Consider the following 114,439-nt stretch of genomic DNA (forward strand, 5'->3'; position numbering starts at 1 on the left):
TAGCCGGCGAACAGGTCGCGGCCGCGTTCGCCGCCGACCTGCAGCTCGCCCGGCACCCCGGCCTGCGTGACGATCCCGCCGGCGGCGTCCACCAGCCGCACCCGGCGACCGGGCACCGGCGGGCCGATCAGGTCGTGCACGGGCGGGTCGTTGCGGTCCGCGGTGACGACGGCGACCGTCTCGGTCATCCCGTACAGCTGGCGGGGCAACGTGCCCGCCAGCGCGCCGAACCGGCGGTGGTGCTCGGCGCCGAGGCTCTGGGCGTACCAGACGTGCTGCAGCGCGAGCGGCTCCTCGTCCTCGGGGCAGCGGGCCAGGATCATCCGGACGGGCGCGGCGAACAGGCTGGCGTGGGTGACCTCCAGGTCCCGGGCGCCGGAGACCCAGCCCGAGGCGGAGAACGACGCGGTCATCGCCACGCTGGCGCCGACCTGCACGGCGGGCGCGAAGCAGTAGTACTGCGCGTTGGCGTGGAACATCGGCAGCGTGACGTACCAGCGGTGCTCGGGCCGCAGGTCGACCGCGGCGGCCATCGCCGCCGCCACCGTGGCGTAGCAGGCCTGCGTGAGCACGACGCCCTTCGGCTCCGAGGTCGTGCCGGAGGTGAACATCACCGCCAGCCGGTGCTCGGGGCTGGCGGGGTACGCCGCCACCACCGGCTCCGCCTCGCTCACCAGCGGCGCACCGGGGGCCAGGTCCGTGGCGTCCTCGGCGAGCGCCACGACGGGCGTGCCGTCCGCACCCTCGGTGTAGACCCCGAGGCGCGAGGCCGCCGCCACCCCGAGGACCGGCTGGACCCGACGCACCTGGCCGGCCACGTCGCGGGCCGCCGAGGCGGGGTCGACCGGCACCATCCAGGCACCGAGGCGCGCCACGGCCAGCCACAGCGCGACGAAGGCGGGACAGCTGCGCAGCACGAGGTGGACCGACGTGCCCGGCACGACGCCGCGGGCGCGCAGGGTGCCCGCCACCCGGGCCACCACGTCGTCGAACTCGGCGTAGGTCCACGACGTGGTCGTGCCGTCGTCGGCCCGGAAGACGAGGAAGGGCCGGTCGCCGTGCTCGGAGACCGCGCGGCACCAGGTCTCGCCGAAGGTGCTGACGGCGGGCGGGACGGCGGGCATGGGATCTCCTCGGGTGTGACGACGGGCACAGGCGGACACCGCCAGTCTGGGTACGCACCGATGCACAGGCAATGACCGAAGTTGCGCCGCCGATCTGCAAGAGTGCACACGTGAGCGCCCGCGTGAGCCCCGACGACCTGCTGGTGCTGCTCGAGGTCGGGCGCACCGGTCGCTTCACGCGGGCCGGGGAGGTGCTGGGTCTGAACCACACCACCGTCGCGCGGCGGATCGGCGCCGCCGAGAAGGCGCTCGGCGGGCGGGTCCTGACCCGGTCCATCAGCGGGTGGGAGCTCACCGCCCTCGGGCGGCAGGCCGTCGCGGCCGCGGAGCGGATCGCCCGCGCGGTCGACGCCCTCGACGGGGATCCCGGCGGCGCCGTGCTGGAGGACGTCGTGCGCGTCTCGACGCCGGACGCCTTCGCCTTCCACGTGGCGGCGCCGGCGGCCGCCGCGGTGCGCGAGCGCCACCCCGGGGTGGGGGTCGAGATCATCGCCGCGACCCGGCGGGCGGCCTCCCAGCGCTCGGGCCTCGACGTCGAGGTGGTCGTCGGCAAGCCGGACGTGCTGCGGGCGGAGGCCACGCGGCTGGGTCGCTACGTGCTCGGGCTCTACGCCTCGCCGGCGTACCTCCAGCGCCACGGCACCCCCGAGCGCCTCGAGGACCTGCGCGCGCACCGCCTCGTCTACTTCATCGGCTCGATGCTCCAGCTCGACTACCTCGACGTCGGTCGCCGCCTCCTCCCGGAGATGGCGGACGCCGTCACCTCGACCGACGTCGTCACGCACGTCGAGGCGACCCGCGCGGGCGCCGGCATCGGCCTCGTCCCGACCTTCCTCGCCTCGCGCCACCCGGACCTGCAGCGACTGCTGCCCGCGGCGGTGGACCGGGCGCTCGAGTACTGGATCGTCACCCGGGCCGAGGGGATGCGCCGCGCGGCGGTCGCCGCCGTGGTCGAGCAGCTGTTCGCCACCTTCGCCGAGCTCAGCGACGACGAGGGGCGACTGCTCTGAGCGCCGCGCAGCGCTCAGTCCTCGCCGAACGGCTCCGCCCACGACAGCGGCGAGACGATGATCCGACGGTCCGGGTCGCCGTCCCACTCGACCGGCAGCCCCGCGGCCGTCAGCACGTCCGCCACCCGGCGACCGATGGCGACGACCTCGGAGTCCGGGGACCCGTCCATCCCGCCGAACCCGACCGGGAGCACGTCGCTGAGCACCGCGCGGTCGACGTCCTCGAGGTGGCTGTAGGCGTACCCCTTCGACGGCCTGCCCGTCTCCTGGGCGAGCTCCTGGGCCGCCTCGAGCCCGGCCTCCGAGGCCTCGGATGCGTTGATGCCCTCTCCGAGGGAGAAGCCGATGCCCTCGGCCACCAGGGTCTCGATCGCCCGCAGGAAGGCCAGCAGGTCGGCCGTCGGCTCGGTGACCACCCGGTCGTGCTCGGCGACCACCTCGTCGAGCAGCGCCAGCGCCTCCGCCACCGTCGGCTCGTCCTCGTCCGGGAACACCTCGGGGAACTCGTCGTCCTCGATCAGCTCGGCGACCATCTCCTGGAGGTCCTCGAGGTCGTCGAGTCCTGCCGCGACCTTGAGCATCAGCACCCCCGAGAAGGTGTCGTCGGCCGGCGGGAACCTCGTGGCGAAGGCGGGGTGCGTGCTCATGGGGACACTCTCGCGCACCGACGGCGAACGGGGAACCGGGCGGGCGCCCGCGGGCCTACGATCGCGAGGTGCACCGCATCTTCACGACCCCCGTCTCGTCGGTCTACCCGCACTACGTGACCAAGGTCGAGCGCAAGGGACGCACGGCGGCCGAGGTCGACGAGGTGATCCGTTGGCTGACCGGCTTCGACGACGCCACGCTGCGCCACCACCTCGACGCCGGGACCACCTTCGCCGACTTCTTCGGCGCCGCCGACCTCCACCCCGCGTCCAGCCTCATCAGCGGGTCGGTGTGCGGCGTGAAGGTCCAGGAGGTCGAGGACCCGCTGATGCGACGGATCCGCTACCTCGACAAGCTGGTCGACGAGCTCGCCAAGGGCCGGCCGATGGCCAAGGTGCTGCGCGGCTGACGGGGGTGGTCCGCGCGACCGGGTGAGCACGTCCTACCTTTCACCACAGGTACGCGACCCGTCGGCCGATGGGACGGACCGAGCACCTGTGCCCGCGGAGCAGCCGCGGACGCGACGTCGGTTCGCCGAGGACGGAGGCCCACGCGCCGTGACGCGTCGCAGCACCGCCGCGAGCCCGCAGGCCCGCGGCACCCTCGACCCGGTGGCCTGGCTGCTGGTCGCCCTCGTCGTGCTCGGGGTCGCCGCCGGCCGCGCGGTCGTCGGAGCCGAGGTCTACGGGGTGAACCCGGTGTGGGCGTCCGTCGGCGCGGGCTGTGCCGCGATCGTCGTGAGCAGCGGGTGGTGGCGGGTCGCGCTCGCCGTGCTCGTGCCCGCCTACGTCACCCTCAGCGCCGTGCTCGTCGGCTCGCCCGTCTTCGAGGCCGTCATGGTCGGCCTGGCGGGCGGCGTGGCCGCCCTGGGCGGTGCGTACGTCCTCGTGCGCACCGGGACCGACACCATCGACTCCCCGCGGGCCTTCCAGTGGCTCGCCCTGACCGCCGCGGTCGCCGGCGGCGCGATCGCCTCCGTGGGCATGCTGGTCGCGCTCGCCAACGACATCGACCCGCGCTTCGCGGTCGTCGCCGGCGTGGCCAACGCCTCGGCCATCCTGGTCTGGTGCCCGGTCCTGCTGCGCCGCAGCACGCGGGCGTACGAGCCCCTGCCGCCGCTGGAGACCGGCCTGCAGCTGCTCGTCCTCTCCGCCTCCACCGCGGTCGCGGTCGCGGTGGGCGGCTTCGGCACCGCGATCGCCAGCGCCGTCGTGCTGCTCACCCTGAGCTGGGCCGGCCTGCGCTTCGGGCTGCGCGTCACCTCCCTGCAGCTGGTGGCCCTCTCCCTCGTGGGCACCGCGGTCTGGCTCGTCGGCTCGCCGCTGCACTCCCTCAACATCGGCATCAGCGACACCCTCCTCCTCGACGTCGAGCGGTCGTGGTCGATCGGCGTCTTCGTCGCCCTCGCGGCCGTCTGGACGCTCCCGCTGGCCCTGATCGGCGACCGCCGGCGCGACGTCGAGATGGCGATGGACCACCAGCGCCACGCCCTCGACGCCACCCGCTCGCGGTTCGTGACCACGACGAGCCACGAGCTGCGCACGCCGTTGACCAACATCCTGGGCCGCCTCGACCTGCTGCGCGAGGGCGAGGCGGGGCCGCTGAACCCCGCCCAGCAGCACCTCGTCGACACCGTCGCCGAGAACGCGGGGCGCCTGACCGACCTCGTCGAGAGCATCGTCATCCTCAACCGGCTCGACGACCCGAGCACGCAGGCCCGGGTGCACCTGCGGCTCGACGAGGTCGTGCGCGACGCCGTCGCCCGCGAGCGCGCCAGCCGGCCCGACTCCCCCGATTCCCCCGTCGCCGTCCGCCTCGACCTGGACGAGGCCGGCACGGTCGCCGACGAGCGCACCCTGCACACCGCCGTGCGCCACCTCGTGCGCAACGCGCTCACGTTCGCCCGGACCGAGGTCGTCGTCTCCGTCTCGGACGACGGGGACCTCACCGCGCTCACGGTCGAGAACGACGGGCGACCGATCTCGCCGGACGAGCGGGACCAGATCTTCGACCCCTTCTTCCGCGGCGAGCGGGCCGAGCAGCAGGCGACGCCCGGCTGCGGCATCGGCCTGACCATCGTGCAGGTGGTCACCGAGCGTCACGGCGGCGAGCTGAGCGTGAGCTCGACCGAGGGGCGTACGCGCTTCCGCCTCGAGCTGCCCGCGCTCCCGGGCCCCGGGGGTCAGGACGCGCGCCGGGGGAACCGGGGTCCCGCACCGACCCCGACCCCGGAGGCCCCATGGACTGGACGCTCACGTCCCACGTCGTCTACCTCGCCGTCGCGCTCCCGCTGACGGTCTGGGTGGCGCGCACCCTCTTCGACAACGGCACGACGTTCCTCACCGAGGTGCTCGACCAGCGCGCCACGCTCGCCGCGGCCGTCAACCGGCTCCTGGTGGCGGGCTTCTACCTCGTCACCATCGGGTTCGTGCTGCTGTTCCTGCGCGCCGGCGGCCGGGTGGACGGCGTCACCGACCTCGTCGAGACGCTCAGCGTGAAGCTGGGCGTGGTGATGCTCGTCCTGGGGCTCGTGCACTTCGCGAACGTGCTGGCCTTCAACTCGGTGCGGCGCCGCCGGGCACCGGCCGCGTCGCCCGCCCCGGCCGGACCGGTCGCCCCGACGGACGCCTGACGCCGGACCTCAGTCCTCGCCCCAGATCACGGGCCACGCCCCAGACGTGGTGTTGGCCAGCACCGTCACCGTGGTGCCGCTGCCGGGGTGGTGGCGGGTACGCGCGGAGACCCCGGCGTCGCACCCCTCCAGCACCAGCGCGTCGTCGTCGAGACCCAGCCAGAAGCCGCGCCCGTAGCGCATGCCCTCGTCCTCGACCAGGCTGACCGGCTCGACGAGGCGGGCCAGGACGTCGGCCGACACGATCCGGTGCTCCGTCAGCGCCGACCAGAACCGGGCGAGGTCGCCGACGGTCGTCACGGCGCCGCCGTCCCCGCTGCCGACCACGGGCAGGTGCAGCGCGTTGGTGCGCGGACCCTCGTCGAGGTAGCCGGTGGCCACGTCGCCGGCCGGCTCGTCCATCCGGGGGTAGCCGCTGCGCGTCATGCCCGCGGGCGCGAACACCCGCTGCGCGACGAGGTCGGCGAACGGCGTGCCGCTGACGCGCTGCGCGACCAGGGCGAGGACGACGAATCCCGAGTTGTTGTACGCGAAGCGCTCCCCCGGCGCCGAGACCTGCGGCTGCGGGGCCAGCATCGGCAGGTACTCCTCCGTGTCGGTCAGCGTGTGCGCCGGCCTGGTCAGCACGTAGTGCGCCGGGTCGTCGTCCTCCGACTCGTCCAGGTAGTCGCCGATCCCCGACGTGTGGCTGAGCAGGTGGGCGACGGTCACGGCGTCGTCGACGAGCGGCAGGTCGGCGTCGAGGACGGGGCGCACCGGCGCGTCCAGGTCGAGCACGCCGTCGTCGACGAGCGCGCCCACCGCCAGCGCGGTGAAGCCCTTCGCGATGCTGGCCACGCCGAAGCGGTGCTCGGGCGTCGCGGCCACCTCGTGCGCGCGGTCGGCCAGACCGTACGCCCGTTCCAGCAGCACCTCGCCGCCGACGTCGACGCGCACCACCCCGCTGAGGCCGGTAGCGGTGGCGCGCTCGTGCAGGACCTGCGGGTCGTCGCTCTGGGGCATGGGCCGACGCTATCGTCGCGATCGCGTCCGTCTCCACCGATATCCGTCTCGCGGCCATGACGCCGGCACCTGCGGTGGAGGCGACGGCACCACGGTCCGGGCGAACCTCCTGGCATGACGATCCTGCTGTCCGACCCCCGGGTGCACGCCGTGCCGGTCCGCGAGTGCGGCGAGCCGCTCGTGACGCTGGGCCCGGCGTACGGCCCCGCCCGCGCCCGCGTCCGCACCGGCCTCGCCCGACGCCTCGCCCGCGCGGCCGCCGCACTGCCGGCCGGCGTCGGCCTGCGGGTGGTGGAGGGCCACCGCAGCGTCGCCGACCAGCGCGCGATCGTCGCGCGCTACGCCGCCGAGGTGCGCGCGGCCCACCCGCACGCCGACGCCCGCGAGGTCGAGCGGCTGACGAGCCGGTTCGTCGCGCCCGTCGCGGTCGCCCCGCACGTGGCCGGCGCGGCCGTCGACCTGACGCTCGTCGACGCCGCGGGACGCCTGCTCGACCTCGGCACCCCCATCGACGCCACCCCCGAGCAGTCCGGCGGCCGCTGCTACTTCGACGCGCCCGGCATCAGCCCGCGGGCCCGCGCGCACCGCGCGCTGCTCGCCGCCGTGCTCACCCCGGAGGGGTTCGTCAACTACCCCACCGAGTGGTGGCACTGGAGCCACGGCGACCAGTACTGGGCGCTCGCGACCGGGGTGGGCGCCGCCATGTACGGACCGGTCGGCAGCGCGGCCGGGGCGGCGGCATGAGCACCGTGGCGATGCGCCGCTCGGTGGCCCGGCCGGCCACGCGTCGGGTGCCGGCGGCCGACGACGACCTGCATCGGCGCGTGCCGGTGCTGACCGTCGACCTGGGTGCGGTCGCGGCCAACGTCCGCCTGCTCGCGGCCCGCGCGGCGGCGAGCGGCGCGGCGACCGCTGCCGTCGTCAAGGCCGACGGGTTCGGGCTCGGCGCCGCCGACGTGGCGCGCACCGCGCTCGCCCACGGCGCCAGCCGCCTCGGCGTCACCAGCATCGACGAGGCGCTCGCCCTGCGGGCCGCCGGCCTCGACGCGCCCGTCCTCAGCTGGCTCAACGCCGTCGACGCCGACTTCGGGTCCGCCCTCGACGCCGACGTCGAGCTCGCCCTGCCCTCGACCGCCCACCTCGCCGCGGTGGTCCGCGCGTGGCGCGCCCGTGCCCGTCGCGCGCCGGCGCTCGTGCACCTGCACCTCGACACCGGCCTGGCCCGCGACGGCGCCGCGCCCGAGGAGTGGGCCGCGCTGTGCCTGGCCGCCCGGCGCGCCGAGCGCGACGGCACCGTCCGCGCGGTCGGGGTGATGGGGCACCTGCCCGACGCCGACGCGGGCCCGCTCGCCGCCCCCGGCGCCGACCCGAACGCCGCGGGCCGCGACCGGTTCGCCGCGGGCCTCGACGAGGCGCGGGCCGGCGGGCTGCGCCCGGCGCTGCGCCACCTCGCCGCGACCGCCGCCACCCTGCGCGACCCCGCCACCCACCACACGCTCGTGCGGGTCGGCGCCGGCGTCGTCGGCATCGACCCGTCGGAGACGACGCCGTTGGCCGGGCCGGTCACGCTGACGGCCCCGGTCGTCACGGTCCGCGAGGTCACGGCCGGCACGCCCGTCGGGTACGGCGGCACGTGGCGCGCGCCGGCGCCCACCCGGCTCGCCCTGCTCGCCGTGGGGTACGCCGACGGCCTCCCCCGCACCGCGTCCGGCCGCGCGGAGGTCCTGCTCGGCGGACGCCGGGTGCCCGTGGTCGGGCGGATCTCGATGGACCAGGTCGTCGTCGACCTGGGACCGGGTGACCCCGGCCTCCGGGTCGCGCCGGGCGACGTCGCGACCGTCATGGGTCCGCCCAGCAGCGCCGCGCCGACCGTCCAGGAGTGGGCCCGCTGGTCCGGCCTCCTGCCCCACGAGGTCCTCACCGGCCTCGGCACGCGCCCCCGCCGCACCGTCCTGCCCGCCCCGTCCGACCCGTCCGCAACCAGGAGCCACCCATGAGCAGCACCACCTCCCCCACCCGCGTCGTCGTCATCGGCGGCGGCGAGAGCTGCGAGCACGAGGTGTCGGTCGCGTCCGCGGCGTCGGTGGCCCACGCTCTCGGCGAGGTCCGCGACGCCCTCGGCCGGGCCCGCTACGAGGTCGTCCCCCTCACCATCGGGCGCGACGGCACGTGGCGCGACCGCGGCGACCGTCCGGTCGGGCTCACGGGGGCGCTGCACGTGCTGCGTTCCGCGGACGTCGTCGTGCCCGTCGTGCACGGCCCACGTGGCGAGGACGGCACGCTGGCGGCCCTCTGCGACCTCGCCCACGTGCCGTACGTGGGCTCCGGCGTCGCCGCCGGCGCGCTGGCGATGGACAAGTGGGCCACCAAGCTCGTGGCCGAGGCCGTCGGCATCAGGACCGCGCCGGGGGTCCTGCTGACGCCGGCGGCAGCGGGGGCGTACGCCTTCACCCACCCGGTCGTCGTCAAGCCCGTGGCCGCGGGCTCGAGCCACGGCGTGACGCTCGTGCGCACCGCCGCCGAGCTGCCCGCCGCCCTCGCGGCCGCGTTCGCGCTCGACACCCGGGTGCTCGTCGAGGACGTCGTGGACGGTCGCGAGATCGACGTCGCGGTCCTCGCCACGGGGCCCGCCGGCGCCGAGCGCGTGGTCTCGCCCGCGCTGGAGATCGAGGTCGACGGGTTCTTCGACTTCGACGCCAAGTACGCCGGCGGCGCCCGCTTCACGGTGCCCGCGGCCCTGTCCGACGCCGACCAGGAGGCGCTCGAGGCGGCCGCGCTGCGGGCGTACGACGCCCTCGGCTGCCGCGGCGTCGCCCGCGTCGACTTCTTCCTCACCGCCGACGGGCCGGTGCTGAACGAGGTCAACACCATGCCCGGCTTCACCGCGGCCTCGCAGGTGCCGCGGATGTTCGCGGCCGCCGGTCTCGCCTACCCCGACCTGCTCGACCTGCTGGTGCGCGACGCGCTCGGCCTGTCCGTTCCGGTCGCCGCGTGAGGGTCGCCGGCATCGACCTGCTGCGCGGACTCGCCGTCGCGCTGGTCGTCGGGCGCCACGCGCTGCCCGAGCAGCTGCCGGGTGCCGGGGTCGTGGGGGTCGTGATGTTCTTCGCGCTCAGCGGCTACCTCATCACCGGGGTGCTGCTGGGCGAGCTGGACCGTGACGGACGGGTGCGCCTCGGACGGTTCTACGCCCGGCGCGCGCGACGTCTCGTGCCGGCGCTCGTCGTGCTCGTCGTCGGCGTCGCGCTGGTGACCCTGACGCTCGACCCCCTCGGCGACGTCGACGAGCTGCCCCGCACGGTCGTCGTCGCCCTGACCTGGACCGCCAACCTGCCCTTCGACCAGGGCAGCGACGCGACCTTCCACCTGTGGACCCTGGCGACGGAGGAGCAGTTCTACCTGGTCTGGCCCGCTCTCCTCGTCCTCGCCGTCGCGCGGCGGCGGGTCGGCACGGTGCTCGTGGTCGCCGCGGCCGGGTGCCTGCTGGCCTGCGTCGCGACCCTGGTGTGGCTGCGCGACGCCCCGGACCTGGCGTACGCCCTGCCCACCAGCTGGGCGGTGTGCTTCGTGATCGGCGCCGCCGCGCGCGTGCTGGTCGAGCGTCGGCCCGCGACCGCGCTGCCGACCCTCGCCGTGCCGGCCGCCCTGCTGGGGCTGGCCGTCCTCAGCGTGGTTCCCTTGCGGGGTCACGCGCTCACCTACCTGGCAGGAGGCCCCGCCATCGCCGCCCTCACCGTCGTGCTGCTGCTGGCGTGGCGCTCGTGGACCGACGTGCCCCGCGCGCTGGCTCCCCTGGTGGCGCTGGGCGTGGTGTCCTACGGCGCGTACCTGTGGAACTACCCGCTGACACTCTGGCTGCGGGCGGGCACGGGCACGGTCGAGCTGGCCGGTGCGATCGCCGCCGTGCTGACCGTCGTGGCCGCCACGCTCAGCTGGCGCTGCGTCGAGCGGCCGCTCGCCGCGCGGGGCACGCCGACGGCCGCCGGGCAGGTGGCGTCGTGAGCGGCCCGGGTGTGGTGCGGGTGGCCGACCGTCCCTGGACCCAGGCGCCGCGACCGGTGCCGACGACCGCGTCGGGCTGGGTGCCCGACGTCGTGATCGGCCTGGCCGTCCTCGTGTTCGTGCTGGCCGAGGTGCTGCGGTTCTCGTGGGTCCCGGCCGGCGAGCTGGCGACCTACGCCCTACCGGGGGTCGTCACGGCGCTCGCCGTCGCCCTGGCCCGGCACCTGCCGGGCGCGGCGCTCTCGCTGGTCTGGGCCGCCTGCCTCCTGCAGGTCGGGCTGGGGCTGCCGGTGCTGGCCGCCCAGCTCGCCGTCGCCGTCGTCGCGTTCGGCACCGCGCGCTGGGGCAGCCGGGCGACCGTGCTGGTCTCGCTCGCCTCCATCCCGGTGGCGGGCTTCGTCTTCGTCGCCGCGGCCCAGATCGGCTCGATCGACCAGATCCTCTTCGGCAGCGGCGCGACCAGCACGTTCCTGCAGCTGTACTACCAGCTCGGCGAGACGTGGCCCGTGACCCTGCTCGTCCTGTTCACCAGCGTCCTGGCGCTGCCGTGGCTCCTCGGCGTCGCGCTCCGCTTCGCCGACCGTGCCCGGGCGTCGCGGGTCTCGCAGGAGGCGGCGGAGGCCGACGCCGCCGAGGCGCACCGCGAGTCCGACCAGGCCCACGAGATCGCGCGGCTGCGCGACGACCAGGCGCGGATGGCCCGCGACGTGCACGACGTGGTGGGCCACTCGCTGGCCGTGATCCTCGCCCAGGCGGAGTCGGCGCAGTTCCTCCGCGGGGAGGAGCGGCTCCAGGAGACGCTGGCGACGATCGCCTCGTCGGCGCGCTCGTCGCTGCAGGACGTTCGCCAGGTGCTCGCGAGCACCGACGACACCGGCCTGCAGCAGTCGGCGCCGACCGCCGACGTGGCCGCGCTCGTGTCCGGGGTCCGCAGCAGCGGGTACGCCGTCGAGCACCGCGAGCTGGGACCCGTGCGGCCGCTGCCGCCCGAGCTCGCGACGGTGGCCCACCGCGTCCTGCAGGAGATGCTGACCAACGCGATGAGGCACGGACGCCGCGCGGACCCGATCATGGTGGAGCGCCACTGGCCGGACGGTCGGTGGCAGGACGAGCTGCGGATCGAGGTGCGCAACATGGTGGACGGCGCGGACGGCGGCGCGGTGGGACCCGACGACCCGACCGCCCGGTGGGAGGTCGAGACCCTGCCCATCGCTCCGTCCGACGGTTCGGGCCGCGGCGTCGACGGCATGCGCCGACGCCTGGCGGCCGTCGGCGGACGCCTCGACGTCCGCCTGCGCGAGGAGGACGGGGCGACGTCCTACACCGCCACGGCCTGGGTCCCCGTGCGCGCCGGGGCGGGTCTCGGGTGAGCATCCGCGTCGTGCTGGTCGACGACCAGGAGCTGTTCCGCGCGGGCGTGGCCGTGATCCTCGACGCCGCCGACGACATCGAGGTCGTCGGTCAGGCGGCCGACGGCTTCGCGGCCGTGCGCGTCGTCGAGGAGACCGAGCCCGACGTCGTGCTCATGGACATCCGGATGCCCGAGATGGACGGCGTGGAGGCGACCCGCCAGATCTTCTCCCCCGAGCGGGCCGCGCGCCGGACCCGACCGGTGCGCGTGGTCGTGCTCACCACGTTCAACCTCGACGACCGCGCCGCCACCGCGATCCGGCACGGTGCGAGCGGGTTCCTGCTCAAGGACACGACGCCGCTGATGCTGCGCGACGCGGTCCGCACGGTGCACACGGGCAACGCGGTGCTCGCCCCGCAGGACCTGGCGACGCTCCTGGACGGGCAGTACCGCGCGCCGGCGGCGCCGCCCGGTGCGTACCTCTCGCTGACCGACAAGGAGCGCGAGGTCTTCGGGGCGGTCGCCCGCGGCCGCTCGAACGCCGAGATCGCGGGCACGGTCTTCGTCAGCGAGTCGACGGTGAAGACCCACGTCGGGGCCATCCTGCGCAAGCTGGGTCTGCGCGACCGCGTGCAGATCGTGGTGTTCGCCCACGAGCACGGACTGGTGCGCTGAGCCCGACGTCCGCCGGCTCGGAGGTCACGGCCGCGCGACGGCGTCGCGCCGGGCGGCCACCATCGCCGCGGCCCCGACCGCGGGGCCCACGGCGAGGACCAGCAGCGTGAGCGTCCAGGACGCCTCGCGGGTCAGCCACGGCACGAGCGCGATCGTCACCACGGTCGTGAGGTAGCCCATCGCCATCTGCAGCGACAGGGCCGCGCCGACCGCGTCGGGCGGGGCCGCCTCGGTGACCATGGCGGAGAACTGCGCCGAGTCGGCGACCACCCAGAAGCCCCAGAACAGGCACAGCGCGACCACGACCGTCAGGGGCGCGGTCCGGTGGGTCAGGGCCAGCACCACCGCGGCGCCGCCGGAGCACACGAGGCTGACGAGCGCCGCCTCCGCCCGTCCCCGGCGGTCGCTGATCACGCCGCCCGCCAGGCAGCCGAGCGCCCCGGCCCCGATGGCGGCGAACGCGAGGACCGCAGCGGTACGCCCCGGCTCCTCGCCCGCCGCGACCCCCGGCACAGCCAGGAGGAACGCGCCCACGCCCGCCCACATCGCGTACAGCTCCCACATGTGGCCGACGTAGCCGAGGTTGGCGAGGGCGACGCGCCGCTCCCCCAGCGCCCGCAGCCCGGCACCGAGCCGGAAGGGTCGCGGTGGCGGTGCGTGCGGGCCGGGACGGCGCAGCAGCTGGGCGAGCAGCGCGGCGGCGAGGCCCGCGACGCTGGTCGCGGCGACGACGACGCGCCAGTCCAGCGCCGTCGCGGCGCCGACGAGGTGCGGCAGCGCGGAGCCGAGGGTCAGCGCGCCGATCACCGTGCCCATCGCCAGGCCCCGTCCGCGGACGAACCACGTCGCCACCTCCCGCAGCGCGGGCGGGTAGACGAGGGCCAGGAAGACCCCGGTGAGCAGTCGCAGCGGGACCGCGACGGCGAGACCGTCCGCCGCGAGGAGACCCAGGTTGCACACGGCGGCGCCGGCCGCCCCGAGACCGACCAGGCGCCGAGCGGGCACGGCGTCCGGCAGACCCAGCACCGCGGAGGCCAGCGCGCCCAGGACGAAGCCCACCTGGACCGCGATCGTGAGCAGCGTCGCGCCGCCCTCGCCCAGTCCCCACTCCCGGGTCAGCGGGCGCGCCACGAACGTCGCGGAGAACCACACCGACATGGCGAGGAGCGTCGTCGTGGCGATCACGGCGAGGGCCGCGCCGGACCCCCGCGGGAAGAACCTCAACACGTTGTGGAGGTTTGACGGAGGGAGACCGGGCAACACTGCACGTCATGCGCGCCGACCCGACGTCCCCCACGCACCCCACCGCGAGACGTCCCTCCCACGGCTGAGCAGCACCCACCCTGAAGAGGCGCCACCTCTTCGGGTGATTCCTGGGAAATCATCAGTTTCCCTTCTTACGATCGGTCGCCGGAGGCGACCACGCGGATCCGGGCCGCACCACGGCGAGGAGGCCGCACATGGTTGATTCTGCCCGCGAGCTGGAGCGCACCCCGCAGTCCGGCGCACCGCGCAGCGTCCGCCGCACCGATCCCGACGGACTGGCGCAGACCCTCGAGGGCTGCCTGGGCCGCCTCGACTCCCTCAGCGCGGCCGGCACGGCAGAGCGACTCGTCGAGGTGGCCGCGCTGTGCGCCCTGTCCTCCGGCGTCCGCGGCTGGTGGGTCGGCAGGGTCGACGGCGACCAGGTGCGGGTCGTGGGCCAGGGCGATGTGCGTCCGGGTCCGGAGGGCCCCGCTCACCGGGTCGTCCCGCTCGCCACGCTGCCGCTGCGATCCCTTACCGTCGACCCCGACCTCGCGGCCGCGCTCGAAGGAGGCTCCTTCGCGGGACCGTTCCCCGACACGCCGTGGCGCGCGGCGTACGCGGCCCTCGGCATCCGGTGCGCCGCCGGCGCGGGCGGCTACGACGACGACGCGCACCAGTGGCTGGTCGCGCTCGTCGACGACGGCACCGTGGACGTCCGACCGCTGCGCCTGCTCGTCACGGCCGCGGTGCACGCCGCCCTCGGCGTGCCCCTGCCCCGTCGGGCGGCTCACCAGCCGACGTACGGCACGGAGGGGTAGCCCGTGTCGAAGTGCATGTAGTCCGGCACGTCGATGTTCTGCCAGATCCAGCCCTCGTCCGCGAAGATCTGCCAGACCGTCTCGCCCTGCAGGATCTTGCCGGGCCCCGGCGTCCGCTCGTTGTTCTCGGGACCCGGGGTCCAGCAGCGGCACCGCAGGTCGACCCACGGGTTCTGCACCGGGTTGATGTCGACCGCTCGGCCGTTCGCGTGCGGCGAGTCGCCGAAGGGCGCGTTGATCTGGTCGGCGCGTCGACAGTTGTACGCAGACGTGTTGTTGGCCTCCAGGCTGGCGGCGACGTCGCCGTCGAAGACCTCGACGCCCTCCATCCTCTCGATCGGGAAGCCGGCCTCGTAGATGCGGTCGAAGATGCGTTGCGTCGTCTCGGCCGTGTCGTCGCGCACGACCAGGTGCCCGCGCTGGTCCTGGCCCGAGAAGTCCACGTAGTTCAGCTCGACGCGTCGCAGCTGCGTCCGCTCGCTCACCGGGCACTCCGGGCGCACCATCCCGGCGGCCACCATGGCGTTCCACTGGTCCTGCGGCACCTCGACGATGCGCGACGGCTCGGGGCCGGGCGGCTGCGCAGGCTCGGCCGGTGTGGTCGTCGACGGGGCCGTCGGGGTCGAGGGGGTCGACGGTGCGACGCTCGTGCTGGTGGTCGGCGCGTCCGCTGCGTCCCCGTCGTCCGCACCGTCGCCGCCCGACGCGCAGCCGGCCAGGACGAGCAGCAGAGTCGCCGCGGCGGTGGCCCGCCGGGCGCCGGTCGTGGTGCTCACCTGCTGGTCCCTCCCACCGTGCGCTCGTAGATCCGCAGGTGCCGCCCGTCGAACGTGCGTCGGCGGGCCTGCAGCCGCCAGCCCCGCCGCTCGTACAACGCGCCCGCCCCGCCGTCCTCGGCCGTGGCCAGGCACATCCGCGCGGCGCCCCGTCGTTCCGCGACCTGCTCGAAGTGGTCGATCAGGCTGCTCCCGGCGCCGCCCCCGCGGGCGCCGGGCTCGACGGCGACGTGCGAGAGCACGGCGACCGGGCCCGGACGGACCCGGGCGACCGAGCTGCCGTCCACGGTGGGCGCGACCTCGACCACGGTGCCGCCCGCGGCGCGGGGCCGGAGCCGGCCGGCGAGGGCGCGCAGCCGCACGACGAGACGCCGGCGGAGCAGGCCGGCCGCGAGCACGGGGTGCTGCAGCAGGGCCGGCAGGGCGGCGGCCAGCAGCGCGCGGAGGTGGTGCTCGCGCACCCAGCGCCGGTGGTGGTCCGTGGCCAGCACCCCGACCAGGTATCCCACCGGAGCGCCCTCGTCGTCGGTCGCTACCGTCGCGACGGCCTCGGGGCTGGTGACGAACGAGCGGTAGTAGCGCTCCAGCAGCGCACCGCCGAACCGGCCCACGACGTTGTCGGGGAAGGCGCGGCGGTGCAGGCGCACGACGACGTCGAGGTCCTCCACCGCCATGGGTCTGAGACGGACCGCGGCCCGGTGCCGCGTGGCCCTCGGCACGGGCCCGGCAGCGGGCGGCGCGGCATCCATGGCCCCGACCGTAGCGGTCTGGACCAGCGGACCCGGCCCGCACGCGGGGGTTTCGAGACGCTACGCGTGGGTAGGCACACTGTTCTGGTCTGACGACGGAAGGGGCGCCACCCGTGGGCGACTTCATCTCAGAACGGCGAACCCAGATCGCCTTTCACATGCTCCAACACCTCAACCTGGTCGTGCAGTGCGTCCTCGTCGCCACGGTGGTGGCGGTCGCGCTCGCGGTCGTGATCAACCGCTACCGGGCCCTCGAGCCCGTGGCGAACGCCGTGTCGGCCATCGGGCTGACGCTGCCGTCCTTCGCCCTCATCGGCCTGCTGCTGCCCCTGTCCGGGCTCGGCACGCCCACGGCCTTCCTGTGCGTCGTCTTCTACGCCGTGCTGCCGGTGCTGCGCAACGCGGTGGTCGGCCTCGCCGGCGTCGACCAGCACCTCCTGGAGTCGGCCCGCGGCATGGGCATGAGCCCGCTGACCGTGCTCTTCCGGGTCCAGCTGCCGCTGGCCTGGCCGGTGATCCTCGCCGGCGTGCGCATCTCGATGCAGATGTCGATGGGCATCGCGGCCATCGCCGCGTACGTCCTCGGCCCGGGTCTCGGGTCCTACATCTGGACCGGGCTCGTGCAGGCCGGCGGCGCCAACGCCCTCAACTACGCCCTGGTGGGCACCGTGGGCATCGTGATCGTGGCGCTCGTCGCCGACCTCCTGCTCCTCGCCCTGGGGCGAGCCACCGTCTCGAAGGGAATCCGCGTCTCATGAGCGAGTCCACCCAGCACCACCAGCAGGCCGACGAGAAGGGTTCCGCGCGCACCGTCAGCGGCGCCGAGATCCAGCTGAAGGACGTCGTCAAGCGCTACCCCGGCCAGAAGAACGCCGCCGTCAACGACCTCTCGATCACCGTGCCCGCGGGCGAGGTGGTCATGTTCATCGGCCCCTCGGGCTGCGGCAAGACGACCTCCCTGAAGATGATCAACCGCCTGATCGAGCCCACGTCGGGCACCATCACGATCGACGGCGACGACATCCGCGGGCGCGACGCCGACGAGCTGCGCCGCACGATCGGCTACGTGATCCAGGGCGGCAGCCTGTTCCCCCACCTCACCGTGGCCGACAACATCGCGGTCGTGCCCAAGCTGCTGAAGTGGGACAAGAAGCGGATCGCCGAGCGCACGGAGGAGCTCCTCGACCTCGTCGGCCTGGAGGCGGGCCGCTACCGCGACCGCTACCCGCGCGAGCTCTCCGGCGGCCAGCAGCAGCGCGTGGGCGTCGCCCGCGGCCTCGCTGCGGACCCGCCGGTGGTCCTCATGGACGAGCCCTTCGGTGCCGTCGACCCGATCACCCGCCAGCGCCTGCAGGACGAGATGCTCGGCATCCAGCGCGAGCTCGGCAAGACGATCGTCTGCGTGACCCACGACATCGACGAGGCGATCAAGCTGGGCGACCGGATCCTGATCTTCTCCGAGGGCGCGAAGATCGAGCAGTACGACACCCCCGAGAACGTGCTCGCGGCGCCGGCCAACGACTTCGTGGCCGACTTCGTGGGCGCCGGCTCCACGCTCAAGCAGCTCAGCCTCTCGCGGGTCAACGAGCTGAACTTCGTGGACTGGACGACCGCCCGCATCGGCGACGACGCCCAGGACGCCGTCCGTCGGGCCGAGGCCGCCGGCCAGGAGTGCGTGGTCGTGCTGGACGACCGCGGCCGACCGATCGCCTGGCCGTGGAACCGCAACCTGCGCCGCGCCTCGACGATCGACGTGAAGCGCCGCGAGGAGCTGGTGACGCTCGACGAGCGGGCCACGCTCAACGACGCGCTCGACACGATGCTCAGCTCGTCGCACGCCGGCGCGATCGTCACGGACGCCCGCGACAAGTACCTCGGGGTCGTGGACTTCGAGTCGGTCACCGCCCACATCCGCACGCAGGAGGCCGCGGCCCAGGAGGCGCAGGAGGCCCGCAGCGAGGAGGCGGCGTCGTGACCGACCTCGCCACCCCGCCCTCCACCTCCGCGAGCACCCCGGCCGAGGGGTCGGGCGGCTTCCGGACCTGGCTGTCGCGCAAGGGCGTCACGCGCGAGACGCTCGGCATGCTCGTCGTGCCGCCGCTGCTCATCGCCGCGGTCTTCGTGGGCTTCGTGATCTGGCGTCAGACCGCCGAGCTGGACTCCATCGAGGCCCAGCAGCTGCGCTGGAGCGAGATCGGCACCCTGTTCCGCGAGCACCTCGCGCTGACGGTCACCTCGGCGATCATCGTCGTCGCCCTGGCCGTGCCGCTCGGCATCGCCCTGACCCGCGGTGCCCTGCGCCGCGCCGCGCCGATCGTCGTGGCCGTCGCCAACGCCGGGCAGGCGGCCCCGTCGGTCGGCCTGCTGGTGCTGCTGTTCCTGTGGCTCGGCAGCGGCTTCTGGACCGCCGTCATCGGCCTCTCGCTCTACGGCCTCCTCCCGGTGCTGCGCAACACCATCACCGGCATCCAGGCGGTCGACCCGACGCTCGTCGAGGCGGCCCGCGGGGTCGGCATGTCGAACGTCGGCACGTTGCGGAAGATCGAGCTGCCCCTCGCGATCCCGGTGATCATGGCGGGCGTGCGCACCTCGCTCGTGCTGATCACGGGCACCGCTTCGCTGGCGTGCTTCATCAACGCCGGCGGGCTCGGCGAGATCGTGCAGACCGGCATCGCGCTGTTCCGCTTCTCGCTGATGGTCACGGGCGCGCTGCTGATCGCGTTGCTCGCGCTGTTCATCGAGTGGGTCGGCCGCCTGCTGGAGATCGCCTACCGACCGAAGGGGGTCTGACATGACCCGCACAACGACCGCGCCCGCAGGGCGTACCCGCTCCCCCGGCCGGAGCGCCCGTCGCCGGCTCGGCGTCGGCGTGGCCTGCCTCGTCTCCACCGCAGCGGTGCTGTCGGGGTGCGCGCTGGGCACGGCGGGCGGCTACGTCCCGACCGGCGAGCTCGGCTCGGACCTCGAGGGCATCGCGGACCTCGAGGGCGTCGAGATCACGGTCGGCTCCAAGAACTTCAACGAGAACGTGATCCTCGGCAAGATGGCGATCATCCTCATGAGCGCCGCCGGCGCGGACGTCACCGACCTGACCAACATCCCGGGCAGCGCGGCCGCGCGGCAGGCCCACCTGGTTGGAGAGATCGACGCGATGTGGGAGTACACGGGCACCGGCTGGATCACCTACCTCGGCGAGACCGAGCCGGTGCAGGGCGAGCAGGAGCAGTACGAGGCGGTGCGCGACGCCGACCTCGAGCAGAACGACCTGGTGTGGCTGCCCCCGGCGCCGATGAACAACACCTACGCGTTCGCGATGAACCCGGAGGTCACCGAGCAGCTCGGCATCACGACGCTGTCGCAGATCCAGGACCTGCCGGTGGAGGAGCGCACGTTCTGCGTCGAGTCCGAGTTCACCAACCGCGCCGACGGGCTGCCGGGGATGCTCGAGACCTACGGCATCCCGCTCGAGGACCCGCAGGGCGTCCCGGAGTCGAACCTGCGCACCTACCAGACCGGCGCGATCTACGACGCGACGGCGAAGGGCGAGTGCAACTTCGGCGAGGTCTTCACCACCGACGGCCGGATCCTGGCGCTCGACCTGACGGTGCTGGAGGACGACCAGAGCTACTTCCCCCAGTACAACGTGTCGCTGGTCGTGCGCGAGGAGCTGATCGAGGAGCACCCCGAGATCGAGGACCTGATGGCCCCCGTGACCGAGGAGCTGACCGACGAGGTGCTCCAGGAGCTCAACGCGCGCGTCGACGTGGACGGCGAGGAGCCGGCCGACGTCGCGTTCGACTGGCTGCAGGAGCAGGGTTTCGTGCAGTGACGCGCCCCTGACAACGGCCCGACGCGCCCGCGCCCCGACGCCCTCGGCAGCACCGCTGCCGGGGGCGTCGCCGTGTCCGGGACTCAGCCGCGGCGCTCGCGGAACGCGACGGGCTCGCCGAGGTACGCCCCCAGCGTGGCGCGCGTGGTCGCGTCCAGCGCCCAGGGCCGCGACGCTCCGGTGTCCCACAGCACGACGGTCGCCTCGCCCACGAGCGCCGGGGCGTGGTCGGCCTGCGTGCGCATCTGGGCGGCGACGGTGAACGACGAGCGGCCCACGTGGCTGACCCACAGCCGCAGCAGGAACGGCTGGAAGGGCGCGAAGCGCATCTCGGCGTGGTAGTCGACCCGCTGGCCGCCGACGAGGTCCGTCACCGTCTCGGGCGTGACCCCGAGCAGCCCCGGACGCGCCGATCCCTCGACGAGCGGGGCGAAGCGCAGCAGCTCGGTGCGCGCCTCGTTGACGATGCGGATGGCCTCGACGTTGTCGACGTGCCCGGCGAGGTTGACGTCGCGCAGGCGCGCCTGGATCTCGGTGTCGTAGACGGCCGTCACGGCCGCGATCCTCGCACGCCACCGCGCCGCGGCGGCCGGGAGCCTCCCCGCGGCTCCTATCCTCGGGACCATGGCCGACCCCCTCCCCGACGCCCCGACCGAGACCGAGACCGCTGCCGCCCGTCTGCTCGAGGCCCAGGTGGCGTGGGTGGTCGACGGCCTCGTCGGCGCGCGTACGCCCGACGCGCTCGCCGCGGACGTCGACCTGCTGCTCGACCTCGGTGCGCACCTGACCCTGGCCGACGTGGCGGACCCGGACGTGGTCGCCGACGTCGTGTGCCGGATCCTCGTCACGGTGCCGCCCAGCCCGCGCGCCACGGCGGTGGCGACCACGCTCGGCAGTGCCGTCGCGATGGGCCCCGAGTCGACGTTCACGCTCGCCGAGGTCGTGCGCCGCGAGCGCGTCGAGGACCTCGCCCGCCGCCTCCTGGCCCGCGTCGACGTCCTGGAGTCCGCCCTCGACCGTGCGACGCGCAGCCCGCAGGCGACGCGGCTGGCGGGCACGTTCGTCGGGCGGCTCGTCGGCGAGGTCGTCCAGGCCAACCGCGCGGTCGCCGAGAAGATCCCGGGCGTGGGCTCGCTGGTGTCGTTCGGCGCCCGCGCGGGCGGCAGGGTGCTCGGCGCCGCGGAGGGGCACCTCGAGAGCCTGCTCGGCGACACGACCGGCAAGGGGGCGGCCCTGGCGGCGCGGCGGCTCAACAAGGTCGTCGCCGACACGCTGCGCGACCCGGCCGCCCTGGAGGCGGTCCTGGAGCTGTACGACCTGTACGCGACCACGCCGCTGCCGCCCGCCACCCCGCCGGACCGCGCGAGCGACCCCGACGCGCTGGTCGAGCTCGCCGACCTGCTGCACGTCGTCGTCGCGGAGGCGGCCGCCGCCGCGCCCGTGCACGAGGTCGTCCGCTCCACGGTGCACGCGGTCCTCGCCGCGCACGGCGACGTCCCGCTCGACCGGCTCCTCGCCGAGCTCGGTCTCGACCGCGACGCGCTCGTCGCGCACGCCGGCGCGCTGCTGCCGCCGCTGGCCGCCGCCGCGCACCGGGCCGGGCGCCTGGAGGACCTGGTCCGCCGCCGGCTGGCGCCGTTCTACGCCTCCTCGGCGGTCGCGGAGATCCTCGGGTCCCGGGACCCCGGGTCCGGGCGGCCCCCTGGCTAGGCTCGTCGCCCGCAGGCCCGAGTCGACGGCAGGAGGATCGACGTGAGCGACCCGGCCGCCCCGGGCGACGACCCCGCACCGGCGACCTTCGACCAGATCGCCGCAGACCTCCAGGCCCTGCGCGCAGCCGCCGGCCACCCGTCCTACGCCGAGATCGTGCGGCTGGTCGGCCTCCAGCGCGACCGGACCGGCGGCGGACCGGTACGCCCCGGCCGGACGACCGTGTACGAGGTCTTCCGTCCGGGCCGGCGCCGCGTCGACGCCCGCCTGGTCGGCGAGATCGTCCGAGCCCTCGGCGGCACCGCCGAGGAGGCCGCCGGGTGGGAGGAGCGGTGCCGCCGGGCCCGCGCCCACGTCGACGCCGGCGTCGCCGCTCCCCCGAGCGAGCCGCCCGACGCCCCGCCCCCGGCGGCGGAGCCGATCCCCGCGGCGGAGCCGACCGGGCCGCCGGCCCTGCCGGAACCGTCGGACGGGCCGGCACCCGCGCCACGGCGAGGTGGACGGCGTACCCCCTCGCGCACCGCCGTGGCGCTGCTCGTCCTGGCCTGCGTCGCCCTCAACCTGCTCGGCCGCGCCGTGGTCGACGTGGCCGCCGTGCCGCTGTTCCTCGACATGGCCGGGACCGCGGTCGCCGCCGTGCTCCTCGGCCCCTGGTGGGGGGTGCTGGTCGCGGTCGCGACCAACGTCGGCGGCACCGCGATCAGCGGATGGGTCTCGCTGCCCTTCGTGGTCGTCAACGTGGTCGGCGCCCTGCTGTGGGGCTACGGGGTGCGGCGCTTCGACGCCGCGGCGAGCATCCAGCGCTTCTTCGTGCTGACCCTGGTGGTCGCCGTGGCCTGCACGGCGGTGGCCTCGCCGATCGTGCTGCTCGTCTTCGACGGCGAGGTCGGCCACGGGGCGGACGTGGTGATCGCGACGATCGGGGAGACGTACGACAACCTCGTCGCCTCCGTCCTGTCCGCGAACCTGCTCGTCTCCTTCGCCGACAAGCTGATCTGCGGCTTCGTGGCCCTGGTGGCCCTCGAGGCCGCACGCTCGCGCTGGTCGACGACGCCCGCGCCCCCGGAGCTGCGACGGTGAGCCCGCGCCGCGACCTCGTCCTGCTGCGGCACGGCAAGTCGGACTGGTCGCACGACCTGCCCGACACCGAACGGCCGGTCGGCGAGCGGGGTTGGCGCCAGGCCGCAGCGGCGGGACGCTGGCTCGCCACCCGCGGACCCGCGCTGGCGCCGGGCACCGCCCGGGCCGTGGTCTCCACGGCCGTTCGGGCGCGCACGACGTGGGTGCTGGCCTCCGCCGCCCTGCCCGCTCCCCCACCCGTGCACCACCTCGACGAGCTCTACACGTGCGACGCCGAGGACGTGGCCGCCGTCGTCGCCGCGCTGCCCTCCGCGGTCCTCGCCGTGGTCGTCGTGGGCCACGAGCCCGCACTGGGTGACCTCGCGCGCGACCTGTCCGGGCGCGACCTGCGGATGCGCACCAGCGAGCTGGCCTGGTTCACCTGGGCCGGGGCGTGGGCGGACGTCGGCCCGCACGCCGCCGGGGGCCCGGCCCGTCTCCTGGCGCACGGACGCCCTCCCGACGAGCGCACCGCACCACCACCTTCGGGAGTGTGACGGGCGCCACACGAGAGGCATAGTGGGCCCATGGAGTCGTACGCACAGGGAGAGACCGACCACCCGCTGCTCGAGGAGACCGTCGGCGAGGTCCTGGCCCGCACCGTCGCCGCCCGACCCGACGGCGAGGCGCTCGTCGAGGTCGCGACCGGGCGCCGCTGGACGTGGGCCCAGCTGTCCGTCGACGTCGACCGCGCCGCCCGCGCCCTGCTCGCGCGCGGCGTCGCGGCCGGCGACCGGGTCGGCGTCTGGGCGCCGAACTGCGCCGAGTGGACCGTCGTGCAGCTCGCGACGGCCAGGGTCGGAGCCGTGCTGGTCACCATCAACCCCGCCTACCGGGCGCACGAGCTCGCGTACGCGATCGACCGTTCCGGCGTGCGCCTGCTCTTCGCCGCCTCCGGCTTCAAGGGCAGCGACTACGTCGAGATGGTCGCCCGCACCGCCGACGACTGCCCGACCCTCGGCGAGACGGTCTGGCTCGACACCGACGCCTGGCCCGCCTTCCTGTCCGCCGCGGACGGCGTCGACCAGGACGCGCTCGCCGCGCGGGCCGCCACGCTGCGGCCCGAGGACCCGATCAACATCCAGTACACGAGCGGGACGACCGGACGCCCCAAGGGCGCGACGCTGAGCCACCGCAACATCGTCAACAACGGCCACCAGGTCACCGAGCTGATCCGGCTGACGGCCGAGGACCGGCTGTGCATCCCGGTGCCCTTCTACCACTGCTTCGGGATGGTGATGGCCAACCTGGGCTGCATCAGCCACGGCGCCACGATGGTCGTCCCCGGCCCTGCCTTCGAGCCCGAGACCGTGCTGCGCACCGTCGAGGCCGAGCGGTGCACGGCGCTGTACGGCGTGCCGACCATGTTCATCGCGATGCAGAACCACCCGACCTTCGCCGAGCACGACCTCACCTCGCTGCGCACCGGGATCATGGCCGGCTCCGTGTGCCCCGTGGAGGTGATGAAGCGCTGCGTCGAGGAGATGCACATGGACGAGGTGTCGATCGCGTACGGCATGACGGAGACCTCGCCCGTCTCCTGCCAGACGCGCGCGGACGACGACATCGAGCGGCGCACCGCGACCATCGGGCGGGCCCACCCGCACGTCGAGGTCAAGGTGGTCGACCCCGTCAGCGGCGCCACCCTGCCGCGCGGGGAGGCGGGCGAGTTCTGCACCCGGGGCTACTCGGTGATGCTCGGCTACTGGGACGACCCCGAGCGCACCGCCGAGGCGGTCGACGCCGACGGCTGGATGCACACCGGCGACCTGGCCGTCATGCGCGAGGACGGCTACTGCACCATCGTCGGCCGCATCAAGGACATGGTGATCCGCGGCGGCGAGAACATCTACCCGCGCGAGGTCGAGGAGTTCCTCTACACCCACCCCGACGTCGAGGACGTCCAGGTCGTCGGCGTGCCGGACCCCCGCTACGGCGAGGAGCTGTGCGCGTGGGTGCGGATGCGCGCGGGCAGCACGCCGCTGGACGCCGACGCCGTCCGGGCGTACTGCCAGGGCCGGCTCGCGCACTACAAGATCCCCCGCTACGTGCTGGTCGTGGAGGAGTTCCCGATGACGGTGACCGGCAAGGTCCGCAAGGTCGAGATGCGCGAGCGCTCGAGCGAGGAGCTGGGCCTGCTGGGCTGAGCGCGGGGTGGGGCTGACGCTCGGGGCCGGGGGTACCGGGCGTCCCATGGATGCCGAGATCACCCTGCGCGTCGACGGCCAGGAGCGCACCGTCACGGTGGACACCCGCACCACCCTCCTCGACGCGCTGCGGGAGCGGCTCGGCGTCACCGCCCCGAAGAAGGGGTGCGACCACGGCCAGTGCGGCTCGTGCACCGTGCTCCTCGACGGCCGGCGCCACCTGACCTGCCTCGCGCTGGCCGTCGCCCACGACGGCGCCGAGGTCGTCACGGCCGCCGGTCTGGGCGGCGACGAGGGGCTCCACCCGGTGCAGCAGGCGTTCCTCGACCACGACGGCTACCAGTGCGGCTACTGCACCCCCGGCCAGGTCTGCTCGGCCGTCGGCGTGCTGGACGAGGTGCGTGCGGGCCACGCCAGCCACGTCACCCGCGACCTGGACGCGCCGCCCGGGCTCGACGACGACGAGGTGCGCGAACGGATGAGCGGCAACCTGTGCCGGTGCGGGGCGTACGCCGGGATCGTCGCGGCCGTGCGCGCTGCCGGCGAGGCCGCCGACCGGACCGCGGGCGGTGCCGCATGAGGGAGCTGGCCTACCACCGCGCTCGCGACGTCGAGGACGCCGTCCGCACGGTCGCCGACGACCCCGAGGCCCGCTTCCTCGGCGGCGGCACCAACCTCGTCGACCACCTCAAGCTGGGCGTCGCCCGGCCCGGCACCCTCGTCGACGTCAGCCGGCTGCCGCTCGACGCCGTGGAACGGCTCGACGACGGCACCCTGCGCGTGGGCACCAACGTGCGCAACAGCGACCTGGCCGCCCACCCGGACGTGCGCCGCGAGCACCCCGCGGTGGCGCGCGCACTGCTGGCCGGCGCGTCGGGCCAGATCCGCCACCAGGCCACCACCGGCGGCAACCTGCTGCAGCGCACCCGCTGCGTGTACTTCCAGGACGTCACGACCCCCTGCAACAAGCGCGAGCCCGGGTCGGGCTGCTCGGCGATCGGCGGCTACGACCGCTACAACGCCGTGCTCGGGGCCAGTGGCTCCTGCGTCGCCACCCACCCCTCGGACCTCGCCGTCGCCCTCGCCGCGCTCGACGCGACCGTGGTGGTGCAGGGCGCCGAGGGCGAGCGGCGCGTCGGGGCCGCCGAGCTGCACCGCCTCCCCGGCGACCGACCCGAGGCCGACACCGTCCTCGGGCACGGCGAGCTGATCACGGCCGTCGAGCTCCACCCCGCGCCGACGGCGACCCGCTCGACCTACCGCAAGGCGCGCGACCGGGCGTCGTACGCCTTCGCGCTGGCCTCCGTCGCAGCCGGGCTCCGGACCGACGGCGACCGCGTCGCGGACGTGCGGATCGCCTGGGGCGGCGTCGCGCACCGGCCCTGGCGGGCCCACCTCGCCGAGGAGGCGCTGCGGGGCGAGCCGCTGACCGAGGAGTCCGTGCGGCGCGCGGCCGAGGTCGAGCTGGCGGCGGCCACCGGCAGCGCGGGCAGCGCGTACAAGATCGAGATGGTGCGCGAGCTGACGGTCGCGACCCTGCTGGAGCTCGCGGGCTCCCCGGCCACCGACGGAGGTGCGCGATGAGCACGTCGCAGGACGAGCGGCCGGTGCCGCAGCCCGTGCGGGCCCGGGCGATGGGCACGCACCTCGACCGGCAGGACGGGGTCGCGAAGGTCACCGGAGCCGCGACGTACGCCGTCGAGCACCCGGCGACCGATGTGCTGCACGCCTGGCTGGTCACCTCGACGACCGCCCGCGGTCGCGTGGCGAGCATCGACGCCGGCCACGCGCTGGCCCACCCGGGCGTCGAGCAGGTGCTCGACCACACGAGCGCGCCCGACCTCGCCGACACCGAGGACCGCGAGCTCGCGGTGCTCGCGGACGACCGCATCGGCTTCCGCGGCCAGATCGTGGCCATCGTGATCGCGACGACGTCCGAGGCCGCCCGGGAGGGCGCCGCGCTCGTCGGGGTGACCGAGGAGGCCGAGGCGCACGAGGTGGTCTTCGACGAGCACAGCTCGACGTACGCGCCGGAGGAGGTGAACGCGGGCGCGGAGACCGACACCGTCGACGGTGACCCCGACGCGGGGCTGTCCGCGGCCCCGGTGCTCGTCGACCGCACCTACACCACCCCGTTCGAGCACAACAACCCGATGGAGCCGCACGCGACCACCGCGCACTGGGACGGTCGGCTGCTCACGTTGCACGACTCGACGCAGGCCGTCCACGCCGTGCGGGCCACCCTCGCCCCGGTGCTCGGCCTCGAGCCCGAGCAGGTCCGGGTCACCGCCCCCTACGTCGGCGGCGGCTTCGGCAGCAAGGGCCTGCCGCACGCCCCGCAGGTCGCCGCCGCCCTCGCCGCCCTGGCCGTCCCCGGACGCACGGTGCGCCTGGCCGTGACCCGGCAGCAGATGTTCGCCCTCACGGGCTACCGCAGCGCGACGCGGTCACGCGTACGCCTCGGCGCCACCACCGACGGCGTCCTGCTGGCCCTGCGCCACGACGCGGTCTCCCAGACGTCGCGGATCAAGGAGTTCGCCGAGCAGACGGCCACCGCGGCCCGGATGATGTACGCCGCCCCCGCCCGTGCCACCACCCACCGCGTGGCCGAGCTCGACGTCCCGGTGCCGTCGTGGATGCGGGCGCCGGGCGAGATGCCGGGCATGTACGCCCACGAGGTCGCGATGGACGAGCTGGCCGTGGAGACCGGGGTGGACCCGGTCGAGCTGCGGGTGCGCAACGAGCCGGAGCTCGACCCCGAGACCGGCAACCCCTTCAACGACCGCCGTCTCGTCGACTGCCTGCGCCGCGGCGCCGAGCTGTTCAGCTGGGAGCAGCGGCCGTCCGCGCCGCAGGCGCGCCTCGAGGGCGAGTGGTGGGTCGGCACGGGTGTCGCGTCGGCGACCTACCCGATGCTGTGGATGCCCGACAACACCGCCCGGGTCCGCGCGCTCGACGGCGGGCGGCTCGAGGTGGCGATCGGTGCCGTCGACATCGGCACGGGCGCCCGCACCGTCCTGCTGCAGATCGCCGCCGACGCGCTCGACGTGCCCACCGACCGTGTCGACCTGCTGCTCGGGGACACCGACCAGCCGTTCGCGACCGTCGCCGGCGGCTCGGCCGGCACCTCGTCGTGGGGCACCGCGATCGCCGCGGCGGCCGAGCGCTTCCGCGCCGAGCACGGCGACGAGCCCGCGCCGGGGGCGGCGAGCACGGCCACCTCGGGGCAGTACGCCGACACCGAGGGCCACTCGCTGCACTCGTTCGGCGCGGTCTTCGCCGAGGCGCACGTGCACCGGTTCACCGGGGAGGTCCGCGTCGAGCGGCTGCTCGGCGTCTACTCCGTCGGGCGCGTGCTCAACCCCACGACCGCACGATCGCAGCTGCTCGGCGGCCTCGTCATGGGTCTGTCCGCCGGACTGTTCGAGGAGGGCTGGCGCGACCCGCGCTCGGGCCACGTGGTCACGCAGGACCTCGCGACCTACCACGTCGCCGCGAACGCGGACGTGCGCGACCTGCGCGCGGAGTGGCTCGACGAGACCGACCACCTGTCGACGCCGATGGGCTCGCGCGGCATCGGCGAGATCGGCATCGTGGGCACCGCGGCCGCGGTCGCGAACGCGACCTGGCACGCCACCGGACGCCGCGTCCGCTCGCTGCCGCTCACGCCCGACCACTTCCTTGGCGTCCGCCCCGCCTGAGCCGCGGGGCGGCCGCGCCGGGCGCGGGTGCGCGAGGAGGTCAGCGGCGCCCGGAGCTGAAGGCGGCGGCGCTGTGCGCGCGCCCGCCCGAGGAGCTGCCGCCGGCGGCGCCGCCGGACCCGCCCCGCCGTCCCGAGCCACCACGGCGACCCGACGGCTGCGAGCCGCCGCCCGCGGCGGAGGACCCGCCCGACGACTTCGCACCCGACTGCGCGCCTCCCGCGCCGCCGGCGCCCGCACCCGAGCGGCCGGCGCCGCCGCGGCGCCGACGGCGACCGCCCGACGTGCCCGCGCCGCCGGACGACTCGCCGCCCTGCTGGCCCTGCTGGCCCTGCTGACCACCGCGGCCGCCGCCGGAGCGCTTGCGGCCCGAGCCCTGGCCCTGGTTCTGGGCGGGGACGACCGGCTCGAACGCCTCGCGGACGACCCGCTCCCCCGGCGCGAGCTCCCGCAGCACCGGGTGGTCGGCGCCGGTGACGCGGGTGGTGACCGGCGAGATGCCCGCGGCCCGCGTGAGATCGCGGACGTCGCGCTTCTGCTCGGTGGTCATCAGGGTCACGACCGTGCCGGTGCTGCCGGCGCGGGCGGTGCGTCCGGAGCGGTGCAGGTATGCCTTGTGCTCGGTCGGCGGGTCCGCGTGCACGACCAGCGCGACGTCGTCGACGTGGATGCCGCGCGCCGCGATGTCGGTCGCGACCAGCGCGGTGGCCCGGCCGTCGTGGAAGGCCTCCATGTTGCGGGTGCGCGCGTTCTGGGCGAGGTTGCCGTGCAGCTCGACGGCGGGCACCCCGCTGCGGTTGAGCTGACGCGCGAGCGCCTTCGCCCCGTGCTTGGTGCGCGTGAAGACGACGGTGCGGCCCGGGGCGCTGGTCAGGTCGACGAGCACCGGCAGCCGCTGCTCGCGCTCGACGTGGAGCACGTGGTGGCTCATCGTCGCGACCGGCGACTGCGCCGAGTCGGCCTCGTGGGTGGCCGGGTTCGTGAGGAACTGGCGCACCAGGGCGTCGACGGCCTTGTCCAGCGTCGCGGAGAACAGCAGCCGCTGGCCGCCCTTCGGCGTCTGGTTGAGCAGGCGGCGCACGGCCGGCAGGAAGCCGAGGTCGGCCATGTGGTCGGCCTCGTCGAGCACCGTCACCTCGACGTCGCCCAGCGAGCAGTGGCCCTGGCCGACGAGGTCCTCGAGGCGCCCGGGGCAGGCGAGCACGATGTCGACGCCGCGACGCAGCGCCGTCACCTGCGGGTTCTGGCCCACGCCACCGAAGACGGTGCGGGTGGTGAGACCGGCCGCGGCCGCCAACGGCGCCAGCGAGGCCTCGATCTGGCCGACCAGCTCACGGGTCGGCGCGAGCACCAGGGCGCGCGGCGCACCGGAGCGGGCCTTCGGACCGCCGGAGAGGCGGGCGACCAGCGGGAGCAGGAAGGCGTACGTCTTGCCCGACCCGGTGCGCCCGCGGCCGAGCACGTCGCGCCCGGCCAGCGAGTCGGGGAGGGTGGCCTCCTGGATGGGCGTCGGGGTCTCGATGCCCTGCTCGGCCAGCACCGCCGCGAGGGAGGTGGGCAGGCCGAGGTCGTGGAAGTTCGTCATGTGGATCCGATCATCGGGTTCCCGTCGGAGGGCGGTATCCCCGGATCAGGGGCGCCCTCGCACGGAGCCCTCCGTGGCTGGTTCGCCAGGGGTGGTCTCGACGTGCGGCCAGCTCGCGGCGGGAGCGGAACGAACTGAGGGTGCCAGCCTAGGCGCCGGCCGGCCCGCGACCCGCATCGACGTGCCCGGGCGGCGCCGTGACGACCGACACCACCTCGTCCGACGACGCGCGCTCGGTGCGGAAGCCGTTCGCCGGGTGGTCGGGGTCCGGGCGTCCGATCGCGATCGCGCACACGACCTGCCGGTCCTCGCCGACGTCGAGGAAACGGCGGACCGGCGCGGCGTACATCGCCACGGCCGCCTGCGCGCACGTCCCGAGACCGCGGCTCGCGGCCGCCAGCATCAGCGTCGAGACGAAACCGCCGCAGTCCACGGCGCCGTAGACGCCCTGCAGCGGGTCGGTCGTGACGACCAGGACGTGCGGCGCGCCGAAGAACGAGAAGTTGCGCAGCATCTGCTCGCCACGCCGCGCGTGGTCGTCGCGCTCGATGCCGAGGCTGGCGTACAGCGCGTACCCCGACGCCCGGCGCCGGTCGCGGTAGACGCCCTCGTAGCGCTCCGGGCCCGGCAGGTCGGGCGTGGGCGCCTCGTCGTGCACGGCCGCCGAGAGGTACGCCGCGAACGCGGCCGTCGCGGTGCCCGTCACGAGGTGCACCTGCCAGGGCTGGGTGTTGCACCACGACGGCGCCCCCTGCGCGAGGGCCAGGACCTCCAGCAGCTCCTCGTCCGCCACGGGCTCGGGCAGGAAGGCGCGGCAGCTGTGCCGGGCCGCCACCACGGCGTCGAAGGTGGGCTCGCTCATCCGGCACGCTCCTCGTCGTCCTGCTCGTCGTCCTGCTCGTCGTTCGGCTCGTCGTCCGCTGCGTCCCCGGGTTCCGCGGGGTCCTCGTCCACCGCGACCGGGAGCGGCGGGCGCAGGTGCGGGGGCACGAGACGCTCCAGGCCCCACAGGTCGTCGGGCCCGGCGACCTCCCCCGGCGCGAGGACCACCCCCGAGAGCTCGTCGTAGGCGGAACCGCCCAGCTCGGGACCGATCAGCACCAGCTCGGTGCCGCGGCGCGCTCCCGCCGGCACACCCGGCGTGAGGCGGACGTGGCGACCCACGCGGTGCACGGTCCAGCGCGTCGGGTAGCCGTCGACCGCGATGGTGAGGAAGCCCTTGACGCGGAACGCCTCGGGCACGCCGTCGTCGAGCAGCCGGGCCAGGCGGCGTGGGTGCAGCGCGGTCTCGCTGGTCCAGCTGACGGAGCGGAACGGGGTGTGCAGGTGGGCGTTCTCCCCGGCCCGCACGTCGCCGAGGGTGAGCTGGCGGTCGGGGTCGTGGCGCAGGTCGAACAGCAGCGCCGGGTCGACGGCACCGGACCGGGCCACCGTGACCGGGCGACCGGGCAGGGCGGCGCGCAGGTGCGCGCGCAGACGGGCCAGGTGTCCCTCGTCGACGCGGTCGGCCTTGGTCACCACGACGAGGTCCGCCGCCCGTAGCCCGCGCAGCAGCTGCCCGTCCGCGTCGCCCAGGTCGTCGGTGCTGGTGTGCTCGGCGTCGAGGAGCACGACGAGCCCGCCGAAGCGGGCGTTGCGCCCGAGGTCGTCGACGACCCGTTGCACGAGCTGCACGGGGTCGGCGACGCCGCTCGCCTCGACGAGGACCGCGTCGATGCCGGCGCGCGGAGCGGTGAGCCGACGTAGGAAGTCGGCGACCATGCCGTCGTCCGTGGCGCAGCACAGGCAACCGCCGCTCGCGGAGACCAGCATGTCGGCCTGTCCCGCGACGAGGAGTCCGTCGACGTCGATGTCACCGAAGTCGTTGACGATGACCCCGATGCGCGTGTCCGCGCTGTTGCGCAGCACGTGGTTGACCACCGTCGTCTTCCCGGCTCCCAGGGAACCGGCGAGGACGACGACCGGGACCGGACCGATCAGACGACCGCGCGCTTCTTCAGCTTGCGCCGCTCGCGCTCGGACAGACCGCCCCAGATGCCGAAGCGCTCGTCGTTCATCAACGCGTACTCCAGGCACTCGTCCCGCACCTCGCACGTCAGACAGACCTTCTTGGCCTCGCGCGTGGAGCCGCCCTTCTCCGGGAAGAACGCCTCGGGGTCGGTCTGCGCGCAGAGCGCGCGTTCCTGCCAACCGTCGACTCCGGCGTCGTCCCCATCGACGAGATCGAGTTCTCTCACGCTTCCCGTCCCCTTCCGACCCGGTATTCCATCGACCCTGCTCCCACCGACCGCGCACCAGCTCCGCAGTCGGTCGGCCACCCCGGTAGCCGTCTCACGCTGGTCAGACTAGGCGTGCGAGCCAAGTCCAGGAGGCGAAACGACACTGGACGAATTACATGCCTGTCGTACCCGTAAGTCAAGCCCGTCGTCTGGTACAAGGCACCCGCCGCGAGGCCCTCCGCGCGCATCGGGCAGGGTGACCCCATGACCTCGACCCCGGCTCCCGTCCGGCGCGTCACGGTGCTGTCCGGCGGGATGGGCGGAGCCCGGTTCCTGCAGGGTCTGCGCCACGCGCTGCGCACCGGTCTCGTGCCCGCCTGCGACGACGTCGAGATCACCGTCGTGGCGAACACGGCGGACGACATCTGGATGCACGGGCTGAAGATCTGTCCCGACCTCGACACGGTGATGTACACCCTCGGCGACGGCATCGACCTCGAGCGCGGCTGGGGCCGGCGCGACGAGACCTGGAGCGTCAAGGAGGAGCTGGCGACCTACGGCGTCGAGCCCACCTGGTTCGGGCTCGGCGACCGCGACGTCGCGACCCACCTCGTGCGCACGCAGCTCGTGGAGGCCGGCTACCCGCTCTCCCAGGTCACCGCGGCGCTGTGCCGCCGTTGGCTGCCCGACTCGGAGCCGGTGCCGGTGCGCCTGCTGCCGATGACCGACGACCGCGTGGAGACCCACGTGGCGATCGCGGACCCCGAGGCCGCCAGCGGCCGCCGGGTCGTGCACTTCCAGGAGTACTGGGTCCGCCTGCGCGCCGAGGTCGCCGCCGAGACCCTGGTCTTCGTGGGCCTCGACGAGTCGACGCCCGCCCCCGGCGTGCTCGAGGCGATCGGCGACACCGACCTCGTGGTGCTGCCGCCGTCGAACCCCGTCGTGTCGGTCGGCACCATCCTCGGGGTGCCGGGGGTGCGCGACGCCCTGCGCACGACCTCGGCCCCCGTGGTCGGCCTGTCCCCCATCGTGGGCGGCGCGCCCGTGCGCGGGATGGCCCGGCAGATGCTCGAGGCCGTCGGGGTCGAGGTCTCCGCCGCCGCGGTAGGACTGCACTACGGCGCCCGTTCGGCGGGCGGGCTGCTCGACGGCTGGCTCGTCGACGAGCGCGACGCCGACCAGCTGCCCGCCCTCGAGGCGGGCGGCCTCGCCGCGAGCGCGGTGCCGCTGATGATGACCGACCACGACGCCACCGCCGCCATGGTGGTGGCCGCCCTGGCCCTGGTGCGCCCGTGAGCTCGCTGGAGGTGCACGCGCCCGACGGCGTCGGCGAGGTGCACGTGGACGCCGACCTCGTCGCCCTCGCCCTCTCGGTGCTGGACCTGCGCGACGGCGACGTGCTCCTCGTGACCAGCAAGGTCGTCGCCAAGGCCGAGGGACGCCAGCGCGAGCAGGCACGCGACGACGCGGTCGCCGAGGAGACCGTCCGGGTCGTGGCCCGCCGCGGCCCCACCCGCATCGTGCGCACCCGCCACGGCCTGACCCTGGCCGCTGCCGGTGTGGACGCCTCCAACGTGACCGCCGGCTCCGTCGTGCTGCTCCCCCTGGACCCGGACGCGTCGGCGCGGCGGCTGCGCGAGGGCGTACGCGCGGCGTGCGGCGCCAACGTTGCCGTCGTGGTGACCGACACCGCCGGTCGTGCGTGGCGCGACGGCCAGACCGACATCGCCGTCGGCGCGGCCGGGCTGCGGGTCCTCGACGACCACGCGGGACGCGTCGACTCCTACGGCAACGAGCTGGCGGTCACCGCGCCCGCCGTCGCCGACGAGATCGCCGGCGCGGCCGAGCTGGCCCAGGGCAAGCTCGGCGCCCGCCCCTTCGCCCGCCTGCGGGGACGCGCGGACCTGGTCCTCGCGGTAGGCGACGACGGCCCGGGGGCGGCAGGGGTCCTGCGCGCGCCCGCGCGCGACATGTTCGGCTTCGGTGCGCGCGAGGCGGTCGTCGCGGCGCTGGCCGCCGGCGTCGAGGAGTCCGAGCTGCGCGACGGCTTCGGTGCGCCGTCATCGCCCGCGGACCTCGCCGACGCGCTGGCCACCGTGCTGGCGGCACCCGTGCTCATCGACGCCGAGGGCGCCCGCGAGCTCGACGGCGCACCCGTCGTGCAGGTGGTGGTGCACCTCGACGACCCCGCCCTGCACGTCACGGCCCTCGACGCGCTCGCCCGCGCCTTCCGCTGGACCTGGCACGCCAGCGGGGCGGAGGTCCGCTTCTCGCCCGACGTTCCGTAAACTCTCCCACCGTGCCTCCTGCCGGACGCACGATCAGCCGACGTCCGACCCGTGAGGAAAGCCAGACCGTGGCGAAGACCCCGAGCAACGACCGCGCCGCCAAGGCGAAGAAGCAGCTCAAGGCGCACCAGCGCGCCGAGCGCCGCGGCAGCTACATGATCGTCGGCGTCTGCGCCGCCGTCGCCATCCTCATCGTCGGTGCAGCGGCCTACCGTCCCGTCATGAACTGGTGGGACCTGCGCAAGTTCAACGACATCGAGCTCGCGAGCATCGGCTCGTCGGCGGACGTGTGCGGGCCGGAGATCGTGATGCCGGCCAGCGGCGAGCAGGACCACCGCGACAGCGGGCCCATCGACTACACGACCTCCCCGCCCATCTTCGGTCCGCACCGCAGCGTGCCGGCCACGATGGACCGCAAGTTCTACACCCCGCAGGACCGGCCCGAGGTCGAGCAGCTCGTCCACAACGTGGAGCACGGCTACACCTTCCTGTGGTACGACCAGACGGTCGCCGAGGACGACGAGCTGATGGACGAGATCGAGGGCATCGCCACCAAGCTGCGCGGCACCGACAACTTCCGGCTCAAGTTCAAGGCTGTGCCGTGGAACGGCGCCGACGAGAACCAGGACGGCGCGAGCTGGGCCACCGACTTCGACGCCGGCATGCAGCAGGCGCTGGAGATGGCCGGCTTCCCGGACGCCGAGGTGGCGCTCGAGGGCGGCGCGCACATCGCGATCACGCACTGGGCGGCCACCAACGAGGTCGACGACGGCGGCGAGGCCTCGGAGTACGCGACGACCGACGAGAACGTGGACCCCGAGACGGGGCAGCCGGGCAGCTTCGGCGTGGTGCAGTACTGCAGCGCCCCCAGCGGCGAGGCGCTCGAGGACTTCATGCTCCGCTGGCCGTACTACAACTCGACCGAGCCGAACGGCATGTGAGCCACGGGCGCCCCTCCTGGGAGGATGGCGCCCGTGATGCTTCCCGCCGCCCGCACCCTGCCCGACCGGATCGCCGCGCTCGTGCGCGCCGACCCGGGCCGCCCCCTGGTCACCTACTACGGCCACGACACCGACGGTGCGGTCGTCGAGCGCACCGAGCTCTCGACGACGACCTGGGCCAACTGGGCGGCGAAGCTGGCCGGGCTGCTCACCGACGAGCTCGAGGTCGAGCGGGGCGACCGCCTCGCGGTCGACCTGCCCACCCACTGGATGCTCCCCGTCGCCTGGGGCGCGGCCTGGTCGGCCGGCATCGAGGTCGTCGCGCCGGACGCCCCCGGTGCCCCCGCTGCCGTGCTGTGCGGCCCGCGCTCCCTCGACCGGTGGGCGCCCCTGGCGGACGACCTCGTCGTGGTCGCCGCCGCCCTGACCCCCCTCGCCCGACCGTTCGGCGGTGGGGTGCCCGCCGGCGTGCACGACCTCGGCGTCGAGGTGTGGAGCCAGCCCGACGGCTACGTCCCCCTCGACCCGCCGGAGCCCGAGGACGCCGCCCTCGCCGGCGCGTCGCACACGGACCTGCTCGCGTCGGCGCGGGCCGCCGGGTCCGACGAGCGTCGCCTCCACACCGGTCTCGGCGACCCCGACGCCGCACGCGCCGCCGTCGCGGCGCTCCTGGGCGGCGGCTCGCTGGTGCTCGTCGACGACGACGCGCCGCCCGCCCCGTGGTGGGGCGAGCGGCGCGCGGTGATCGAACGGGACGAGCGGGTCAGCCGAGCAGGTTGAGGTTGTCCGAGATGTCGACGAACCCGGTGTGACGCGTGACCCGGCCGTTCGTGTCCCGCTGGATCACCCGCAGCTGCTTGCTCGCGCGGTGCCGGACCACGAGGTCCATCCCCCGGCCGCCGCTGAGCGAGGCGCTGACCGAGACGAGGTCGGCACCCTGCAGGTCCACGCCGGAGTGGTCGAACCAGCGCACGAGCGCGGGGTTGACGGAGCGGCCCGCCACGAAGCCCTTGCGCCCCCAGCCGGGGTGCACCTGCCACGTCTTCTTGTCCTTGGCCAGGCCCATCAGGTCGCCGAACCCGTCGCCGGTGACGTCGCCGACGTAGCGCAGGTTGCTGATCCCGGCCAGGCTGCGGCCCAGGTCGAAGGCCCAGAACCGGCCCGTGCTGTTGCCCCGCCACAGGGTGAGGGTGCCGTCCCGCTCCTGGCTCATGAGGTCGCCGTGGCCGTCACGGTCCCAGTCCCCCACGTTCCACAGGGCGACCGCGGTCGGGATCTTGATGTTCGTGGTGATCGTCGGTGCCACGTCCTTGCGACCGGAGTGCGCGACGACGAACAGGTCGTTGCCGACGCGTCCGACCAGGTCGGGCTCACCGTCGCCGGTGAGGTCGATGCCCCCCGACAGGTTGGTCAGCTGTCCGGGCCAGTTGACCGGACCGCGCATCCCGCGGACCACGCCCGGGCGCAGGTACGACATCAGGTAGACGCTGCCCGAGGTCAGCCGCAGGGCCAGGTCGGGCCGACCGTCGCCGGTGGCGTCGCCGACGCCGGCGATCGCCGCGACCTGGGGGAAGGAGCCGGGGATCGGGATCCGCTGGCCGAGGGCCGCGTGGCCGCGCCGCGACGAGGTGATGGGGTAGATCCAGAGCTTGTCGTCGCGGTCCTTGACGATGAGGTCCGGCACCCCGTCGCCGGTGACGTCGCCCATCGTGGTGATGAGCTTGACCGTGTGCCACTGGCGCCCGAGCGTCATCCAGCGGAAGCCGCCCTTGCCGTCGCCCAGGTAGAGGGTGAGCAGGTTGTTGCTCGTGTTGCGGGCGATGAGGTCGTTGTTGCCGTCGCCGTCGACGTCGCCGATCGCGGTCAGGTTGGTGGTGTTCGTGAAGATCGAGCGGCTGATCGGCGTGAAGTCGTGCACGAACCGCGTGCCGCCCTCGCCGCGCTTGAGCCACGCCGTGCCCTGCGGGTCCACGTGGACGATGTCGGGCCGCCCGTCACCGGTCAGGTCCGGCGAGACGACGACGCCGGACGCCTTGGTGTAGCCCTTGGCGAAGGCGTGCTTGCCCGAGAACCAGGTGCCGCCCTGGGTGGGCGTGATGTAGACGGTGCCGTCGGAGTGCCGGTAGGCCACGTCGGGGTAGTCCGAGCCGACCAGGCTCGAGTCGGTGATGTTCGGCGCCGACGCGCTCACCTGCGGCGGGGCCGGCGTGGGGTTGGTCGCGCCCTGCGACTGCAGCTGCTGGGCACGCGTGCGGATCGCGCCGAGCTTGGCGTAGAGGTAGCGGCCCGGGCAGGCGGTCGACCCGCCGTCGCGGTGACCGATGATCGCCGGCATCCGCACGCTGCCCCACGTCTGCGTCGACGTCGCGCTGATGCCGTGGATCGACAGCTTCCACGCGATGAGCTTGGCGATGGCCTCCTGCATGGCGGCCGTCGGCTGGGCGGTCTCGTAGTTGCCGATCGCGGAGATGCCGAACGCCCAGTCGTTGTGCGCGGCGATGTGGGCGCCGCGCACGGCGCGGGTGATCCCGCCCGCACGGCCCTCCCAGAGCCGGCCGAACTTGTCGACGAGGAAGTTGTAGCCGACGTCGGACCAGCCCTGCGAGCGGACGTGGTACGCGTAGATGCCGCGGATGATGCCCGGCACCTGCGCCTCGGTGTAGTTGTTCGCGTTCACCGTGTGGTGGATGACGGCGCCGCGCACCGTCGCGTACCGCGGGTTGCCGTCGCGCATCGACTCGTCGGCACCCCACTGGCTGCGCGAGTAGATGGCCGGCTGCGCCGCGCCGGTGCTGGCCGCCTGGAGCGCGACGTCGCCCTGGTCGGTGCTGAGCGTGGTCTCCGTGTCCTCGCCCGCGGCGACGGAGCCACCGGCGTACTCCGGGGCCTCCTCCACGGTCTGCGTCGAGCCCGGGTCGATGACCGCGACCTTCAGGTCGGCGGGCAGCCCGCCGGGCGCCACGGCCCGCACCTGCGCCTCGTCGACCTCGCCGACCCAGACCAGCTCGGTGCCCGGGCGGGTGCCCTCCGACTCGGTGTCGCCCGCCGGGACGTCGTCGGAGCTGTCGTAGGCGTCCTCGTACGGGATCGTCTCCCACGCCGTCCACTCGCCGCCGTCGTCGCGCGTGCGCACCGTCAGCGAGATGTCGTCGCCGTAGACCGGGGTGTCGGGGCTCCAGGTGACGCCGACCGCGCCGAAGCCGGTGACCGGCTGCGGGTCGCTGAGCAGCTCGGTGGACGCGCCCGCGACCTCGGTGGGCTCGGTGGGCTCGGTGGGCTCGGCGGACGGCGTCGCAGGGGCCTCGGGAGCCTCGGTGGCCTCCGTCCGCTCGACGGCCTCGGGGGACGTCTCGGTGGACACCTCGGGCGACGCCTCGGGCGCGGGCGCCTGGGGCACCTCGGTCTCGGTCGTCGCCGCGTCGGCGGCTCCGGCGCCGTCCGTGAGCGCGACCTCCTCGACCGTCGACTCGACCGGCCCGGTCGCCACCGGCGCCTGGTCGTCGCTCGTGGCCGCGTCGACGCCGGCAGCGGCGGGAGCTGGTACGCCCGGGACCGCGGCCGCCGTGCTCGCCGCCGGGACCTCCGGGCCGTGGACCACGTCGAGGGCCACGACGTTCGCGGCGGTGACGCCCACGGCGCCCACCGCCAGGAGGGTCAGAACCTGCTGGCAGAGGGAGACGTACCGGGCCTTGCGTGGGGACATCGAGGGGTGCTCCTGGCGCGCGAGAGGGGGAAGTTGTCACACGAGTCGGCAGTAATCACACACGTCACACGAGCCCCACACAACCGAAGTGGTTGAAGATCAACGTTGTAATTATCCGACGACCCGTCCCACGGGCCTCTCCGCCGCCCGGAACCGACGCCGGAGGGGTCAGCAGGAGCTGCTGACGTCCTCCGAGTCGTTGGCCGCGTAGCCCTCGTCCCGGGAGCCCACGGAGCCGCCCGTGACGACCTCATCGGCAGCCCCGGCGTCGACCTGTGCACCTTCCGCCGATCCGTCCGCGGCCGAGCCGTCGGAGCCGCCCGAGCCGCCCGAGCCGCCCGCCGCCTGCTCGGTCGCGCCGCCCTCGCGCTCCGTGCTGCCGGCCACCGCGTCCGCGATCAGCTGGTGGACGACCTCCATGTCCGGGTCGGCCGTGTTGACGGCCGGCGGGACGATCGAGACCGACGACACCGGGTGGTTGCGCGCCTCGATGCCCAGCTGCGCGAACCGGTCGAGCTCACCGGCCGGGATGCTCGTGGCCAGCATGGCCGACCCGGCCTGTGCGATCTCCCCGAACCGCGTCACCAGGCTGGCGGGGTCGAGCTGGGCCAGCAGCGCGGTCATCATGCACTTCTGCCGTGCCATGCGGGAGTAGTCGTCGGAGTCGGCCCGCGAGCGCGAGAACCACAGCGCCTCGTAGCCGTTGAGGGTCTGCTCGCCCGCCTCGATGTAGCCGGTGACCGGCGCCCCGACCCCGCCGATCGGGATCCGGCCGCGCACGTCGACCTCGACTCCGCCGAAGGCGTCCACCAGGTCGCGGAAGCCGTTCATGTCGACGACGGCCCAGTAGTTGACCGACAGGTCGGTGACGCCCTCGACCGCGGAGACCGTGGCGTCCATGCCGAGCTCGAACAGCTCGTCCTCGCTGGCCTCGCGGGAGCTGCCGAACAGCTCGGGGTGGTCGGTGGCCCACGTCGCGACGCCGTTGAGGTAGCAGCCGTCGCAGTCGAAGCCGTCGGGGAACTCGTCGTCGAGCACCGACCCCTCGCGGAACGGGAAGTTCTGCAGGTTCCTCGGCAGCGAGACGAGGACGGTCTCCCCCGTCTCCTCGTCGATGCTCGCGAGGGTCATCGAGTCGGAGCGCATGCCGATCCGGCCCTCGCCGGCGTCGGCGCCGACGAGCAGCACGTTGTAGCGGCCGTGGGTCGGGTCCGTCGCGACGCCGTCGCCCGAGATCGCCGAGACGAGGTCGCGCTGGGCCGTGACGAGGTGAGCGCCGAAGAGGAGCCCGCCGACGACGGAGAAGCAGACGAGGCCGTTGACGGCGACGAGCGCCAACCGCTGGTTGCGCCGCAGGGAGCGCGGGTTGGCCAGGCGCCACGCGTCCACGAACAACGCCGCCCACCCCAGCGCCAGCCCGATCAGCACGAGCCGGACCACGCCCAGCGAGAACATGCTGAAGGCCAGGCTCAGCAGCACGCCGTGCCACACCGCGCCCACGAGGGCGACCAGCCCGACGACGGCGAGCAGCCCCAGCCACGTGCGCAGCACGATGCGACCCAGCGTCCGGTTCCCCGCCGCGACCTGGGCCGAGCCGGGCAGGACGAGGGTCATCAGCAGCAGTGCGACCGCGCGACGCATCCGGACGCGGCCCGCGCGGGTGTCGGCGTCGGCGCCCGTACGCACGGCGCGCGGGGCGCGCACGGGCGCGCGGACGGGCCGGCCCGCGGGGTCGACGGGTCGGTCGACCGCGGGGTCGACCGTGGGGTCCGTGGGACGCGGCGGGGCGCCGAGGTCGGACGGGGGCATCTGCAGGCCTTTCTCGCCGGGGAAGGGACGCACGGGCTTGCGAGCGCCATCTCACCAGCCACGCCCGTCCCAGGCGTGACGCCACGCCGAGGCGGCGAGCGGTAGCGTCCTCGCCATGGCAGACGGTCGCAACGGCGGAGGGCGCCCCCGCGAGGGCACGCCGGAGTACGAGTGGCTCTACGGCGGCGGGTCCGGCGGAGAGGGCGCGACGCGTCCCTACCGGCAGCGCCCCGGCGACGACGAGTCGACCCAGGTGCTCGGTGGCCCCGGCACCCACGACGCCGACCTGTACCCGGCGTACCCGCCCCCGCCGCCCGGGCGACGCCGCGCGCGCCAGGAACCTCCGCAGGGCCCACCCCACGGCCCTCCCGGTGGCCGGCCGCCCGGCCGCCCCGGGCCCGCCGGACCGCCACCGGCCGCGCCGCGTCGGCGGCGGCGCTTCCCCGTGCTGCGCACCGTGCTGCTGCTGGTCGTGCTGTGGCTCGTCTTCCTCGTCGCCGTGCCGATCTGGGCCTGGAACAACGTCGAGCGGATCGGCGCGATGCCCGAGGGCGACCGACCGGCCGACCAACCGGGCACGACCTACCTCGTCGTCGGCAGCGACTCGCGCGCCGGGCTCAGCGCCGAGGACCGCGCCCGCCTGGGCACCGGCAGCGTCGACGGCGACCGCACCGACACCATCCTGATGATCCACACCGGCGGCGGCGAGCCCGTCGTCGTCTCGTTCCCCCGCGACAGCTTCGTGGACCTGCCCGACGGCGCGGGCAGCACGAAGATCAACGCGGTGTACGCCCGCGGGGGCGACGAGGGCGCCCGCTACCTCGTCGAGACCGTCGAGCTGAACACGGGCATCCGCATCGACCACTACGCCGAGATCGGGATGGGCGGCGTCGCGGACGTCGTCGACGCGGTCGGCGGCATCGAGATCTGCCCCGAGGACCCGATCAAGGACGACGGCGCCCACCTCGACATCCCGGGCGGCTGCCAGGAGGTCGACGGCGTGACCGCGCTGTCGTACTCCCGCGCGCGCTGCTCGAAGAACGGCCCGCCCGAGTGCCCGCTCGTGCGCTCCGACCTGGACCGCGTCAAGAACCAGCGCGAGGTCGTCTCGGCGGTCGGTTCCAAGGCCGCCGACCCGCTCAACGTGCTGCTGCCCTGGCGCTACGTGTCGCTCAACAAGGCGGCGACCTCCTTCATCGCCGTCGACGAGGACACCAACGTCGTCGAGGCGGGCCGGATGGCCCTCGCGCTGCGGGCCATCGGCGGCGGGGCACGCAGCTGCACGGTGCCGATCGCGGACAGCTCCGCGAACAGCTGGGACGACGCCCGCGCGGACGTGCTGTTCGGCGCGATCATCGCCGACGACACGTCGCAGATCACCGACGACGTCTGCACCGAGTCGGGGCTGGCCCCGTGAGCGGCGCGGTCCCCGACTACTCCACCCTCGGGTGGAGCTTGTTCGACGGCGTCCTCACCCTCACCCTCGAGCGGCCCGACGCGCTGAACGCTTTCACGGTCACGATGGCCGACGAGCTGGAGGACGCGTTCCGCCGCGTCAACGACCACGACGAGGTGCGCGCCGTCGTGGTCACGGGCGCGGGACGCGCGTTCTGCGCCGGGATGGACCTCTCGGGCGAGGGCAACGTGTTCGGGCTCGACGAGAGCCTCTCCCCCACCCCGGAGGACCTGCGCACCCGCCTGGACGCGCCCGAGATCCACGACGGCGTGCGCGACACCGGCGGTCGCGTCTCCCTGGCGATCTTCGAGTGCCGCAAGCCGGTGATCGCCGCGATCAACGGCGCCGCGGTCGGCATCGGCGCGACCATGACGCTGCCGATGGACGTCCGCCTCGTGTCGTCGCGGGCGAAGGTCGGCTTCGTGTTCGGCAGGATCGGCATCGTGCCCGAGGCCTGCTCGTCGTGGTTCCTGCCCCGGCTGGTCGGGCTGCCGCGGGCCCTGGAGTGGATCTACACCGCCGACCTGCTGGGCCCCGAGGAGCTCCTCGCGGGCGGGCTGGTCCGCTCGGTCCACGAGCCCGACGACCTGCTGCCCGCCGCGTACGCCCTCGCGCACCGCTTCACCGACGACCGCTCGCCCTACGGCGTGGCGCTCGCGCGTCAGCTGCTCTACCGCGGCGCCGGCGCCACGCACCCGATCGAGGCCCACCGGGCCGACTCCCTGGCGATGTTCCACACCTCCGTCGCCGACGGCAAGGAGGGCGTGGCGGCCTTCCTCGAGAAGCGCCCGCCGCGCTTCACCCGCGCCGCGTCCGAGGTGCCCGACGTCTTCGGAGGAGACACCCCGTGAGCAGCCCCGTGTCCTGGCAGGACCCCGCCGCCGTCGCCCTGATGCTCGACGAGCTCGAGACGTGGGCGGTCGTGGGGCTCTCCGACGACCCCAGCCGCACCGCGTACCAGATCGCAGCCCTGCTGCAGAGCCGCGGCAAGCGGATCGTGCCGGTGCACCCGCGCTCGCCCGTGGTGCTGGGCGAGCAGGGGTACGCGACCCTGGCCGAGGTGCCGTTCCCCGTCGACGTCGTCGACGTCTTCCGCCGCTCGGACGCCGCTGGGCGCTTCGTCGACGAGGCCGTCGCGATCGGCGCGAAGGGCGTGTGGCTGCAGCTCGGGGTCGTCGACACCGAGGCGTTCGAGCGGGCCCGCGCGGCGGGCGTGCCGATGGTGATGGACACCTGCCCGGCGATCGAGTGGCGCCGTCGCGGGGAGTGAGCCCCGCTCAGAAGCCGGTGCGTCGCGGCGCCGCGGTCGCGCTGCGCACGATCTCGCCCTTGGCGTGGGCGGCGTCGCGCAGCCCGGCCTGGAAGGTGACCATCCGTGCGCGCAGGTCCGCGTCGGTGGCGGCCAGGATCCGCACGGCCAGCAGACCGGCGTTGCGCGCGTTGCCGACCGCGACCGTGGCCACCGGGACGCCGGCGGGCATCTGCACGATCGAGAGCAGCGAGTCCATCCCGTCGAGGTGACGCAGCGGGACGGGCACCCCGATGACCGGCAGCGGCGTGACCGCCGCCAGCATGCCCGGCAGGTGGGCCGCTCCCCCGGCGCCCGCGACGATCACCGAGAGCCCCCGGTCGGCGGCCTCGCGGCCGTACGCCAGCATCTCGTCGGGCATCCGGTGCGCCGAGACGACGTCGGCCTCGAAGGCCACGTCGAACTCCGCCAGCGCCGTCGCGGCGGCCTCCATGACGGGCCAGTCGGAGTCGGAGCCCATCACGATGCCCACGCGGGCGGTCGTGGGGCCGGTGCCGGTGGCGGGACTGGTGCTGCTCACGCTCATCACTCGCTCTCGTTGCCGAGGTCGCCGGCGAACCAGGCCGCCGCGTGGCGGGCCCGTTCGCGGCAGTCCTCGAGGTCGTCGCCGTAGACGTTGACATGACCCACCTTGCGGCCCGGACGCAGGTCCTTGCCGTACAGGTGGACGCGCAGCCCGGGGTCGCGGGCCAGCGCGTGGGGGTAGCCGTCGTAGAGCCGCCCGGCGCGCTCCGGGTCGACGTCCGCGGAGCCCAGGACGTTGACCATGACGGTCCAGCGCGCCCGCGGCGCGGGGCTGCCGAGCGGGAGGTCGAGCACCGCGCGCAGGTGGTTCTCGAACTGCGACGTCACCGCGCCGTCCTGGGTCCAGTGCCCCGTGTTGTGCGGCCGCATCGCGAGCTCGTTGACCAGCACGCGACCGTCGGCCGTCTCGAACAGCTCGACCGCCAGGAGGCCGACGACGCCCAGCTCGCCGGCGACGCGCAACGCGATCTCCTGGGCGCCCGAGGCCAGGTCGGCGTCGAGGTCGGGGGCGGGGGCGGTCACCTCGTGGCAGATCCCGTCGCGCTGCACGGTCTCGACGACGGGGTACGCCGCCGCCTGGCCGCTCGGGGAGCGCACGACGATCGCGGACAGCTCGCGACGGAAGTCGACGAGCTCCTCGGCCAGGACCTCGACGCCGGCCGAGGCCGCCGCGTCGAAGGCCGCCCGCGCGTCGTCGGCGCTGCGCACCACCCACACGCCCTTGCCGTCGTAGCCGCCGCGGGTGGTCTTCAGCACGCACGGGAGGCCGAACTCCTCCACGGCGGCGACGTGGGCGACGACCGCGTTGCGCGGGCACGGCACGCCCAGCTCGGCCAGCCGGCGCCGCATCACCGCCTTGTCCTGCGCATGCACCAGCGCGTCCGGCCCGGGGCGCACGGCGAGGCCGTCGGCCTCCAGCGCCCGCAGGTGCTCGGTCGGCACGTGCTCGTGGTCGAAGGTGACCGCGCTGCAGCCCGCGGCGACCGCGCGGAGGTCGTCCAGGTCGCGGTGGTCGCCGACCCGGTGGTCGCCGATCACCTGGGCGGCCGAGACGTCCGGCCCCTCGGCCAGCAGCCGCAGGGGCACGCCGAGCGCGGCGGCGGGCTCGGCCAGCATCCGGGCCAGCTGCCCGCCACCGATCACCGCCACGCGCGGGGCGCGTTCCGCCGGGGCCTGCGTCATGTCGTGCTCCTCTGGTCGTGCTGGTGCTCGTGCTGGTGCTCGTGCTGGTGCTCGTGCTGGGGGTCGGGCGAGGCGTCGACGCCCACCACGAGGTCGGCGAACGCAGCGGCCATCCTCGCCGGTGACCGCTCGCGGGCGAGCCGCAGGGCCGCCTCCTGGGCGTCGTGCAGGGCCGCGGGGTCCTCGACGAGCGCGAGCGCGGAGCGCACGGCCGCCGCCAGCGACGCGTCGTCGTCGGGCGCGAAGCTGCGCACCTGCGGCTCGGAGGCGAAGCGGGCCAGCGCCCCGTCGTGCGGCGCGACCGTCGGCAGCCCGAAGGTCTGGGCGAGGAGGAAGGCGCCGGAGTTGAGGATGTTGCGGTACGCCAGCACCGCGACGTCCGCGGCCCGCATCCACACCTGCAGCTCGTCGTCGGGCACGAAGTCGAAGCGGCACACGATCCGCGGGTCGGCCAGGCAGGCGGCCTCGAAGGCCGCCGAGCGGGCGCGCTGCCCCGGCCGACCGGCGATGAGCAGCCGCAGCCGGGGATCCTCGGCATGGAGCGCGTCGAACACCTCGACCAGACGGTCGAGGCCCTTGTAGGGCCGCACGCCGCCGACCGCGATCAGCGCGCGCTCGTCCGCCCCGATCCCGAGGCGTCGGCGTGCCTGGGCGCGGTCGACGGTGTCCGGGTAGTGCCCGAGGTAGCTGGCGTGGTCGATGACGACGGTGCGCGCCGGGTCGAGGTGGAACCACGGCTCGGCCGCCGCGAGGGTCTCCTCGGAGAGGACGTGCACGACGTCCGCGGAGCGGGCCAGCAGCCGGCAGAGCTCGATCTCGGCCCACGGGTGCCCCCCGTCGTGCGGCAGCACGTTGTGCACGGTCCAGACCAGGCGTCCGCCCGCGGCCGCGTACGCCTGCAGCGCGCGGTCGAGGTCGTCGAGGAGCAGGCGGGCGGCGAAGGGTCCGCCGACCCCGCGCAGCACCGGGTCGGTCCACTGGACGTTGAGCACCCCGGCGGGTCCGGGCGCCCAGGTGCGCCGGCGCAGGTGCGTGAGCAGGTCCTCGACCCGGACGCGCTGGTAGCCGCGCTGCGGCAGCCCCGCGTACAGCAGCTGCTGGAAGGGGTTGCGCGCGAAGTCCGGGTAGGTGTGCAGGGAGCGGGGGGCCCGCCGGGGGGCGGGCGAGCCCGCGGCGCGGCGCCCGAGCTGGTCGGCGACGACGGCCGCGAGCCGGTCGGCCAGGTCGCCCGGGTCGCCCGGGTCGCCCGGGTCGCCCGGCTCGTCGAGCGAGGCGGGGACCGTGGCGTCCGCACCGGGATCGGCACCGGCTGCGGCGCCGGGGGCGGCCACGGCGATCCGCACGACGGCGTCGGGCAGCACCGACCAGTCGGTCCCGGGCGCCGCGACGAGGACGTCGAGGTCGGCGAGCCCCGCGAGCGTGGTGCGGTCCCAGGCCGCGGGCGTGCCGAGCACCCGGACGCCGAGGCCGTGGTCGGCGAGCCGCAGCGCCAGGTGCGCGGCGGCGAGGGCGGGCGGCTCGCCCTGCTGGGGGTCCTCGACGTCGACCACGAGACCGACCCGCGCCCCGGCGCCGTCGCCGGTCCCGGCCCGCAGCACCTCCGTGAGCCGCGCGGCGGTGGGCTGCGGCGCCGTGCGGGGACCTCGAGCGGTCACCGGCGGGCCTGGAGCGCGTCGCGGACGCGGCGGGCCAGCAGCTCGGCACGGGGGTTCGACCGCACGAGCCGCAGCGCGCGCGCCCGCAGGCGGGAGCGGGTCGGCGGGGCCGCGTCGTCGACGAGCTCGCGCTGCCAGCGACCGAGCTGGCGACGCAGGGTCGCCCGCTGCTCCCGGGCGGTCTCGACCTCGGTGCGCAGGGCGGCGAGCTCCGCCGCCCCGGCCCTCAGCTCGGCGGCGAACGTCGCGCGCTCCTCCTCCAGGGTGGCGCGCAGCGCGTCCAGCTCCGCGCGCAGTCGCTCGGTCTCGGACGTCGCGTCGCCCGCTGGTCCGCGGTCGTCGTCACGCATGCGAGCAGTCCTCTCCGGCCGCGCGGCGCGGACCTGCGGGACAACCTGCCACACCGCCGCGGGGTGCCCCAACCCGAGCCGCGGCGACGAGACGGGTCCGGGGCGGGTGCCGGTTCAGGCCAGCTGCGAGTCGTCCGCGGGCGCCGCGACGGCGCCGGGCGCGAGGCGCTCGAAGCGCAGCCCCTTGCCGCGGATGGTCGTGATGAGGTGAGGGTGGCGGCTGTCGTCGCCGATCTTGCGCCGCAGCCAGCCGAGGTGCACGTCGATCGTCTTCGACGACGTCCAGAAGTCGGTCTGCCAGACCGTCCGCATGAGCTCGTCGCGCGTGACGATCTCGCCGGCGCGCGCGATCAGGGCGTGCAGGAGGTCGAACTCCTTGCGCGACAGCACGACCTCGGTGCCCTGCGTCCAGACACGACGCAACGCGGGGTCGAGCCGGACTCCCTGCACCTCGATCACGGCCACAACCTAGGAAGCCGACGCCCCTCACGTGGGCGAACGCTCGAAATTTTGCCTAGCGACCGCAGCCCCCGGGTCCGATCGGACCCGCGGGTCCCGCGCCCTAGACCCGACGGACCGTCACGGGCTCGAGGAGGCCGAACCCGCGCACGGGCCGGGCCGGGAGCAGGCGGGTCTCGAACTGGCCGGCCGGCAGCAGCGCGGCCGTCTCGTCGTCGATGATCACCCGGTTGCGACGCGCGATGTTGGTGAGCCGGGAGGCCAGGTTCACCGGGGGCCCGAAGACGTCGCCGAGCCGCGTGACCACGTGGCCGGTCGCCATCCCCACGCGTACGTCCGGCAGCCGGGCGTCGCGGCCGATCACCTTGATGATGCCCTCGGCGGTCTCCAGGGCGCGGACCGGATCGTCGTTGACGAACAGCACGGAGTCGCCCAGGGACTTGATGAGCCGACCCTGGTGGGCCTGGATCACGTCGTGGCTGCGGGACTCGAACTTCTCGACGAGGTCGCCGATGCGGTCCTCCTCCAGCCGGTTCGACAGCGCCGTGAAGCTGACGAGGTCGGCGAAGGCGACCGTGATCCGTGAGCTGTCGTAGGCGTCGTCGATCTCGCGCAGCGCCTCGACCCGCCCGACCGCCGCCGCGAGGTGACGGCGCCACGCGTTCACCATGACCTGCTCGAAGACGTCGCGCAGCTCCTCGACGACGTGCACGGCCGTGCCCACGCGGCTCCCCACCGACGTGGGGCCCGACTCCCGTTCCTCGACGTAGGGCATCAGCGCCGAGATCTGCCAGTCGGCGAGCCGCGCCATCGTCTGGCCGGTCGCCCGGGCGAGGTTCACCACCGTGTCCATGTCGATCGCGTCGCGGTCGACCGCGTCGAGCAGCGCGCCGATCGTGGTCGTGTCGGTGCCCGTGAACGTCACCGCGTCGTCGTTGAGGGGCAGACCCAGCGCCCGCCACAGCCGCCGCACGTCCGCGATCGAGATCCCGCCCTCGTCGAGGTCGTGGGCGCTGAAGACCGGCACCTCGCCGAGGATCGCGCGCTCGAGGTCGACCAACGACGGCCGCGGCTGCTCGGGCTGCTCGGGCTGCTCGGGCTGCTCGGGCTGCTCAGGTGCCATCGTCGGCCCGGTCGCCGCCGAGGGAGAGGCGGTGCAGCTCCTCGGAGACCATCAGCTGCACCTGCTCCACGCGCGGGATGTCGTGCAGCTCGACGCGTCCGAGCTCGCTGGCGTCGGAGACGACGAGGGTGCCGCAGCCGAAGATCCGGTCGATCACGCCGATCTCGAAGTCGACGCCGCTGATCCGGTTGAGCGGGATCGTGCGGCCCTCCTTGGCGATGAAGCCGGAGCGCTTGATGAAGCGACGGTTCGTGAACGTGTAGGTGGTGGTCAGCCACACGACGAGCGGTCGGAGCACGAACCAGACGAGCAGGACGGCGGCGACGACCCAGACGGCGATCCGCCCGACGTCCCCGCTCGAGCCCCCGGGCAGCAGCACGCTGGCCGTGACGGCGGCCGCCAGCACGACGAGCAGGGTCAGCGTGGCGCCGAACAGTTCCTTGACGTGCGTGCGCGTCGAGACCACGACGTGCTCGCCCTGGTTGAGGAGCTTCTCTGGAAAGGGCACGGTCGTGATTCTGTCACCTCGGCCACGTGGGGGGGGCGACGTCGCTCACGCGCGGCGCACGTGCACGACGTCCCCCGCGCTGACGGCGTGGTCGCGCCCCCCGGAGCGCACGACCAGGCGGCCGTCGGCGTCGACGTCGACGGCCTCGCCCTCGAGGGGCTCGCCGGCGGGCACCACGACCCGCACGGCCTGGCCGACGGTCGTACAGGCCGCGGCGTACGCCCCGCGCAGCGCCCCCTGCTCCCCGCCCTGCCACAGGTCGAGCACCGAGGCGAGCTCCGCGAGGACCGCACGGAGCAGGGCGGTGCGGTCGAGGGTGGCCTCCGGCGCGCCCGCCGTGAGCAGCGAGCAGGCGGTCGGGACCGGCAGCTCGTCGGCGCGGGTGGAGACGTTGACGCCGATGCCGAGGACGGCGGCGGCGCCGGCGGGGGTCTCCACGCGCTCGGCGAGGATGCCGCACACCTTGCGGTCGACCCCGTCGGCGCCGTGCACGAGCACGTCGTTGGGCCACTTCAGCCGCACGTCCAGCTCCGGGTGGCGCGCCCGCGTCCCGGCCCGCACCGCGAGGCCGGCGGCCAGGGGCAGCCACGGCCAGGCGCTCGGCGCGACGTCGGGGCGCAGCAGCACCGAGAACGTGAGCGCGGCGCGGTCGGGCGTGACGAAGGTCCGGTCGATCCTGCCGCGGCCGGCGGTCTGGTGCTCGGCCACCAGCACCGTGGCGGCGGGGGCGCCCGCGCGGGCCCGCGCGGCCAGGTCGGCGTTGGTCGACCCGGACGCCGCGACGACCTGCACGCGCCAGGGCGAGAGGTCCTCGAGCTCCTCGGTGCGGATCGGGGGGCGGTCGGCGGCGGACGTCACGGGCCCACCCTAGGTGCGCCGCCCGCTTCGTAGACTCGACACGTGTCCGCCTCCCCCCGTCTGCCCGTCGTGCTCGCCACCAGCAACGGGGTCGGCATGGGCCACCTGACGCGCCAGCTCGCGGTGGCCCTGTCCGGCGAGCCGCTGGACGTGACGCTCCTGTCCCTCTCGGGCGCCGTGCCCACCGTCGCGCGGGCGGCGGCCGACGGCCGGCTCCCCGGCGCCTCGCGCGTCCGCTTCGAGTACTGCCCGAGCCGCACCAGCCCGTGGCAGGGGTCCGGTCCCGCCCTCGTCGCGTGGCGGACCGCCTGGGACGCGTACTTCGCCGACCGCCTGCGCCTGCTCGTCGCCGAGACCGGCGCGCGGGTGGTGGCCTACGACGGCGTCGTGCCGTACGCCGGGCTGCTCGCGGCCCGCCGGGCCCTCCCCTCCACCGCCTTCGTCTGGGTGCGGCGCGGGATGTGGCGTCCGGGCGTGGGCGCCGACCGGGTGGCGCTCGGCGAGCGGTTCGAGGCCGTCGTCGAGCCCGGCGACCTCGCCGCCACCTCGGACGCCGGGGCGACCGTCGGCGCGCCGGGGGTCGTGCGCACCGCCCCCGTGTCGCTGACCTCCGCCGTGCCGCCGGTGGACCGTGCCCGCGCCCGGGCCGCGCTCGGGCTGGATCCCGACCGGCCCGCCCTGCTGCTCGCGCCGGGCTCCGGGGCGTACGCCGACGTGTCCACGCTCGTGGCCGCGGTGCTCGACCAGCTCGCCCACGAGGCACCGGAGTGGCAGGTGGCCGTGACCCGTCAGGCGATCGCGCGCCGTCGCGACGACGCGACGGGGGCCGCCGACGACGGCCGGGTGGTGGTGCTCGACGACGTCTACCCGCTCTCGCGCCACCTCGCCGCGTTCGACGCCGCGGTCGGCGCGGCCGGCTACAACGCCGTCCACGAGCACGCGGCGGTCGGGCTGCCCACGCTGCTGGTGCCCAGCACGGCGCACGAGACCGACGACCAGGTCGCCCGTGCGCACGGTCTCGCGCGTCTCGGCGCCGCCCTCGTAGCCGACGGCGAAGGGGACCTGGAGCGCGGGATGCGGCAGCTGCTCGACCCCGACGTGCGCGTCGCCCTGCGCGACGCCGCCCTGCTGCTGCCCGCGGCCATCGGGGCCCGCGACGTGGCGCGCGCCCTGCTGGAGGTCGGCGCCGGCCGCCCGGAACCGACCTGGCCGGACCGTGTCGGTCCGCCCCCCTGGCGCCGGGTCGTCGGCACTCCCCTGGCCCGGCGGCGCGGCAGGCCCGAGGTCGTCGAGGACGTCACGGGCCTGGACGCCCGCGGCCCGCAGCCGGTCGAGCACCTCGTCGCAGGGTCGTCGCGCCGCTACCGCGAGCAGCGGGCCGCGGCGGCGCGGTGGCTGTACGCCTGACCCGACGTGTCGCGCCCCGCCACCGAACGGAACGGGGTCCCACAATTCCGGTACGCGAGACCCCCCGGTCCCACGGCGGGGTCCACGGGCTACATTGCGGCCCATGAGCGCACAGGTGGGCGAGGGCACGGACGTGCCCGACGAGATCGACGTGACGACGACCGCCGGCAAGCTGGAGGACCTCGAGCGTCGACTCGACGAGGCCGTGCACGCCGGATCGGCCAAGGCGGTCGAGAAGCAGCACTCCCGCGGCCGGCAGACCGCCCGGGAGCGGATCGAGCAGCTCTTCGACGAGGGCAGCTTCGTCGAGCTGGACGAGCTCGCCCGCCACCGCTCGACCGCGTTCGGCCTGCAGGAGCGCCGTCCGTACGGGGACGGCGTCGTCACGGGCTACGGCACGATCGACGGGCGCCAGGTCTGCGTGTTCTCGCAGGACTTCACGGTCTTCGGCGGCTCGCTGGGCGAGGTGTACGGCGAGAAGATCACCAAGGTGATGGACCTCGCCATCAAGACCGGCTGCCCCATCATCGGCATCAACGAGGGCGCCGGCGCCCGCATCCAGGAGGGCGTCGTCTCCCTGGGCCTGTACGGCGAGATCTTCCGCCGCAACGTGCACGCCTCCGGCGTCATCCCGCAGATCAGCCTCATCATGGGCAACTGCGCGGGCGGCCACGTGTACTCCCCCGCCGTCACCGACTTCACCGTGATGGTCGACCAGACCTCGGCGATGTTCATCACCGGTCCCGACGTCATCAAGACCGTCACCGGCGAGGACGTCACGATCGAGGAGCTGGGCGGCGCCCGCACCCACAACTCGCGCTCCGGCAACGCCCACTACATGGGGGCCGACGAGACGGACGCGCTCGAGTTCGTGAAGACGCTGCTCAGCTACCTGCCGCAGAACAACATGGACGAGGCGCCCGCCTTCGACGAGGTCGCGGACCTCGAGGTGACCGACCTCGACCGCTCGCTCGACACGATCATCCCGGACAGCCCGAACCAGCCGTACGACATCCGCGAGGTGATCGAGGCCGTCGTCGACGACGAGGAGTTCCTCGAGGTCCAGCCGCTGTTCGCCCCGAACATCGTGGTGGGCTACGCCCGGGTCGAGGGCCGCAGCGTCGGCGTCGTCGCGAACCAGCCGATGCAGTTCGCCGGCACGCTCGACATCGACGCCTCGGAGAAGGCCGCGCGCTTCGTGCGCACCTGCGACGCCTTCAACATCCCCGTGCTGACGTTCGTCGACGTGCCCGGCTTCCTGCCCGGCACGGACCAGGAGTACAACGGCATCATCCGCCGCGGCGCGAAGCTGATCTACGCGTACGCCGAGGCGACGGTGCCGCTGGTCACCATCATCACGCGCAAGGCGTACGGCGGCGCGTACGACGTGATGGGCTCCAAGCACCTCGGCGCCGACATCAACCTGGCGTGGCCCACCGCGCAGATCGCGGTGATGGGCGCGCAGGGTGCGGTGAACATCCTGTACCGCAAGGAGATCAAGGAGGCGACGGAGGCGGGCACGGTCGACGCCAAGCGCGCCGAGCTGGTCGACGAGTACGACAAGCACCTCGCGAACCCCTACATCGCGGCCGAGCGCGGCTACGTCGACGCGGTCATCGCCCCGCACGAGACCCGCGCCGAGATCGTGCGCGCGCTGCGGCTGCTGCGCACCAAGCGCGAGACGCTGCCGCCCAAGAAGCACGGGAACATCCCGCTGTGAGCGCCGACGAGGCACCCGACCGCCCGCTGCTGCGGATCGTCGACGCCGACGCGACGCCGGAGGAGGTCGCCGCGATCGTGGCGGTCTTCTCCGCGCTCGCGGGCGGCGGCGAGGCGCCGGCCCCGGCGCCCCGCTCCGTGTGGGCGGCCCCCGGCGCACGGGTGCGCCGCGGCCTGGACCACGGCCGGGGCGCGTGGCGGGCGTCGGGCCTGCCGCGCTGAGCGCGTCGGCGAGGCGTTTGACACAAAACTGAGGGAAAGTTCGGCGACTCGGCCACGCGAGCAGAGGCATCGCCGCCACTATGTTCACCGTGACCCTCCCATCCGACCTGCCCGGCGCCGGTCGCGCCCCGGGCGGCACCCCGGGGCCGAACCAGTACGTGCGCGTCCCCGACGCCGGCCTCAACGCCTACGCCGACGAGTTCCTCGCGGGCGTCGAGGACCTGCCGACCTACCGTCCCACCGTGGGCTGCGTGATCCCGGCCTACAACGAGGGCGAGACCATCGCCGGCGTCCTCGACGCGCTGCTCGCGCAGACGCGGCTGCCCGACGTCATCCACGTCATCGTCAACAACACGACCGACGACACGGTCGAGGTGGCGGGCTACTACGCCGGCGAGCACGTGCGGATGACGCGCAACGGCGAGCAGATGACCGAGATCTTCGTCCACGACATCGGAAAGAACCCGGACAAGAAGGTCGGGGCGCTCAACTACGGCTACTCGCTGGTCGAGGGGTACGACTACCTGCTCGGCGTCGACGGCGACACCACGCCGGAGCCCGACGCCATCGAGGAGCTCGTCGACGAGATCGCGAGCGACGACCGCATCGGCGGCATCTCGGCGATCTACAGCATCGACGACAGCGCCGTCGACGGCACGATCGCGAAGTTCCTCGTCGCGGGCCAGCGCGCGCAGTTCGCGGCGTTCAACATGCAGAACCTGCTGCGCGGGCGCAACATGGCGGTGCTCGGCGGCCAGTTCTCGATCTTCTCGACGCAGGCGCTGCGCGACGTGCTCGACGACAGCCACCAGCGCACGCCGTGGGTGAAGGACTCCGAGGTGGAGGACTCCCTGCTCTCGCTGCAGATCAAGAGCGCCGGCTACCTGACGAAGATCTCCGCCGCGGCCCGCGCGCACGTCGGCGGCATGACCACCCTGCGCTCGCTGGACGCGCAGCAGGTGAAGTGGAACTTCGGCGCCATCGACCTGATGTGGCCGGGCCAGCGCGGCGACACGCCGGGCCAGCCGCTGCACCCCAACCTGCGCCTGCGCTGGTTCGAGCACATCTCGATGGTCATCAACATCACGACCCGTCTGATGTTCCTGCTGCTGCTGCTCGGCTCGCTGTCGATCAACGCGTTCGTCTTCTCGCCGTGGTGGCTGATCCCGCCGCTCGCCGCGGTGTTCCTGAACTTCCGCGTCGCCCGGTCGATGTACTACGGCAACCGGCGCGACTACCTGTTCTCCCTGCTGCTGTTCCCGGCCGAGATCTACATGTGGATCCGGATCGGGCACTTCCTGCGCGCGTGGACGAAGTTCGCCTCCCGCGCCCAGACCGACAACTGGGCCGCCCAGGCCAAGGCCGAGCGCGGCGCCGGGCAGGCGTACCTCGCCCCGCTGGCCGCCCTCGCGATCATCGTCGCCGTGATGTCGGCGATCTGGCTGCAGCTGCCGATCGACGCCAAGTCCGACGTCCTGGCGGTGGGGTGGCCGATCCTCGGCATCATCACCATCCTCCAGACCGGCTGGATGACCACGAAGCTGCTGCGCCGCTACAAGGGGTACAAGGGGTGACGCGCTCGCGCGCCCCCCACGTCCCCGGCACCGACCGCCTCCCCACCGAACGTCCGGAAGAGACCATGACCGCAACCCGGCCCCGCCGTGCCCGCGCCCTGCTGACCGCCGTGACCGCCCTGGTGCTCGCCGCCGTGCTGAGCTCCTGCTCGCTCGTCGACGACCTCACGGGCCGTGGCGACGCCGAGCCGAGCGCGGCTCCGTCGTCGAGCCCGACGGAGACCTACTACGAGTCGCAGTTCACCCGGGACGGCACGTTCCAGTCGCACATCACGCTCGAGCAGGTCGACTTCGTCTACACGCTCTACCCGACGAAGTCGACGCCGCGGACGAACGAGTGGTACCCGCGGGGCAGCAAGTACTTCTCGTTCACGTTCCAGGCCTACGACCTCTCGCGCGGCCTGCGCGACCCGTTCGACACCAAGCGCGAGGTCTACCTGTCGAACATCACCGTCACCAGCACCACCGTGCGCTCCGACGGCGGCCAGGCGCAGTCCCCCTACGCGCTGAACGCGGACGCGCAGACCATCACGCTCGACCCCGAGCCGCTGACGCGCGGGCGCTACGGCATGCTCATCACCTCCCCGAAGGGCGCCTTCGAGCTGCGCAACCAGGAGATCACCGAGACCGACCTGGCCACGACCGGGCTCGACCTCACCTTCAACGCGACCGTGTGGATCGAGACGGCCGCCGGCTCCGCGAACTTCGTGCAGCAGACGATCACCCAGCAGGTGCCGATCGCGATCTTCTCCTCCGAGGAGGTCACCGAGGCCGCGGAGATCCCGGTCAACGCCAACTGAGGCTCCACGCAGCAGCGCCCCCGCCGGTCTCCGGCGGGGGCGCTGTGTCGTTCGCGGTCGGGACGCAGCCCGGGGCGGTCTCAGACGGCCGGCGCCATCCGGAACCCGACGCCGCGCACCGGCTCGATGTAGCGCGGCACCGCGCCGCCGTCGCCCAGCTTGCGGCGCAGGTCCTCGATGTGGGCCTCCACCGTGCGCTTGTCGGCCTCGTTGACGAAGTACGCCGTCACGTAGTCCTGGCCCCGCATGGTCAGCACGAGGTCCGCCTTGGAGCGGACCCGGCGGCCGGTGCTGATCAGCGACGCCAGCAGGTCGAACTCGACCTTCGTGACGTCGATGCCGCGGCCGTCGACCAGCACCACCCGCGTCGACGGGTTGAGGGCGAGGCCGTTGTGGCGCACCCACCCGTCGCCGCCGACGACCTGGTGCGAGCCGCCCGCGGCCATCGCCGAGGCCGGCGTGCCGGTCAGCGGGCTCGGTGCGGGCTCGTAGGCGACCTGCTGGGCGTACGCCTGCTGCTCCGCCGCCTGCGGGACCGGGGCGGGCTGGGCGACCGGCTGGGCGACCGGCTGCTGGACCGGTGCCGGCTGGTACGCCACGGGGACGGGCTCGGCGACCGGCTGCTGCGGCTGGTGCGCGGGCTGCTGCGGTTCGGCCGGCGCCTGCTGCGCGGGGGCCGGCTGCGCGGCCGCGGGCTGCTGCGGCTGCTGGGTCGGCGTCGGGCCGATGGTCGACCGGTTGCCCTCGCTGAACGCGCGTCGCGCCTCCACGGCCCACGGCGTGGGCTCGCGGTCGGCCGGCTCGGTCGGCGCGGGGGTGACCGGGACGGTGGCGACGCCGGGCTCGTCGTCGGTCTCCGTGCCGTCGACGCGCCGGGGGCGCCGCAGCATCGACTCCGCGCGTGCCCGCAGCTCGCGCGGACGGAAGGGCTTGACGAGGTAGTCGTCGGCGCCGGCCTCGAGGCCCATCACGACGTCGATCTCGTCGCTGAGCGCCGTGATCATGATGAGGTAGGTCGAGCTGAACTCGCGGATGCGGCGGGCCACGGCGAAGCCGTCCATGCCGGGCATGGAGACGTCGAGGGTGGTCAGGACCGGCTCGTGCTCCCGCACGGCCAGCAGTCCGTCCACGCCGTTGGGGGCCAGCTTGCAGGTGTAGCCGCTCTGGGTCAGCACCAGCTGCAGCAGGTCCGCCACGTCGGGGTCGTCCTCGATGATGACGGCCACCCTGGGCTGTGCTCGCTCTTCCACCTGCTCAGGCTAGCAACGTGCACGGCGCACCACGGGGCAGACGCCGCAAGAATCACAGAACGGGGTCTCAAGGACCTCTGGTACCCCGCGGCCGGGACCTCAGCCCCAGCCGCTCGCGGCCGCCATCGCCAGCGCCCGCTCGGCCCAGAAGCTGCCGGCGGCCGGGCCGCCGGCGCACTCCGCACCGCTGCCGTCGCTCTCCCCCGGGGGCTTGATCCACAGCCGGGCGTCCTGGTGGGAGCCGTCCTCGACGGCACCGGGATCGGCGCCGAACGGTCCCACCGGGACGGGGTTGCACCACTGCGAGCCGGGGCGGTCGGCTCCCCCGTTGCGGCCCGTGTCGACGACGTAGTGGGCCTCTCCGCCGAGCGCGGCGGTGAGGCTCTCGGCGTACTCCCGCTCGTCGGCGTCGCTCTGGTAGGCGGCCACGTTCGTCGAGAAGCCCCGCACGCGCTCCACGCCGACCTGCCGGAGCAGACCGGCCATGTCCTCCACGGAGCGCCAGTCGGAGTGCCCGGCGTCGACGTACGTCGGCACGTTCGCGTCGACCAGGCTGCCCACCGCACCCGCGAGCAGCCGCACGCGCTCGGCGGCGATCCCCGGGCAGTCGAAGGTCGAGGCGAGCCCGTCGGGCTCCAGCACCGCGACGGCGCGCCCGTTGCCGGCCGCCATCGCGGAGGCGATCTCGCCGACCCACGACGCGTACTCCTCGGGCGGCAGGCCGCCGGCGGACTCGGCACTCTGGCAGTCGCGGTCGGTGACGCCGTAGACGACGAAGACGGCGACCTCGCCGGACGCCGCGGCGTCCTCGGCGATCGGGCGGACGTACGAGCCGACCCGGCCCTGGCCCAGCGCCTCGGGCGTGAGCCAGATCGAGGTCGGCACGTCCGCGAGCCGGTCGAGCAGGGCGGCGTCGCCGCTGCGTCCCGTCGCCGCGGCGTCCGCGGAGGCGTCCGCGGCCTGGGTCCCGTCCTGCACGTAGAGGCCGCGACCCGCGAACGGGTTGTCGGCCTGGGCGTCGCTCCAGGGCAGCCGGCCGGTGAGCGGACCGTCGAGGACGGTCCAGGCGATCACGGCGGACGCGACGAGCGCCAGGACCGTGCCCAGCGCCCACCAGCGTCGACGCCGCCGCCGCTGCGTGTCCCGCGCCGCGGCGACCTCGCGGTCGGTGGGCCCGGGGCGCGCCGTCTGCCCCTGGCGGTTGACGGCCTCGACCACGGCCGGATCGGCGCGTCGCACGTGCCCCGGGAGATGACGGTGGCCGCTCAGCTCGGGACGGCGACCGTCCCGCTCGTCGCCGACCTCGTCGTTGCGCTTCGCCACGGGGCGAAGCGTAGTCGGCGCACCGCCCTAGAGTGAGGCACCATGACGAGAACAGTGGACGAGCGCTCGGAGCAGCACGTCGCGGACGTGTGCCGCCTGGACCCGGTGACGGCGACGTACCTGGGGGTGGCCGGCCACGACACCGAGCTGACCGACTACTCCCCCGAGGGCTACGAGGCGCGCCTCGACCTCGCCCGCTCCGCGCTGCGCGACGTCACCGCGGCGACCCCCGTCGACGAGCGCGAGGCCGTCGCTCGCGACGCGTTCCTCGAGCGCACGGGTCTCGAGGTGGAGTACGACGAGGCGGGCTTCGCGCGCGCCGAGATCAACGTGATCGCCTCCCCCGTGCAGGCGATCCGCGAGGTCTTCGACCTCATGCCGACCGAGGAGCCGGAGCACTGGGAGGCGATCGCCGCACGGCTCGACGCCGTGCCCGCCGCCCTCGCCGGCCTGCGCGTCACGCTGGCGGAGGAGGCGGCGCACGGGCGCGTGAGCGCGGCACGCCAGTACGCGCAGGTCGCCGCCCAGGTCGAGCGCTGGACCACCGGCAGCGGGGTCTTCGCCGACCTCGTCGCCCGCGGCGTCGCCGCCGGCACCGTGCCCGCGGGGCTGCAGCCCGCCCTCGAGCGGGGCGCGGCGGCCGCGACGCGGGCGTACGCCGACCTCGGTCTCTTCCTCAGCGACGAGATGGAGCCGCGCGGGCGCCGCGTCGAGGCCGTCGGCCCGGAGCAGTACGCCCTGGCCTCGCGGCTGTTCCTCGGCACCACGATCGACGTGGAGGAGACGTACGCCTGGGGCTGGGAGGAGCTGGCCCGGATCGAGGCGGACATGGCGGCCACCGCCGCCCGGGTCACGCCCGACGCCGCCGGGGTCGCGGGCGACGAGGCGATCCGCCGCGCGGTCGCCGTGCTCGAGGGCGACCTGTCGCGCCGCATCGAGGGCCGCGAGGCGTTCCGCGACTGGATGCAGCAGCTCGCCGACACCACGGTCGCGCATCTCGCCGACGTGCACTTCGACATCCCCGACCCGATGCGCCGCATCGAGTGCTGCCTCGCCCCCACCAACGAGGGCGGCATCTACTACACGGGCCCGAGCGAGGACTTCTCGCGCCCCGGGCGGATGTGGTGGTCGGTGCCCGAGGGTGTCGACACCTTCCACCCCTGGCGCGAGACCACCACGGTCTTCCACGAGGGCGTCCCGGGCCACCACCTGCAGGTGGGCCAGACGGCGTACCGCTCCGAGCTGCTCAACCGCTGGCAGCGCACCCTGTGCTGGGTCTCCGGGCACGGCGAGGGCTGGGCGCTGTACGCCGAGCGGCTCATGGACGAGCTGGGCCACCTCGACGACCCGGCCGACCGGCTCGGCATGCTGGACGCGCAGGGCTTCCGCGCCGCGCGGGTGATCGTCGACATCGGGATGCACCTGCAGCTCGAGATCCCGGCCGACAACCCCTTCGGCTTCCACCCGGGCGAGCGCTGGACCCCCGAGCTCGGCCTCGAGTTCATGCGCCAGCACAGCCGCGACGACGACGCGACCATCCGCTTCGAGGTCGACCGCTACCTGGGCTGGCCGGGCCAGGCCCCCAGCTACAAGGTCGGCGAGCGGGTCTGGCTCGAGATGCGCGAGGCGGCGCAGCGTCGCCACGGGTCGGCCTTCGACCTCAAGGCCTTCCACCGCGCGGCGCTCGACCTGGGCTCGATGGGCCTCGACCCGCTGGCCACCGCCCTCGCGCGGGTCTGAGCCGTGACCCGCCCACCCGGTCCGACCAACACGGTCCTCGACGTGCCCGGCCTCCGGGTGGGCCACGCGACCCGCACCGGCGACGGCTGGCTGACGGGCACCACGGTGGTGCTGCCCCCCGCGCACGGCGCGGTCGCCGGGGTCGACGTGCGCGGCGGCGGCCCCGGCACCCGCGAGACCGACCTGCTGGACCCCCGCAACCTGGTCGAGCGGGTGCACGCCGTGGTGCTCGGCGGCGGGTCGGCCCTCGGGCTGGCTGCCGCCGACGGCGTCGTCGCCGGCCTGCTCGACGACGGTGTCGGGTTCCCGATGGGCGCCGCCCCCGGTGACGTGGTGCCGATCGTGCCCGCGGCGATCCTGTTCGACCTGGGCCGCGGCGGCACGTTCCGCCACCACCCCGGCGCCGAGACCGGGGCGCAGGCGTACGCCGCCGCGTCCGGGAGCACCGACCCCACCGATCCCACTGGCCTGCACGGTGTCGTCGGGGCCGGCACGGGGGCCCGGGCCGGTGGTCTCAAGGGCGCGGTCGGCTCGGCGTCGTCGGTGCTGGCGGACGGCACCCGCGTCGGCGCGCTCGTCGCCGTCAACGCCGTGGGGTCGTGCGTCGACCCGGCCACCGGGGAGCTGTACGGCGCCGCGTGGTGCCGCCCCGACGACCTCCCGTCCGGCGGCCTGCGACGTCCCGACCCGCGCGACCTCGCCCGGGCCACCGACCTCGCCGCCGCCCTCGAGGCCGACCGCCCGGCGACGCTGGCGACCACCATCGGCGTGGTGGCGACCGACCTGCCGCTGACCAAGGCGGCCTGCGCCAAGGTCGCGGGCGTCGGCCACGACGGCCTCGCCCGGGCGATCGCCCCCGTGCACTCGATGTTCGACGGCGACACGCTGTTCGCGCTGTCGACGGCGGCGCCGGGGGCCGCGGCGCCCGACCCCGCGGCGTACCCGCTCGTCTTCCACGACCTGCTCACCGAGGCCGCGCACTGCGTGACCCGGGCGGTGGTGCGGGCGATGCTCGCCGCCACCTCGGTGACGACGCCGTGGGGCACGATGCGGTCCTACGCCGAGGCGTTCCCCAGCGCGTTCCCCGACGGCTCCCCCGGCACGCCGGCCGGCGGGTTGGAGGACCGCCCGTAGGGTCGGTCCGTGCCCTCCTCCACCGCCCGCGCCGAGCGTCTCGCTCTCGCCGACCTCGCCGAGCAGGTCGGCGCCGACGCCCCCACCCTGTGCGAGGGCTGGGTGGTGCGCGACCTGCTGGTCCACCTCCTCGTCCGCGAGCGCAACCCGCTGGCCCAGGCCGGCACCCTGCTGCCGCCGCTGCGCGGCCTGACCCGCCGGGCCGAGCGACGCTGGGGACGTGCGGACCTGCCGCTCCTGGCCGACCAGCTGCGTCGCCCGGTGCTCTCCTGGGCGTCGGTCCCGCTGCTGGACCGGCTGGCCAACACGGTCGAGATGTTCGTGCACCACGAGAACGTGCGTCGGGCGCAGGAGGGCTGGAGCCCCCGCGACCTGGGGGACGACGTCGAGGACGACCTGTGGCGCTCGCTGCGGCCGGTCGCCGCGATGGCGACCCGCACGGTGGGTGCCCCGGTGGTCGCGGTGGACTCGCGCACCGGGGCCGAGGCGACGGTACGCCGCGGTGACGGCCCCGCGGTCGTGCGCGGGCGCCCCTCCGAGGTGGTGCTCGCCCTGCTGGGTCGCACGCAGGTGCACGACGTGGAGATCACGGGCCCGGACCTGGCGGTGCGCCGCCTGCGCAACGCGACCCTGGGGTTCTGAGCCGCCGGCGACGCGCCGCTCGACACGCCTCTCAGCGCACCGGGTGGCCGGCGTCGGCCAGGGCTCCCTTGACGTCCGCGATCCGCAGCGTGCCGAAGTGGAACACCGTCGCGGCGAGCACGGCGTCGGCACCCGCGTCGACCGCCGGTGCGAAGTGCTCGGTGGCGCCCGCGCCGCCGGAGGCGATCACCGGGACCGAGACCTCGCGGCGCACGGCTGCGAGCAGCTCGAGGTCGAAGCCGTCCTGGGTGCCGTCGGCGTCCATGGCGTTGAGCAGGATCTCCCCCGCGCCCAGCTCGCTGGCGCGCGCGGCCCAGGCGACGGCGTCGACGCCGGCGGAGCGGCGGCCTCCGTGCGTGGTGACCTCGAAGCCCGAGTCCGTGGGTGTGCCACCCGCCGGGACGCGTCGGGCGTCGACGGAGAGCACCAGCACCTGGTTGCCGAACCGGTCGGCGATGTCGGCGACCAGCTCGGGCCGCGTCAGCGCCGCGGTGTTGACCGCGACCTTGTCGGCCCCGGCGCGCAGCATCCGGTCGACGTCGGCGACCTCGCGGATGCCCCCTCCCACCGTCAGCGGGATGAAGACCTGCTCGGCGGTGGCCGAGACGATCTCCAGGGTCGTCGCCCGGCCCTCGTGGGAGGCCGAGATGTCGAGGAACGTCAGCTCGTCGGCGCCCTCGGCGTCGTAGGTCCGGGCCAGCTCGACCGGGTCGCCGGCGTCACGAAGCTCGCGGAAGTTGATCCCCTTGACGACGCGGCCCCCGTCGACGTCGAGGCACGGGATCACCCGCACGGCGAGGCTCACGCGCGCTCCCCGCGGGTGATCACGAGGGCGTCGGCGAGCGTGAACCGGCCCTCGTAGAGCGCCGTGCCCGCGATGGCGCCCTCGACCCCGTCGGGCACCAGCGCGACGAGGGCGCGGATGTCGTCGAGGGTCGTGACGCCGCCGGAGGCGATCACCGGACGGTCGGTGGCGGCGCACACGTCGCGCAGCAGCTGCAGGTTGGGCCCGGCCAGCATCCCGTCCTTGTTCACGTCGGTGACGACGTAGCGGGCGCAGCCTTCCGCGTCGAGACGCGCGAGCGTCTCGTAGAGGTCGCCGCCCTCGCGGGTCCAGCCGCGGGCGGCCAGGGTCCGGCCGCGGACGTCGAGGCCCACGGCGATCCGATCGCCGTGCTCCGCGATCGCGCGGGCGCACCACTCGGGGTGCTCCATCGCCGCCGTGCCGATGTTGACCCGTCGGCACCCCGTGGCCAGGGCGGCCTCGAGCGAGGCGTCGTCGCGGATGCCGCCGCTGATCTCGACGTCGATGTCGAGCCGACCGACGATCTCGGCCTGCAGCGCGCGGTTGCTGCCGACGCCGAACGCGCCGTCGAGGTCGACCAGGTGCAGCCACTCGGCACCCTCGGTCTGCCAGCGCAGCGCCGCGGTGACCGGGTCGCCGTAGCGCCGCTCGGTGCCGTCGACCCCCTGCGTGAGCTGGACGGCCTGCCCGCCCTTGAGGTCCACCGCCGGGAGCAGCTGCAGGCGGTCGGCGTCGTGCGTGTTCTCGGGCGAGCTCATGAGAGGGTTCCGATCCAGTTGCGCAGGAGGGCGGCGCCGGCGTCGCCCGACTTCTCGGGGTGGAACTGGGTGGCCCACAGCGGACCGTTCTCCACCGCGGCCACGAAGCGGTCGGGAGCGGGGGCGTCCTCGCCGCCGTCCCCCGGCGCGCCCGGGGCGCCGTGCGAGGCCCACGTGACCAGCGGAGCGCGGGTGCGGTCGTTGGTGACCAGGTCCCACGAGCGGGCGGCGTAGGAGTGGACGAAGTAGAACCGCTCGTCCTCGATGCCCGCGAACAGCTGCGAGCCCTGCGGCACCTCGACGGTGTTCCAGCCCATGTGCGGCACCACCGGTGCCTGCAGGCGGTCGACCGTGCCGGGCCACTCCCCGCAGCCGGCCGTCTCCACGCCGTGCTCGACACCGCGGTCGAACAGGATCTGCATGCCCACGCAGATGCCCAGCACCGGGCGGCCGCCGGACAGGCGGCGACCGATGATCTCGTCGCCCCGCACGGCGCGCAGACCGGCCATGCACGCGGCGTACGCCCCGACGCCCGGCACCAGCAGACCGTCGGCGTCGAGCGCGGCCTGCTTGTCGGAGGTCAGCTCGACCTGGGCGCCGGCGCGCTCGACGGCGCGCACGGCGGAGCGGAGGTTGCCCGACCCGTAGTCGAGGACGACGACGCGCGGGGCGCCACCGCTCACAGCGTGCCCTTCGTGGACGGCACGCCCGTCTCGCGCGGGTCCAGCGCGACGGCGTCGCGGAACGCGCGGGCGAACGCCTTGAACTGCGTCTCGACGATGTGGTGCGGCTCGCGACCGGCCAGCACGCGCACGTGCAGGGCGAGGTGGCCGTGGAAGGCGATGGTCTCGAAGACGTGCTTCGTCAGGGAGCCGAGGTAGGAGACGCCCGAGCCGCCGAGCTGGACGTACTGCTGGCCCTCGGGCTCGCCGGTGTGCACGCAGTAGGGACGACCGGAGATGTCGACGACGGCCTGCACGAGCGCCTCGTCGAGCGGGACGGTGGCGTCGCCGAAGCGACGCGTGCCCGCCTTGTCGCCGAGCGCCTGGCGGATCGCCTGGCCCAGCACGATCGCCGTGTCCTCGACCGTGTGGTGGGCGTCGATCCACGTGTCGCCCTCGGCGCGCACCGTCAGGTCGACCAGCGCGTGGCGCGCGAACGCGGTGAGCATGTGGTCGTAGAAGCCGACGCCGGTGGCGATGTCGTGACGTCCGGTGCCGTCGACGTCGATCTCGACGACGATCTTCGACTCGCTCGTGGTGCGCTCGAGGCGCGCCGTGCGCGTGCTGCTCACTGGTTCTCCTTGGTGACGATCGTCAGGGCGTCCCGGAACGCCGCCATCTCCTCCGGGGTGCCGACCGAGACGCGCAGCCAGCCCTCGGGTCCGGTCTCGCGGATCAGCACACCGCGCTCCAGCAGACCCTGCCAGACCGCGTGCCGGTCCGCGAACCGGCCGAACAGCACGAAGTTCGCGTCCGAGTCGGCCACGTCGTGGCCCTGCGCCCGCAGCCAGTCGACGAGCGTGTCGCGCTCGCCGCGCAGCGCGTCGACCTGCCCCAGCAGCGCGTCCGCGTGCCGCAGCGCCGCCAGCGCGACCGCCTGGGTGGTCGCGGACAGGTGGTAGGGCAGCCGCACGACCCGGATCGCGTCGGCGATCGCCGGGTGCGCGGCGAGGTAGCCGAGCCGGAGGCCGGCGCCCGCGAACGCCTTGCTCATGGTGCGGGTGACCACGAGGTTGCGGTGGACCGGCAGGAGCTCGAGGGCGCTGGGGGTGCCGGCGCGCCGGAACTCGCCGTACGCCTCGTCGACCACCACGACACCGTCGTCGCCGACCGCGCCGCACAGCACGTCGACGGCCTCCGGCGAGAGCGCCGTGCCGGTCGGGTTGTTCGGGCTCGGCAGCAGCACGACGCTCGGCCGGTGCTCGCCCACCGCGGCGCGGGCCGCGTCGAGGTCGAGGGTGAAGTCCTCGGCCCGGCGTCCGGCGACCCAGGCGGTGTGGGTGTCGCGGGCGTACTCGGGGTACATCGAGTAGGTCGGCGCGAAGCTGAGCGCCGTGCGCCCCGGCCCGCCGAAGGCCTGCAGGAGCTGCAGCATCACCTCGTTCGAGCCGTTGGCCGCCCACACCTGCTCCGGCGCCACCGGCGCCTGGCCCGGCGCCACGTCGCGCGAGAGGTAGGCCGCCAGCGCCGCCCGCAGCTCCACGAACTCGCGGTCGGGGTAGCGGTTCAGCGTCTCGGCAGCCCGCGCCACGGACTCGGCGATGTCGGCCACGCAGGCCGCGGGCGGGGCGTACGGGTTCTCGTTGACGTTGAGCGCGTACGGCACGTCGAGCTGCGGAGCCCCGTAGGGCTCGATGCCGCGCAGCTCCTCGCGCAGCGGCGGCCAGGCGCCGGCGCCGACCTCGGCGCCGGACCCGGACGTCACCGGAACCTCACCCGCACCGCCGCGCCGTGACCCGGCAGGTCCTCGGCCTCGGCCAGCGTCACGACGTGGTCCGCGACCTCCTCCAGGCCCTCGCGCGAGTACTCCACGACGTGGATCGACTTGGTGAACGCGCGCACCGACAGACCGGACGAGTGGCAGGCGCACCCGGCCGTGGGGAGCACGTGGTTGGAGCCGGCGCAGTAGTCGCCGAGGCTGACCGGGGCGTACGGACCGACGAAGACCGCGCCCGCGTTGCGCACCCGCGCCGCCACGCCCGCGGCGTCGGCGGTGTGGATCTCGAGGTGCTCGGCCGCGTACGCGTTGACGACGTCGAGGCCCTGGGCGACGTCGTCGACCAGCACGACGCCGGACTGGCGACCCGCCAGGCTGGTGCGGATCCGGTCGACGTGCTTGGTGACGCCGACCTGCTTGTCCAGCTCGGCGTCGACGTCGTCGGCCAACGTCGTGCTGGGCGTGACCAGCACGGACGCGGCCAGCGGGTCGTGCTCGGCCTGGCTGATCAGGTCGGCGGCGACGTACGCGGCGTCCGCGGTGTCGTCGGCGAGGATCGCGATCTCCGTCGGACCGGCCTCCGAGTCGATGCCCACCAGACCCTTGAGCAGGCGCTTGGCGGTGACCACCCAGATGTTGCCGGGACCGGTGACGAGGTCGACCTTGCGGCAGGGACCGGTGCCGTGCGCGAACATGGCGATCGCCTGGGCGCCGCCCACGGCGTACACCTCGTCCACGCCCAGCAGCGCGCACGCCGCCAGGATGGTCGGGTGCACCGAGCCGCCGAACGCCTTCTGCGGCGGGCTCGCGAGCGCGATCGACTCCACGCCCGCGACCTGCGCGGGCACGACGTTCATCAGCACGCTGGACACCAGCGGCGCCAGGCCGCCCGGCACGTAGAGGCCGACCCGCTCGACGGGCACCTTCCGGTGGGTGACCCGAGCGCCCGGCGCGAGGTCGGTGACGGCGTCGCGCTCGAGCTCCGCCTCGCAGGTCGCGCGCAGCCGGCGCACCGACTCCTCGAGACCGGCGCGGATCGCGGGGTCGAGCTCGGCGAGCGCCTTCTCGGTCGCGCCGGCGGGCACCCGGATGTCGTCGAGACGGACGCCGTCGAAGCGCTCGCCCAGCTCGAGGATCGCCTCCACGCCGCCGGTGCGCACCTGCTCGGTGATCGCGTGCACGGCGGGCACCGCCGCCTCGACGTCGAAGTCGGCGCGCGGCACGACGGCCCGGTAGTCCACGGATCCGGGGGTCGCTCCGCGAAGGTCGATGCGGCGCAGGCTCATGGTCCCCGATTCTAGGCGCCGTCCAGGCGTCCTCCCCCATCGCGCCCGCGGGGTGGGCCGAGGCCGAGCGGGGTGTGCGGCCGTCCCCCGGACTTGGGCCGCACGCTCTAGGGTCGTCACCGTGAGCGACGACACGAGCGGCGACTCGAGCAGCGACCCGGGGCCCGAGGAGCAGGCGGCGTCCGTGCGGCTGCCGATGTTCCCCCTGGGCGCGGTCCTGTTCCCGGGGCTCACCGTGCCGCTGCGTGTCTTCGAGGACCGCTACCTCGCCCTGGTGCAGCACCTGCTCGCGCAGCCCGACCCCGCCGAACGCGTCTTCGGCTCGGTGGCGATCCGGGAGGGCTACGAGGTCGGCAGCCGCGGCAACCAGTCGCTGCACCGGGTCGGCTGCCGCCTCCAGCTGACCGAGGTGGAGGAGGGTGACGACGGCACGCTCGAGGTGGTCGCCGTGTGCCGCGACCGCTTCCGGCTCGACTCCCTCGAGGTCGACGGACCGTTCCCCGTCGGCGACGGCGAGGTGCTGCCGGAGCCCACCGAGCGGGTGGACCCCGAGGTGGCCGACCACGCCGACGCCCTCTTCGCCGCCTACCAGGCGGTGGTGGCCGAGATCGGCGGCAACGTCGTCGCCGGCGCGATGCCCGGCGACCCGACGTACCGGTCCTGGGCGATGTCGGCGGTCGCGCCCCTCCCGCTCCCGGACCGGCAGCGGCTGCTGGAGACCGACAGCACGACCGAGCGCTTCGAGCTCCTCGCGGAGTTCTTCGCCGCCGAGCTGCGCGCGATCAACGTCATCCCCTCCCTGCCGGCGGTGCAGCTCAACCGCACCGGCTGGTCCCCCAACTGAGCGTGGCGCGCAAGAAGGCCGTGGGCCCGGCCGGATCGGGCGGTACGCCCGCCACCGTCGCCCTCGCGCAGGCCGGGGTGGCCTTCACCGCCCGCCCCTACGAGCACGATCCTCGCGCGACCTCCTACGGGCTCGAGGCGGCCGAGGCCCTCGGCGTGGACCCGGCCCGTGTCCTCAAGACCCTGGTCGTCGACCTCGACGGCGAGCTCTGCGTCGGCGTCGTCCCGGTGGCCGGGCAGCTGGACCTCAAGGCCGTCGCCGGCGCCCTGGGCGGTCGTCGGGCCCGGATGGCCGAGGTGGCCGCCGCGGAGCGGACAACGGGCTACGTCGCCGGCGGCATCAGCCCGCTCGGGCAGAAGCGACGGCTGCGCACGGTGGTGGACTCCTCCGCGCTCGAGCACGCCACGGTGCTGTGCTCAGGCGGGCGGCGTGGGCTCGACGTCGAGCTGGCGCCCGCCGACCTCGTCGCGCTGACCGGCGCGGTCGTCGCGCCCGTCGCCCGCGACTGAGCCCCGCTCGGCACCGTGTTCACTTGGCTGTCGACGCAGCCGACCCTTGCCACCGCGGAGGGTGACCTGCGACACTCCGGGCTCCCCCGATTCATGATCACGATGATGAGGATTGGAGAGCGGTGTGAGCGAGGAGCGCACGACCCCCGACGTCGACGCGACGGTGGACCGCTGGCTCGAGGACTTCGCGACGGCCGTCGGTGACGGCGACCCCGGGGCGGCACCGACGCTGTTCGACGACGATGCCTGGTGGCGCGACCTGCTCGCCTTCACCTGGGACCTGCGCACCGCCCACGGGCTGTCCGCGATCGCGCGTCTCCTCGCCGACGGCAGCGTCGGCGGGGCGCTCGCGCCCGTCCGAGCGGGCGCCGCGAGCCTGGTCGATAGCGGGGCGGAGCCGTGGATCCAGGCAGTGGTCGACCTCGAGACCCCGGTGCTGCGGGGGCGGGGCGTGCTGCGGCTGGTCGAGCGCGACGGCGCCTGGAAGGCCTGGACGCTGCTGACCGCTGCCGAGTCGCTGGTCGGTCACGAGGAGCGCACCGGCACCCGCCGGCCCGCCGGAGGGGCGCAGGGCGCCGACCGGCTGGGTCGAGGGTGGGCCGACGGACGTCGGCGCCGCCACGAGCTCGCGGACGGTGACCCGGCCGTCCTCGTCGTCGGCGCCGGCCACAGCGGGCTCGGACTGGCCGCACGGCTCGGCTGCATGGGCGTCGACACGCTCGTGGTCGACCGCAACGAGCGCATCGGCGACAACTGGCGGCACCGCTACGACTCCCTCGTGCTGCACGACCCGGTCTGGTACGACCACCTGCCGTACGTCCCGTTCCCCAGCAGCTGGCCCGTCTTCACGCCGAAGGACAAGCTGGCCGACTGGTTGGAGTCGTACGCGGGCACCATGGACCTGAACGTGTGGACCGGCACCGAGCTGGTCGACAGCAGCTTCGACCCCGGGACGGGCACCTGGACGGTCACCCTGACGGGGCCTCAGGGCACGCGCACGATCCGGCCACGCCACGTGGTCCTGGCGACCGGCGTCAGCGGCACCGAGCCGAACGTGCCGGACCTGCCCGGGGCGGCCGACTTCGACGGCACGCTGTGCCACTCCAGCGGGTTCCCGCGGGGCGCGGACCTCGCCGGCCGACGAGCCGTCGTCGTCGGCAGCTGCAACAGCGGCCACGACATCGCCCAGGAGCTGTACGAGAAGGGCGCTGCCGTCACGATGGTGCAGCGCTCCCCCACCTACGTCGTGAGCGTCGCCGCCTCCGGCATGGCCATGGCGGGCCTCTACGACGAGACGGGCCCGCCGACGGACGTCGCCGACCTCCTGGGTGCGTCGTTCCCGTTCGCCGCCGTGCCGGAGGTCCACCGGGCGACCACCGCGGCGATGGCGGAGGTGGACCGCGACATCCTGACCCGGCTGGAGCAGGTGGGCTTCCTGCTGTCCTCGGGCATCGACGGCACCGGCGCCCTGCAGCTGTTCCTGCAGAAGGGCGGCGGGTACTACATCGACGTCGGCGCCTCGGCGCTCCTCGCGGACGGTCTCATCGGGCTCCGCTCGGGGGTCGGGGTCGCCCGGGTCACCCCCGGCGGTCTCGAGCTCGACGACGGGACCTCGATCGACGCGGACCTCGTCGTCCTCGCGACCGGCTACCAGAGCATGGTCGCCACGGCCCGACGGCTGCTCGGCGACGAGGTGGCCGGCAGGTGCGGACCGGTCTGGGGCCTCGACGAGGAGGGCGAGCTCCGCGGCGTGTGGCGACGATCGGGCCACGACGGGCTGTGGTTCATGGGCGGCAACCTCGCGATGGCCCGCTTCTACGGGGGCTTCCTCGCGCTGCAGATCCTCGCCGCCGAGGTCGGGGCCGCCGTCCCCGACCCGTCGACGAACGACGCTCGTCGGGACGACCCGGCGAGCACCACCTCTCGGAAGGCAGTGACATGACCGCACCACTCTCGGGCAAGGTCGCCCTCATCACCGGAGCAGCGCGCGGGCAGGGACGCAGCCACGCGCTGCGCCTGGCGCGCGACGGGGCCTCGATCATCGCCGTCGACCTGTGTGCCCCCGTCGACAGTGTCGCGGGCTACTACGACCTGCCCACCCCCGAGGACCTCGCCGAGACGGTCCGGCAGGTCGAGGCGGCCGGCGGACGGATCGTCGCCACCCAGACCGACGTGCGCGACCTCGACGAGCTGCGTCGGGTCGTCGACGCCGGCGCCGCGGAGCTCGGCGGCGTGCACGTCGTCGTCGCCAACGCCGGCATCTTCACCTTCGGCTCCCGCACGCACGAGATCGACCCCCTCGCGTGGAAAGAGCTGATGGACATCAACGTCACCGGCGTGTGGCACACCTACGCCGCGGCCGCTCCGCACCTGCTCGACGCGGGCCCGGGCGGCTCGGTGATCATCATCGCCTCGCTCGCGGGCTTCAAGGGGCTGGCGAACGTGGCGGCCTACACCACGACCAAGCACGCCATCGTCGGGCTCATGAAGGTGCTGGCCAACGAGCTCGGCCCCGCCGGGATCCGGGTCAACACCATCCACCCCAACTCGATCGACACCGAGATGGTCAAGAACGTCCGCACCTACCGCCTCTTCCGGCCGGACCTCGACGAGCCTCGCGCCGAGGATGCCGAAGCAGCGTTCGCGGGGCTCAACCCGATGGGCAAGGCGTGGATCGAGAGCGAGCACGTCTCCAACGCCGTGGCCTGGCTGGCCTCCGACCAGTCGTACTACGTGTCGGGGGGCCAGATCCCCGTCGACGGCGGGGCGTCGGTGCAGTGACCCGCGCCGGCGGCGCCGCCACCGTCAGCCGGGGACGCGCCCGGCGGCCACGGCGGCCCCGTCGGAGCGGCCCGCCTCCCCCGCCTCGCCGGACCCGCCCGTGCCAGGCCCGCCGCCGGCCGAGCCCGCCGGGGCCTCGTCGTCGCGACGCCGCACGAGGAACACCCCCGCGGTCGCCGTCAGCGCCGCCGCAGGCGCCGCGAGGTACGCCCCCGTGCCCTCCACCCGCAGGTCGACCAGCACGCGGGAGCCGTCCTCGCTGCGGGCCGCGACCGCGTCCGCGTCCTCGGGGCCGAGCAGGTGTCCGGTCAACGCCATCAGCAGACCGGCGGCGACCCCCGCCGCCACGGAGACGCCGAGCGCGCCCCACGGCTGCCGCCCGTGGCGGCGGGCGGCCAGCAGGCCGCCCACGAGACCGACGACCGTGGCCACCACGAGGTAGCGCGCCGTGCCGGTGATCGAGCCCTCGATGCTCGTCGTGCGCCAGTAGAACTCCCCGCCCGAGGCGACGCCCGTGACCGGGTGCCACCACCAGAACCAGACGAACGCTCCGACGACGGCCAGCTCGAGGAACAACCGCACCGTGCCCGCGTAGCGCCGCGCGTGCTCAGACGCGGACATCGACGCCGCCCAGGCAGCCGGGGCCGAGCAGGGCCTTGAGATCGGCGTACAGCGCCGGGCTGGGGGTCACCCGCAGGCGGTCGTCCAGCTTGAGCAGGGTCGTCGTCCCACGGGTCAGCAGCTTCAGGTGCACCTCGGTCATGCCCGGGTGGGTGCCGAGCACCTCGCGCAGCTGGCCGACCACCGGCGGTGTGCAGCGCGTCGACGGCAGCGACAGCACGACGGGGCCGCTGGGGCCCTCGGTCAGGTCGGGGACGCTGACCTCCTGGCCGCGGATCTCCGGCTGCTCCTTGTCCTTCGAGAGCGCCCCGGTGACCCGGATGATCGAGTCGGGCACGAGGTGCTGCGCCACGAGCTGGTAGCTGCTGGGGAAGAACAGCACCTCGATGCCGCCCTCGAGGTCCTCGAGCGTGACCGTCGCCCAGGCGTCGCCCTTCTTCGTGATCTTGCGCTGCACCGCGGTCACCAGGCCGCTGACCGTGATCCGCGACCCGTGCGGGCGCTCCTCGTCGAGCAGCAGCTGGCCGACGGTGGCGTCCGTGCCCTGCGAGAGCACGTGCTCGAGGCCCAGCAGCGGGTGGTCGGAGACGTAGAGGCCCAGCATCTCCCGCTCGTGACCGAGCAGGGTCATCTTGTCCCACTCGTCGAGGTCGGGGATCGTCACGCTGATCCCGAAGCCCTGGTCGTCGGCGTCGTCGAGACCGCCGAACAACGAGTCCTGGCCGATGGCCTCGTTCTTCTTGATGTCGACGAACTGGTCGACGGCCGTCTCGTGGACGGCCACGAGGGCGCGGCGGCGGTGCTTGAGGTCGTCGAACCCGCCGGCCTTGACCAGCGACTCGATCACGCGCTTGTTGCACGCCTGCAGCGGCACCTTGCTCATGAAGTCGTTGAAGTCGGTGAAGCGGCCCTTCTCCTCCCGCGCTCCGACGATGTGGTCGACGACGTTCCACCCCACGTTGCGGATCGCGGTCAGCCCGAATCGGACGTCGGTGCCCACCGGAGTGAAGTTGTGCGACGACTCGTTGACGTCGGGCGGGAGCACCTGGATCTTCATCCGCCGGCACTCGTTGAGGTAGATGGCCGACTTGTCCTTGTCGTCCTTCACCGAGGTCAGCAGGGCGGCCATGTACTCCGCCGGGTAGTTCGCCTTCAGGTACGCCGTCCAGTACGACACCACGCCGTAGGCAGCCGAGTGGGCCTTGTTGAAGGCGTAGTCGGAGAACGGGAGCAGGATCTCCCACAGCGCTGTGATGGCGGCCTGGGAGTAGCCGCGCTCGAGCATGCCGCCCTGGAACCCGGCGTACTGCTTGTCGAGCTCCTCCTTCTTCTTCTTGCCCATCGCGCGGCGCAGGTTGTCGGCCTGCCCCAGGCTGAAGCCCGCCAGCACCTGGGCGATCTCCATGACCTGCTCCTGGTACACGATCAGACCGTAGGTCTCGCCGAGCACCGTCTCGAGCGGCTTCTCGAGCTCGGGGTGGATCGGCTCGATGGGCTCCCGGCCGTTCTTGCGCCGTGCGTACTTGTTGTGCGAGTCCGCGCCCATCGGGCCGGGTCGGTAGAGCGCGCCGACCGCGGAGATGTCCGCGAACTTGTCGGGGCGCATGCTGCGCAGCAGCGCACGCATCGGCCCGCCGTCGAGCTGGAACACCCCTAGCGTGTCGCCGCGCGAGAGCAGGTCGTAGGTCGCCTGGTCGTCGAACGGCAGGTCCTCCAGCACCACCGTCTCGCCGCGGTTGGCCTCGATGTTGCGCACCGCGTCGTCGAGGACGGTGAGGTTGCGCAGACCCAGGAAGTCCATCTTGACCAACCCGAGCGACTCGCACATCGGGTAGTCGAACTGCGTGATGATCGCGCCGTCCTGCTCGCGCTTCATGATCGGCACGACGTCGATCAGGGGCGCGCTCGACATGATCACGCCGGCCGCGTGCACGCCCCACTGGCGGATCTGGCCCTCGAGACCGACGGCCGTCTCGTAGATGGTGCGCACGTCGTGGTCCGCGGCGTGCAGCTCGCGGAACTCGCCGCCGTCGTTGTAGCGCTTGTGGCCCTCGTTGAAGAGCTCCTTGAGCGGCACGCCCTTGCCCATGATGTCGGCGGGCAGCGCCTTCGTGATCTTGTCGCTGACCGCGAAGCCGTAGTCGAGGACGCGGGCGGCGTCCTTGATCGCCTGCTTGGCCTTGATCCGGCCGAAGGTGGCGATGTACGCCACGTACTCCGAGCCGTACTTGTTGACCACGTACTGGATGACCTCGGTGCGCCGACGCTCGTCGAAGTCGATGTCGAAGTCGGGCATCGAGGGGCGCTCGGGGTTGAGGAAGCGCTCGAAGATCAGGCCGTGCTCGAGGGGGCACAGGTCGGTGATCCGCAGCGCGTACGCCGCGATCGAACCCGCGCCGGAGCCACGGCCCGGTCCGACCCGGATCCCGTTGTCCTTCGACCACTGGATGAAGTCGGCGACCACGAGGAAGTAGCCGCAGTAGCCCTTCGCGGCGACGACGCCGAGCTCCATCTCGACGCGGTCGCGGACCTCGTCGGTCAGCTTGTCGCCCGGGTAGCGCGACTCGATCCCGCGCCAGACCTCCTTGCGGAACCAGGACTCCTCGGTCTCCCCCGCCGGGATGTCGGCGCGCGCCATGTAGCCGCCGGTCGACTCGGTGAAGTCGACCGAGCACCGCTCGGCGATCTCGAGGGTGTTGTCGCACGCGTCCGGCATGCCGAACCGGTCGGCCCACAGCTCGCGCATCTCGGCGGCCGACTTGATGTAGTAACCGCCGCCGTCGAACTTCAGCCGGTTCGGGTCGGCCAGTCGGCGGCCCGAGGCGACGCAGATCAGGGCGTCCTGGGCGTCGGCGTCCTCCGGGTTGTTGTAGTGCGAGTCGTTGGTGGCGACGCGCGGGATCTCGAGCTCCTTGCCGAGGCGCAGCAGGTCGTCGCGCACCCGCTTCTCGATGTCGATCCCGTGGTCCATCAGCTCGAGGTAGAAGTTCTCCTTGCCGAAGATCTCCTGGAACTCGCCCGCGGAGCGCTTGGCCTCCTCGTACTGCCCCAGCCGCAGCCGCGTCTGGATCTCCCCCGAGGGGCACCCGGTGGTCGCGATCAGGCCCTTGCCGTAGGTCTGCAGGAGCTCGCGGTCCGCGCGGGGCTTGTAGTAGTACCCCTCCAGGCTCGACTTCGAGGAGAGCCGGAAGAGGTTGTGCATCCCCTCCGTGCTGGAGGCCCACATCGTCATGTGGGTGTACGCACCACCGCCGGCGACGTCGTTGCCGCTCTCCTCCTTGGTGTCGCCCTTGCCCCAGCGCACGCGGCGGCGCTCGCTGCGGTGCGTCTGCGGCGTCAGGTACGCCTCGATCCCGATGATCGGGTTCACGCCGTGCTTGCGGCCCTTGGACCAGAAGTCGTACGCCCCGTGCAGGTTGCCGTGGTCGGTCATGGCGATCGCCGGCATCCCGAGGTCGACGACGCGCGAGAAGAGCCCGTCGAGGAGCGAGGCACCGTCGAGCATCGAGTACTCGGTGTGGACGTGCAGGTGGACGAACGAGTCGGAGGATCCGGCAGCCATGGGGGTCAGCGCACTCCTAGGCGGGCGAGGCGAACAGATGCGGACGAACGGTGCAGGCGCGAGGCCCGTGGCCGGGTCGGGAGCCGTCGGGGAAGGACGTCAGCCTACGTGACCAGCGGCCCCCAACCTGCCACCCGCCACCGACAGTCCCGCGCCTGCGCGGACCGGGGCCTCAGTGGGCGTCGCGGATGACCTCGAGCGCCTGCGCGAGGTCGTCGGGGTAGGGCGAGGAGTAGCTCACGTACTCCCCCGACCCCGGGTGCTCGAAGCCCAGCCGGACCGCGTGCAGCCACTGCCGCTCGACCCCCGCGCGGCGCGCCAGCGTCGGGTCCGCGCCGTAGGTGAGGTCGCCCACGCACGGGTGCTTGAGCGCCGACATGTGCACGCGGATCTGGTGCGTGCGCCCCGTCTCCAGGTGGATCTCGAGGAGGCTCGCGAAGCGGTGCGCCTCGAGCGTCTCGTAGTGCGTCACGCTCGGACGACCGTCCGCCCGCACCGCGAACTTCCAGTCCGAGCGCGGGTGCCGGGCGATCGGGGCGTCGACCGTGCCCGTGTGCGGGTCGGGGTGGCCCTGCACGAGCGCGTGGTAGATCTTGTCGATCTCGCGGCGCCGGAAGGCGTTCTTCAGGCGGGAGTACGCCGTCTCCGACTTGCAGATCACCATGACGCCGGAGGTGCCGACGTCGAGACGCTGCACGATGCCCTGGCGCTCGGAGGCGCCGCTGGTCGCGATCCGGAAGCCGGCGCCGGCCAGGTGACCGACGACCGTCGGTCCCTTCCAGCCCGGCGAGGGGTGCACGGCGACGCCGACGGGCTTGTCGATCACGACGATGTCGTCGTCGTCGTGGATGATCCCGATGCCCTCGACGATCTCCGGCACGACCTCGAGCGGGTCGACGACCGACGGGATCGTGACCTCCAGCATCGCCCCCGCCCCGACCCGGTCGGACTTGGCGACGGTGGCGCCGTCGAGGGCGACCTGACCGTCGGCGATGAGCTCGGCCGCCCGCGTGCGACTGAGCCCGAACATGCGGGCCATCGCGGCGTCGACGCGCTCGCCGGCGAGCCCGTCGGGCACGAGGACGACCCTCAGGTCGCCGCTCATGCCCCGCGCTCCCGGCCGACCTCGTCGGCGTCGGCACCATCCTCCGCGTCGTGCTGGGTGTCGTCCTGGGTGTCGTCCTGGGTGTCGTCCTGGGCGTCGTCGTCGGCCACGTGGTCCTCGTCGCGGGTGCCGTCCAGCCGGATGCCGCGGAAGGCCTGCACGACGATCAGCACGGCAGCGACGTTGATGCACACGTCGGCCACGTTGAAGATCGGGAAGTTGGGCAGCTCGAACATGTCGACCACGTGCCCGTGGAACGGTGCGGGGTCGCGCAGGATGCGGTCCGTGAGGTTGCCGGTCACGCCGGCCAGCAGCACGCCCATCGCCACGGCCCACAGGGGGCTGCCGATGCGTCGGCTGAGCACGAGGATCGCCACCGTCGCGACGATCGCGACGATCGAGATGACGACGGTGAAGTCGGTGCCGAGGCTGAACGCGGCGCCGGGGTTGAACGCGAGCCGCAGACCGAACAGGTCACCGACCAGCGGGATCCGTCCCTCGCCGTCGAGCCGCGTGACGGCGAGCTGCTTGCTCACCTGGTCGACCGCGTAGAGCGTCAGCGCGATGATCGCGAACACCACCCGCAGACGGCGGCGGGAGGACGGGACGGACGGTTCTGGGTCGCCCGAGCCGGGGCTCAGCGACGCTCCTCGCGCTGCTTGCATGACACGCACAGTGTGGCACGCGGGAAGGCCATGACGCGCATCTTCGGGATCGGCCGGGCGCAGGAGGCGCACACCCCGAAGTCGCCGCCCACCAGGCGGCGCAGGGACCGCTCGATCTGGGCCAGCGTCTCCCGCTCGCTGGAGACGAGGTGCAACTCCTGGTCGCGCTCGAGGTTGGCCGCCCCGAGGTCGGCGGCATCCGCGCCGGCACCGTCACCGCCGTCCGCGAGGAGGCCCGCCAGCTCGGCCTCCTGCACGGCCAGCCGCTCGGTGAGGTGGCGGCGCTGGCCGAGCAGCTCGTCGACGACCTCGGCCACCTCGGCCCGCGTCCACGGCTCGTCGCCGTCGGCGACCGGGAGCGAGGCGGGGTCGAGGTCCGTAAGAGCAGCGGAGTCGTCGAGCTGGTCCGTCATGGCGGCGCACCCTTCGTAGGCCCGGCCGTCGACCGAGGCGGTGCCGGGAGACTAGCCAAGGACCACCCCGCACACCAGCGACGGCCGACCACCCCGGGGGTGGTCGGCCGTCGCCGTGATCGTCTCCGTCAGCCGGGAGGCTCAGCCCTCGTCGTCGCCGAGGATCGAGCGCAGGCGCTTCGGCGCCGTGCCCGACTCGCTGCTGGCGTGCTGGACGTCGCTGCCGCCGCCCAGCGCCTCGAGCTGCTGCGTGAAGTACGTCTTGAGGCGCGAGCGGTACTCCCGCTCGAAGGAGCGGAGCCGCTCCACCTCGCCGTTGAGCTTGTCGCGCTCGCGCTCGAGGTCGCCGAACATCTGCTGGCGACGCTCCGCCGTCTCGGTGTCGAGCATCTGCGAGCGCGTGCGGGCGTCCGCCTCCATGCGGTCGGCCTTGCCCTTGGACTCCGCCTCGAGGCGCTCGGCCTTGGTGCGGGCCTCGCCGATGATCCGGTCGGCCTCGTTCTTGGCGTCGTCGACGAGCTCGTCGGCGTTGCGCGTGGCGATCTCGAGCAGGCGCGCCGCGGCGTTGGATGCCTGCGGGACCGTCTCGACCCGGATCGTCTCGACGCCGCCCGCGACCGGGGCGGCGGCAGGAGCCGGGGTCGGCACGGGGGCCGGAGCGGGAGCCGGGGTCGGCTCGGGCTTCGGCTCGGGCGCCTTCTCGAACACGGGGGCCGGGGCAGGAGCGCTGCTGCCGCCCGACGCCTGCGCGGCCGCCAGCTTCGACCGGAGGTCCTCGTTCTCGCGGGTCAGGCGCGCGAGCTCCGCCTCGACCTCGTCGAGGAACTGGTCGACCTCACCCATGTCGTAGCCCTCGCGGAGCCGGACAGGCGTGAAGCGCTTGTTGCTCACATCCTCAGGCGTCAGTGGCATGACCACACCCATTCATCTCGTCGGCTTGCAGAAACGTTCCGCGCAACCCTAGCGCCTCCGGCGGCGCCGGGCGCATCCCACCTGTCCGGTCGTTCACGCGGACAGCAGGAGGCTGCGGTTGACCTCCAGCAGCACCAGGCTGCCGATGAGCACGATCAGGAAGCTCAGGTCGAGTGCGAAGTTCCCCAGGCGCAGCGGGGGGATGACCTTGCGCAGCGCCTTGATCGGGGGATCGGTCGTCGAGTAGACGACCTCGAGAACGACGAGGAGGATCCCTCGAGGCTCCCAGGAGCGGGCGAACACCTGGACCCAGTCCACGACGAACCGGATCCAGAGCATGGCGATGAAGACGAACAGGACGCCTTCGACGACCTGGCCGATGATGTTGGCTGCCACCCGCGCTCAGCTCTGGTTGAAGAATCCGCCGGTGACGATGCGCGCCTTGTCCTCGGCGGCGACGGAGACGTTGGGCGGGGACAGCAGGAAGACCTTGTTCGTCACCCGCTCGATGGTGCCACGCGTGGCGAAGACCAGACCCGCCGCGAAGTCGACGAGCCGCTTCGCGTCGGAGTCGTCCATCTCGGACAGGTTCATGATCACGGGGATCCCGTCGCGGAAGTGCTCCCCCACCGTGCGGGCCTCGTTGTAGGTCCGCGGGTGCACGGTGATGATCCGCGAGAGCTCCGCGACGGTGGGTGCCGACGGGACGGCGCTGATGTGGCCGCCCTGGGTCGACGGGCCGCCCTGGGCGACCTGCGTGCGGCGACGCTCGCTGATGTCGGCCACGGGCGCGGGCGTCTTCTCGGCCGCGGTCGCGGCGGCGGGGCGACGGCGCGCGGGCCGCTCCTCACGCTCCGACTCCCGGGAGTCCCGCGCGTCACGGGTGCCGTCGAGCTCGTCGTCGTACTCGTCGTAGCCCGCGTCCTCGACCAGGCCGAGGTACTCGCCGATCTTGCGCATCGCGCCGCTCATGATGACTTCCTCAGGAGATCAGGCGTGCCCGCAGGGCACGCTCGGTTGGGTCGGACACTACTGGACACGGGGCCTCGCTCCGAGGACCGCGCTGCCGACACGCACGTGTGTCGCACCGGCCGCCACGGCCTGCTCGAGGTCGCCGCTCATGCCGGCCGAGAGCACGTCCGCGCCGGGGTGCCGGGCGCGCACGCGCGAGGCGTACCCCGCGAGCCGCTCGAAGGCCGGCGCGGGGTCCTCCCCCAGCGGCGCGACCGCCATCAGCCCCGCCAGGCGCAGGTGCTCGGTCCCCGCCAGCCGCTCGCACAGCTCGTCGAGGACGGCGGGGTCGCACCCCGCCCGGTGCTCGGCCCCGGGCGGGTCGAGGCTGACCTGCACGAGGCAGTCGAGCGGGCCGAGCGCGCCGTCGGGGTCGCGCTCGGCGCGGCCTCGCGAGAGCCCGGCGAGGAGCTTGGGGCGGTCGACCGACTCGACGACGTCCGCGTACGCCCCCACCGCGGCCGCCTTGTTGCTCTGCAGTCCGCCGACGAAGTGCCAGCGCAGGTCGAGGTCGCGGCACAGGTCCGCCTTCTCCGAGGCCTCCTGGTGCCGGTTCTCGCCGACGTCGCGCACACCGAGACCGGCCAGGATCCGCACGTCGCCGGCCGGGAAGTACTTGGTGACGACCACGAGACCGACCGACCCCGGCGGCCGGCCCGCGGCGCCCACGGCGGCGTCGATGCGGTCGCGCACCGTCGCCAGCCCCTCCGACAGCTCGTCCTCCCGGGCGCGGTCGCCGGGCTCGCTGGGGCCGCTCATGCGACCACCCGGACGATCCCACCGAGCCGGCCGGCCGACGCACCGTCACGCCGGTGCGACCACAGCGCCGGGTCCTCGACGGTGCAACGCTCCACGCGGTGCACGCGTGCGACACCGGCATCGGCGAGCTGCGCGACCACCCCGGCCCCGAGGTCCAGGGCGGGGGTCCCCCACGACGTCGTCGCCCGGGTCTGCGGCACCACCGCCGCCACCTCCTCCTGCATGGCCGCGGGCACCTCGTAGCAGCGTCCGCACACGTGCGGGCCGATCCACGCGTGCACGTCGTGCCCACCCAGCTCCCGCACCCGGCGCACGGTCGCGCCGACCACGTCGGCCACGACGCCGAGGCGACCCGCGTGGGCCGCGCCGACGACGCCGCGCTCGGGGTCCGCGAGCAGCACCGGCACGCAGTCGGCGACCCGCACCAGCAGCGCGACGTCCGTGCGGTCGCTCGCGATCCCGTCGGCCTCCGGCGCGGCCGGGCCGGCCGAGCCCGGCTCGTCGGGCGTCGCGTCAACGACCCGCGCGCCGTGCACCTGCGCCATCCCGCACACCGCGGTCGCGCCGAGGGCCGTCGCCACCGCCGCGAGGTCCGCGACGGGGTCGCCGACCGCAGCGGCCGGCGCCGTGCCCGGCAGCGCGAGGTTCAGCGGGCGGTCGTCGTCGCGCGCCGCCGTGAAGGCGACCTCGACGCGACCGGCGCGCTCACGGAAGACGAACACTCACTTGAGGAAGTCGGGGACGTCCAGGTCGTCGTCGAAGTCGACCTCGGGCGCCGGCTGGGCGGGACGCTGGGCACCCACCGGGACGCCGGGGCGCTCCTGCGGCTGCGGGGGCAGCGGGCGCTGGGCCGGCTGGGCCGGCTGCGCCGGGGCGGCCGGCTGGGGCGGCTGGGCCTGCGGGGCGGAACCCTGACCGGCGGCGGAGCGGCCGTAGGCCGGCGCCGACTGCTGCGGCGACGCGGCGTGCGGCTGCTCGCGCTCGTCCGAGCGACCACGACCGAGCACTGCGCCCTCCTCGCGCTTGCGCGGCAGCCCCCCGTCGAACCCGGCGGCGATCACCGTCACCCGGACCTCGTCACCCAGGGCGTCGTCGATCGTCGCGCCGAAGATGATGTTGGCGTCCGGGTGCACCGCGTCGGCCACGAGCGCAGCGGCCTCGTTGATCTCGAACAGACCGAGGTCGGAGCCGCCGGAGATGGAGAGCAGCACGCCGTGCGCACCGTCGATCGAGGCCTCGAGCAGGGGCGACGAGACGGCCATCTCGGCGGCCTGCACGGACCGGTCCTCGCCGCGGGCGGAGCCGATGCCCATGAGGGCCGAGCCCGCGTTGGCCATCACGGACTTCACGTCGGCGAAGTCGAGGTTGATCAGACCGGGCGTGGTGATGAGGTCGGTGATGCCCGAGACGCCCTGCAGCAGCACCTGGTCGGCCTGCTTGAAGGCGTCGAGGACGCTCACGTTCTTGTCGCTGATCGAGAGCAGGCGGTCGTTGGGGATGACGATCAGGGTGTCGACCTCCTCGCGGAGACCGGCGATGCCCTCCTCGGCCGACGTCGCGCGGCGGCGACCCTCGAACATGAAGGGACGCGTCACGACACCGATGGTCAGCGCGCCGAGCGAGCGCGCGATCCGCGCGACCACGGGAGCGCCGCCCGTGCCGGTGCCGCCGCCCTCGCCGGCGGTGACGAAGACCATGTCGGCCCCCTTGAGGACCTCCTCGATCTCGTCGGAGTGGTCCTCGGCGGCCTTCGCGCCGACATCGGGGTTGGCGCCGGCGCCGAGCCCCCGGGTCAGCTCGCGGCCGATGTCGAGCTTGACGTCGGCGTCGCTCATCAGCAGCGCCTGCGCATCGGTGTTGATCGCGATGAACTCGACGCCCTTGAGGCCGACCTCGATCATCCGGTTGACGGCGTTGACGCCGCCGCCGCCGATGCCGACGACCTTGATCACGGCCAGGTAGTTCTGCGCTGCTGCCACGGCGGCTCGCCTCTCACGTTCGGTGGTGGTCGGTATCGAGGTCTCAACCGTCACCCTCAGGTAGAGGGTTATAGTTATGTCAACCTCGTCGTGATGACGACAGTAGGTTCGCCGCCGGCTCGGATCCGGGAGGACACGCCGCGTGTCGCGTCGCGTCGCGCACGGTGCGGCCTGGTCCGCTCCGTGGAGCCCGCCGACACGACGGCGCCGCGCCGCCCACCCGGGGTGGACGACGCGGCGCCGCGTGGTGCTGCCTGGTGCCGCCTGGTGCTGCGTGGTGCGGAAAGGCGGGTGCCGGCGTGTCAGCGCACGGTGACCCACTGCGACGACGTGGTCGCCAGCGAGGTGCCCGAGCCGTGGTAGGTCAGGTGCACCAGGTAGCGACCCGACGACAGCGCGGGGAGCTCGACGCCGTTGCGGGCGCCGTTGCTCATCCACAGCTGGGCGGACTGCCAGCGCAGCGGGCCGCTCTCGGCGTACACCTTGACGGTGAACCGGCCCGAGGGACGCGGCGCGTGGAGCGTCGCGTTGCCGAGGTGGCGCACGGCGAGGTCCACGGTGCCCTTGGCGCGCGGCGTCGGCGCCTTCGTCACGGCCACGGTGCCGGCGGTCTGGCCGGCCTTGACGACGAACGTCTTGGTGAGCGAGGTGCCGTCACCCACGGCGCCCTCCTCGTAGGTGTGCAGGGTGAACGTCGCCTGGTAGGTGCCCTTGGGGGCGTTGGCCGGGATCTTGAAGAGCGCTTGGCCGCCCCGGACGTTGAGGGTCTTGCGCGCGCCGAAGCCGGTCATCTCGACCCAGGCCGCCTCGTCCTCGACGTTCGTGACGTCCACGCCGATCCACCCGGTGCTGGCGTGGCGGCTGGTGTGCGTGCCGACGTAGGTCAGCTCGGGCGCGCCCACGGGGGTGATCGCCTCGAACGGGATCTCGACCGGCGTCTCGGTGTCCTGCGAGGTGTTCGAGTGGGTGTGGGCCTGCCAGGTGTAGACCGAGTACGCCTGCGTGGTGTCGAACTTGTCGATCGTCGCGACGAGCTGCGTGGAGAAGGCGCCGTCGACGATGGAGCCCTTGTTCACCCACTGGACGTTGGCGAACAGGTCCATCGCCTCGCGGTCGCTGACGTCGGGCAGGCCGCCCGCGGGGGCCAGTCCGACGTACACGCCGGCGTCACCCGGGTTGGTCTCCCCGCGGAAGCCGGTGCCCGAGACGGCCAGCGTGACCCCGCCCTCCGGGGTCGCCGACGTCTGCTCGACCGAGACGGACGGGGCAGCCTGCGCCTGCGCGGTGAAGGCCGAGACCGGCTTCTTCGGGTCCCCGTTCGCGGAGCCCGAGGCGTAGAACAGGGGCCGAGCGCCCTGCGTGACCTGCGACAGGAACTCCGGGTGGAACGAACGCCCCTCGACCGGCTGTCCCGCGGGCAGACCCAGGGCGGCCGCCTCGGAGGATCCGGTGGCCAGGACGCCCTCCCAGTCCGGCGTCGCCGTGAGGGTGCCCAGACCCCCGTCCGGGGCCCAGCCGTCCGCGGCGTCGAAGGTGGCGACGGTCACCCGCGCCGGTGTCGTCTGCTGCTCGGCAGCACCTCGACCGGCCGCCTGCCAGCCGGAGACGACCGCACTCAGCTCACCGTTTCCGTCGGCGTCGACGCTGACAGCGGGCTCGCCGACCTCGACCCAGTAGTGGGTGGTCCCGGCGAAGGCGAACGCGCCCCTCACCACGCCGTCGTACTCCACGTGCGCCGCACCGGTCCGGGAGTCGTAGGTGCCCTCACCGTTCGGGAACGAGACCTGACCGCCGGCGCCCTCCGTCGCGCCGCCGGAGAACGTGCGGGTCGACAGGTGTTCGGCGAAGTACTGCGAGACCTGCCACTGCAGGGTCGGCGAGGCGACGACGGTGTCGGCGGCCTGGGCCTGGGGTGTGGCGACCGCGACGAGCGCGACGCCCGCGACGGCGCCGACCACCGTGGTCGCGGCGAGCTGCCGCGACCTGCGGAGCACGAGGTGGGACATGGGGTTCCTTTCTCGGGTGACCCGGACTGCTTCCGGTGTCATCGGGGGGTGCCGCCCGGACGGCGTGGGAGAGGTGGTCGGCCGGCGGGCAGCGACAGCAGGGCCGCGGCAGCCAGGAGGAGGACGCCGCCGACCCACCACCACACGCTCGCGGCGCGGGCGGCGGGGTCGGTGACGGCGGAGGCGTACGCGGCGGACTGCAGGTCCGCGGCGGCCGGGAGGCTGCCGTCGACCGCGAGGGCCGCGACGGGTACGCCCGGGGCGAGCGGCGCGGAGGGAGCGTTCGGCGCGACGGCCGCCGGGGCACGCGCTCCGCCGGAGCCGCTCGACCCGGCGGGCCCCGCGGCCGGCGTGCGCGCCGGGGGCGGGAGCGCGACGTTGTCGGGGACGTCGCCGCCGTCGCCCGGCTGCGTCGGCACCGGCGAGGGCGGCACGACCACGGGCCGGGACGCGTCGAACGACACCGCCAGCGGGGACGCCGGCTTGTCCTGGTCGACGGACGATCCGGTGGTGTACCAGAACGCGGCGATGCCCATCGGGTCGAGCAGGCTGACGAAGCCCTGCGGGAACGCCCCGAAGCCCGCGTCGCGCACCTGGGGCGTGCTGAGGCCCTCCACGCGGACGCCGGCGTACGACGGCGTGGCGCTGAAACCCGCCTCGCTCAGCTCCACCCGCGGCAGGTCGGCGATCACGACCTCCCCCGAGACCTGGTCCCCGCGCTGGTCCGGGTCGTCCTGCGAGCCCTCGTAGCCCGTCACCGTGGCGCGCACCTGACCTCGGCCGCCCTCGACGCTCAGCACCGGGTCGCTGACGTGGAACACCGACAGACCCGTGTAGTAGAGGACGGAGTAGTCGCCCTCCCAGGCGATGGTCGCGGTGCCGGCGGCGACGTCGACCTCGCCCGTCCCGCCGCCGAGCCGGACCTGCTGCGGTCCGCCCGGCCACGCCTGCCCGGCGGGCCACGTGGCGGTCTCCCAACCGGTGCCCGCGGCGCGCTCGACCGTCACGTCCCCGTCCTGCGCCCGCCAGTCGCGCTGCTGGACCTGCCGGCCCGCGGCGAGCTCGACGATCCCGGCGGCGAAGAAGTTGTGACCGAAGAAGGTCGGCTTGCTGGACTCCGCGTTCATGCCCCACCGGAACACCGCGTCGTCGACCTGCACCGCTCCCCCGGGCTCGTCGGTCGGCTCCGGCTCCTCGGCCGGCTGCTCGGTCGGCGTCTGCGTGGGGCCGGCTGTCGGTTCCTCGGTCGGCTCCTCGGTCGGCGCGGCTGTCGGCTCCTCGGTCGGCGCGGTCTCCCCCGCGACCGGCTCGGCGCCGTGGGCCGGGGCCGGGCGTACCGCCAGCACCGCGAGCGCCAGCGCGGCGACCAGCGCCACCACGGCCAGCACCGCGAGGGCGGGGCGCGCGGGTGCCGTCAGGCGGGCCAGGGTCGCGCGGGACGGGCGGACGGCGTTCACGCGACCACGCCCCCGGCGCCGGGCGAACGCGTGCCTCCACGTCGGGCCAGCACCAGGCGGAGCACCGCCCCGAGCAGCACGAGCCCGGCCGCCACGACGAACGCGACGGCGAGCCAGTCGGTGCCGGACTCGTCGGAGGCCGCGGCCTGCTCGGTGTCGTCCGACGTCGCCGGAGCGTCGGACGCCTGCACGGCGAAGCTGACCGTGACGGGCTCGTCGAGGCCGAAGACGCGGAGCTCGTGGGTGCCGGCGGGCGTGTCGGCGGGGAGGGTGATGACGCCGGCGAGGGTGCCGTCGGACCCCACCTGGAAGGGACCCGCGCCGGCGGCGCCGTCGTCGAAGGTGACGCTGACCTGCCGCCCGGCGGGCAGGCCCGACGCGGTGAACGGCAGCACCCGGCCGGCCACGGCGCTGCCGCGGTCGACCTCGAGCAGGGCGGGGCCGGCGACGGCCGGCTGCGCGGCGTCCGGCTGCTGTCCGGTGGGCGCGGCGGCCTGGCCACTCCCGGCCGAGCCGGCGCCGGAGGAGCCGGTCGAGCCCGTCGAGCCCGCCCCGCCGGAGGTGCCGGCGGCCGGCTGCTCCTCGGAGTAGAGGTCGGCGACGGCGACCGGCGTGAACGTCTCGTTCGTACGGTTGCTGACCCCGTGGGCACCGATGGTGATGATGCCGCAGGTGACCTCGCGGCAGTCGACGGTGCGCGCCGCGCCCGAGCGGTCCACGGCCGTGAACCGCGCCCCGGGCACGACCACGCTGGTGGACCAGGTGCCGTCGGCCGCCACCGTCCCGCCGTTGGCGGACGAGGCGGTGTCGGAGCCCGGGAACGCGACGTAGCGCTGGAAGCCCTGGTTGTCGCCGGACTCGGAGTCGGGCACGTAGAAGTAGTCCGCTCCCGTGCGTCCGCCCTGGCTGGGCCGCCACCCGTCGGAGACCGTGCCGAAGAAGACGTACACGCCGCCGTGGCCACCCTGCACGGACTGGAAACCGCTGCCCCGCAGCTGCAGCGTCGTCGCGTACGTGGCGTCGACGACCGCGTCGCCGTCGGGGTTGGCGACCGCGACCCGCGCCGCCGCCTGGGCGGGCGGGGTGGGCGCGAGCACGACCAGCGCCGCGGCGGCGGTGAGCGCCAGCGCGGCGGGGACGCGCAGGCTCGTGCGGAGACTCAGACGGCGGGGCACGGGTCCTCCTCGGACTCGGTGACGGTGCTGGTTCGGGGACTGGCCCGGGGGCTGCGCACGGGGATCACGACGAGGTGACCGCCGTGCTCGACCACGTCGACGGGGTGGCGGTAGACGTCGCCCAGGAGGTCCGCGCGCAGGACCTCGCGCGGGGTCCCGACGGCGCGCACGCGGCCGTCGGCGAGCACGCAGACCCGGTCGGCGTAGGCCGCGGCGAGCGAGAGGTCGTGCAGCACGACGACCACCGCGGCGCCGTCGGCGGCCTCGGCGCGCGCGACGGCGAGCACGCCCTCCTGGTGCTGCAGGTCGAGGGCCGCGGTGGGCTCGTCGAGCAGCAGCAGCCGCGGCTCCTGGGCGAGCACCCGGGCGAACGAGACCCGGGCCTGCTCGCCGCCCGACAGCGTCGGGAACAGCCGGTCGACGAGGTGCGCGACGTCCGTGCGCGACGTCGCGGCGGCCACGACCTCGGCGTCCCGGTCCTCGGCGTCGGTGCCGTGCCAGGGTGCGCGGCCCATCGCCACGACCTCGCGGGCCCGGAAGCCGAAGGCGAGGCGCTGCTGCTGGAGCAGGACGCCGCGTACGCGGGCCAGCTCCCGCGCCCGGTACGCCCGCAGGCCGCGGCCGTCCAGGGTGACCGTGCCCTCGGTGGGCTCCAGGTCGCCGGCCAGGGCGGCGAGGAGCGTCGACTTGCCCGCGCCGTTGGGCCCGACCAGCGCCACGAGCTCGCCGGGCGCGACGTCCAGGTCGACCCCGTCGAGGATGCGGGCGCCGTCGATGCGGACCCCGAGGCCACGCGCCTCCAGCCGCCCGCTCACGCCCAACCCCCCGCGGTGCGCCGGGCCCGGCGCAGCAGCCAGAAGAAGAACGGACCCCCGATCAGCGAGGTGAGCATCCCGATCGGCAGGTCGGCGCTCGTGATCGCGGTGCGCGCCCACAGGTCGGCGAGCACCAGCAGCGCGGCGCCCGCCAGCGCGCTCGCGGGGACCAGCAGCCGGTGGCCGGGCCCGGCCACGAGCCGGATCAGGTGCGGGACCACGAGGCCGACGAACGCGATCACGCCGCAGAACGCGACCCCGACGGCCGTCAGCAGCGCGACGAGGCCGATGCACACGAGCCGCAGGCGCTCGACGTCGACGCCGACGTGGCGCGCCGCCCGGTCACCGAGCGCGAGCAGGTCGAGCTGTCGGGCGAGCAGGAGCGAGAGCCCCACCCCGACCGCGGCGATCGGGAGCGCCACCTGCACCTCGGCCCACCGGGAGCCGTTGAAGCTGCCGAGGGTCCAGAAGACGATCTCCTCGCGCGACGACGTGTCGGCCAGGAAGAGCAGGAAGGCCAGCCCGGCGTTGGCGACGGCGTTGATCGCGATGCCGGTCAGCACCAGCGTGACCACCTCGGTGCGGCCGTTGTCGCGGGCCATCACGTAGACCAGCAGGGTGGTCACGAGGCCACCGGCGAACGCGCAGGCCGCGATGGTCCAGGGGCCGAGGAAGTCGAGCGAGAAGACGATGACGGCGGCGGCGGCGACGGCGGCGCCCGCCGAGACCCCCACGACGCTGGGCTCGGCGAGCGGATTGCCGAAGACCCCCTGCATGAGGGCGCCGGCCGTCGCGAGCGCGGCGCCGACGACGGCGGTCATCACGACGCGCGGGAAGCGCACGTTCCAGAGGCTGTTCTCGGCCTGCGGGTGCGTGGGCAGCGGCCCGAGGTCGAGGCCGAGGCGGTGCAGCACCGAGCCGAGCACCTCGCTCGGCGGGATCGGGAACTGCCCGACGGCGGCGGAGGCCAGCCCGGCGCCGAGCAGCAGCAGGAGGAGGCCGCCGAGCAGTCCCACCCGGGACACCAGCGCGCGGGCGACGGCCCGGGGGCGGCCGCCGGGCGTACCGGCCCCGGAGGTCGGACCGTCCTGGCCGGAGCCGCCGGACCGGTCGCCCGACCGGCCGGCGGTCGGCGGCGTCAGCGTCGTCACGAGATGGCCTCGGGGGCGTAGACGGCCACCGCGAGGGCGTTGAGGACGTCGGCGGTCAGCGGGCCGTACCCGAGGATCTGCGCGTCGGCCATGTCGACGAACCGCCGGTTCTCCCCCGCCGGGGTGGCGGCGAGCGCCGGGAGCCGCTCGAGGAGGCCGTCCACGCCGCCCGCCGACTCGAGCCCGCCGCTCATCATCAGCACGAGGTCCGGCTGCGCGGCGATGAGCCCCTCGTCGGTCAGGGGCTTCATCCCCGTCCACCCGATCTCGCCGGCCACGTCGTAGGCGCCGATGGCCTCGATCAGGGAGTCGGCGCCCGAGCCCTCGCCGAACATGTAGTAGATGCCGGAGGCCCCGCGCACGTAGAGGAAGACCGTGCGCAGCCGTCGGCCGTCGTCGCTCGGCGCGACCTCGGCGATGTCGTCCTGCACGGCAGCGACCTCGGTCTCGATCCGCTCGGCCAGCTCGGCGCCGGCGCCCGGCACCCCGAGGGCGGTGGCGACCTGCTCGGTCAGCGACGCCACGTTGTCGAGGCCGCGGTGGGAGTCGACGACGACGACCGGGATGCCGGAGTCCCGCATCTGCAGCAGGACGTCCCACGGCCCGAGCGAGGTGTCGGTGACGATGACGGTCGGGTCCAGCTCGAGGACGGCCTCGGCGTTGAGGTCGTGGCCGTTCTGGGTGACGAGCTCCAGCTCCTCGGCCTCCGGGAACTGCGTGCTGACGTCGCGGCCGACCAGGTTCTCACCGAGGCCGAGCTCGAAGACCGTACGCGAGAGCGTCCCGTAGACGTCCAGGGCCAGCACCCGGCTGACGTCGGTGACGGTCACCTCGGTGCCCTGCGCGTCGGTGAGCGTCACGGGGAGCTCGGGCGTCGGGTCGGCCACCGGGTCGACGGGACGCTCGGGCAGCACCGCGGAGACCTCCCCCTCCCAGCTGCGCACGTCCTCGAGCGGCGTGACCTCCGCGACCGGCGGGGCCACCGGACCGGCGGCGTCGCCGTGGCCGTCGTCCCCGGCGCCGACGCCGTCGAGGCCGCAGGCGGCCACGGTCAGGGCCAGGGTCAGCGCGACGAACGCGGTCGTCAGGGTCGGGCGGACGTCGCGGGGCGCTCGCGTGCTCCGGGACCCTCGGCGGGTCAGGGCGGGGGACGACATGAGGGGGCTGGCTCGGCTCTCGGTCGGACGGACGGGGGCACGGTCGGCTTAGGTTAGCCTAAGCGCATTCAGGCAAGGCTTACCTATGGGGGATCTTGACAGACTGTCAGATCGTTGTCGACACTCTGTCGACAACCTCCCGACCCGACGCCCCGGCGTCGGCCCGCACGCCCTCCTCGACCCCCGGAACCGGAGCCAGCCGATGACCGTCCTCGCCCCCGTCGAGCTCGACGCCCCCCTCTCGAGCGCCATGCGCGACGGCTCCCGCGCGGAGCACACGGCCGCCGAGGGCTCGGCCTTCATGGAGGAGCTGCTCGCCGGTCGCGTCAACGAGGCGGGGTACGCGGCGTACCTGCAGCGGCTGCGCACGGTGTACGCGGCGATCGAGTCGACCGGCCGCAGCCTCGCCGGCACGCCCGCGGCCGACGCGGTCCTCGACCCGGCGCTCGAGCGCCTCGCCGCCATCGACGCCGACCTCGCCCACTGGGCGCCGCACGTCAGCGGTCCGGTCGAGAGCCCGGCCGCGAGCGCGTACGCCGAGCGCGTCGCCGCCACGACGGCGTGGGCGCCGCTGTTCGTGGCCCACCACTACACGCGCTACCTGGGCGACCTGTCCGGCGGCCAGGCGATCGGCCGGATCCTGGCGCGGGCCTTCGACCTCACGGACGGCGCGGGCACGGCCTTCTACGCGTTCGACGCGATCCCCAAGCCCAAGCCCTACAAGGACGCCTACCGCGCGCGCCTCGACGCGCTCGACCTCGACGCGGCCGACAAGGAGCGCGTCGTCGCCGAGGTGAAGGTCGCCTTCAACCTCAACCAGGCCCTGTTCAGCGAGCTCAGCGCGGACCTCGCGGCCTACCGCCGCTGAGCCGCGCGGACCCGTAGGGTCGGCGCGTGCGTGTTCTCCTCACCGGCGCCGCCGGCTCCATCGGACGTGTGGTCTCGCCCGGCCTGCGGGCCGCCGGGCACGAGGTCGTCCCCCTCGACCTCGTCGGCGCCCCCGAGGGCGGCGAGGACCCGTGGCACACCGTCGACTGCGCCGACCCGGACGCCGTCGCCGAGGTGTTCGCCGCGCAGGCGCGGGCCGGAGCGCCCGTCGAGGCCGTCGTGCACCTCGCCGGCCATCCCGACGAGGCGGGGCTGCTCGCCTCGGTCGTCTCGCACGCGGTGACCACGGCGGCGCTCCTCGACGCGATGGTGGCCCACCGCGTCGACCGCATCGTGTACGCCTCGTCGAACCACGCGGTCGGCGGCACGCCGCACGGTGCGTACTCGCCCTCCCAGCCGCTCGGCGTCGATGGGCCGGGGCACCCCGACACGTTCTACGGCGTCGGCAAGGTGACGGCCGAGGCGCTGCTGCGGCTCCACGCGGACCGGTACGGCACCCACGCGGTGGCCTGCCGGATCGGCTCCTTCCTCGAGGAGCCGAGCACCCGGCGCCACCTCGCCACCTGGCTCTCGCACGGCGACGCCGTCCGCATGGTCGCCGCGGCGCTGGCGGCCCCGGCGCCCGGGTACGCCGTGCTCTACGGCATCTCCGCCAACACCCGCGCCTGGTGGGACCTCGCCCCGGGCCGCGCGCTGGACTTCGAGCCGCAGGACGACGCCGAGGCCTACGCCGAGCACCTGCCCGTGCGGCCGGAGGACGAGGTCGAGGACGCCCGGGTGGGCGGCCCGTTCGCGACCGAGGCGTTCTGGCGCCCCGCGCTCGACCGGCTCAGCGCACCGCCGGGCGACGCATCCACGTCGTGACCAGCGGCCGGTAGCCCAGCGACCCCCAGAACGGTGCCGACCAGGCGCTCGACGCCGCGTGGTGCAGCAGCAGCGCCGACCAGCCGTCGTCGCGGGCACGGGCGTGCGCGGCCGCGACGAGCACCCGGCCGAGGCCGCCCGAACGCAGCGCCGGGTCCACGTACGCGCTGACGAGGTAGCCGACGGGCGCCAGCCACGTCTGGCCCGCGACCCACTCGGCCTCCTCCGGCGGGTTGACCTGGACGAACGCGACGGGCTCTCCGTCGAGCTCGGCGATCCAGGTCCAGCCGAGGTCGCGGCGGATCGCGACCTCGAGGTCGGCGCCGAGCAGCACCTCGGCCTCGGAGCGTCGCGGGACGTACCCCAGGCCGGCCTCCCACGCCTGCAGCGCGACCGAGCGGTCCAGCAGCCAGCGCAGGTCGTCCGGTGCGGCGGTGGCCGGTCGCACGACCACGCCGTGCGGCACCGGCGGCGCCGCGTCGTCGGGGCGGTCCAGCGTGCGCACCGCCAGCACGGAGGCGGGGCCGAGGTGACGGCGCACCAGCTCCTCGACGAGGGCGTGGTCGCGGCTGGCCAGGCTCACCCCGGCCGACGTCTCGACCTCGCGCGCCGCCGGGTCGGCCTCGACCACGGCCAGCCAGGCGTCCAGCAACCCTCCCCAGTCCGGCTCGGCGCCGTCGGCGATCCTCGGTTGCAGCACGTGGGTGCGGCGGGCCGCCCACAGCGACTCCTGCTCGCTCACGGTGGCGACGCCGAGGGCCGCGCCGTGCTCGAGCACCCGACCGCGCTCGACGGGCTCCCCCGGCCGGACCAGCGGATCGATGCGGGCCGTCCGCTGGACGTGGCGGGCGTGGGCCGCCGCCAGCCGCTCGGCGGCCGCCCGGTCCGGGACCTCGTTCGCGAGAACCGTTCTCATCGCCCCAGGATCGCACGGGCGCGTCGGGCCGGGCGCTACGGTTCGGTCCATGAGCGCCCCGACCCCCGAGACCGAGGGACTCCTCGCCGCCGCGCGTGCCTGGACGGCCGAGGACCCCGACCCCGAGACCCGGGCCGAGCTGGAGTCGCTGGTCGACGCCGCCGCGGGTGGTGACACCGCCGCTGCCGCAGACCTCGCCGACCGGTTCTCCGGGCCCCTGGAGTTCGGCACCGCCGGCCTGCGGGGCGAGCTGGGCGCGGGCCCCCACCGGATGAACCGCGTCGTCGTGACCCGCGCGGCGGCCGGGCTGGTGGCGTACCTGCAGGAGCAGGGTGCCGGCGCGGGCGACTCCGTGGTGATCGGCTACGACGCCCGCCGCAACTCCGACGTGTTCGCCCGCGACACCGCCGAGGTGGTGACGGGTGCCGGCCTGCGCGCGCTCGTGCTGCCGCGTCCGCTGCCCACGCCGCTGCTCGCGTACGCCGTGCGCGAGCTCGGCGCGGCGGCCGGCGTGATGGTCACCGCGAGCCACAACCCGCCCCGCGACAACGGCTACAAGGTCTACCTCGGGGACGGCTGCCAGATCGTGCCGCCCGCCGACAGCGGCATCGCGGCGCACATCGCCGCCGTCGGCGCCCTCGCCGACGTCCCACGCGGCCCCGCGGGCACCGTGCTCGACGACGCGGTCGTGGACCGCTACCTCGACACGGTGGCGGAGCTGGCCGGCGACGGCCCGCGCGACCTGCGGGTGGTCTACACGCCGTTGCACGGGGTCGGCGGCGCGCCGGTGCGCCAGGTGCTCGAGACGGCCGGCTTCGACGAGCCCGTCGTGGTCGAGGAGCAGGAGGAGCCGGACGGAACCTTCCCGACGGTCGCGTTCCCCAACCCGGAGGAGCCCGGCGCCCTCGACCTGGCGACGGCCCTGGCCGCCCGGGTCGGGGCAGACCTGGTCGTGGCGAACGACCCGGACGCCGACCGCTGCGCCGCGGCCGTGCCCGTGCCCGGCTCCGACGGGCAGTGGCGCATGCTGCGCGGCGACGAGGTCGGTGCGCTGCTGGCCAGCCACCTCCTCGCCCGCGGGGCCCAGGGCGTCCTGGCCTGCTCGATCGTCTCGTCGTCGCTGCTGGGTCGCCTCGCCGAGGCCGCCGGGCAGCCCCACCTCGAGACCCTCACCGGGTTCAAGTGGATCGGCCGGGTCGAGGGTCTCGCCTTCGGCTACGAGGAGGCGCTCGGGTACTGCGTCGACCCGTCGTCGGTGCGCGACAAGGACGGCGTCTCGGCGCTGCTGCTGCTGTGCGAGCTCGCCGCCGCACTGAAGGCGGAGGGCCGCACGCTGCTCGACGCCCTCGACGACATCGCCCGCACCCACGGCCTGCACGCCACGGACCAGCTCTCCGTGCGCGTCGAGGACCTCAGCGTGATCTCGGACGCGATGGCCCGCCTGCGCGCCGCTCCCCCCGTCGAGCTCGGCGGTCTCGCGGTGCTCGGCGCCGAGGACCTCACGCTCGGCAGCGACGCCCTGCCCCCGACCGACGGGCTGCGCTACCGGCTCGCCGACGGGGCCCGCGTGATCGTGCGCCCGAGCGGCACCGAGCCCAAGATCAAGTGCTACCTCGAGGTCGTCGTGCCGGTCGACGACGAGGCCGGCGGCGTGGCCGCGGCCCGGATCGTGGCGGCGCAGCGGCTCGACGCGCTCAAGCTGGGCGTCAAGGAGGCGGCCGGGCTCTGAGCCGGGGCTCCTCCTCTCCTATGCTGGCGCGGTGACCGAGCCGACGACCACCGACGTTGCCCGCCTGATCGACCACACGCTGCTCAAGCCCGAGGCGACCCGGGCCGACGTCGAGGCCCTGGTGGCCGAGGCGGCCGAGCTGGGCACCTTCTCGGTGTGCGTGTCCCCGTCGATGCTGCCCCTGCAGGTGCCCGACGGGCTCGCGGTCGCGGTGGTGGCCGGCTTCCCGAGCGGCAAGCACCTCTCCAGCACCAAGGCGGCCGAGGCCGCCGCGGCGGTGGCCGACGGCGCCGACGAGGTCGACATGGTGATCGACGTGGGCGCCGCGCTCGAGGGACGTTACGACGCCGTGCAGGCGGACGTCGCCGCCGTGCGGGCCGCCGTGCCCGCACCCCACGTCCTCAAGGTGATCATCGAGTCCGCCGCGCTGACCGACGAGGCCATCGTCGGCGTGTGCCGCGCGGCCGTGGCCGCCGGGGCCGACTTCGTCAAGACCTCGACGGGCTTCCACCCCGCCGGCGGGGCCTCCGAGCACGCGGTGCGCCTCATGGCGAGCACCGTCGGGCCCGGCGTCGGCGTCAAGGCCTCCGGCGGGGTGCGGACCCTCGAGCAGGCCCGGGCGATGATCGCCGCGGGCGCGACCCGACTCGGCGTCTCCGGCTCGCGGGCCCTGCTGGGCGGCGGCCCCGCCGAGGGCTCCTACTGACCCCCGCCGACGGCGACGCTGCCGCAGCCGTGCCCGACCCGACCGGCCCGACCGGCCCGACCGATCAAACCGGCCCGCCGCTCGCGCGCGTCGTGGTGCTCGCCGGCCCGTCGGGGTCGGGCAAGTCGCGGCTGGCCGAACGGCTCGGCCTGCCGGTCCTGCGTCTCGACGACTTCTACCGCGACGGCGACGACCCCGCGCTCCCCCACATCGCCGAGGGGCCGAACGCCGGGGTCGTCGACTGGGACGACCCCGCCTCCTGGCTCGCCGAGGAGGCACTGGCCGCGCTGGTGACCCTGTGCACCGAGGGGACCGTCGAGGTGCCCGTCTACGAGATCGCCGCCAACGGGCGCACCGGGACCCAGCGGCTCGACCTCGGCGGCTCGCCGCTCTTCGTCACGGAGGGCATCTTCGCGGCCGAGGTCGTCGCCGAGTGCGAGCGCCGCGGGCTGCTGGCCGCCGCGTACTGCCTGACGCAGCCGCCCACCGTGACCTTCTGGCGTCGCCTGACCCGCGACCTGCGCGAGCACCGCAAGCCCCCGCTGCTGCTGGTGCGACGCGGCGTCGCGCTGGCCCGCGAGCAGCGGCGGATCGTGGCGCACGCCGTGAGCCGCGGCTGCGTGCCCGCCAGCACCCACGAGGCGTTCTCGGCCCTGCGCGACCTCGCCGCCCGGGCCGAGGCCCGCCCGGCCCGCACGGGGACGTCGCTGCGCGCGGCGCTCGAGGGCTTCGTGCAGCCCGACGCGACGACCTGCGGGTCGTGCTGCCTGGTGGCCGCGCACCTGCACCACGCCCCGTCGTACGCCGCCCGCGTGCTCGTCCCGGCCGCCAGCACGGCCGCACGCCTGCGCTCGGAGGCCCTCGCCGTGCACCGGGCGACCAGCCGGTTCCGGCTCGCCGGCGAGACGCAGCTGCCCTGGCCCCGCGCGCTGGGCACCGCGCCGTGGGCCGTCGCGCGGCACCTGCGGCTGGTCTCGGGGCGCCCCGGCACCGGGTACGCCTACGTCGCGCGCCGCGAGGACTTCTGGGAACGGCTGCAGGCGGCGACGAACGCCGGGCACCCGGTCCCGCTCTACGTGGGCACCCGTCTGCTCCCGCGCCACGTCGTGCTCGTGCTGGAGGCGAACGACGACCACCTCCTCGCCTACCAGCCGGCGACGGGGAGGATCGAGCGGGTCACCCGCGGGGCCGTGAACCGGTCGGAGGCCGCGGCGCTGGGGTGGCCCCACGTGTGGGGCGGCGTGCTCCCCACCACCGCGACGGTGCGCCCGGAGCGCGCCGAGCGGGCGCCCTGGGCGCGGCGGGCCCGCGTGCCGCGCCGCGCCGCCGGCGTCAGCGCAGCGCCGCGTACCCGGGCTTGATCACCTCGGTGATGAGGGCGTAGCGCTTGTCGTAGTGCGTGAACGCCGACTTCATGGCGTTCGTCGTCAGCCACTCGAGACGGTCCAGGTCGAAGCCCAGCTCGGTGTGCAGCAGCCACATCTCCTGCGACATCGACGTGCGGCTCATCAGCCGGTTGTCGGTGTTGACCGTGACGCGGAAGCGCAGGTCGGCGAGCAGCTTGATCGGGTGCTCGGCGATCGAGGCCGCCGCGCCCGTCTGCACGTTCGAGCTGGGGCACATCTCGAGCGGGATCCGCTTGTCGCGGACGTAGCTGGCGAGGCGGCCCAGACTGACCTGGCCGTCGGGGCCGACCTCGACGTCGTCGATGATCCGCACCCCGTGCCCGAGCCGGTCGGCGCCGCACCACTGCAGCGCCTCCCAGATCGACGGCAGGCCGAACGCCTCGCCCGCGTGGATGGTGAAGTGGGCGTTCTCGCGGCGCAGGTACTCGAACGCGTCGAGGTGGCGGGTGGGCGGGAAGCCCGCCTCCGCGCCGGCGATGTCGAACCCGGTGACGCCGCGGTCGCGCCAGGCGACCGCCAGCTCGGCGATCTCGCGCGACATCGCCTGGTGGCGCATGGCCGTGAGGAGCTGGCGCGCGACGATCGGTCGACCGGCCGCGGCCGCCTCGGACATGGCCTCGTCGAACCCGGCCTGCACGGCGGCGACCACCTCGTCCAGCGAGAGGCCCTGCTCGACCATCAGCTCGGGCGCGTAGCGGACCTCGGCGTAGACGACGCCGTCGGCCGCGAGGTCCTCGACGCACTCGCGGGCGATGCGGGTGATCGCGTCACGGCGCTGCATCACCGCGACGGTGTGGGAGAACGTCTCGAGGTAGCGCACGAGCGAGCCCGAGTCCGCCGACTCGGCGAACCAGTCGCCCAGCGAGGCCGCGTCCGTGGCCGGGAGCTCGTGACCGATCTCCGCGGCGAGCTCGACGATCGTGGCGGGTCGGAGCCCACCGTCGAGGTGGTCGTGGAGCAGGACCTTGGGGACGGCCCGCACGAGCTCGGGCGTCAGCGCGCTACCGGAGCCGGCGGAGGGGCTGGGCGTGGGGGTCGAGACGGTCATGCCTCATCTTGGCAGTCCTCCGCCCGCGCCGCGGAACCGCCGCGACGGCCGAAGGTCTGCCCTAGCAAAGTGATATCACTTTGCTAGAGTGTGCGCACCGTCGACCCGACGCCCCCCCCACCCCGACCCAGGAGGTCCCCGTGACGCTCTCGGACACCCCCGACCGTCTCGACATCACCGAACGCAGGGCACGCGCCGTCAACGGCTGGCCCGCGCTCCTGCTGAGCCTCGCCCTGGTGGGCGGGGGCGGCGCCGGCATCGCCGTCGGCGCCGTGGCCGGGGACGGCGGCGACACCGCCCGCGCCGTCCTGCTCGTCGTGCTGGGCTCGGTGGCGCTGCTCGTCGGCGTCGTCCTGTGGACCGGCATGTCGATCGTCTCGCCCGGGGAGACCCGGGTCGTCACCTTCTTCGGCAACTACCTCGGCACCATCCGCCGCACCGGTCTGACCATGACCGTGCCCCTCACGGCCCGGGCGAAGGTGCCGGTGCGCATCGTGAACTTCGAGACGGAGACGCTCAAGGTCAACGAGCGCAGCGGCTCCCCGGTGCAGGTCTCCGCGATCGTGGTGTGGCAGGTGCAGGACACCGCGAAGGCGAAGTTCGCCGTCGACGACTACCACGACTTCATCGAGAGCCAGTCGGAGTCGGCGCTGCGCCAGGTGGTGGCCCGGCACCCCTACGACCACCAGACCGAGCGGATGGCCGCGGTCGCCGCCGAGCTCGACGAGGGCGGGGACGCCTCCGACGTGCCGGACACCATCGCCTCCGACGCGGTCACCCTGCGCGAGGACGGGGAGCAGGTCGCCGACGAGCTGGCCACCGAGGTCAACGCGCGCGTGCACCTGGCCGGGCTGCACGTGCTGGAGGTGCGGCTGTCCAACCTCTCGTACGCCCCCGAGATCGCCAGCGCGATGCTGCAGCGCCAGCAGGCCCAGGCCGTGCTCGACGCGCGCCGGGTGGTCATCGACGGCGCGGTGGGGATCGTCGGCGACGCCCTGACCCGGCTCGAGGAGGACACCGAGCTCGCGCTGGACCCCGAGCGTCGCGCGGCGATGACGTCCAACCTGCTCACGGTCATCGTGGGCGGCGGCTCCGTCCAGCCGGTGGTCAACGTCGGCTCGATCTACGGCTGAGCAGTCCCCGTGCCTCCCCGCAAGCGCGAACGCACGCAGATCCTGCTGCGGCTCGACCCCCGCGTCGCCGACGCACTGCGCCGGTGGGCCGACGACGAGATGCGCTCGACCAACGCGCAGATCGAGGTCGCCCTGCGCGACGCGCTGCGTCGCGCAGGGCGGCTGCCCGAGGACGGGTGAGCCTCGCCCGTCGCGGCGGCTGCGTTCAGGAGATCCGGTCGATGACCAGGGGGGCGGGCTCGTGCGGCCCGTCCCCCACGTCGTACCCGCCCTCGAGCGCGGCCAGGGCACGCTCGAAGCGCTCGGGGGTGTCGGTGTGGAGCGTGAACAGCGGCGCGCCGGCCTCGACACGGTCGCCGGGCCGTGCGTGCCACACGACGCCCGCCCCGGCCTGCACCGGGTCCTCCTTGCGCTCGCGGCCGGCGCCCAGGCGCCAGGCCGCGACGCCCACCGCCATGGCGTCCAGCCGCGTGAGCACGCCGGAGCGCGGTGCTGCCACCACGTGCTGCTCGCGGGCCACCGGGAGCGCCGCGTCGGGGTCGCCGCCCTGCGCCGCGATCATCGCCCGCCACACGTCCATCGCGGAGCCGTCGGCGAGCCTGTCCGCGGGGTCCACGTCGTCCACGCCCGCGGCCAGCAGCATCTCGCGGGCCAGCGCGACGGTCAGCTCGACGACGTCCGCGGGACCGCCGCCGGCCAGCACCTCGACCGACTCGGCCACCTCGACGGCGTTGCCCGCCGTCAGCCCGAGCGGCGTGCTCATGTCGGTCAGCAGCGCCACGGTGCGCACCCCCGCGTCGGTCCCGAGCGCGACCATCGTCCGAGCGAGCTCCTGCGCCTTCTCGACCGACTTCATGAAGGCGCCCGTGCCGACCTTGACGTCGAGCACCAGCGCGCCCGTGCCCTCGGCGATCTTCTTGCTCATGATCGAGCTGGCGATCAGCGGGATCGCCTCGACGGTGCCGGTGACGTCGCGCAGGGCGTACAGCTTCTTGTCCGCCGGGGCCAGGCCGTCGCCGGCCGCGCAGATGACCGCGCCGACCGACTCCAGCTGCGCCATCATCTCGGCGTTCGACAGGGACGCGCGCCAGCCCGGGATGGACTCCAGCTTGTCCAGCGTGCCGCCGGTGTGCCCGAGCCCGCGGCCCGACAGCTGGGGCACCGCGACCCCGCAGGCGGCGACGAGGGGCGCCAGCGGCAGCGTGATCTTGTCGCCCACGCCACCGGTCGAGTGCTTGTCGGAGGTGCGACGCGAGAGGGACGAGAAGTCCATCCGCTCCCCCGACGCGATCATGGCGCCGGTCCACCGCGCGATCTCGGTGCGGTCCATCCCGTTGAGCAGGATGGCCATCGCGAGCGCCGACATCTGCTCGTCGGCGACGGCGCCGCGGGTGTAGGCGTCGACGACCCAGTCGATCTGGCTGTCGCTCAGCGTGCCCGCGTCCCGCTTGGTGGTGATGACCTCGATGATGTCGTGTGAACTCACCAGGGCACCCTACGGCGCCGGGCTGCGCGACACGTCCCCCGCGCCGGCCAGGTCGTCGGGACCGAAGGCCTGCGGCAGGACGTCGTCCATCGTGCGCTCCCCCACGGTCGTCATCAGCAGCAGCTCACGGCCACCGTTCTCGAACAGCAGCTGGCGGCAGCGTCCGCACGGCATGATCACGTCGCCGTCGCCGTTGACGCACACGAAGTGCGTCAGGCGGCCGCCACCACCCGCGTGCAGCGACGACACGAGGCCGCACTCGGCGCACAGGGTGACGCCGTACCCCGCGTTCTCGACGTTGCACCCGACCACGACGCGGCCGTCGTCGACGAGGGCCGCGGCACCGACGCGGTAGCCGCTGTAGGGCGCGTACGCCCGCTCGGCGACCCGGCGCGCCTGCCCGAGCAGGTCCTCCCAGTCGAACGCGGAGGCCACCGCTCAGTCGCCCTTCGAGTAGTGCTGCCCGCTGGCGGCCGGAGCACGGACGCGTCCCACCAGGCCCGCCACGGCGATGATGGTGGCCAGGTAGGGCAGCATCGAGATGAGCTCGCCCGGCACCTTCTCGTCGAGGATGCTCAGCTGGTCGCGCAGGTTGCGCAGGAAAGCGAACGCGATGGCGGCGAGCGCCGCGTAGATCGGGTGCCAGCGGCCCATGATCACGGCGGCCAGGGCGATGAAGCCGAGGCCGGCGCTCATCTGGCTGGTGAACGCGCCCGTGCTCAGCGTGAACGCCGAACCGCCGAGACCGGCGAGGACGCCGCCCAGCAGGAGCGCCTGCCACCGCACGCGGATCACGTCGATGCCCACGGTGTCGGCGGCCTTGGGGTGCTCGCCGACCGAGCGGACCCGCAGGCCCCAGCGCGTCTGGAACAGCAGGAACCACACGCCCGGGATGGCCAGGTACATCAGGTAGACCAGCAGGGTCTGGTTGAACATCGCCTGACCGATGTACGGGATGTCGGCCAGCCCGGGGATCTCGACGTTCTCCAGCTGGTACGGCCGGTTCAGCCGCGCCGCCTGGTCGCCCGGGATCTGCCCGCGCAGGAAGCTGGTCAGGCCGTAGCCGAAGGTCACCAGCACGACGCCGACGACGACCTGGTCGACCTGGTAGCGCAGGGCGAAGAAACCCAGGAGGGCGGCGACCAGGACACCGGCCAACGCGCCGCCGACCATGCCGACCACGGGGGTCCAGAACAGCGGGAGACCGCCGAGCGAGGCCACCGCGAGGCTGCAGAACACGGAGGCGAAGAACGCCGCCATGATGAACTGCCCCTCGATCGCGATGTTCACCACGCCGGCCCGCTCGCACACGACGCCCGCGAGCGCGCCGAGCACGAGGTAGGTGGCCACCAGCAGCGTCCCGCCGAGCGGGTTGGTGATGGCGATGGGCAGGGCGCTGTCGGCGTAGGCCCACATCAGGAACGAGCCGTAGAACGAGGCGCCGACCAGGACCGCCAGCAGCACGCCGCCGGCCCCCCGCGGGTAGCGGTTGAGCACCGCGAGGAGCAGTGCGACCGCCGTGATGGCGACGGCGCCCCACGAGACGTACGAGCCGTCGAAGAAGACCGGCTGGTTCTCCGCGCTGCGCGGCCCCTTGAGCAGGTGCGAGACCTCGGGGTCGGTGATCTCCAGCTTGAACCAGATCTCGACCGCGACGAGCAGCGCGAGGACGACAACCAGCTTCACCTGGCGACGCACGTCGGCACGGTCACGCACCTGCGGCTCCGCCGGCGCGTCGGGGCGCCCGGTCGGGTCGGTCACCAGGGTGCTCACGCGCCCGCCTCCTTCGTCTCGGTGGTCGTGCGACGACGCACGCGCGTCAGGCCCCGGACCAGGGCCGGCGCCGCGACGAACAGCACGATGAGCGCCTGGACGACCTGGATCAGGTCCGGCGGGATGCCCGCCGAGGTCTGCATGCGGACGCCACCCGCCGACAGGGCGCCGAACAGCAGGCCGGCGAGGACGGTGCCCAGCGGCGTCGCCCGGCCGAGCAGCGCCACGGTGATCGCGTCGAAGCCGACGGAGCCCATGACGTTCTCGGTCACCGACTGGCTCAGACCGAGGACCGTCATGCAGGCGGCGAGGCCGGACAGCATGCCGGCCAGGGCCATGGCGGCCACGTACACCTTGGCGACGCTCATTCCCGCCGTGCGGGCGGCCTCGGGGTTCGAGCCCACGGCGCGCATCTCGAAGCCGAGGCGGCTGCGCTCGAGCAGCCACCACACGCCCACGGCGGCGAGGACCGCGAGGACGATGCCGAGGTGCAGGCCGAAGACCTGTGGGAACCGCGCCGACTCCGCGACGACCGGCGTCTCCAGGTTGTTGCTGCCCGGGCGCTGGAAGGCCTCCTTCGCGAGGAAGAAGAGCACCACGAACCGGGCCACCTGGTTGAGCATGATGGTGGTGATGACCTCGTGCGCCCCGGTGCGCGCCTTGAGGAGACCGACCACGCCGCCCCACAGCCCGCCGGCCAGGAGGGCCGCGGCGACGGCCGCGCACAGGTGGACCAGGAACGGCAGGTCGAAGGTGAACCCGACGTAGCCGGCCGCCAGCGCGGCCACCAGGGCCTGGCCCTGCGCGCCGATGTTGAACATGCCGGCACGGAAGGCGAGCGCCACGCCGAGGCCGGCGCAGATCAGCGGGGCCGAGCGCTCGAGCGTGCGCTCCAGCGACGAGGCCGATCCCACGGACCCGAGCACAAGGGCCGAGTAGCCGTCGAAGACGGCGGAGGCCGAATGACGCACGAAGTCGCCGAGGTAGACCAGGAACGACCCGGGGTGGTCGATGATGTTGCCGAGGGCCTCGAGCGACTCCTCGTCGGAGACGATGATGAGCAGCGCACCCACGGCGAAGGCCAGGACGATCGCCACGAGGGTGTCGCGCACCGTCGGCAGCCAGCGGGTCAGGTCGCGGCTCGACCGGGCTCCGGCCGGCTCGGGGGTGACGGTCTCGGTCTGGGGCGACAGCGGCGCGCTCACGCGACCGCTCCGTCCGAGCTCGTCGTCGGCTGGTCGGGCACGGCGCCGGCCATCAGCAGTCCCATCTGCTCGCGGGGGGTGTCCGGCCCGACGACGGCGACGATGCGCCCGTCGTACATGACCGCGATCCGGTCGGAGAGCGCGTAGATCTCGTCCAGCTCGGTGGACACGATGATGACCGCCGTGCCGGAGTCGCGCGACTCGACGATGCGGCGGTGGATGAACTCGATCGAGCCCACGTCGACGCCCCGGGTGGGCTGCGAGGCGATGAGGACCTTGAGGTCGCGCGCGAACTCGCGGGCGACGACGACCTTCTGCTGGTTGCCGCCCGACAGCGACGCGACCGGCGTCTCCGGCGACTCCGTGCGGATGTCGAACTCCGCGATGCGGGCGCGGGCGTTCTCCTCGATCGCCCCCAGGCGCAGCCGCGGGCCGGAGGAGAACTCGTCCGAGCGGTAGAGGTCGAGCACGAGGTTCTCCCGCACGCTGAACGTGCCGACGAAGCCGTCGTGGGAGCGGTCCTCGGGGATGTAGCCGATCCCGTCCTCGAGGCTCTGGCGGGGACCGTGGCGCGAGATGTCGCGACCGTCCAGCTCGATGACGCCTGCGTCGGGTCGCACGAGACCGAGCAGCGACTTGATCATCTCGGTCTGGCCGTTGCCCTGCACGCCCGCGATGCCGAGCACCTCGCCCGCGCGCGCCTCGAACGAGACGTCCTTGACGACCATGTGGCCGCGCGGGTCGATGACGGTCAGGTCGCGCACCGACAGCACCGCGGCGCCGGGGCGGGCCGCGTCCTTGTCGACCACGAGGCTCACGGAGCGACCGACCATCAGCTCGGCCAGCTCCGCCTCGGAGGCGTCCGGCGAGGCGGTGCCCACGACCTTGCCGCGGCGGATCACGCTGATCTTGTCGCCGACGGCCTTGACCTCGCGCAGCTTGTGGGTGATGAAGATGATCGACGTTCCCTGCGCCTTGAGCTCGCGCATGATGTCCATCAGCTCGTCGATCTCCTGCGGCGTCAGCACGGCCGTGGGCTCGTCGAGGATGAGGATCTCGGCCTGGTTGGCCAGCGCCTTGATGATCTCCACGCGCTGCTGGACGCCGACCGGGAGGTCCTCGACCAGGGCGTCGGGGTCGACCTTCAGGCCGTAGCGCTCCGAGAGCTCGCGCACCTTCGCGCGGGCCGCGTTGCGGTCCAGCACGCCGCCGGCACGCGTCTGCTCGCGGCCGAGCATGACGTTCTCCGCCACGGTGAAGACCGGCACGAGCATGAAGTGCTGGTGCACCATGCCCACGCCCGCCGCGAGCGCGTCGCCCGGGCCGTCGAAGGAGACCGGCTTCCCGTCGAGCTCGATCGTGCCCTCCGTCGGCTCGAGCAGCCCGTACAGCATGTTCATCAGGGTCGACTTCCCGGCGCCGTTCTCGCCGAGCAGACAGTGCACCTCCCCCGGCTCGACGACCAGGTCGATGGCGTCGTTCGCGGTGAAGGTGCCGAACCTCTTCGTGAGGCCGTGGATCTCGAGGCGCATGGAAGACTCCCGGGAGATCCGCAGGTCGGGGGGCTGCAGCACGCTGCAGCCCCCCGAACCCACGGTGGTTGAACAGGGTGGTGATGGTCGGTCGGCGGCGACCGGGGCCGCCGCCGCCCGGATCACTCGTCGAGCTGGATGTCTCCGTCGATGATCTGCTGGCGCAGGTCGTCGACCTCGCTCGCCGTCTCGTCGCTGACGGCGTCGCCGAAGTCGGCCAGGCCGACGCCCTCGTTCTCGAGCGTGCCCACGAAGACCTCGTTGGTGAACTCGCCGGCGGCCGACTCGTAGATGGCGGTCTCGACCGCGACGTCCATGCCCTTGACCACGGAGGTCAGCAGGATGTCGCCGAACTCGGTCGACTGCGTGCCGTCCGTGTCGACCCAGACGCCGAAGGCACCCGCGTCACGGGCGGCCTGCAGCGCGCCGAGGCCCGCGGGACCGGCGACCGGGAAGATGACGTCCGCGCCCTGGCCGATCAGCTGCTGAGCGATCGACTGGCCGGCGGTCTGGTCCTCGAAGCTGTCGGTGAAGGAGTCCTGGCCGAGGACCTGGACGTCGCCGCCCTTCTCCTCGTTGTAGTACTCCACACCCTGCGCGAAACCGTCCATGAAGTCGGTCACGGTCGGGATGTTCTGGCCGCCGAGCATGCCGACGACGCCGGACTCCGACGTCGCGGCCGCGGTGTAGCCGGCGAGGAACGACGGGGAGACCGTGTCGAAGACGAGGCCCTTGAGGTTGTCGGTCGGCGCGTCGTACGCGAAGTCGACGATGGAGAAGTCGACGTCCGGGTTGTCCGTCGCGGCGGCGAGGGTGGCGTCACCGAGGAGGAAGCCCACCGTGGTGATCTGGTTGCAGCCCTCGTCGATCAGGCCCTGGATGTTGTCCGCGAACTGCGACGGGTCGGTCGACTCCGCCTCCGCGGTCTGCACGCCGTAGATGTCGGCCGCGCCCTGCAGGCCGGCGTAGGACGTCTCGTTGAACGACTGGTCGTCGAAGCCGCCCGAGTCGGAGACCATGCAGGCCAGGAAGTCGGGGAACTGCTCGTCCGAGGCCTCCCGGGTCTCCGACGGCGACGAGGACCCGCCGTTGCCGGAGTCGCCCTCGTCGGCGCGCTCACCGCAGGCGGTCAGGAGCAGGGTCAGCGACGCGCCGACCACGGCGGCCAGGCGAAGGTTTCTCTTCACAGGGGGTTGCCTCCTGGGCATCGGGCGCCCATCCGCTCGGGCGCGACCGTCGCACCCTAGTTCCTGCTCGATCCTGGTGGCAGCCGAGTACGCCGGAAAACCTGCTTCGTTACCGGAGGGTGATCTTCCGACGTCCGGCAGGCGACCTCAGTCCCCGACGACGCTCCGGCCGGGCCCCCCGGCGAGCAGCTCGAGCGCGGCCTCGGTCAGCACGGCCGCGCCGTGGGTGAGGGCGAGCTCGTCGACCACCAGGTCGCCCTGGTGCAGGTCGTACGTCCGTCCGCCCGGGGTCCGGGTGCCCAGGCGCGCGAGCGCACCGGGCACGTGCTGCAGGTACCACCCGAAGTCCTCGCCGCCCAGGCTCTGGCGCGTGCCGACGATGCCGTCGGGGCCGAGCACGGACAGCACGGCCCGCCGCAGCGCCGCGGTGCTGCCGGGGTCGTTGACGACGGGCGGCACGCCGCGGGTGTAGGTCACGACGGCCTCGACGCCGTACGGCTCGGCGAGCAGCTGGACCGCCCGGCGCACGACGTCCTCGGCCACCAGCCACGCCTCGGCGTCCAGCATGCGCACCGTGCCGGACATCCGCCCCTCGGCCGGGATCACGTTCGGCGCGACGCCGGCCTCGACCTGGCCCCACACGACGCTCACCCCGGCGCGCGGGTCGATCCGTCGCGACAGCACGGCGGGCAGCTCCGTCAGCAGCTTGCCGAGCGCGAAGGTGAGGTCCTCGGTCAGGTGGGGCCGCGACGTGTGCCCGCCGCGCCCGGCGAGGTCGACGACGAGGTGGTCGGCCGCGCCCGTGATGGGCCCCTCCACCACACCGACCCGCCCGACGTCGATGGACGGGTCGCAGTGCAGCGCGACGATGGCCTCGACGCCCTCGAGCGCCCCGGAGGCGATGGCGTCCAGGGCTCCCCCGGGCATGACCTCCTCCGCGGGCTGGAAGACGAGGCGTACGCGGCCGGGCAGCCGACCCGCGCGGTCCAGCTCGTGCAACGTCAGCGCGGCGCCCAGCAGCGCGGCGGCGTGCAGGTCGTGGCCGCAGGCGTGGGTCACGCCGGGCACGGTGCTCGACCACGGCACGCCGCTGCGCTCGGGGACCGGCAGGGCGTCGAGGTCCCCGCGCAGGGCGACCAGGGGCCCGGCGGTGCCGACCTCGGCCACCAGACCGCTGCGGGTGAGGCGGGTGTGGGCGATCCCGGCGGTGCTGAGGCGCTCGGCGAGCAGCGTCGTCGTGCGCGACTCCTGCCAGGAGAGCTCGGGGTGCGCGTGGATGTCACGACGGACGGCGACCAGCTCGGGCGCGAGGGTCGACAGAATTTCCGAAGTGGCGTGCACGAGGGCGGACCTTATCGAACCGGTCGGGCCGGCTCGTCGTAGGCGGCCAGGATCCGGTCCGCGGCCAGCGTGGCCGGCAGGTCCCCGGACAGCACGGCGCCGCGCACCTCGTCACGCACCGCGCGTACGCCCGCGGAGTGGCGCAGCCGCTGCTCCAGCTCGTCGCGCACCAGGGCCCACGTGAAGTCGAGCTGCTGCTCGGCGCGCTTGGCGCCCAGCCCGTCGGCGCCGAGGAAGTCGCGGTGCCCCAGCACCCGCTCCCACAGGTCCTCCACCCCGACGTCGGTCAGTCCCGAGCAGGTGACCACGGGCGGCGCCCACTCGTCGTGGCCGCGCACCAGGCGCAGGGCGCCGGCGAGCTCGCGGGCGGCCACACGCGCCTCGGTCTCGCGGTCGCCGTCGGCCTTGTTGACCGCGATGACGTCCGCGATCTCCAGGATGCCCTTCTTGATCCCCTGCAGCTGGTCGCCGGTGCGGGCGAGCGTGAGGAACAGGAAGGTGTCGACCATCCCCGCGACCGTGATCTCCGACTGCCCGACGCCGACCGTCTCGACGAGCACGACGTCGTGCCCGGCCGCCTCGAGCACCAGCATCGCCTGCACCGTCGCGCGCGCGACGCCGCCGAGGGTGCCGGCCGAGGGCGAGGGCCGGATGTACGCGAGGGGGTCGGCCGTCAGCCGGCCCATCCGGGTCTTGTCCCCCAGCACCGACCCGCCGGTGCGCACCGACGAGGGGTCGACGGCGAGCACGCCGACGCGGTGGCCCTGCGCCGTCAGCCGGGAGCCGAGCGCCTCGATGAACGTCGACTTCCCGACGCCGGGCACGCCGGAGATGCCGACGCGCACCGACGGCGAGCGCACCCCGGCGTCGCCCTGCTCGGCGAGGGCCCCCAGCAGCTCGCGCGCCTGCGCGCGGTGCTGCGGGCGCGAGGACTCCACCAGGGTGATCGCGCGGGCGACGGCGGCGCGCCGCCCCGCCCGGACGCCCTCGACGAGCTCCGGCACGCTCGGCCCCGGCCGGGGGCCGCTCGCAGCCGGCATCAGTGCCCGAGCTGGTCGCGCAGCTTCGCGAGCAGGTCGAGGGCGGACTCCGCGATCACCGTGCCGGGCAGGAACACCGACGCGGCGCCCATCTCCAGCAGGGTCGGGACGTCGTCCGGCGGGATGACGCCGCCGATGACGACCATGATGTCGTCGCGGCCCTGCTCCGCGAGCGCCCGCTTGAGCGCCGGGAGCAGGGTGAGGTGGCCGGCCGCGAGCGAGCTGACACCCACGAGGTGGACGTCGGCGTCGACCGCCTGCTGGGCGACCTCCTCGGGGGTGGAGAACAGCGGCCCCACGTCGACGTCGAAGCCCATGTCGGCGAACGCGGAGACGATGACCTTCTGGCCGCGGTCGTGGCCGTCCTGGCCCATCTTGGCGACCAGGATGCGGGGGCGGCGGCCCTCGGCGTCCTCGAACTCAGCCGTCGCGTCGACGACCTGCTGGACCAGCGAGCCGCCGTCGGCGCCGTCGCCCTTCGACCGGGTGGACTCGTCGCGGTACACGCCGGAGATCGTACGGATCACGGCCTGGTGACGGCCGTAGACCTTCTCGAGGGCGTCCGAGATCTCCCCGACCGTCGCCTTGGCGCGCGCGGCGTCGACGGCCAGTCCGAGCAGGTTGCCGTCGAGCGAGCCCTTCGCGGGGCCGCGCTCGGCCGAGTTCGTCAGCGCCTCCAGCGCCGAGCGGACCGCGTCGTCGTCGCGCTCGGCGCGCAGGCGCTCGAGCTTGGCGACCTGGCGCCGGTACACGTCGTCGTTGTCGACCTTGAGCACGTCGAGCCTGTCCTCCGCGGCGAGGCGGAAGGTGTTGACGCCGATCACCTTCTGCGCGCCCGAGTCGATCCGCGCCTGCGTGCGGGCGGCGGCCTCCTCGATGCGCATCTTCGGGATGCCCTGCTCGATGGCGGCGGCCATGCCGCCCGCCTGCTCGGCCTCCGTGATGTGCGCCCAGGCGCGCTCGGCGAGGTCGTGGGTGAGGCGCTCGACGTAGTACGAGCCCGCCCACGGGTCGATCGTGCCGGTCGTGCCCGACTCCTGCTGCAGCAGCAGCTGGGTGTTGCGCGCGATCCGGGCCGAGAAGTCGGTCGGCAGCGCGATGGCCTCGTCGAGCGCGTTGGTGTGCAGCGACTGGGTGTGCCCCTGGGTGGAGGCCATGGCCTCGATGCAGGTGCGACCGACGTTGTTGTAGACGTCCTGGGCGGTCAGCGACCAGCCGGAGGTCTGCGAGTGGGTGCGCAGCGAGAGCGACTTCGGGTTCTGCGGGTCGAACTGGCGCACCAGGCGCGCCCACAGCGCCCGGGCCGCTCGCATCTTCGCGATCTCCATCGTGAAGTTCATGCCGATGGCCCAGAAGAAGGACAGGCGCGGGGCGAACTTGTCGATGTCGATGCCCGCCTCGAGGCCCGCGCGGATGTACTCGACCCCGTCGGCCAGGGTGTAGGCGAGCTCGAGGTCCTGCGTGGCACCGGCCTCCTGGATGTGGTAGCCGGAGATGGAGATCGAGTTGAACCGCGGCATCCGTGCCGACGTGTAGCTGAAGATGTCGGAGATGATCCGCATCGACGGCGACGGCGGGTAGATGTAGGTGTTGCGGACCATGAACTCCTTGAGGATGTCGTTCTGGATCGTCCCCGCGAGCTGCTCCGGCTTCACCCCCTGCTCCTCGGCCGCCACGATGTAGAGCGCGAGCACCGGCAGCACCGCGCCGTTCATCGTCATCGACACCGACATCTGGTCGAGCGGGATGCCGTCGAACAGGGTGCGGGTGTCGTAGATCGAGTCGATGGCCACGCCGGCCATGCCGACGTCACCGCGCACGCGCGGGTGGTCGGAGTCGTAGCCGCGGTGCGTGGCCAGGTCGAAGGCCACCGAGAGGCCCTTCTGGCCGGCCGCCAGGTTGCGGCGGTAGAACGCGTTCGACTCCTCGGCCGTCGAGAACCCGGCGTACTGCCGGATCGTCCACGGCTGCGTCGTGTACATCGTCGGGTAGGGCCCGCGCAGGAACGGGCTCAGGCCCGGCCACGTGTCGAGCGCGTCGAGGTCCGCGACGTCCGCGGGGCCGTAGGACGGCTTGATCGCGATGCCCTCCGGCGAGAGCCAGGGCTCCCCCGTCACGGGCGCCGCGGCACCCTCGCCGCCGCCCGCGCGCGACCCGGCGCCCGCGCCGTCCAGCGCCGCGCCCGCGAAGCTCTTCGGGACACTCATGCCTGCTCCCCTCCCACGTTGTCCGCACCGTTCCCGTCGCCGTTCCCGTCGCCGGCGCCGAGCGCCGAGCGGGTTCGCGCGAGGAACGCGAGCGCGTCGACGCCCACCCCGCACGCGTCGTCGGTGTGGTCCTGCGCCTTGCCGGCGACCACCACGCGGGTCGCACCCGCCTCGCGCAGCGCGGCCGCTGCGGCGGCGCCCCACTCGGCGTACGTCGCGTCGGCGCCCGCGAGCGTGACCACCGGGAGCGCGCCGAGCTCGGCGACGGCCGAGCGGTACGCCTCCGCGACGGCCTCGGCGTCGGCCGTCGCACCGGCCACCACGACGCCGACGCCGCCCGCGGCGAGGAGGTTGGTCGCGAACGTCGCGCGCGCGGTGTGCGCGGCGACCGGGCCCAGCGTCGCCAGGAAGACCGGCGTCGCGGCGGGCGCGTCGCGCAGCGCCTCGAACGAGGCGCCGTAGGGACGCACGCGGTCCCACTCGGCGTGCCAGTCGGCGTCGCGGACCCGCTCGGGGAGGGTCTCGGCGAGGTCGGGGAACTCCGAGAGGCCGGTCAGCGGCCGCTTGCGCGTGGCCACCTGCCGCTCGCGCTCGGCGACCGTGGCCTCGACGAGCGGCGCGAACGCCGCGTCGAGGTCGTCCGCGCCCTCGGTCTCGGTGAAGACCGTCCAGGCGGCCGTGGCGAGGTCGTCGGTGAGCCGCTCGACGGCGTACGCGCCGCCCGCGATGTCGGCGACCTTGCCGAGGTGGGACTCGTCGATCAGCAGGTGCGAGATGTTGCGCGCCACGCGGCGCCCCAGGACCTCGGGGCGGCCCAGCGGGGCGTCGAACGGCAGCACCGTGACGGCGTCGGCGCCGCCGACGCCCCCGGCGAACGCCGCGACCGTCGTGCGCAGGACGTTCACGTAGGGGTCGAACCGGCTCGTCATCGGCCGGCTCGTCACCGCGTGCTGGCGCTGCTCGACCCGACCGGCGGGCGAGCCGTCGGCGCCGCTCAGCTCGAGGACCCGGGCCCAGAGCCGTCGCGCGGCGCGCAGCTTGGCGATGGAGGTGAACTGCTCGTCGGTGACCGCAAGCCGGAACTCCAGCAGGCGGGCCGCCTGCGTGACGTCGAGGCCCGCGCCGCCGTCGGAGACCGGCGCGGTCAGCAGCCGCAGGGCGCGCACGCCGACGGCCAGGGAGTACGCCAGCTCCTGCGCGTCCGAGGCGCCCGCGTCGTGCACGGCGGTCGCGTCCACGACGACGCCGAGCAGACCGGCCTCGTGCGCCAGGCGGGCCACCGCGACGACGTCGTCGGCGGGCGCGAGGGCGTCCACACCGAGGTTGGTGCCCTCGGCGGCCCGGGTGGCCTCGAGGTGTGCGAGGAACGCACGCGCCACGTCGACCGCGGCACCGGGCTCGCGGGGGGCCTCCAGGACGACCGCGGCCAGGTCGAGGAACACGCCGTCCAGCAGCGTGGCGAGGTCAGCACCGGCGTCGACGCGCAGCCACAGAGAGGTGACGCCGCCCTCGAGGTCGACCAGCGCGGTCTCGTTGGCGGCCTTGGCGGGCACGGCCGTCGCGCCCAGGTGCGCCCGGATGTCCCAGCCGCCCGCGCGACGCGGGCGCTGGTCCTCCACGGGCACTCCGTCGAGGTCGCTCGGTCGCCCGATCGGGGGCAGCGCGATCCCGTCGAGGGTCGTGCGGGTCAGCTTCTCCCACACCCCCGCGTCGGGGTCGTCGTCGCCGAGGCGACGCGCCTTGCGGAGCACGCGGGCGGTCTCGGTCTCCCAGTCTGCCTGGGTCCAGGCGTCCGTCGCGGGGTCCGCGAGGGCGAGCGCCCCCTGCTCCGGCTGCAGCTCGGCGGGCTCGTCGAGGCCCCCTTCGACTTCGGTCATGGTGCGCAGGTTAGTGAACTGCGCCATGCCCGCGACACCGGGTCCCCTGATTCGGGCACTCCGTCCCACCCCTCGGTCACCGGACCCGACCACCCGGACGACTTCACACCACGTTCACCCCGGCGTCGCCCGCACGCGACCCGTGCGCGATGCGGGGCGGCGAGGGTGCCCGCATGCGCATCGCCGTCGTGACCGAGTCCTTCTACCCCGCGACGGACGGCACGACCACCACGGTCCGCAACCTGCTCGACGGTCTCGTCGACCGTGGCCACACCGTCCGTCTCGTCGCGCCCGCGCCCGGACTGACCTCCTACCGCAACGTCGAGATCGTGCGGGTGCGCGCCCTCGACAAGCCCGGACGCCAGGTGCGGGCCGCCCTGGAGGGCTTCGCGCCTGACCTGGTGCACGTGACCTCCTCGGTCGAGATCGGACCGACGCTCGGACGCAAGGCCCTCAAGCACGCCCGGCGGCTCGACGTGCCCACCGTCGCCGTCCAGCAGGTCGGGGTCAGCGACCTCGCCGCCCCGTTGTGGACCACCAAGGTCGCCGAACGCGCCGACCGCGTGCTCGTCACCGCACGGTGGATGGTCGAGCGCCTCGCGGGCCTCGGCGTGGACGCACCGCTGTGGGCGCCGGGCGTCGACACCGACGCCTTCTCCCCCGCCCTGCGGGACGACTGGCTGCACGACCGGTGGGCCAGGGCCCGCTCGCGCGGCGGCCCCCGCACCGTCGTGGGCTACGTCGGGGCGCTGGAGAAGCACCAGGGCGTGCGCCGGCTCCCCGAGGTGGCCGCGGTGCCGGGCGTACGCCTCGTGGTCGTCGGCGCCGGGTCGCAGCACGACTGGCTCGCCCACCGGCTCGGGTCCCTGACGGGACCCGGCGCGAAGCTGGCGGGCCCGCTCGCCGCGGGCGACCTGGCGACCGCGATGGCCTCGCTCGACGTGCTGGTCCACCCGGGCACCGGGCTCACGTGCGCCCACGCGCTGCGCGAGGCCCACGCCGCGGGCGTACCGGTCGTCGCGGCCCGCACGGGCGGGGCGCGCGACGTCGTCGAGCACCTCGAGTCCGGCCTGCTGTTCGACCCGACGGACCCCCGCGGCCTGGTGCGGGCCGTCGAGGCGCTGGCCGCGGACCGCCACCGCGGCCTGATGGGCGAGCACGGCCGCCGCGCCGCGGGCGCGCGCTCGTGGTCGGACGCCGTGGCCGAGCTCGTCGACACCCACTACGCCGCCGTGCTCGGGCGCGGGGCGCTGCGCATCGCCGGCTGAGCGCGGCGCTCGGCCCGACCGGTTAACGCGCCGGTAACCGGGCATTTGTCACACTTCCTGAGGGTCACCTGAGTGACGCCCTGCCCGGACAGAGAGGTACCGTGCCCGACGTGGCAACCCCGACCCTCGTCAAAACTTCCCGGTCGACACGCTCGACCATCGCGCTGAAGCTGGTGATGGCAGCCAGCGGTCTCCTGTTCATCGCCTTCGTCCTGGCGCACATGTACGGAAACCTCAAGGCCTTCTCCGGTCAGGAGAAGTTCAACGACTACGCCCACCACCTCCGCGAGCTCGGCGAGCC

The 114,439-nt window shown here is 74.2% G+C and carries 108 protein-coding genes (2 of these 108 cut by a window edge); 50 read left to right on the forward strand and 58 right to left on the reverse strand.

Features of this window, described 5'->3' with window-relative positions; genetic code table 11:
- Window positions 1–1,124, reverse strand: partial view of a class I adenylate-forming enzyme family protein gene (locus tag RDV89_RS06225; protein ID WP_315732076.1) — the 5' portion only. Its footprint begins 457 nt before the window's first position; the window shows 1,124 of its 1,581 coding nt (coding positions 1–1,124); it begins with the start codon at window positions 1,122–1,124; the stop codon falls past the left edge of the window.
- A gap of 110 nt (window positions 1,125–1,234) precedes the next feature.
- On the opposite strand from RDV89_RS06225, the gene RDV89_RS06230 reads away from it, so the two are divergent.
- Complete coding sequence (locus tag RDV89_RS06230; RefSeq protein ID WP_315732077.1) at window positions 1,235–2,134, forward strand: LysR family transcriptional regulator; 900 nt, start codon at window positions 1,235–1,237, stop codon at window positions 2,132–2,134.
- Between the two features lie 14 nt (window positions 2,135–2,148).
- Here RDV89_RS06230 and RDV89_RS06235 read toward each other — a convergent pair whose 3' ends face one another.
- Entirely contained in the window at window positions 2,149–2,781 is a 633-nt protein-coding gene (locus tag RDV89_RS06235) for a DUF6891 domain-containing protein (protein ID WP_315732078.1), read from the reverse strand.
- 68 nt (window positions 2,782–2,849) lie between these two features.
- On the opposite strand from RDV89_RS06235, the gene RDV89_RS06240 reads away from it, so the two are divergent.
- The 3 genes from RDV89_RS06240 to RDV89_RS06250 all read left to right on the forward strand — a co-directional run bounded on the left by RDV89_RS06240 (window position 2,850) and on the right by RDV89_RS06250 (window position 5,414).
- Window positions 2,850–3,191, forward strand: coding sequence for a DUF2200 domain-containing protein (locus tag RDV89_RS06240; protein ID WP_315732079.1), 342 nt, complete (start codon window positions 2,850–2,852; stop codon window positions 3,189–3,191).
- A gap of 148 nt (window positions 3,192–3,339) precedes the next feature.
- Window positions 3,340–5,076, forward strand: a complete 1,737-nt coding sequence (locus RDV89_RS06245) for a sensor histidine kinase (protein WP_315732080.1) — start codon at window positions 3,340–3,342, stop codon at window positions 5,074–5,076.
- Entirely contained in the window at window positions 5,022–5,414 is a 393-nt protein-coding gene (locus RDV89_RS06250) for a hypothetical protein (protein WP_315732081.1), read from the forward strand. The genes RDV89_RS06245 and RDV89_RS06250 overlap by 55 nt, the downstream gene beginning before the upstream one ends.
- 9 nt (window positions 5,415–5,423) lie before the next feature.
- On the opposite strand, the gene RDV89_RS06255 is transcribed toward RDV89_RS06250, so the two are convergent.
- A complete protein-coding gene (locus RDV89_RS06255; protein ID WP_315732082.1) occupies window positions 5,424–6,416 on the reverse strand; it encodes a serine hydrolase domain-containing protein in 993 nt (330 codons plus the stop codon).
- 114 nt (window positions 6,417–6,530) lie between these two features.
- On the opposite strand from RDV89_RS06255, the gene RDV89_RS06260 reads away from it, so the two are divergent.
- The 6 genes from RDV89_RS06260 to RDV89_RS06285 are packed head-to-tail and all read left to right on the forward strand — an operon-like array spanning window position 6,531 to window position 12,444.
- Window positions 6,531–7,160, forward strand: a complete 630-nt coding sequence (locus RDV89_RS06260; protein WP_315732083.1) for a M15 family metallopeptidase — start codon at window positions 6,531–6,533, stop codon at window positions 7,158–7,160.
- Window positions 7,157–8,413: an alanine racemase gene (gene alr, locus RDV89_RS06265; RefSeq protein ID WP_315732084.1), complete on the forward strand. Its 1,257-nt coding sequence runs from the start codon at window positions 7,157–7,159 to the stop codon at window positions 8,411–8,413. The genes RDV89_RS06260 and alr overlap by 4 nt, the downstream gene beginning before the upstream one ends.
- Window positions 8,410–9,411, forward strand: coding sequence for a D-alanine--D-alanine ligase family protein (locus RDV89_RS06270; protein ID WP_315732085.1), 1,002 nt, complete (start codon window positions 8,410–8,412; stop codon window positions 9,409–9,411). Before alr ends, RDV89_RS06270 begins: the two co-directional genes overlap by 4 nt.
- Window positions 9,408–10,418 carry an acyltransferase family protein gene (locus tag RDV89_RS06275; protein ID WP_315732086.1) on the forward strand — a complete coding sequence of 337 codons (1,011 nt, stop codon included), beginning with the start codon at window positions 9,408–9,410 and terminating at the stop codon, window positions 10,416–10,418. The genes RDV89_RS06270 and RDV89_RS06275 overlap by 4 nt, the downstream gene beginning before the upstream one ends.
- Entirely contained in the window at window positions 10,415–11,788 is a 1,374-nt protein-coding gene (locus RDV89_RS06280; RefSeq protein WP_315732087.1) for a sensor histidine kinase, read from the forward strand. The genes RDV89_RS06275 and RDV89_RS06280 overlap by 4 nt, the downstream gene beginning before the upstream one ends.
- Window positions 11,785–12,444: a response regulator gene (locus RDV89_RS06285; RefSeq protein ID WP_315732088.1), complete on the forward strand. Its 660-nt coding sequence runs from the start codon at window positions 11,785–11,787 to the stop codon at window positions 12,442–12,444. Before RDV89_RS06280 ends, RDV89_RS06285 begins: the two co-directional genes overlap by 4 nt.
- 24 nt (window positions 12,445–12,468) lie before the next feature.
- On the opposite strand, the gene RDV89_RS06290 is transcribed toward RDV89_RS06285, so the two are convergent.
- Window positions 12,469–13,671 carry an MFS transporter gene (locus RDV89_RS06290; RefSeq protein ID WP_315732089.1) on the reverse strand — a complete coding sequence of 401 codons (1,203 nt, stop codon included), beginning with the start codon at window positions 13,669–13,671 and terminating at the stop codon, window positions 12,469–12,471.
- Between the two features lie 233 nt (window positions 13,672–13,904).
- On the opposite strand from RDV89_RS06290, the gene RDV89_RS06295 reads away from it, so the two are divergent.
- Entirely contained in the window at window positions 13,905–14,510 is a 606-nt protein-coding gene (locus RDV89_RS06295; protein WP_315732090.1) for a hypothetical protein, read from the forward strand.
- Here the strand turns inward: RDV89_RS06295 and RDV89_RS06300 are convergent.
- The gene (locus tag RDV89_RS06300; protein ID WP_315732091.1) at window positions 14,480–15,286 is read right to left on the reverse strand and encodes a M15 family metallopeptidase; all 807 of its coding nucleotides are present in this window, start codon (window positions 15,284–15,286) and stop codon (window positions 14,480–14,482) included. The two genes, RDV89_RS06295 and RDV89_RS06300, sit on opposite strands and share 31 nt — an antisense overlap.
- Window positions 15,283–15,960: a GNAT family N-acetyltransferase gene (locus tag RDV89_RS06305; protein ID WP_315732092.1), complete on the reverse strand. Its 678-nt coding sequence runs from the start codon at window positions 15,958–15,960 to the stop codon at window positions 15,283–15,285. Before RDV89_RS06305 ends, RDV89_RS06300 begins: the two co-directional genes overlap by 4 nt.
- A gap of 233 nt (window positions 15,961–16,193) precedes the next feature.
- On the opposite strand from RDV89_RS06305, the gene RDV89_RS06310 reads away from it, so the two are divergent.
- From RDV89_RS06310 to RDV89_RS06325, 4 genes are read left to right on the forward strand one after another with little or no spacing between them, the layout of a single operon-like run.
- The gene (locus RDV89_RS06310) at window positions 16,194–16,793 is read left to right on the forward strand and encodes an ABC transporter permease (RefSeq protein ID WP_315732093.1); all 600 of its coding nucleotides are present in this window, start codon (window positions 16,194–16,196) and stop codon (window positions 16,791–16,793) included.
- Window positions 16,790–18,010 (forward strand): ATP-binding cassette domain-containing protein, encoded by a 1,221-nt coding sequence (locus tag RDV89_RS06315; RefSeq protein WP_315732094.1) that lies wholly within the window; start codon window positions 16,790–16,792, stop codon window positions 18,008–18,010. The genes RDV89_RS06310 and RDV89_RS06315 overlap by 4 nt, the downstream gene beginning before the upstream one ends.
- A complete protein-coding gene (locus tag RDV89_RS06320) occupies window positions 18,007–18,825 on the forward strand; it encodes an ABC transporter permease (RefSeq protein WP_315732095.1) in 819 nt (272 codons plus the stop codon). The genes RDV89_RS06315 and RDV89_RS06320 overlap by 4 nt, the downstream gene beginning before the upstream one ends.
- 1 nt (window position 18,826) lies before the next feature.
- Window positions 18,827–19,864, forward strand: a complete 1,038-nt coding sequence (locus tag RDV89_RS06325) for a glycine betaine ABC transporter substrate-binding protein (RefSeq protein WP_315732096.1) — start codon at window positions 18,827–18,829, stop codon at window positions 19,862–19,864.
- A gap of 83 nt (window positions 19,865–19,947) precedes the next feature.
- Here RDV89_RS06325 and RDV89_RS06330 read toward each other — a convergent pair whose 3' ends face one another.
- Window positions 19,948–20,418, reverse strand: a complete 471-nt coding sequence (locus RDV89_RS06330) for an acyl-CoA thioesterase (RefSeq protein ID WP_315732097.1) — start codon at window positions 20,416–20,418, stop codon at window positions 19,948–19,950.
- Window positions 20,419–20,488: 70 nt separating this feature from the next.
- On the opposite strand from RDV89_RS06330, the gene RDV89_RS06335 reads away from it, so the two are divergent.
- Genes RDV89_RS06335 through RDV89_RS06365 form a run of 7 tightly spaced genes read left to right on the forward strand, consistent with a single transcriptional unit; the run spans window position 20,489 to window position 28,541 of the window.
- Complete coding sequence (locus tag RDV89_RS06335; RefSeq protein ID WP_315732098.1) at window positions 20,489–21,574, forward strand: hypothetical protein; 1,086 nt, start codon at window positions 20,489–20,491, stop codon at window positions 21,572–21,574.
- 42 nt (window positions 21,575–21,616) lie between these two features.
- Entirely contained in the window at window positions 21,617–22,654 is a 1,038-nt protein-coding gene (locus RDV89_RS06340) for a hypothetical protein (RefSeq protein WP_315732099.1), read from the forward strand.
- A complete protein-coding gene (locus RDV89_RS06345; protein WP_315732100.1) occupies window positions 22,651–23,190 on the forward strand; it encodes a SixA phosphatase family protein in 540 nt (179 codons plus the stop codon). Before RDV89_RS06340 ends, RDV89_RS06345 begins: the two co-directional genes overlap by 4 nt.
- 30 nt (window positions 23,191–23,220) lie before the next feature.
- Entirely contained in the window at window positions 23,221–24,840 is a 1,620-nt protein-coding gene (locus tag RDV89_RS06350; RefSeq protein ID WP_315732101.1) for an AMP-binding protein, read from the forward strand.
- A 46-nt stretch (window positions 24,841–24,886) separates the two neighbouring features.
- Complete coding sequence (locus tag RDV89_RS06355) at window positions 24,887–25,420, forward strand: 2Fe-2S iron-sulfur cluster-binding protein (RefSeq protein ID WP_315732102.1); 534 nt, start codon at window positions 24,887–24,889, stop codon at window positions 25,418–25,420.
- Entirely contained in the window at window positions 25,417–26,424 is a 1,008-nt protein-coding gene (locus RDV89_RS06360) for an FAD binding domain-containing protein (protein ID WP_315732103.1), read from the forward strand. Before RDV89_RS06355 ends, RDV89_RS06360 begins: the two co-directional genes overlap by 4 nt.
- Entirely contained in the window at window positions 26,421–28,541 is a 2,121-nt protein-coding gene (locus tag RDV89_RS06365; protein ID WP_315732104.1) for a xanthine dehydrogenase family protein molybdopterin-binding subunit, read from the forward strand. The genes RDV89_RS06360 and RDV89_RS06365 overlap by 4 nt, the downstream gene beginning before the upstream one ends.
- A 40-nt stretch (window positions 28,542–28,581) precedes the next feature.
- On the opposite strand, the gene RDV89_RS06370 is transcribed toward RDV89_RS06365, so the two are convergent.
- The 4 genes from RDV89_RS06370 to RDV89_RS06385 all read right to left on the reverse strand — a co-directional run bounded on the left by RDV89_RS06370 (window position 28,582) and on the right by RDV89_RS06385 (window position 32,363).
- Window positions 28,582–30,126, reverse strand: a complete 1,545-nt coding sequence (locus RDV89_RS06370) for a DEAD/DEAH box helicase (RefSeq protein WP_315732105.1) — start codon at window positions 30,124–30,126, stop codon at window positions 28,582–28,584.
- 148 nt (window positions 30,127–30,274) lie between these two features.
- Complete coding sequence (locus tag RDV89_RS06375) at window positions 30,275–30,988, reverse strand: nitroreductase (protein WP_315732106.1); 714 nt, start codon at window positions 30,986–30,988, stop codon at window positions 30,275–30,277.
- Window positions 30,985–32,220 carry a CobW family GTP-binding protein gene (locus RDV89_RS06380; protein ID WP_315732107.1) on the reverse strand — a complete coding sequence of 412 codons (1,236 nt, stop codon included), beginning with the start codon at window positions 32,218–32,220 and terminating at the stop codon, window positions 30,985–30,987. The genes RDV89_RS06375 and RDV89_RS06380 overlap by 4 nt, the downstream gene beginning before the upstream one ends.
- Window positions 32,103–32,363 (reverse strand): WhiB family transcriptional regulator, encoded by a 261-nt coding sequence (locus RDV89_RS06385; protein WP_315732108.1) that lies wholly within the window; start codon window positions 32,361–32,363, stop codon window positions 32,103–32,105. The genes RDV89_RS06380 and RDV89_RS06385 overlap by 118 nt, the downstream gene beginning before the upstream one ends.
- 246 nt (window positions 32,364–32,609) lie before the next feature.
- Here RDV89_RS06385 and cofD point away from each other — a divergent pair, with 246 nt between their 5' ends.
- The 4 genes from cofD to RDV89_RS06405 all read left to right on the forward strand — a co-directional run bounded on the left by cofD (window position 32,610) and on the right by RDV89_RS06405 (window position 36,354).
- Window positions 32,610–33,641: a 2-phospho-L-lactate transferase gene (gene cofD / locus RDV89_RS06390; RefSeq protein WP_315732109.1), complete on the forward strand. Its 1,032-nt coding sequence runs from the start codon at window positions 32,610–32,612 to the stop codon at window positions 33,639–33,641.
- A complete protein-coding gene (cofE, locus tag RDV89_RS06395) occupies window positions 33,638–34,633 on the forward strand; it encodes a coenzyme F420-0:L-glutamate ligase (RefSeq protein WP_315732110.1) in 996 nt (331 codons plus the stop codon). The genes cofD and cofE overlap by 4 nt, the downstream gene beginning before the upstream one ends.
- A 68-nt stretch (window positions 34,634–34,701) precedes the next feature.
- Entirely contained in the window at window positions 34,702–35,574 is an 873-nt protein-coding gene (locus tag RDV89_RS06400; RefSeq protein WP_315732111.1) for a DUF3105 domain-containing protein, read from the forward strand.
- Window positions 35,575–35,610: 36 nt separating this feature from the next.
- Entirely contained in the window at window positions 35,611–36,354 is a 744-nt protein-coding gene (locus RDV89_RS06405; protein WP_315732227.1) for a TIGR03089 family protein, read from the forward strand.
- On the opposite strand, the gene RDV89_RS06410 is transcribed toward RDV89_RS06405, so the two are convergent.
- Entirely contained in the window at window positions 36,338–39,277 is a 2,940-nt protein-coding gene (locus RDV89_RS06410) for an FG-GAP-like repeat-containing protein (RefSeq protein WP_315732112.1), read from the reverse strand. The genes RDV89_RS06405 and RDV89_RS06410 overlap by 17 nt on opposite strands.
- A 168-nt stretch (window positions 39,278–39,445) precedes the next feature.
- Window positions 39,446–41,086, reverse strand: coding sequence for an LCP family glycopolymer transferase (locus RDV89_RS06415; RefSeq protein ID WP_315732113.1), 1,641 nt, complete (start codon window positions 41,084–41,086; stop codon window positions 39,446–39,448).
- 115 nt (window positions 41,087–41,201) lie between these two features.
- Between RDV89_RS06415 and RDV89_RS06420 the strand changes: the two genes are divergently transcribed.
- From RDV89_RS06420 to RDV89_RS06430, 3 genes are read left to right on the forward strand one after another with little or no spacing between them, the layout of a single operon-like run.
- On the forward strand, window positions 41,202–42,503 hold the full coding sequence (locus tag RDV89_RS06420; RefSeq protein ID WP_315732114.1) for an LCP family protein: 1,302 nt from the start codon (window positions 41,202–41,204) through the stop codon (window positions 42,501–42,503).
- Window positions 42,500–43,393: a crotonase/enoyl-CoA hydratase family protein gene (locus tag RDV89_RS06425; RefSeq protein WP_315732115.1), complete on the forward strand. Its 894-nt coding sequence runs from the start codon at window positions 42,500–42,502 to the stop codon at window positions 43,391–43,393. The genes RDV89_RS06420 and RDV89_RS06425 overlap by 4 nt, the downstream gene beginning before the upstream one ends.
- Window positions 43,390–43,812, forward strand: coding sequence for a CoA-binding protein (locus tag RDV89_RS06430; protein ID WP_315732116.1), 423 nt, complete (start codon window positions 43,390–43,392; stop codon window positions 43,810–43,812). The genes RDV89_RS06425 and RDV89_RS06430 overlap by 4 nt, the downstream gene beginning before the upstream one ends.
- Before the next feature lie 7 nt (window positions 43,813–43,819).
- On the opposite strand, the gene purE is transcribed toward RDV89_RS06430, so the two are convergent.
- The 8 genes from purE to RDV89_RS06470 all read right to left on the reverse strand — a co-directional run bounded on the left by purE (window position 43,820) and on the right by RDV89_RS06470 (window position 50,511).
- The gene (purE, locus tag RDV89_RS06435; RefSeq protein WP_315732117.1) at window positions 43,820–44,377 is read right to left on the reverse strand and encodes a 5-(carboxyamino)imidazole ribonucleotide mutase; all 558 of its coding nucleotides are present in this window, start codon (window positions 44,375–44,377) and stop codon (window positions 43,820–43,822) included.
- The gene (locus RDV89_RS06440; protein ID WP_315732118.1) at window positions 44,377–45,558 is read right to left on the reverse strand and encodes a 5-(carboxyamino)imidazole ribonucleotide synthase; all 1,182 of its coding nucleotides are present in this window, start codon (window positions 45,556–45,558) and stop codon (window positions 44,377–44,379) included. Before RDV89_RS06440 ends, purE begins: the two co-directional genes overlap by 1 nt.
- Entirely contained in the window at window positions 45,555–47,213 is a 1,659-nt protein-coding gene (locus RDV89_RS06445) for a glycosyltransferase family 4 protein (protein ID WP_315732119.1), read from the reverse strand. Before RDV89_RS06445 ends, RDV89_RS06440 begins: the two co-directional genes overlap by 4 nt.
- On the reverse strand, window positions 47,210–47,563 hold the full coding sequence (locus RDV89_RS06450) for a hypothetical protein (RefSeq protein WP_315732120.1): 354 nt from the start codon (window positions 47,561–47,563) through the stop codon (window positions 47,210–47,212). Before RDV89_RS06450 ends, RDV89_RS06445 begins: the two co-directional genes overlap by 4 nt.
- 114 nt (window positions 47,564–47,677) lie before the next feature.
- Window positions 47,678–48,022, reverse strand: coding sequence for a winged helix-turn-helix domain-containing protein (locus tag RDV89_RS06455; protein WP_315732121.1), 345 nt, complete (start codon window positions 48,020–48,022; stop codon window positions 47,678–47,680).
- Window positions 48,023–48,125: 103 nt separating this feature from the next.
- Window positions 48,126–49,145, reverse strand: coding sequence for an adenylate/guanylate cyclase domain-containing protein (locus RDV89_RS06460; protein ID WP_315732122.1), 1,020 nt, complete (start codon window positions 49,143–49,145; stop codon window positions 48,126–48,128).
- The gene (locus tag RDV89_RS06465; protein WP_315732123.1) at window positions 49,135–49,653 is read right to left on the reverse strand and encodes a PH domain-containing protein; all 519 of its coding nucleotides are present in this window, start codon (window positions 49,651–49,653) and stop codon (window positions 49,135–49,137) included. Before RDV89_RS06465 ends, RDV89_RS06460 begins: the two co-directional genes overlap by 11 nt.
- Window positions 49,654–49,698: 45 nt before the next feature.
- The gene (locus tag RDV89_RS06470) at window positions 49,699–50,511 is read right to left on the reverse strand and encodes a biotin--[acetyl-CoA-carboxylase] ligase (RefSeq protein ID WP_315732124.1); all 813 of its coding nucleotides are present in this window, start codon (window positions 50,509–50,511) and stop codon (window positions 49,699–49,701) included.
- Between the two features lie 42 nt (window positions 50,512–50,553).
- Here RDV89_RS06470 and RDV89_RS06475 point away from each other — a divergent pair, with 42 nt between their 5' ends.
- The 5 genes from RDV89_RS06475 to RDV89_RS06495 all read left to right on the forward strand — a co-directional run bounded on the left by RDV89_RS06475 (window position 50,554) and on the right by RDV89_RS06495 (window position 56,233).
- Entirely contained in the window at window positions 50,554–51,918 is a 1,365-nt protein-coding gene (locus RDV89_RS06475) for a glycosyltransferase (RefSeq protein ID WP_315732125.1), read from the forward strand.
- A 103-nt stretch (window positions 51,919–52,021) separates the two neighbouring features.
- On the forward strand, window positions 52,022–53,638 hold the full coding sequence (locus RDV89_RS06480) for an acyl-CoA carboxylase subunit beta (protein ID WP_315732126.1): 1,617 nt from the start codon (window positions 52,022–52,024) through the stop codon (window positions 53,636–53,638).
- On the forward strand, window positions 53,635–53,859 hold the full coding sequence (locus RDV89_RS06485) for an acyl-CoA carboxylase subunit epsilon (protein WP_315732127.1): 225 nt from the start codon (window positions 53,635–53,637) through the stop codon (window positions 53,857–53,859). Before RDV89_RS06480 ends, RDV89_RS06485 begins: the two co-directional genes overlap by 4 nt.
- Window positions 53,860–53,948: 89 nt before the next feature.
- Entirely contained in the window at window positions 53,949–55,433 is a 1,485-nt protein-coding gene (locus tag RDV89_RS06490; RefSeq protein ID WP_315732128.1) for a glycosyltransferase family 2 protein, read from the forward strand.
- 65 nt (window positions 55,434–55,498) lie between these two features.
- The gene (locus RDV89_RS06495) at window positions 55,499–56,233 is read left to right on the forward strand and encodes a hypothetical protein (protein ID WP_315732129.1); all 735 of its coding nucleotides are present in this window, start codon (window positions 55,499–55,501) and stop codon (window positions 56,231–56,233) included.
- A gap of 80 nt (window positions 56,234–56,313) precedes the next feature.
- Here RDV89_RS06495 and RDV89_RS06500 read toward each other — a convergent pair whose 3' ends face one another.
- Both RDV89_RS06500 and RDV89_RS06505 read right to left on the reverse strand, forming a co-directional pair.
- Entirely contained in the window at window positions 56,314–57,483 is a 1,170-nt protein-coding gene (locus RDV89_RS06500) for a response regulator (RefSeq protein WP_315732130.1), read from the reverse strand.
- A gap of 99 nt (window positions 57,484–57,582) precedes the next feature.
- A complete protein-coding gene (locus RDV89_RS06505) occupies window positions 57,583–58,806 on the reverse strand; it encodes a glycoside hydrolase family 6 protein (protein ID WP_315732131.1) in 1,224 nt (407 codons plus the stop codon).
- A gap of 42 nt (window positions 58,807–58,848) precedes the next feature.
- On the opposite strand from RDV89_RS06505, the gene RDV89_RS06510 reads away from it, so the two are divergent.
- Genes RDV89_RS06510 through RDV89_RS06520 form a run of 3 tightly spaced genes read left to right on the forward strand, consistent with a single transcriptional unit; the run spans window position 58,849 to window position 62,322 of the window.
- Window positions 58,849–60,546, forward strand: coding sequence for a DUF885 domain-containing protein (locus tag RDV89_RS06510; protein WP_315732132.1), 1,698 nt, complete (start codon window positions 58,849–58,851; stop codon window positions 60,544–60,546).
- Window positions 60,547–60,549: 3 nt separating this feature from the next.
- Entirely contained in the window at window positions 60,550–61,680 is a 1,131-nt protein-coding gene (locus RDV89_RS06515; RefSeq protein WP_315732133.1) for a P1 family peptidase, read from the forward strand.
- 9 nt (window positions 61,681–61,689) lie between these two features.
- Window positions 61,690–62,322 (forward strand): TIGR03085 family metal-binding protein, encoded by a 633-nt coding sequence (locus RDV89_RS06520; RefSeq protein ID WP_315732134.1) that lies wholly within the window; start codon window positions 61,690–61,692, stop codon window positions 62,320–62,322.
- Window positions 62,323–62,353: 31 nt separating this feature from the next.
- Here RDV89_RS06520 and hisF read toward each other — a convergent pair whose 3' ends face one another.
- From hisF to hisD, 6 genes are read right to left on the reverse strand one after another with little or no spacing between them, the layout of a single operon-like run.
- Window positions 62,354–63,127, reverse strand: coding sequence for an imidazole glycerol phosphate synthase subunit HisF (gene hisF / locus RDV89_RS06525; RefSeq protein WP_315732135.1), 774 nt, complete (start codon window positions 63,125–63,127; stop codon window positions 62,354–62,356).
- Window positions 63,124–63,885, reverse strand: a complete 762-nt coding sequence (gene priA / locus RDV89_RS06530) for a bifunctional 1-(5-phosphoribosyl)-5-((5-phosphoribosylamino)methylideneamino)imidazole-4-carboxamide isomerase/phosphoribosylanthranilate isomerase PriA (RefSeq protein WP_315732136.1) — start codon at window positions 63,883–63,885, stop codon at window positions 63,124–63,126. Before priA ends, hisF begins: the two co-directional genes overlap by 4 nt.
- Window positions 63,882–64,568 carry an imidazole glycerol phosphate synthase subunit HisH gene (gene hisH / locus RDV89_RS06535; protein WP_315732137.1) on the reverse strand — a complete coding sequence of 229 codons (687 nt, stop codon included), beginning with the start codon at window positions 64,566–64,568 and terminating at the stop codon, window positions 63,882–63,884. The genes priA and hisH overlap by 4 nt, the downstream gene beginning before the upstream one ends.
- Window positions 64,565–65,179, reverse strand: a complete 615-nt coding sequence (gene hisB / locus RDV89_RS06540) for an imidazoleglycerol-phosphate dehydratase HisB (protein ID WP_315732138.1) — start codon at window positions 65,177–65,179, stop codon at window positions 64,565–64,567. Before hisB ends, hisH begins: the two co-directional genes overlap by 4 nt.
- Complete coding sequence (locus RDV89_RS06545; protein WP_315732139.1) at window positions 65,176–66,312, reverse strand: histidinol-phosphate transaminase; 1,137 nt, start codon at window positions 66,310–66,312, stop codon at window positions 65,176–65,178. The genes hisB and RDV89_RS06545 overlap by 4 nt, the downstream gene beginning before the upstream one ends.
- Complete coding sequence (gene hisD, locus RDV89_RS06550; protein WP_315732140.1) at window positions 66,309–67,610, reverse strand: histidinol dehydrogenase; 1,302 nt, start codon at window positions 67,608–67,610, stop codon at window positions 66,309–66,311. The genes RDV89_RS06545 and hisD overlap by 4 nt, the downstream gene beginning before the upstream one ends.
- Before the next feature lie 121 nt (window positions 67,611–67,731).
- Between hisD and RDV89_RS06555 the strand changes: the two genes are divergently transcribed.
- The 4 genes from RDV89_RS06555 (at window position 67,732) to RDV89_RS06570 (ending at window position 71,744) form a co-directional block, all read left to right on the forward strand.
- Entirely contained in the window at window positions 67,732–68,454 is a 723-nt protein-coding gene (locus RDV89_RS06555) for an LON peptidase substrate-binding domain-containing protein (RefSeq protein ID WP_315732141.1), read from the forward strand.
- Window positions 68,455–68,456: 2 nt separating this feature from the next.
- On the forward strand, window positions 68,457–68,963 hold the full coding sequence (gene ybaK, locus RDV89_RS06560) for a Cys-tRNA(Pro) deacylase (protein WP_315732142.1): 507 nt from the start codon (window positions 68,457–68,459) through the stop codon (window positions 68,961–68,963).
- 124 nt (window positions 68,964–69,087) lie between these two features.
- Window positions 69,088–70,905, forward strand: a complete 1,818-nt coding sequence (locus RDV89_RS06565; protein ID WP_315732143.1) for a flavin-containing monooxygenase — start codon at window positions 69,088–69,090, stop codon at window positions 70,903–70,905.
- Window positions 70,902–71,744 (forward strand): mycofactocin-coupled SDR family oxidoreductase, encoded by an 843-nt coding sequence (locus RDV89_RS06570; protein WP_315732144.1) that lies wholly within the window; start codon window positions 70,902–70,904, stop codon window positions 71,742–71,744. The genes RDV89_RS06565 and RDV89_RS06570 overlap by 4 nt, the downstream gene beginning before the upstream one ends.
- Before the next feature lie 24 nt (window positions 71,745–71,768).
- On the opposite strand, the gene RDV89_RS06575 is transcribed toward RDV89_RS06570, so the two are convergent.
- From RDV89_RS06575 to RDV89_RS06655, 17 genes are all read right to left on the reverse strand, one after another.
- A complete protein-coding gene (locus RDV89_RS06575) occupies window positions 71,769–72,365 on the reverse strand; it encodes a hypothetical protein (protein ID WP_315732145.1) in 597 nt (198 codons plus the stop codon).
- A complete protein-coding gene (dnaE, locus tag RDV89_RS06580) occupies window positions 72,352–75,927 on the reverse strand; it encodes a DNA polymerase III subunit alpha (RefSeq protein WP_315732146.1) in 3,576 nt (1,191 codons plus the stop codon). The genes RDV89_RS06575 and dnaE overlap by 14 nt, the downstream gene beginning before the upstream one ends.
- 172 nt (window positions 75,928–76,099) lie before the next feature.
- A complete protein-coding gene (locus tag RDV89_RS06585) occupies window positions 76,100–77,020 on the reverse strand; it encodes an RluA family pseudouridine synthase (RefSeq protein ID WP_438823262.1) in 921 nt (306 codons plus the stop codon).
- An 8-nt stretch (window positions 77,021–77,028) separates the two neighbouring features.
- Window positions 77,029–77,697 carry a signal peptidase II gene (lspA, locus tag RDV89_RS06590; RefSeq protein ID WP_315732148.1) on the reverse strand — a complete coding sequence of 223 codons (669 nt, stop codon included), beginning with the start codon at window positions 77,695–77,697 and terminating at the stop codon, window positions 77,029–77,031.
- Window positions 77,670–78,110, reverse strand: a complete 441-nt coding sequence (locus tag RDV89_RS06595) for a TraR/DksA family transcriptional regulator (RefSeq protein WP_315732149.1) — start codon at window positions 78,108–78,110, stop codon at window positions 77,670–77,672. The genes lspA and RDV89_RS06595 overlap by 28 nt, the downstream gene beginning before the upstream one ends.
- A gap of 141 nt (window positions 78,111–78,251) precedes the next feature.
- Window positions 78,252–79,034, reverse strand: a complete 783-nt coding sequence (locus RDV89_RS06600) for a DivIVA domain-containing protein (protein WP_315732150.1) — start codon at window positions 79,032–79,034, stop codon at window positions 78,252–78,254.
- Between the two features lie 81 nt (window positions 79,035–79,115).
- Complete coding sequence (locus RDV89_RS06605; protein WP_315732151.1) at window positions 79,116–79,418, reverse strand: YggT family protein; 303 nt, start codon at window positions 79,416–79,418, stop codon at window positions 79,116–79,118.
- Between the two features lie 6 nt (window positions 79,419–79,424).
- A complete protein-coding gene (locus RDV89_RS06610; protein ID WP_315732152.1) occupies window positions 79,425–79,994 on the reverse strand; it encodes a cell division protein SepF in 570 nt (189 codons plus the stop codon).
- Between the two features lie 57 nt (window positions 79,995–80,051).
- Window positions 80,052–80,792, reverse strand: a complete 741-nt coding sequence (locus RDV89_RS06615) for a YggS family pyridoxal phosphate-dependent enzyme (protein WP_315732153.1) — start codon at window positions 80,790–80,792, stop codon at window positions 80,052–80,054.
- Window positions 80,789–81,514, reverse strand: coding sequence for a peptidoglycan editing factor PgeF (pgeF, locus tag RDV89_RS06620; RefSeq protein WP_315732154.1), 726 nt, complete (start codon window positions 81,512–81,514; stop codon window positions 80,789–80,791). Before pgeF ends, RDV89_RS06615 begins: the two co-directional genes overlap by 4 nt.
- A complete protein-coding gene (gene ftsZ / locus RDV89_RS06625; protein WP_315732155.1) occupies window positions 81,515–82,771 on the reverse strand; it encodes a cell division protein FtsZ in 1,257 nt (418 codons plus the stop codon). It abuts the gene before it with no gap.
- Between the two features lie 302 nt (window positions 82,772–83,073).
- On the reverse strand, window positions 83,074–84,777 hold the full coding sequence (locus RDV89_RS06630) for an HtaA domain-containing protein (RefSeq protein ID WP_315732156.1): 1,704 nt from the start codon (window positions 84,775–84,777) through the stop codon (window positions 83,074–83,076).
- A gap of 38 nt (window positions 84,778–84,815) precedes the next feature.
- The gene (locus RDV89_RS06635) at window positions 84,816–86,234 is read right to left on the reverse strand and encodes a hypothetical protein (RefSeq protein WP_315732157.1); all 1,419 of its coding nucleotides are present in this window, start codon (window positions 86,232–86,234) and stop codon (window positions 84,816–84,818) included.
- On the reverse strand, window positions 86,231–87,409 hold the full coding sequence (locus RDV89_RS06640; protein ID WP_315732158.1) for a hypothetical protein: 1,179 nt from the start codon (window positions 87,407–87,409) through the stop codon (window positions 86,231–86,233). The genes RDV89_RS06635 and RDV89_RS06640 overlap by 4 nt, the downstream gene beginning before the upstream one ends.
- Window positions 87,394–88,224, reverse strand: a complete 831-nt coding sequence (locus RDV89_RS06645) for a heme ABC transporter ATP-binding protein (RefSeq protein ID WP_315732159.1) — start codon at window positions 88,222–88,224, stop codon at window positions 87,394–87,396. Before RDV89_RS06645 ends, RDV89_RS06640 begins: the two co-directional genes overlap by 16 nt.
- Window positions 88,221–89,375 (reverse strand): FecCD family ABC transporter permease, encoded by a 1,155-nt coding sequence (locus RDV89_RS06650; RefSeq protein ID WP_315732160.1) that lies wholly within the window; start codon window positions 89,373–89,375, stop codon window positions 88,221–88,223. The genes RDV89_RS06645 and RDV89_RS06650 overlap by 4 nt, the downstream gene beginning before the upstream one ends.
- Complete coding sequence (locus RDV89_RS06655) at window positions 89,372–90,532, reverse strand: heme/hemin ABC transporter substrate-binding protein (protein ID WP_315732161.1); 1,161 nt, start codon at window positions 90,530–90,532, stop codon at window positions 89,372–89,374. Before RDV89_RS06655 ends, RDV89_RS06650 begins: the two co-directional genes overlap by 4 nt.
- 202 nt (window positions 90,533–90,734) lie before the next feature.
- Here RDV89_RS06655 and RDV89_RS06660 point away from each other — a divergent pair, with 202 nt between their 5' ends.
- Together RDV89_RS06660 and RDV89_RS06665 are read left to right on the forward strand one after the other, a co-directional pair.
- The gene (locus RDV89_RS06660; RefSeq protein ID WP_315732162.1) at window positions 90,735–91,400 is read left to right on the forward strand and encodes a biliverdin-producing heme oxygenase; all 666 of its coding nucleotides are present in this window, start codon (window positions 90,735–90,737) and stop codon (window positions 91,398–91,400) included.
- Between the two features lie 26 nt (window positions 91,401–91,426).
- Window positions 91,427–92,284 carry an NAD-dependent epimerase/dehydratase family protein gene (locus RDV89_RS06665; protein ID WP_315732163.1) on the forward strand — a complete coding sequence of 286 codons (858 nt, stop codon included), beginning with the start codon at window positions 91,427–91,429 and terminating at the stop codon, window positions 92,282–92,284.
- Here RDV89_RS06665 and RDV89_RS06670 read toward each other — a convergent pair.
- Complete coding sequence (locus tag RDV89_RS06670; RefSeq protein ID WP_315732164.1) at window positions 92,250–93,200, reverse strand: GNAT family N-acetyltransferase; 951 nt, start codon at window positions 93,198–93,200, stop codon at window positions 92,250–92,252. The two genes, RDV89_RS06665 and RDV89_RS06670, sit on opposite strands and share 35 nt — an antisense overlap.
- 49 nt (window positions 93,201–93,249) lie before the next feature.
- Between RDV89_RS06670 and RDV89_RS06675 the strand changes: the two genes are divergently transcribed.
- From RDV89_RS06675 to RDV89_RS06685, 3 genes are read left to right on the forward strand one after another with little or no spacing between them, the layout of a single operon-like run.
- Window positions 93,250–94,929 (forward strand): phospho-sugar mutase, encoded by a 1,680-nt coding sequence (locus tag RDV89_RS06675; protein ID WP_315732165.1) that lies wholly within the window; start codon window positions 93,250–93,252, stop codon window positions 94,927–94,929.
- 31 nt (window positions 94,930–94,960) lie between these two features.
- A complete protein-coding gene (gene deoC / locus RDV89_RS06680; protein WP_315732166.1) occupies window positions 94,961–95,635 on the forward strand; it encodes a deoxyribose-phosphate aldolase in 675 nt (224 codons plus the stop codon).
- Between the two features lie 29 nt (window positions 95,636–95,664).
- On the forward strand, window positions 95,665–96,996 hold the full coding sequence (locus RDV89_RS06685; RefSeq protein ID WP_315732167.1) for a hypothetical protein: 1,332 nt from the start codon (window positions 95,665–95,667) through the stop codon (window positions 96,994–96,996).
- Here RDV89_RS06685 and RDV89_RS06690 read toward each other — a convergent pair.
- Window positions 96,968–98,089, reverse strand: coding sequence for an adenosine deaminase (locus tag RDV89_RS06690; protein WP_315732168.1), 1,122 nt, complete (start codon window positions 98,087–98,089; stop codon window positions 96,968–96,970). The genes RDV89_RS06685 and RDV89_RS06690 overlap by 29 nt on opposite strands.
- A gap of 140 nt (window positions 98,090–98,229) precedes the next feature.
- Between RDV89_RS06690 and RDV89_RS06695 the strand changes: the two genes are divergently transcribed.
- Both RDV89_RS06695 and RDV89_RS06700 read left to right on the forward strand, forming a co-directional pair.
- Entirely contained in the window at window positions 98,230–99,222 is a 993-nt protein-coding gene (locus tag RDV89_RS06695; RefSeq protein WP_315732169.1) for an SPFH domain-containing protein, read from the forward strand.
- Between the two features lie 9 nt (window positions 99,223–99,231).
- Entirely contained in the window at window positions 99,232–99,402 is a 171-nt protein-coding gene (locus RDV89_RS06700; protein ID WP_315732170.1) for a type II toxin-antitoxin system antitoxin, read from the forward strand.
- Between the two features lie 25 nt (window positions 99,403–99,427).
- Here the strand turns inward: RDV89_RS06700 and RDV89_RS06705 are convergent, their stop codons facing one another.
- The 10 genes from RDV89_RS06705 to RDV89_RS06750 form a co-directional block, all read right to left on the reverse strand.
- A complete protein-coding gene (locus tag RDV89_RS06705; protein ID WP_315732228.1) occupies window positions 99,428–100,711 on the reverse strand; it encodes a thymidine phosphorylase in 1,284 nt (427 codons plus the stop codon).
- A gap of 6 nt (window positions 100,712–100,717) precedes the next feature.
- Window positions 100,718–101,143 carry a cytidine deaminase gene (locus RDV89_RS06710; protein WP_315732171.1) on the reverse strand — a complete coding sequence of 142 codons (426 nt, stop codon included), beginning with the start codon at window positions 101,141–101,143 and terminating at the stop codon, window positions 100,718–100,720.
- A 3-nt stretch (window positions 101,144–101,146) separates the two neighbouring features.
- A complete protein-coding gene (locus tag RDV89_RS06715) occupies window positions 101,147–102,481 on the reverse strand; it encodes an ABC transporter permease (RefSeq protein WP_315732172.1) in 1,335 nt (444 codons plus the stop codon).
- Window positions 102,478–103,686, reverse strand: coding sequence for an ABC transporter permease (locus tag RDV89_RS06720; protein ID WP_315732173.1), 1,209 nt, complete (start codon window positions 103,684–103,686; stop codon window positions 102,478–102,480). Before RDV89_RS06720 ends, RDV89_RS06715 begins: the two co-directional genes overlap by 4 nt.
- Window positions 103,683–105,218 carry an ABC transporter ATP-binding protein gene (locus RDV89_RS06725; protein WP_315732229.1) on the reverse strand — a complete coding sequence of 512 codons (1,536 nt, stop codon included), beginning with the start codon at window positions 105,216–105,218 and terminating at the stop codon, window positions 103,683–103,685. The genes RDV89_RS06720 and RDV89_RS06725 overlap by 4 nt, the downstream gene beginning before the upstream one ends.
- A 122-nt stretch (window positions 105,219–105,340) precedes the next feature.
- Window positions 105,341–106,405 carry a BMP family lipoprotein gene (locus RDV89_RS06730; RefSeq protein ID WP_315732174.1) on the reverse strand — a complete coding sequence of 355 codons (1,065 nt, stop codon included), beginning with the start codon at window positions 106,403–106,405 and terminating at the stop codon, window positions 105,341–105,343.
- Window positions 106,406–106,552: 147 nt separating this feature from the next.
- A complete protein-coding gene (locus tag RDV89_RS06735) occupies window positions 106,553–107,746 on the reverse strand; it encodes an amidohydrolase (protein WP_315732175.1) in 1,194 nt (397 codons plus the stop codon).
- 11 nt (window positions 107,747–107,757) lie between these two features.
- Window positions 107,758–108,786 carry a methylmalonyl Co-A mutase-associated GTPase MeaB gene (gene meaB / locus RDV89_RS06740; RefSeq protein ID WP_315732176.1) on the reverse strand — a complete coding sequence of 343 codons (1,029 nt, stop codon included), beginning with the start codon at window positions 108,784–108,786 and terminating at the stop codon, window positions 107,758–107,760.
- Window positions 108,786–110,993: a methylmalonyl-CoA mutase gene (gene scpA, locus RDV89_RS06745; RefSeq protein ID WP_315732177.1), complete on the reverse strand. Its 2,208-nt coding sequence runs from the start codon at window positions 110,991–110,993 to the stop codon at window positions 108,786–108,788. The genes meaB and scpA overlap by 1 nt, the downstream gene beginning before the upstream one ends.
- Window positions 110,990–112,870 carry a methylmalonyl-CoA mutase family protein gene (locus RDV89_RS06750; protein WP_315732178.1) on the reverse strand — a complete coding sequence of 627 codons (1,881 nt, stop codon included), beginning with the start codon at window positions 112,868–112,870 and terminating at the stop codon, window positions 110,990–110,992. Before RDV89_RS06750 ends, scpA begins: the two co-directional genes overlap by 4 nt.
- 173 nt (window positions 112,871–113,043) lie before the next feature.
- On the opposite strand from RDV89_RS06750, the gene RDV89_RS06755 reads away from it, so the two are divergent.
- On the forward strand, window positions 113,044–114,138 hold the full coding sequence (locus RDV89_RS06755) for a glycosyltransferase (protein ID WP_315732179.1): 1,095 nt from the start codon (window positions 113,044–113,046) through the stop codon (window positions 114,136–114,138).
- Between the two features lie 110 nt (window positions 114,139–114,248).
- Window positions 114,249–114,439: the 5' portion of a succinate dehydrogenase cytochrome b subunit gene (locus RDV89_RS06760; RefSeq protein ID WP_315732180.1), read on the forward strand. It continues 523 nt past the right edge of the window; the window shows 191 of its 714 coding nt (coding positions 1–191); the start codon lies at window positions 114,249–114,251; its stop codon lies beyond the right edge, outside the window.

Origin of the sequence: Nocardioides imazamoxiresistens (assembly GCF_032378595.1) — a bacterium.
Lineage (GTDB): Bacteria > Actinomycetota > Actinomycetes > Propionibacteriales > Nocardioidaceae > Nocardioides > Nocardioides imazamoxiresistens.

Bases quoted from the DNA above. Each gene is read 5' to 3' on its own strand.
- RDV89_RS06235 (WP_315732078.1), bottom strand. From the start codon at position 2,781: ATGAGCACGCACCCCGCCTTCGCCACGAGGTTCCCGCCGGCCGACGAC.
- RDV89_RS06250 (WP_315732081.1), top strand. From the start codon at position 5,022: ATGGACTGGACGCTCACGTCCCACGTCGTCTACCTCGCCGTCGCGCTC.
- RDV89_RS06255 (WP_315732082.1), bottom strand. From the start codon at position 6,416: ATGCCCCAGAGCGACGACCCGCAGGTCCTGCACGAGCGCGCCACCGCT.
- RDV89_RS06260 (WP_315732083.1), top strand. From the start codon at position 6,531: ATGACGATCCTGCTGTCCGACCCCCGGGTGCACGCCGTGCCGGTCCGC.
- alr (WP_315732084.1), top strand. From the start codon at position 7,157: ATGAGCACCGTGGCGATGCGCCGCTCGGTGGCCCGGCCGGCCACGCGT.
- RDV89_RS06270 (WP_315732085.1), top strand. From the start codon at position 8,410: ATGAGCAGCACCACCTCCCCCACCCGCGTCGTCGTCATCGGCGGCGGC.
- RDV89_RS06295 (WP_315732090.1), top strand. From the start codon at position 13,905: ATGGTTGATTCTGCCCGCGAGCTGGAGCGCACCCCGCAGTCCGGCGCA.
- RDV89_RS06305 (WP_315732092.1), bottom strand. From the start codon at position 15,960: ATGGCGGTGGAGGACCTCGACGTCGTCGTGCGCCTGCACCGCCGCGCC.
- RDV89_RS06310 (WP_315732093.1), top strand. From the start codon at position 16,194: ATGCTCCAACACCTCAACCTGGTCGTGCAGTGCGTCCTCGTCGCCACG.
- RDV89_RS06315 (WP_315732094.1), top strand. From the start codon at position 16,790: ATGAGCGAGTCCACCCAGCACCACCAGCAGGCCGACGAGAAGGGTTCC.
- RDV89_RS06325 (WP_315732096.1), top strand. From the start codon at position 18,827: ATGACCCGCACAACGACCGCGCCCGCAGGGCGTACCCGCTCCCCCGGC.
- RDV89_RS06335 (WP_315732098.1), top strand. From the start codon at position 20,489: ATGGCCGACCCCCTCCCCGACGCCCCGACCGAGACCGAGACCGCTGCC.
- RDV89_RS06350 (WP_315732101.1), top strand. From the start codon at position 23,221: ATGGAGTCGTACGCACAGGGAGAGACCGACCACCCGCTGCTCGAGGAG.
- RDV89_RS06355 (WP_315732102.1), top strand. From the start codon at position 24,887: ATGGATGCCGAGATCACCCTGCGCGTCGACGGCCAGGAGCGCACCGTC.
- RDV89_RS06360 (WP_315732103.1), top strand. From the start codon at position 25,417: ATGAGGGAGCTGGCCTACCACCGCGCTCGCGACGTCGAGGACGCCGTC.
- RDV89_RS06365 (WP_315732104.1), top strand. From the start codon at position 26,421: ATGAGCACGTCGCAGGACGAGCGGCCGGTGCCGCAGCCCGTGCGGGCC.
- RDV89_RS06370 (WP_315732105.1), bottom strand. From the start codon at position 30,126: ATGACGAACTTCCACGACCTCGGCCTGCCCACCTCCCTCGCGGCGGTG.
- RDV89_RS06375 (WP_315732106.1), bottom strand. From the start codon at position 30,988: ATGAGCGAGCCCACCTTCGACGCCGTGGTGGCGGCCCGGCACAGCTGC.
- cofD (WP_315732109.1), top strand. From the start codon at position 32,610: ATGACCTCGACCCCGGCTCCCGTCCGGCGCGTCACGGTGCTGTCCGGC.
- RDV89_RS06405 (WP_315732227.1), top strand. From the start codon at position 35,611: ATGCTTCCCGCCGCCCGCACCCTGCCCGACCGGATCGCCGCGCTCGTG.
- RDV89_RS06410 (WP_315732112.1), bottom strand. From the start codon at position 39,277: ATGTCCCCACGCAAGGCCCGGTACGTCTCCCTCTGCCAGCAGGTTCTG.
- RDV89_RS06415 (WP_315732113.1), bottom strand. From the start codon at position 41,086: ATGCCCCCGTCCGACCTCGGCGCCCCGCCGCGTCCCACGGACCCCACG.
- RDV89_RS06420 (WP_315732114.1), top strand. From the start codon at position 41,202: ATGGCAGACGGTCGCAACGGCGGAGGGCGCCCCCGCGAGGGCACGCCG.
- purE (WP_315732117.1), bottom strand. From the start codon at position 44,377: ATGAGCGTGAGCAGCACCAGTCCCGCCACCGGCACCGGCCCCACGACC.
- RDV89_RS06440 (WP_315732118.1), bottom strand. From the start codon at position 45,558: ATGACGCAGGCCCCGGCGGAACGCGCCCCGCGCGTGGCGGTGATCGGT.
- RDV89_RS06450 (WP_315732120.1), bottom strand. From the start codon at position 47,563: ATGCGTGACGACGACCGCGGACCAGCGGGCGACGCGACGTCCGAGACC.
- RDV89_RS06460 (WP_315732122.1), bottom strand. From the start codon at position 49,145: ATGGCACCTGAGCAGCCCGAGCAGCCCGAGCAGCCCGAGCAGCCCGAG.
- RDV89_RS06480 (WP_315732126.1), top strand. From the start codon at position 52,022: ATGAGCGCACAGGTGGGCGAGGGCACGGACGTGCCCGACGAGATCGAC.
- RDV89_RS06495 (WP_315732129.1), top strand. From the start codon at position 55,499: ATGACCGCAACCCGGCCCCGCCGTGCCCGCGCCCTGCTGACCGCCGTG.
- RDV89_RS06510 (WP_315732132.1), top strand. From the start codon at position 58,849: ATGACGAGAACAGTGGACGAGCGCTCGGAGCAGCACGTCGCGGACGTG.
- priA (WP_315732136.1), bottom strand. From the start codon at position 63,885: ATGAGCTCGCCCGAGAACACGCACGACGCCGACCGCCTGCAGCTGCTC.
- hisD (WP_315732140.1), bottom strand. From the start codon at position 67,610: ATGAGCCTGCGCCGCATCGACCTTCGCGGAGCGACCCCCGGATCCGTG.
- RDV89_RS06570 (WP_315732144.1), top strand. From the start codon at position 70,902: ATGACCGCACCACTCTCGGGCAAGGTCGCCCTCATCACCGGAGCAGCG.
- RDV89_RS06575 (WP_315732145.1), bottom strand. From the start codon at position 72,365: ATGTCCGCGTCTGAGCACGCGCGGCGCTACGCGGGCACGGTGCGGTTG.
- dnaE (WP_315732146.1), bottom strand. From the start codon at position 75,927: ATGGCTGCCGGATCCTCCGACTCGTTCGTCCACCTGCACGTCCACACC.
- lspA (WP_315732148.1), bottom strand. From the start codon at position 77,697: ATGCAAGCAGCGCGAGGAGCGTCGCTGAGCCCCGGCTCGGGCGACCCA.
- RDV89_RS06595 (WP_315732149.1), bottom strand. From the start codon at position 78,110: ATGACGGACCAGCTCGACGACTCCGCTGCTCTTACGGACCTCGACCCC.
- RDV89_RS06600 (WP_315732150.1), bottom strand. From the start codon at position 79,034: ATGGGTGTGGTCATGCCACTGACGCCTGAGGATGTGAGCAACAAGCGC.
- RDV89_RS06610 (WP_315732152.1), bottom strand. From the start codon at position 79,994: ATGAGCGGCGCGATGCGCAAGATCGGCGAGTACCTCGGCCTGGTCGAG.
- RDV89_RS06615 (WP_315732153.1), bottom strand. From the start codon at position 80,792: ATGAGCGGCCCCAGCGAGCCCGGCGACCGCGCCCGGGAGGACGAGCTG.
- RDV89_RS06630 (WP_315732156.1), bottom strand. From the start codon at position 84,777: ATGTCCCACCTCGTGCTCCGCAGGTCGCGGCAGCTCGCCGCGACCACG.
- RDV89_RS06655 (WP_315732161.1), bottom strand. From the start codon at position 90,532: ATGTCGTCCCCCGCCCTGACCCGCCGAGGGTCCCGGAGCACGCGAGCG.
- RDV89_RS06660 (WP_315732162.1), top strand. From the start codon at position 90,735: ATGACCGTCCTCGCCCCCGTCGAGCTCGACGCCCCCCTCTCGAGCGCC.
- RDV89_RS06670 (WP_315732164.1), bottom strand. From the start codon at position 93,200: ATGAGAACGGTTCTCGCGAACGAGGTCCCGGACCGGGCGGCCGCCGAG.
- RDV89_RS06675 (WP_315732165.1), top strand. From the start codon at position 93,250: ATGAGCGCCCCGACCCCCGAGACCGAGGGACTCCTCGCCGCCGCGCGT.
- RDV89_RS06690 (WP_315732168.1), bottom strand. From the start codon at position 98,089: ATGACCGTCTCGACCCCCACGCCCAGCCCCTCCGCCGGCTCCGGTAGC.
- RDV89_RS06725 (WP_315732229.1), bottom strand. From the start codon at position 105,218: ATGCGCCTCGAGATCCACGGCCTCACGAAGAGGTTCGGCACCTTCACC.
- meaB (WP_315732176.1), bottom strand. From the start codon at position 108,786: ATGCCGGCTGCGAGCGGCCCCCGGCCGGGGCCGAGCGTGCCGGAGCTC.
- scpA (WP_315732177.1), bottom strand. From the start codon at position 110,993: ATGAGTGTCCCGAAGAGCTTCGCGGGCGCGGCGCTGGACGGCGCGGGC.
- RDV89_RS06750 (WP_315732178.1), bottom strand. From the start codon at position 112,870: ATGACCGAAGTCGAAGGGGGCCTCGACGAGCCCGCCGAGCTGCAGCCG.
- RDV89_RS06755 (WP_315732179.1), top strand. From the start codon at position 113,044: ATGCGCATCGCCGTCGTGACCGAGTCCTTCTACCCCGCGACGGACGGC.